Here is a 115,343-nt window from a genome sequence, read left to right on the forward strand (position 1 = left end):
GTCACGAAGCCGTACTACAGCGGGATCAACCCGTATGCGCTCGGCTTCTCGATGATGAGCGACATCCGGCGGATCTGCGAAGCGCCGACGGAAGAAGACTACAAGTGGTTTCCGGAGATCGCGGGCACCCCGTGGCTGCCGGCGATGCACTACGCGATGCGCAACTTCAAGGACGAGAGCTTCATCGCGCAGTACCTGTCGCCGAGCCTGATCCGCGACATGCGGCTGTTCTCGGTGCTCGACGACGACATGCGCGATTCGCTCGAGGTGTCGGCGATTCACGACGATTCGGGCTATCAGTACGTGCGGCAGGCGCTGTCGAGGCAGTACGACATCCATCACCGCGAGCCGAACATCCAGGTGTGGGCGGTGAACACGCGCGGCGACCGCAGCCTCACGCTGCGCCACTTCATGACCGACAACCGCCACCTGTCGAACGACAGCGACGAGGTGCTCAAGCACATGGCGCGGCTCTGGCAGTTCGACGTGTTCCTGGAAAGCGTCGACGAGGCCGGTACCGTGCGCAAGCGCTACGAGTGCCGCTACGTGCCGCCGGAGGTCCGGATCTGAACCTCGCCAGCGGAAAGTTTGCATCGGACGCCAGCCTTGCGGCTGGCGTTTTCATATGACGAACGCGTGGCAGGAGAAAAATTTTCTACATCCGGACGAACCCGGAGAGCCTGTTACTTTACATTTCGCTAAAATCCTGTAGCGCCGTGCGCCGGAACCGGTGCCACGTGCGATCGCACGCGGCGGCCCCCAGCCGTCTCGCCCAGCAAGCACTAAAAGGAACTGACCAATCCATGGACGTCCAGACCGACCAAGCTGCGCTGTCCGCGCATGACACCCGGCGGCGCGTGTTCGCCATCGTCGGCGCCTCGTCGGGCAACCTCGTCGAGTGGTTCGACTTCTACATCTACTCGTTCTGCGCGCTGTACTTCGCGCCTGCGTTCTTCCCGAGCGGCAACACGACGACGCAGCTGTTGAACACGGCCGGCGTGTTCGCGGCCGGCTTCCTGATGCGTCCGATCGGCGGCTGGCTGTTCGGCCGCATCGCCGACCGTCACGGCCGCCGCAACGCGATGATGATCTCGGTGCTGATGATGTGCGGCGGCTCGCTCGTGATCGCGGTGCTGCCGACCTATGCGCAGATCGGCGCGCTCGCGCCGGCGCTGCTGCTGGTCGCGCGGCTGTTCCAGGGGCTGTCGGTGGGTGGCGAATACGGCACGAGCGCGACCTACATGAGCGAGGTGGCGCTGAAGGGCCGCCGCGGCTTCTTCGCGTCGTTCCAGTACGTGACGCTGATCGGCGGCCAGCTGTGCGCGCTGCTCGTGCTCGTGATCCTGCAGCAGACGCTGTCGGCCGGCGAACTGAAAGCGTGGGGCTGGCGCATTCCGTTCGTGGTCGGCGCGGCGGCCGCGCTGATCTCGCTGTACCTGCGCAAGTCACTCGACGAGACGTCGACGACCGAATCGCGCGACAAGAAGAACGCCGGCACGATCCGCGGCGTCTGGCAGCACAAGGGCGCGTTCTTCACGGTGGTCGGCTTCACGGCCGGCGGCTCGCTGATCTTCTACACGTTCACGACGTACATGCAGAAGTACCTCGTGAACACGGCCGGCATGCATGCGAAGACGGCCAGCAACGTGATGACCGTCGCGCTGCTCGTCTACATGCTGATGCAGCCGGTGTTCGGTGCGCTGTCCGACAAGATCGGCCGCCGCACGTCGATGATCCTGTTCGGTACGTTCTCGGTGATCGGCACGGTGCCGCTGATGCATGCGTTGAAGGACGTGACGAGCCCGGTGACCGCGTTCGTGCTGATTACGATCGCGCTCGCGATCGTCAGCTTCTACACGTCGATCAGCGGGCTGATCAAGGCCGAGATGTTCCCGCCGGAAGTGCGCGCGATGGGTGTCGGCCTGTCGTACGCGGTCGCGAACGCGATCTTCGGCGGCTCGGCCGAGTACGTCGCGCTGTGGTTCAAGTCGATCGGCAGCGAGGAAACCTTCTACTGGTACGTGACCGTGCTGTGCGCGATCTCGCTGCTCGTGTCGTGGCTGATGCGCGACCCGAGCAAGGAAGGGTATCTGCGTCACGAGCCGTGACCGGCTGCGCATTGCGCGCATTGTGCATCATGACGAACGTCCCGCCAGCCGGCGGGACGTTTTTTTTGCGGCGTGCGATTACGCGGGCGGTGGCGGTTCGTGGGCGGGCGCCGGATCGGACGTGCCGGACTGGCTGCCTTGCTCGACCAGCCATTCGAACATCCGCTCGACGATCGGCGAGCGCGACGGGCCTTCCATGCGCGACAGCCACCATGTGGTGCCGGGCAGGCGCGGGTAATCGGCGAGCACGGTCAGGGTGCGCTGGTCGATGCCTGCCTGCGCGACGAGGCGCGGCAGGCAGGCGATGCCGCGGCCGCGCAGCACGGCGTCCAGCACGAGCCGCTGGTCGTCGTAGATCGCGTGCATCCGGAACGCCGACAGCCGTTCGCGAAACACCGTCGCCAGTCGCTCGTCGGTCAGGCTGGCTTCGAGACAGATGAGCCCCGCATGCCGCGGGTGCGCGTCGCGCGGCACGCGTTCGAGTTGCTCGGCCAGCGGCGTCGCGCACACCGTCACCCATTCGTCCCGCATGAACGGGATATCGAGCAGGCCGGGCTGCAGCATCGGCCGCGTGCCGATCGTCATGTCGACGTCGATTTCGTCGACGTAGCGCGCGGTTTCGTCGGTCGACAGCAGCGGGCACAGGTCGGGCAGGACCTGCTGCAACTGCTCGAGGCGCGGCTGCAGCCAGCCGTGCAGCAACGGCGCGGGACATACCAGCACGACGAGCCCCGGGTTCAGGTAGGTCGCGATGCGGTCGAGGCCGCCGCGCAACGTGTCCATCGCGCGCTGCACGCTGCGCTGCAGGACCTCGCCGGCGATGGTCAGTTCGACGCCACGACCGCGCCGGCGGAACAGCGGCTGCCCGAGCTGTGCTTCGAGCTGCTGGATCTGATGGCTGATCGCCGATTGCGACAGGTGCAGTTCGTCGGCCGCGCGCGAGAAATTACCCAGCCGGGCCGCGGCTTCGAAGCCGGTCAGCAGTTTAAGGGATGGAACGCGTTGCATCGAGATATGAGGTAAATTGATTGAATTCGCCAAGAAATATCAATATTCATCAAGTTTAACCTGACGCACAATCGGCCATCAATCACAACGGAGGCTGAACGATGGGTCGCTTTGATGCTCGCCAGCGCGGTTACCGGATGCCCGCGGAATGGGAATCCATGGATGCCACGTGGCTCGGATGGCCGGTTCTCCACGATCGCGAGGATCTGTGGGGGAACCATTACGCGCAGGTGTGCCGTGAATTCGCGCTGGTTGCGCGGACGATCGCCCGCTACCAGCGCTGCGTGGTGGCTGTTCATCACAGCCAGGCCGACGCCGCGCGCGAGCTTGTCGGTGCGAGCGTCGACTTGCTGCCGGTCGCGGCCGAGGACAACTGGCTGCGCGACTGCGGGCCGATCTTCCTGGTGAGCGAACAGCGCGGGCTGGGCGCAGCCGTGTTCCGCTTCAACTGCTGGGGCGAGAAGTACCAGCCGTACGACGGGTGCCAGCAGGCCGGGCAGGACATCGCCCGCGCGGCCGGCGCCGAGATCTTCAATTCGCACATGGTGCTGGAAGGCGGCTCGTTCTATGTCGACGGGCAGGGCACGCTGGTCACCACCGAGAGCTGCCTGCTGCATCCCAATCGGAATCCGCACCTGAGCCGCGCGGAGATCGAGGCGGAGCTGCGCCGCATGCTGGGCGTCGAGAAGATCATTTGGCTGCCGGGCAATCCCGATGAAGTGGAGACGAACGGGCACGTGGACGGCATCGCATCGTTCATCGCACCCGGCCGGATGCTGTGCCAGGCCGCGCTGCCGGAGCAGGGCGACTATTTTCGCGTGATGCAGGAAAACCGCCGCGCGCTGGCGCTCGCGACCGATGCGGCGGGACGCCGCTTCGAGCTGCTCGACTTGCCGTCGCCGATCGTCACGGAACGCTTCGGCTCCGAGCGCTATTGCGATTGCTATGCGAACTACATCCTGGTGAACGGCGCGGTGATCGTGTCCGCGTTCGGCGTCGAGCAGGATCGGGCCGCGCGCGAGGTATTCAGTCGCGCGTTTCCGGGGCGTAACGTGGAGATGCTGCCGATCCCGACGCTGTCGATCGGCGGCGGCAGCATCCACTGTTCGACGCAGCAGCAGCCGTCCGTCGCGAACTGAGCGACGTTTCGTCAGCGGTTTCCGGTCCTACCGAGGAGCAATCGCAATGCCGTCCAAACACATCACCGTCGCCGCCGTCCAGATGGCGTCGGGCAGCTGGAATCTCGAAGACAACATGGCCACCGCGGAGCGCCTGATCCGCGCGGCCTCCGCGCAGGGCGCGAATCTCGTGCTATGCCCCGAGCTGTTCGCGATGCCGTACTTCTGCCTCGACCAGAACGTGCGTCATCTCGAACTCGCGCAGCCGTTTGAAGGCAACGCGCAGATCGCCCGTTTCGCGGCGCTGGCCGGCGAGCTCGGCATCGTGCTGCCGATCGGCTTCTTCGAACGCGCGGGCAATGCCGCGTACAACTCGATCGCCGTGGCGGATGCGGACGGGCGTGTGCTCGGCGTCTACCGCAAGACGCATATCCCGGATGGGCCGGGCTATACGGAGAAGTTCTATTTCACGCCGGGCGACACCGGCTTCAAGGTGTGGGACACGCGCTTCGGCCGGATCGGCATCGGCATCTGCTGGGACCAGTGGTATCCGGAAACGGCGCGCAGCCTCGCGCTGATGGGCGCCGAGATCCTGTGCTTTCCGACCATCATCGGCTCGGAGCCGTTCAGCAGTGCGTTCGATTCGTCCGGCCACTGGCAGCGCACGATGCAGGGCCACGCGGCCGCCAACATGGTGCCGGTGGTGGCCGCGAACCGGATCGGCCGCGAAGTCGGCTTCGGCAACGGCAATCCGGAGCAGCGGGCGCTCACGGGCGTGTTCTACGGGTCGAGCTTCATCGCGGATCACACCGGCGAGAAGCGGGCCGAGGCGAACCGCACCGACGAAGCCGTGCTCGTGCATACGTTCGATCTCGACGCGATCCGCGCCGACCGGCAATCGTGGGGCTTTTTCCGCGATCGCCGCCCGGAGATGTATCGCACGTTGCTGACCAGCGACGGTGTGTCGTCGTGTTATCGATGAGGGCGGCGCGATGAAACGAAAAGGATGGTTGCGCTTCGCGGTGCCGGGCCTCGCGCTGTGCATGCTGGCCGGCGCGGCCCGCGCGGACGAAGAGAAGGTGCTGAACCTGTACAACTGGAGCAATTACTTCGCGCCGGATACGCTGGCCGGCTTCGAGAAGGAAACCGGCATCAAGGTGCGCTACGACGCGTACGACAGCGACGAGACGCTGCAGTCGAAGCTGTTGACCGGCAACAGCGGCTACGACCTCGTGTGGCCGACCAACGACTTCATGGCCAAGCAGATCCAGGCCGGCGTGTTTCGCACGCTCGACAAGAACCGGCTGCCGAACCTGAAGTATCTCGATCGGTCGCTGCTGAAACAGATGGCGCAATCCGATCCGGGCAACCAGTACGGGGTGCCGTACATGTGGGGCACGGTGGGCGTCGGCTACGACCGTGCCAAGGTGCGCGCGATCCTCGGCAAGGACATGCCGGCCGACAGCCTCGACCTGCTCTTCAAGCCTGAAATCGCGGCGCGCGTCGCCGCGAAGTGCGGGCTGGGGCTGCAGGATTCCGCGAGCACCGTGCTGCCGCTGGCGCTGCGCTATATCGGCCGCGATCCGATGCATCCGACCGCGCAGGACTATGCGGCCGCGCAGGCGATGCTGATGAAGATCCGGCCGTTCATCCGCGAGTTTGTCAACTCGTCCGATGCCAACGAGCTGATCGACGGCGAGCTGTGCGTGACGGTGGGCTTCTCCGGTGCGATCAACCTGGCCGCGCAGAAGGCGAAGGCGCGCGATCCGAAACGCGACGTCGTGTACGACATTCCGCGGATCGGCACCCTGATGTGGTTCGACGCGATGGTCATTCCGGCCTCAGCGAAACATCCGGACAACGCGCATGCGTTCATCAACTACATCCTGCGCCCGGACGTGATCGCGAAGATCTCGAATTCGACACGCTACGCGAATGCGAACCAGGGCGCGCTGAAGCTGATGGATCCGGCGCTGGTGCGCGATCCGGGCATCTATCCGGACGAAGCGACGCGGCGGACGCTGTTCACGCCGATCGCCGAATCGCCGGCCGCGATGCGTCTGGAGGGGCGGACCTGGCTCGGCTTCAAGACGGCGCGACCTTGACCGCGCGTCACGACGTCACTGAAACGATTGAAACAACCGAAGCAAACGAAGTAACCGGCACGAGAAAGAGGAATGCCATGACAACGAGACGTCAACTGTTGAAACGCGGCCTGTCCGTATCGGGGGCGGCGCTGGCCGCCGGCACGCTGGGCGGATTGCTCGGCCGTGCCGCGTACGCGCAGCAGGGCGCAACCTGGCACATGCCGGACGAAGGTGCGCCGCACACCGCGACCTGGATGGCGTTCGGTCCGAGCGAGGACATCTGGGGCGCGCGGCTGTTGCCCGTCGCGCGCGCGAACCTCGCCGCGATCGCGAAGGCGATCGCCGCGCACGAGCCGCTGAAGATGCTGGTGCGCGAGCAGGACTATGCGATCGCGTCGCGGCTGTGCGGTTCATCGGTCGAGCTCGTCCAGCACCCGGTTGACGATCTGTGGATGCGCGACACGGGGCCCGTGTTCGTGAAGAACGCGTCGGGCCAGCTCGGCGGCGTGAGCTTCAATTTCAACGGCTGGGGCAACAAGCAGGAGCACGACCAGGACGCGGAAGTCGCGCCGTTCGTGGCGGAGCGCGCCGGTGCGCGATTGGTCGACACGCGGCTGGTGCTCGAAGGCGGCGGCATCGAGGTGGACGGCGAAGGCACGGCGATCATCACGCGCAGCTGCGTGCTCAATCCGAACCGCAATCCGGGCGTCAGCCAGGCACAGTGCGAGGCGGAGCTGAGCCGGCTGCTCGGGCTGAAGAAGATCATCTGGCTGCCCGGCATCGCGGGCAAGGACATCACAGACGGGCATACCGATTTCTATGCACGCTTCACGAGCCCGGGCGTCGTGGTGGCAGGGCTCGATACCGATCCGTCGTCGTACGACCACGCGGTGACGCGGCAGCATCTGGAGATCCTGCGGAAATCCACGGATGCAAAGGGCCGCCCGCTGAAGGTCGTCGTGCTGCCGGGCCCGAAGACCGTCCGGCATCAATACGAAAACGCGGAATTCGCGGCCGGCTATATCAACTTCTACGTGTGCAATCGTGCGGTGATCGCGCCGGAGTTCGGCGACAGCCGCGCCGACCGCAATACGCGCGACACGCTCGTCGACCTGTTTCCGGGGCGCGAGGTCATCCAGCTGAACATCGACGGCATCGCCGCGGGCGGCGGCGGCATCCACTGCACCACGCAACAGCAGCCAGCCTGAGCGCGGCCGCGGGCCGGCATGCGTGACCGGCCCGCACGGCCGTAGCGGGCAGCGGTTCGTTCCGGACTACTGAGAACAATGCGGAATCCGTCTCGCGGGACGGAAGCCGGCGCGCACGCGTGCGCGCCGACCGCGCAACGGAGTTGAAACATGACGAAACGACGTAACCACGCGTGTGCAGGCAAGCGTACGCGGCACACGCCTGATACCGGCCGACGCGGCTTCATCCGATATTCCGCCGCCTTTCTCGGCATGCCGCTACTGGGGAGCCTGGCTGCATGCGGTGGCGGTGGCGACGGTGCATCCGGCGCGGCTTCCGCTCCGTCGAGCACGACACCGTCGACGCGGCGGGTCGCGTACCGGCTGCCGGCCGAAGATGGGCCGCACGCGTCGACCTGCATGGCCTTCGCGTCCGGCGCGGACGGCATCTGGGTGCCTGTCACGCCGCAAAGCACGGATGCCGGCATCGACCGCGTACGGGCCGACCTGATGGACGTCGCGAAGGCGATCGGTGCGACCGAACCGGTCGACATGCTGGTGCTGCCGGCGGATCTCGACGCGGCTCGCGCTCTGCTCGCGAGCGCGAGCGTGGCGAATCCCGACCTGCATGCGCGCTATTCGGCACGCGCCGCGGGTGCGGGCGGGATCACCCTCGTGCCGCTCGCCGATGGCTTCAACGATTTCTGGGTGCGCGACACGGGGTGCCTGTTCGTCAGGGATACGACGAACGACAACGCGCTGAATGCGATCGGCTTCAATTTCAACGGCTGGGGCAACGCGAATACCGACGGCGCCGGCATGAGTCCGGGCGCAACGGTTCCGCCCGAGGTCGCGGCCGCGAGCAACCGGTCGAAGGCAGGCAAGTTCTTCCAGCCGTTCGGGCACGACAGAGCGGTGGCGGGCTGGATGGCGCAGACGAAAGGGGCGAACCTGATCCGCAGCACGTTGACGCTTGAGGGTGGCGCGATCGAATTCGACGGCGACGCGACGGCGATCCTCACCGAGTCGTCCGTGCTGCACGTGAACCGGAATCCGCAACTGTTCGATATCCCGAACGGCGTGATCGCGAATGCGACGCTGCTGCCGACGGCGAAAGACACCGTGCTCGCCGAACTGCAGCGCACGCTCGGCGTGCGGAAGATCATCTGGCTGCCGGGCACCGCGACCTATCCGCGCGGCAGCGGCGCGGGCGGTGCCGGCGGCGCGGCGACACCGTCCGGCGAGACCGACATCACGAACGGCCACGTCGATTTCTATGCGCGCTTTCTCGCGCCGGGCGTGGTCGCGTGCTGTTACGACGCGTCGAATTCGACCGGCGAACGCGCATTGACGGACGCCAACCGGCAACGGCTCGCGGGCCAGACCGATGCGAACGGCCGGCCGCTGCAGATCGTCGAGCTGGTGCCGCCGGTCAATTTCGGCACGTCGGCCGGCACGAGCCTGAACGACCGGCAGATGACGAATTTCGCGGCCGGCTACATCAATTTCTACACCTGCAACGGTGCGATCGTCATGCCGAAGTTCAACGACGCGGCGGCTGATGCGGCTGCGGTCGCCGCGATCCGGCCATATGCGGGGAGCCGGGCGATCGTGCAGGTCGATATCCTCGGCATCGCGTCGGGCGGCGGCGGTATCCACTGCTCGACGCGGGAGGTGCCGGCGTGAGCGCATCCCGTCATATCGATATTGAAATCGATTCGTTGTCCGGGGCAGGCGATCCCCTTATTCTGAATCCGTAGTTCGTGTGACACCTCCTTGACTGGGATTCGCGCCCGCTGCTTGCAGCGGGCGTCTTTTTTTTGTGCGGCGTTTCACACTGGCCGTTTGGCGGACTGGGTGACACATGGCGGCACACCTATGATGGGTGATGCCTGTCCGCACGGCGATCCGGATCGGTCGGGCCGATGACGGTTCGACGACGCGTCGCGTCAAGGAGGAACACGATGAGCCCACCTGTGATCATGCATGGTTTCCAGGCTGGCGCCGTGCACCGGGCGAACGCGATCGGTGATCACCCTGGTCGACGCGGCGGCGTCGCTCGCCGGATGACGCAAGCGCAGGGCGCGCGCGTTGCCACGTTCCACGCTTGCGCGATAACGCGCGTCTCGTCACGAAGCGGCGGGCCGCCGTCGCTTCCGGACGGATACCGATTCCAGCCCGCCGGCGGCGCCGCATGAGCCGGATCGCGTGCGGTTTGCCTGCACACGCATTCAGCGAAATGCGGCGCTGCGATGAGAAATCGATCTCGAAAACCTGACCGGCATGTCGATTGGCGATTTTCGTTTGCCATCCGTGACCAGGGAAAGATGGCGCGCGGGAAATTTATTGGACTTGTCCTATATGTATTTTTTTGGATAGGAAATTTATCAATTTTTCATCTTGGATTTAGCTTTGTTTTAGTTTTTGAATTAAATATTTCAATTGTTCATAGTTTCGAATTTATTCGACGGGGAGTATTGAATCTCCGCCGTTGCGTGCATGGCGCACGCTGCTGTCAATGCCTGACCAGAAGGCCAATGCGCCCGTCGGGGTGATCGTCGTGCGCCAATATGGCGGATCGGTAAATGATCCTTATATTTCTTACTTGTACTATTTGAAGAAAATTTCCCTGTAAATAGAATGGCGAGGTCGTCATTTTCTTGAATGGAAATTTTAATGATTCGAGATGAGGCGATGCGATCTGCATTTCGGGAAAACGGGCGTTCCTGAAAATTCCCAAGCCGATCGGGCTGTTCCGAGAACAATCATCCATTTTGAAAGGAACTTCAAAGATGAAAATGAACTTGCTTCGCGGTTGCGTCGTGGCGGGCATGGCGAGCGTTGCACTGGTGCCGTCGCTGGCTCACGCATTCGACGGCGAGCTGGCCTTTTACGGCAACATCACCGACGTCACCTGCAACATCAACGGCCAGACGCCCGGCGATGGCAACCGGCTTGAAGTGAAGCTCGGCGACCGAGTCAGTCCGGGGGTGTTCACCACGGTCGGCACAACGTCGACCGCCGTTCCGTTCAATCTGCAGGTCGGTGGCAACCAGGGTTGCGCCAACGGCACGAAGGTCGTGATCGATTTCGATCCGGTCTCGACCAACATCAATCCGGCCACCGGCAACCTGAAGCTCGTCGGCACCAAGCCGGCCGATGGCGTCGAGATCCAGATCAACGATGCGGGCAACGGCAAGACCGGCAAGATCGTGCTCGGCAAGCCGCAGAACCTCACGGAGGCGCAGGTCGTGACCATCAAGGACAACGCCGCGACGCTGAGCTATACGGCGCAGTACGTGTCGACGGCCGCTACGGTTGGTACGGGGACGGGCAATTCGTTCATCCGCTACATGCTCGCTTACTACTGATCGGCACCTTTCCCCTTCCACGTCATGACCTTGTCAATTCGCATTCCTTATTTCCGAGTCGTGACCGGCGTCGTGGCGTGGGCCGCCTGCGCCACGCTGGCGCAGGCGGCGCTTCTGCTGGATGGTACCCGGGTGATTTTCCCCGAGCAGGCTCGCGACGTGACGGTCCGGATGGAAAATTCCGGCACAGAGCCGGTACTCGCACAGAGCTGGATCGACGACGGTCGCACCGAGGTGCCGCCCGAGCAGATGCGCACGCCGTTTGTCGTTGCACCGACATTGGTGCGCGTCGAGGCGGGGCGGAGCGCTGTGCTGCGCATCACGAACATGCAGGAGCCCATGCCCGTCGATCGTGAATCGGTGTTCTGGCTGAACGTGCTCGAGGTGCCAGCGGTGCAGCAAGACGCGGACAACCAGTTGCGCTTCGCTTTCCGAACACGCATCAAATTGTTCTATCGGCCCGCGGCGCTCGCGAACGACGCCGACACGGCGCAGGACAAACTGATCTGGAAAGTGTCTGCCGACGCGTCGCGCGCGGGCGGGCGACAGGTGTCGCTCGAGGTGTCCAATCCGACGCCGTACTACGTCTCGTTCGGGATGGTCGAGGGCGATGTCGGCGGCACCTTTGTCCCGGCCGGTGGCGGGATGGTCGCACCGTTCGGCACCCAGCGTTTCCCGTTGCCGGGCGGCGCCACGCAGTCGCATCGCCCGACGGCCGTGCGCTACATGGCCATCGACGACTACGGCGGGCGCAGCACGATAACAAAAAAACTGTCCGACTAAACAGTCGGCCAACGCAACGCTTTCAGAAGGCACGGCCCAGCATGCCGAGTCATCAATATAGATTCGGTATGCGAAATTAATGTATCCACATGCGCAGTTCAGCAGGTTTTCATTCTTCGTGCGCGTCGGAGAGGGAGCCGCGGCTTCCGCGGCGGCCTTGTCTCCTGGCAGTCGCTTCGGTATTCGCGTCGGTCGCGATGGTGTCTGGTACGGACGCCTTCGCAGATACGGCCACGCGGGACGATGCGCGCCACGCGCCCTCAGACGCCTTGCCCGCTGTGCCGGCGGCCGGCGCGACGCATTTCGACGATTCGATGCTGATGGTTGGCTCGGGTAGCGAGCCGATCGATACGGCGCCATTCGAACGTCCGAACGCCGTCGTGCCGGGGCTGCATCGTGCGGATCTGATCGTCAACGGGCAGTGGCGCGGCGCGGAGGACATCACGTTCCGTCGCGATGAACGCGGCGACGTGCTGCCTTGCTACGACCGGCGGCTGTTGCAGCGGGCTGGCGTCGACCTCGACCGCAGTGCGCGGGGCCAGGACGGCAGCCAGCCGCCGAATCCGATTCCCGACGGGCTGATCTGCGATGCTGCGCTGTCGCAGTACGTACCCGGCGCGGGACTGTCGTTCGATGCGGCCGAACAGAAACTGTATCTCACGGTGCCGCAGTTTTACATGCGGCTTGCCAGCCAGAGCACCTACGTCGATCCGGCGAACTGGACGAACGGCGTGCCGGCCGCATTGCTGAACTACAACGCCAGCGCATTCACGACACGCTCCGGCGGCTACGAATTCTCGCAGCTGTACACGGGCCTCTCGATGGCGGCGAGCGCCGGGCGCTTCCGGATCCGCCACAACGGCAACCTCACGTGGTCGCAGCGCGGCGGCACCCGTTATCAGCGTGGCTATGTCTACGCGCAAACCGATCTGACCGACTGGCACGCGCAGTTGCTGGCCGGCGAAAGTTCGACCAGCGGTGAATTGTTCGACGCAGTGTCGTTCCGCGGCGTGCAACTCGCCAGCGACGACCGGATGCTGCCCGACGAGCAGCGCTACTACGCGCCGGTCGTACGAGGCGTTGCGCAGACGAACGCCAAGGTATCGATCTACCAGCGCGGCTATCTCGTTCATGAGACGACCGTCGCGCCAGGGCCGTTCGCGATCGACAACCTGCAGGCGATGAGCTACGGCGGCGACCTGAACGTGACGGTGACCGAGGCCAACGGCGAAACGCGCAGCTTCGTGGTGCCGTTCGCGACGACCGCCCGACTGCTTCGCCCGGGCAGCACGCGGTTCAGCGCGATGGCGGGCCGGGCGATCGAGCTCGGTGGCGATATCGGCACGCAGTACGTCGGCCAGTTCACGGTGCAGCGTGGCGTCAGCAACGTGGTGACAGCCTATGGCGGCGCCGCGTTTGCGAACCGCTACCAGTCGATGCTGATGGGCGTCGCGCTCAATACCTCGATCGGCGGCTTCGGCACGGACATCACGATCGCGCGGACCCAGCCGCCAGGCCGCGAGCGCCTGACCGGGTCGAGTGTCCGCGTGTCGTACAGCCGGAACCTGCCGAACAGCGGCACGAACTTTTCGCTGCTCGCGTATCGCTACTCGACGAAGGGCTATCTCGGCCTGCGCGACGCGTTGCTGCTGAACGGCCGCAGCGACGAGCGCGCCGGCGTCGCGTCGTTTTCGCGGCTGCGCAATCGGGTCGATCTCAACGTGAGCCAGCAGGTCGGACGGTCGGGCAACGTTTATGCGAACGGATCGGCGCTCAGCTATTGGGGGGGAAGCGGGCAGTCGCTCAGCTTCACGCTCGGCTACAGCACGCAATGGCGCGACGCCACGTTGACCGCATCGGTGCAGCGCGTGCGCAACCTGTCCACGCGGGAATCGTTCGGCGGCGGAACGGGCAGCACGCTCGTCAGCGTGAACGTGTCGATTCCGCTCGGACGCAATTCGCGGCGTGCACCGATCTTCAGTACGCTCATGACGCACGACAGCAGCACCGGCACGAGCGCGACGGCCAGTTTGGCGGGCCGTTTCGGCGAGCTGGGCGACGGCTCGTATTCGGTGTCGTCGAGCTACGACGGCAACAACCGGGCGTCGTCGGGCAGTTTCGGCCTCGGCTATCAGTTGCCGGCCGCGTCGCTGTCGGCGAATCTCGGCCTCGGGCGCGACTACCAGCAGGCGTCGGCGAACGCGACGGGCGGACTGGTGCTGCACCCGGGAGGCCTGACGGCGGCGCCTATCCTGGGCGAGACGATCGGCGTCGTGCACGCGCCGGACGCGCGCGGCGCGCTGGTGGCGAATACGAGCGCACGCGTCGACCGGTTCGGGTATGCGATCGTGCCGAGCCTCATCCCGTATCAGCTCAACAAGGTCGATATCGATCCGAAGGACGTCCCCGAGGATGTCGAGGTCAAGACGGTGTCGCGCAGCGTCGCGCCGCGCTCGGGCTCGGTCGTCATGCTGTCGTACGACACGCTGAAGGCGCGCGCGCTGCTGATCGACGCGCAGACCGACGACGGGCGCCCGCTGCCGTTCGCGGCGCGCGCGCTCGACGCACGCACGGGCGCCATGCTGGGTGGCGTCGGGCAAGGTAGCCGCCTGCTGGTGCGCAGCCCCGACGACGACGGGCAGATCCGTGTCGAATGGGGCACGCGCGCGGATCAGCAGTGCGTGATCGACTACGCGGTGCCCGCGCAGGAGCGTACGACCCGAGGCTACGTGACGCTGACGCGCGTTTGCCGCGCGACGCCGACGATTGCACCCGTCGCTGTTCCGGCGAACGGCCAGCGCAAGGAGCGATAGGCCTGATGCACCGTCTCGATTTCCGTTCTGCTCTCGCGGCGTTCCGGCCGTCGCGCCGCGCGCGCGAAAGGGCCGGCCTTGCCCGCATCGCGCGTGTGGCGGCGGTGGCGTGCGCGGCGAGCATCGTCGCAGTCACCGGCCACGCGGCGCTGTCCGTGGTCGGCACCCGCTTCGTCTATCCCGGCGATGTGCGTTCGCTGACGATCCTCGCGCGCAATGGCGGCAACGCGCCGATCCTGGTTCAGTCGTGGCTCGACGAGGGCGACGCGAATGCCGATCCCGCCCGCTTGCGGGTGCCGTTCATCGTCTCGCCGCCGCTGGCGCGACTCGATCCGGCACGGCCGCAGGCGTTCCGCGTGCAGTTCGTCGGCGGCGACTTGCCGGCGGACCGGGAGTCCTGCTTCTGGATCAACCTGCTCGAAGTGCCGCCGGCCGTGCCGATGCACGGCAACGCGCTGCACATCGCCTATCGGCTGCGCATGAAGCTCCTGTATCGGCCGCCCGGCCTGGCCGGCGATCCGGAGCAGGCGCCGAACGCGCTGGCCTGGGCACGTACGGGCCAGCCGGCCGCGCCATCGATCGTCGCCACCAATCCCACGCCGTACTACGTGACGCTGACACGTGTGCTGCTGCACGGCGTGCCGGTCGCACTGGCCGGCGGGGCCGTGGATGTCGTGCCGTTCGGCCAGGCCCGCATCCCGGTCGGTGCGCCGGCTGCCGAACAGCCGGGCGAGATCGTGTTCGATGCGGTCGACGACAGCGGCGCATCGCAGGCCTATCGGGCACGGCTCGAACCGTAGCGGACCGGTGGCGCGTGGCGTCATGCGCCGGGCCGCCGCGTCCCCGCCCTTGCAGTACCCGTCCTGTCGGGGGCATCGACAGGGTTTCAACCACAACACGGAAAAACAAACATGAACAAGACATACGCTTTGGTATGGAACGTCAGGCAGGGCGTCTGGCAGGCGGTCGGCGAACGGGTACGCCGCCACGGCAAGTCCGCGACGCGCGCGCGCGTCGTCGCGGTGCTGGTGCTGCTCGCGGGCGGCACGGCGGTGACGTCCGCGTATGCGCTGCCGGTCGGCGAGAACATCGTGTCCGGGAAAGCCGACATTCTTCGCTACGGCAACGGGCAGCAGATGTCGATCAACCAGCACAGCGACAAGCTGGTGACGGACTGGCACTCGTTCGACATCGACAAAGGGCAGCGCGTCACGTTCAACCAGCCGGGCGCGACGTCGATCGCGCTGAACCGGGTGGTCGGCCAGGACGGCAGCGCAATCTACGGCAATCTCGATGCGAACGGCCGCGTGTTCCTCGTCAATCCGAACGGCATCCTGTTCGGCAAGGGCGCGCAGATCAACGTCGGCGGCCTGGTGGCGACGACGCTGGACATCAAGAACGACGACTTCGATGCCGACCGCTTCCGGTTCTCCGGCCAGTCTCCGAGCGAAGTACAGAACTACGGCAATCTCGTGGCGAGCGAAGGCGGCGCGATCGCGCTGCTCGGCGCGACCGTCGTCAACCGGGGGATCGTTCAGGCGCAGATGGGTACCGTCGCGCTGGCCGCGGGCAGCGACGCCACGCTGAACTTCGACGGCGGCAAGCTGCTCAGCGTGCAGATCGGCCAGGCGGCCGTCAACGCGCTGGTCAGCAACGAGCAGTTGCTGAAAGCCGATGGCGGGCAGGTGCTGATGAGCGCGAAGACCGCCGATACGCTGCTGCGCACGGTGGTCAACAACCAGGGCACGATCGAGGCGCGCACGCTGAAGAATACTGCGGGCCGAATCTCGCTGGACGGCTACGACGCCGGTAGCGTCAACGTCGCGGGCGTGCTGAACGCGAGCGCGACGACGCCGGGCAATGGCGGCACGGTCGACACCCGCGGCGCCGACGTGAAGGTGGCGCTCGGCGCAATGGTCGACACGCGCGCAACCAACGGCCGCAGCGGCACCTGGCGCATCGCATCGTCCGATGTGTCGGTCAAGGCGGGCGCGAACCAGCCGGGTACGATCGCGGCCGACACGCTGTCGCGCAATCTTGCGACCACCGACGTCGAACTGGTCGCCGAGCGCGGCCCGACGTCGGTCGACGGGCCGGTGACCTGGGCCAGCGGCAACCGGCTGACGCTCGTCAGCCGGCAAGGCGACGTATCGGTCAACGGTGCGTTGCGTGCGACCGGGGCGAATGCGCGCGTGGCCATCGACGCGAAAGGCAGCGTGCGGATCGCGGCGCCGATGGCGCTGACCGGCGCGAACGCGCTGCTGACGCTCGACTACGGCGTCGCGTATTCGCTCGCGGGCGCCGCAGCCGTGACCCTGTCGGGCGCCGGGGCCGGGTTCGAGTCGAACGGCTATCGCTATACCGTGATCCAGAACCTGCAGCAGTTGCAGGCCATCAACGCGAATCTGGACGGGCTGTACGTCCTCGGCAACAACATCGCCGGCTCCTATTACGGCACCGCGTTCAAGACCATCGGCTCGGGCGCATCGTTCGCCGGCGTGTTCGACGGCCTCGGCAACACGATCAGTAACCTCAACATCGCGAGCAGCGACCCGTATGCGGGGCTGTTCGGCCGCAATACGGGAACCCTCGCGAACCTCAACCTGAAGTCGTTGCGCGTCAGCGCGTCGTCCGGTGTCGGCCCGGTGGCCATCGGCGGGTTGGTGGGCGAAAACGCCGGCAAGATCGCGAACGTGACCGCGACGGGCATGCAGGTGAGTGCAGGCGCCAGCCGCAGCAATGCGCTGGGCGGCCTGGTGGGCATCAATCGCGGCGAGATTTCCCAGGCGTCGTATGCCGGATCGGTGGCGGGCAACGGGATGTCGTATGCGGTCGGCGGTCTGGTCGGCGAGAACAGCGTGGATCAGTCCAGCGGCATCGTGCTCGACAGCGAGTCCAACGCGACCGTATCGGGCGGTGCTTCGAATCTCGCGTCGATCGGCGGCCTCGTCGGCGTGAACCGGGGCGGCGACATTCTGCGGTCGACCAGTCGCGGCACCACATCGGGCGCCAGTATCGCCGGCGTGAACGTCGGCGGGCTCGTGGGCGCGAACCTGCTCGGCAAGATCGCCGACGGCGCGGCGTTGGGGCGCGTGACGGGCGGCTCGGGCGGCACGGTGGGCGGGCTCGTCGGCGTCAATACCGGCAAGATCGTCCGGTCGAGCGCGAGCGGTCTCGTCGACGGCCGATACGCGCAAGCGATCGGCGGCTTCGTCGGCCTGAACCAGGGCATCGTGGCCGACAGCAACGCACTGGGCGCCGTCACGAGCGCATCGACGGGGTCGACCGGCGGTTTCGTCGGCATCAACCTGGGCGCCGACGCGAGCATCGACATGGCGGAAGCGCATGGCACGGTCACCGGCGGCCAGGGCGCCAACGGCGGCTTCGTCGGCAGTCACCTCGGGGGCCGGATTGCCCACTCGGTCGCGCGCGGCAAGACGGTCGGCGGCAACTACAGCAAGACGGGCGGCTTTGTCGGCAGCAACGCGGCGGCACTGACCAATGTCGATGCGAGCGGCGACGTGTCCGGCGGGAGCTATGCGTCGGTGGGCGGCTTCGCGGGCGCCAACACGGCGTCCGGCACGATCGAGATCGCGTCGGCCACCGGCAACGTGGCGGGCGGCTCGTCGAGCACCGTGGGCGGGTTTGCCGGCGAGAACCTCGGCACGGTGCGCGATGCGTCGGCGTCGGGAGCGGTTCGCGCCGGCTATTACGCGACGCTCGGCGGCCTGATCGGCCTGAACGCGGGGTTCGTCGAGCGCTCGGCCGCAAGCGGGCGGATCAACGTGTCGTCGTACCAGACCTTCGGCGGCCTCGTCGGCGTCAACCGGGGCACTTTCCGCAACAGCGTCACGTCCGGCGAGGCGGCGCTGCAGAAAGTTGCCGGTCTTAATCTCGGCGTGATCGAGTAATGCGACAGGCGGCGGGCGCGCATGACGGGTGCCCGCCGCCGATGCAACGGGAGACAGCATGAAGACGATTCAATGGCGCAGGCCCGGGCGAGTCGGCCGGGCGTTGCGTCGCCTGGCGATGGCGGGATACATGATGCTTGCATTCGGGACGCACGTCATGGCGCAAGGCAGTACCGGCGCGACGGCGCTGGAGTGCAGTTTCAGCAATATCGACGCGTCGCCCTGGAGCATGGTGACGCCGTTGACGAGTACGACCGCGGTAAACGCGACTCTGTATCAACGCACCGTGTCGCTCTTCGTCTCGTTCACGTACGGCTCGGCTCCGACGGCGCACGAACTCGTGGGTGCGGCGCATTGGACGTCGGGCAGTCTCGTCGAGAACGGCGTCGCGCAAACGAATGTCAATGGTATCGGCTTCAAATGGGCCGGCGTGTCCGGCGATAGCGTCGAGCGGATGCTGCAGCAAAGCGTGCTGCCGATGGCGACCGCGAAGCACGCGCTCATTCGCTCGGGCGAAGGCGGCAGCGACTCGCGAGTGATGCGCTTTCGGCAGTTTCTGGTGCTCGACAAGCCGGTTTCGCAGTTGCCGCAGGGCAAGCTGGTCGTCAAAAACCTGCCGGGCAATCCGACCGTCGCGATTTATGCGATCGACTTGCCGAAAGGTGTCGCGTCGGAGGGCGGCTCCGTGACGGTGCCGGAGCAGACGACGCCTCCGAACCTGTGCAAGCAGGTGAAGGCGTTTGTCGGCGTCGGCAACGTCTGCATTGGCAGCGAGTGCGAGATTCACGTGCCGAACCGCTGCGAGGTCGGGTCGAAGATGATCGTGCCGGTGACCCTCGGCAATTTCGCGATCAACAATTTTCCGACGTTGCACGCGATGTCGAAGCCGGTCAGTTTCGATATCACGCTCAGCCAGTGTGCGGCCGCGGCGAAGCCGTCGATCAGTTTCCGCGACAAGGCCGTGCAGCCGAATCCGGACAAGACGCTGCTGCAGCTGAACGCACCGGCCGGCCAGCCGGTCGCGCACGGATTCAACATCGTGATGACGAACGAGATGACCGGCGAGCGGATTGCCTATGGCGAACCGGGCACGGGCACCGCCTATCCGATGCGGCGCACGGGCGACCTGGCGACGATCCCGCTGAGCGCGCGGTACATCCGCACCGGCACGGATGGCGAGCTGCGGCCCGGAAACGCGAACGGGGCGGCGGAATTCACGTTTACGTTTCCGTGATGACGCGCATCGCAATGGGCGCGCTTCATCACGAAACCCGCTGAGCAAAGCACCATTTGTTGGTTCGGATTCGCCGCACGCGCTGATACGTTAGCGGCTTCGCGACGACACACTCCGTCGCGATGTTCTTCGAACCGGGCCGCCGCGCGATCCGCGGCGGCCTTCATAACAAATCAGGTCGTGCTCATGAAAATCCACACGCTCGCTACGTGGCTCGTCGGGGCTGCACTCATTACCGCAGGCACTGTCGCGCATGCGGACCGTCTCGACGATATCAAGAAGACTGGCGTGCTGCGCGTCGCGACGTTCGACAGCAACCCGCCGTTCGGTTATGTCGACGGCAAAAGCAATCACATCGTCGGCCTCGACGTCGACTATGCGAAGGCACTCGCCGACAAGCTCGGCGTGAAGCTGCAACTCCAGCCGACCAACCCCGCGAACCGCATCCCGTTCCTGACGTCCGGCAAGGTCGATCTGGTGCTCGCGAACTTCACGATCACCGACGAGCGCGCGAAGCAGGTCGACTTCAGCATTCCGTATTTCTCGTCGGGCCAGCAGTTTCTCGCGAAGAAGGGCGTGCTGAAATCGGCCGACCAGCTGAACGCGCTGCGCGTCGGTGCCGACAAGGGCACGACCAACGAAATCACGCTGCGCGAGAAATTCCCGAAGGCGACGATCGTCGCGTATGACGACACGCCGTTCGCGTTCGCCGCGCTGCGCGCCGGCAACGTGCAGGCGATCACGCAGGACGGCCCGAAGCTGATCGGCCTGCTCGCGAACGTGCCCGACAAGCAGAATTACGAGATCCCGGCGTTCACGATCTCGAACGACTACATGGGCGTCGGCGTGCCGAAGGGCGAGACGCGCCTGCTCGGCTTCGTCAACGACACGCTGAAGGGGCTCGAGGCGAACGGCCGCGCCGTGCAGATCTACGACGCATGGTTCGGGCCGACGACGAAGACGCCGCTCACGCGCATCTTCCGGATCGGCGACAAGACCTGATCCGCCTCGCACGTGCGCCGCGTTCGGCCGGACCATCGGCCTCGCGGCGTTTTCCGCTTTCTTCCGATCGCGCGCTTCGCGCCCGCAACACAGCATGCTCGGGTTGGCTCCCAAATATCTGTCCTGGCTCTGGCAGGGCTTTCTGCTGACACTCGGCCTCGCGGCTGCGTCGGCCGTCGCCGCGACCGCCGGTGGGCTGCTGCTCGCGGTGATGCGGCATGCACGCGGCACGGTGCCGCGCGCGGTGGCGGCTGCGTACGTCGTCACGTTCCGCAACACGCCGCTGCTCGTGCAGTTGCTGTTCTGGTATTTCGGTGTCGCGTCGCTGCTGCCCGACACGTGGATCGCGTGGCTGAACGCGCGCCATGCGTTGAGCATCGGCCCGTTCACGCTCGCATGGCCGTCGTTCGAATTCGTCGCGGGCTGGGTCGGGTTGAGCGCGTACACGGCCGCGTTCGTCGCCGAGGAATGCGAAGCGGGCCTGCGCGGCGTGCGGCGCGCGCAGCACGATGCGGCGGCTGCGCTCGGCCTCACGCCGATGCAGTCGCTGCGCTACGTGGTGCTGCCGCAGGCCGTGCGCATCGCGTTGCCGCCGCTGTTCGGCCAATACATGAATCTCGTGAAGAACTCGTCGCTCGCGATGGCGATCGGCGTGGCCGAGCTGTCGTATGCATCGAGGCAGGTCGAGACCGAGACGTTCAAGACGTTCGCCGCATTCGGCGTCGCGACCGTGCTGTACGTCGCGGCGGTGGCCGCGATCGAAGCAGGCGCGTATGCGGCGACGCAATGGCGCGACCGGCTGGGAGCGGGGCGCTGACGATGGATTTTTCGCTACTGTTCGCCAATCTGCCGTACCTGCTCGTCGGCGCATTTCCGGAAGGGCCGCTCGGCGGGGCCGCGCTGTCGCTGCTGCTCGCGATCGCGTCGGCCGTCGCATCGGCCGTGCTCGGCATCGCGCTCGGCGTTGCGATGGCGCTCGCGCGCGGCCCGGCGCGCGTGCTGTTGCTCGCGTTCATCGGCTTTTTCCGCGCGATTCCGGTGCTGATGCTGATTTTCTGGACCTACTTCCTGATGCCGATGCTGCTGCACATGGACGTGCCGGGGCTTGCGACGGTCGTGTGTGCGCTCGCGCTGATCGGCGGTGCGTATCTCGCGCACGCGGTGCATGCGGGCATCGTCGCGGCGGGCGACGGGCAATGGCAGGCCGGGCTGTCGCTCGGGCTCACGCGCTGGCAGACGGTGCGCTACGTGCTGCTGCCGCAGGCGATCCGGATCATGACGCCGTCGTTCGTCAACCAGTGGGTCGCGCTTGTGAAGGACACGTCGCTTGCGTATATCGTCGGCGTGCCGGAGCTGTCGTTCGTCGCGACGCAGGTGAACAACCGGCTGATGGTGTATCCGGCGCCGATCTTCCTGTTCGTCGCGCTGATTTATCTGGTGCTGTGCACGTCGCTCGACGGCGTGGCACGCTGGCTGCTGTCGCGTCGCCCGCGCGCGGAACGCGCTGCGCAGGTGGCGGGCGAGTGCACGGAACCCGCACGATAAAGGCATGTTGCGGCTGTCTCGCGATGCCGGTGAGGATGTGTCGGTGAATCTGCGCAGCCGACAGCCCACCAGGCAGTACGGACAAGGACGGTAGAGGGCCGGCCGCGCGCGCCGCTGTTCATCGAGCGACGGCGGGCGGCAGGTGCATCACGACGCGGCGTAGTGCGTATTGAAGACCGCGCGCAGCGTCGAGGTGTCGATCGCGAAATCGCCCCACAGCGGCCCGTCGTTCTGCGCGAACGCGAACGGCGCCGTATTGATCGACGCGAGGCGGAGGCGCCATTGCGCCGCTTCCTGGCGGAAGGCGGTGAGCTGCATGTCGGACAGCGCCGTCTGCGCGCTCGCGAGCGTGACGAGCGGATCGACCGGATTGTTCGCGACGCGCACTTCGAAGTGCAGGTGCGGGCCTGTTGCGGCGCCGGTCATCCCGACCGAGCCGATGCGCTGGCCCTGCTTCACGGTCTCGCCTGTCTTGAGGCCGTGCGCGAACGCGGACAGGTGCGCGTAGTAGGTCGAATAACCATCGGCGTGATCGACGATCACGTAGTGGCCGTAGCCGCCCGGATCGGTACCGACGAACGACACGACGCCGTCGGCCGCGGCGTCGACGGGCGTGCCGGTCGGCGCGGCGAGATCGACGCCCGTGTGGAACGCCATCGCTTGCGACAGCGGATGGATGCGCTCGCCGAAGAACGAGCTGATGCGCGTCCACTTGACCGGCATCGTGAAGGCGGCGGCTTCGAGCGGCGAGCCGTCGAGCGCGTAGTACGCGCCGTGCTCGGCGCCCGGCGCGCGGAACCAGATCGCGCCGAAGGTGCGGCCGGCGACGCGCAGTTCGAGCGCGGTGAGGCGCGGCGTGCCGTCGTTCGACTCGAACGCGACGCGGTAATAGTCGCCGCGCTGCGCGCTCGCACGCATCGCGACCTTGCCGCTGACGAGATCGCCGAGCTGGATGCGCACCTCGGGCGGCACGTCGAGACGGTTCAGCGTATCGGACAGCGTGAGCTCGATGTCGCCCGCGCGCATGCCGTGCTGGTTTTCAGGGGCCGCGAACTGGAACAGGCTCGCATAGCCGAGCATGTCGTTGCGGTGTGCGCTGAGCGGTGCGAACAGGCCCGGCTGCTGGCTGCGATCGTGGCGTTCGCCGGCATCGTTGCGCTCGCCGATCGTGCGGGCGAGCTCGCTCGTCACGAAATGCTGCGCGGTGGGAAACGGCGTGTCGGACAGCACGCGCTGCGGCAGCGCGGCCGTGCCCGAGTCGACGGCGCCCGGCAATTGCGACACGGCCGGCAGTGCGGCGAGGCCGAGGGCGGCGAGGGCGCCGAGCACGGCGGCCGGCACGAGCGCGCGCGCAATGCGCTGCGCGCGGCCGGGCGCGAAAGCATCAGGGGTAGCGGCAGACTTGACCAAGGTGTCCACATCCAGGAAAGCGGTTCAAAGGGGTGTGGGCAGGGTCCACCGGCGGCACAGCCGTCGGGCAGCGACGGGGCGGGCGGCGGGCGTGCAACAAAACAGGCCCCGCCAGGGGCCTGTGTCGTTTCCGTTCGACCCAACGCGCGGGGCGGGCCCGCTTCGAACGGCGGCGTGCATACCGGGTCGTACCCGGTTATCACGAAGACGCTAAAGAAAGATGACAGCGTCAGTCTACCGATGTTCCGCGAAACGTTAAAAATTTTAAAGGGGGTCAGCTCATTCGTTTCGCAGTGCGGTAAATCGGGTTAAATCAGCATTTATTACGACAATTTCAATCAGTCCGGCAATTTGTGCGCGCGGCTGCGCAACGCGGCGGACGTGCGCACGGTGTCGAAGCCGGCGTCGAGCATGGCCTCGGCGTCGTTCCACAGGTTGCCGCGCAGCCGGTTGGTCCAGATCATCGACGCGAACACGCCTTCGAGCAGCGACACGAGATAGACGGCGGCCAGATGCACGTCGAGATCGGCGGCGATTTCGCCGGCCGCGATCGCGCGGCGCAGCAGTGCCTTCGTGATCCGCAGCATCTGCAATTCGAGCAGCATGCGGCGCCGCTGCAGCGCGCCGTTCTCTTCGCTCTGCTCGCACTTCGTATAGAGGATCACGAGCACGCGCTGCATCGGCCCCGGCTCGCCGCATTCCTGCAGATAGTGCGATGCGGCGTGCCGCAGCGTGGCGAGCGGGGGCAGCCCCTCGCCCGCGTCGAAGCCTTCCGACGTGCGCGCGAACGCGCGGTCGCACATCGCGAGACACACTTCCATCTTGTTGCGGTAGTGGCCGTAGACGGCGCCGCGCGACATCCCGGCGGCCTCGGCGAGATCGGCCATCGCGGTTTGCGCCACGCCTTTCTCGAGCAGCACGAGCTCGGCGGCGTCGAGGATCCGGTGCTTGATGGCGAGCGATTCTTCGCGGGTCTTGCGGGCCATGTCCTGAGATTCCTTACAGTTCGCTGTCGTTTTATTGAGACAGTGTGACGGTCAGATTGAAGGGGCGTGTATTTAATCAGTCGTGACTGATTATAATCGGCCACCCTGAGCTGCCGCATTTTATCGGCGGCGATCGATCCGAGGTCACACATGAATAACAATCGCTCCCTGTTGCGCCACCGGCTGGCGCCGTTCGCGCTGGCGGCCGTGCTGGCCCTGGCCGGATGTGGAAAGGGCGACAAGGACACCGCGCCGGAGACCGCGAAACAGGCCACGGTCGTGACGGTGCATCCGACGGCCGTGCCGATGACCGTCGAACTGCCGGGCCGGCTCGACGCATACCGGCAGGCGGAAGTGCGCGCGCGGGTCGCGGGCATCGTGACCGCCCGCACCTATGAGGAAGGCCAGGAAGTGAAGCAGGGCGCGGTGCTGTTCCGCATCGATCCCGCGCCGCTGAAGGCTGCGCGCGACGCCGCGCAGGGTGCGTTCGCGAAGGCGCAGGCCGCCGCGCTCGCGGCGAGCGACAAGCGCCGCCGTTACGACGATCTCGTGCGCGACCGCGCAGTGAGCGAGCGCGACCACACCGAGGCCGTTGCCGGCGACACGCAGGCGAAGGCCGACGTCGCGTCCGCGAAGGCGGAGCTCGCACGGGCACAGTTGCAGCTCGACTATGCGACCGTCACCGCGCCGATCGCGGGCCGCGCACGGCGCGCGCTCGTGACCGAAGGCGCGCTCGTCGGCCAGGACCAGGCGACGCCGCTCACGACCGTCGAGCAGCTCGATCCGATCTACGTGAACTTTTCGCAGCCGGCCGCCGACGTCGACGCGCTGCGCCGCGCGGTGAAGAGCGGGCGGGCAACGGGCATCGCGCAACACGACATCGCGGTGACGCTGCTGCGCGCCGACGGCACCGCGTATCCGCTGAAGGGCAAGCTGCTGTTCAGCGATCTCGCGGTCGATCCGACCACCGACACCGTCGCGATGCGCGCGCTGTTCCCGAATCCGGAGCGCGAGTTGCTGCCGGGCGCGTATGTGCGGATCGCGCTCGACACGGCCGTCGACCAGCGGGCGATCCTCGTGCCGCGCGATGCGCTGCTGCGCACGACCGACCGTACGTCGGTGCGGGTCGTCGGTACGAACGGCAAGGTCAAGGACGTCGAGGTCGTGGCCGACCAGATGACCGGCCATGACTGGCGCATCACGCGCGGCCTCGCGGGCGGCGAGCGCGTGATCGTCGACAACGCCGCGCAGTTCGCGCCCGATACGGCCGTCAAGCCCGTCGAGCAGGCGCCGCCGTCGCAGGCGGTGCCGGCAGCAGCCGCTTCGCAGGCGGCCGCCCGTCAAACCTGACTGGTTAACACCACACCACCATGGCACGTTTCTTCATCGATCGCCCCGTCTTCGCGTGGGTGATCGCAATCTTCATCATGCTGGGCGGCGCATTCGCGATTCGCGCGCTGCCCGTGGCGCAGTACCCGGACATCGCACCGCCCGTCGTCAGCATCTATGCGACGTACCCGGGCGCGTCCGCGCAGGTCGTCGAGGAATCGGTGACCGCGCTGATCGAGCGCGAAATGAACGGCGCGCCGGGGCTGATGTATACGTCGGCCACCAGCAGCGCCGGGATGGCGTCGCTGTACCTGACGTTCAAGCAGGGCGTGAATGCCGATCTCGCGGCCGTCGAAGTGCAGAACCGGCTGAAGACGGTCGAGGCGCGGCTGCCCGAACCGGTACGGCGTGACGGTATCCAGGTCGAGAAGGCCGCCGACAACATCCAGTTCGTGGTGTCGCTGACGTCCGACGACGGGCGGATGACCGGCGTGCAGCTCGGCGAATATGCGTCGGCGAACGTCGTGCAGGCACTGCGTCGCGTCGAGGGCGTCGGCAAGGTGCAGTTCTGGGGCGCCGAGTACGCGATGCGGATCTGGCCCGACCCGGTGAAGATGGCCGGGCACGGCCTCACCGCGTCCGATATCGCGTCGGCGGTGCGCGCACACAACGCGCGCGTGACGATCGGCGACATCGGCCGCACCGCAGTGCCGGCCAGCGCGCCGATCGCGGCGACCGTGTTCGCCGATGCACCGCTCAAGACGCCCGCCGACTTCGGCGCGATCGCGCTGCGCACGCAGGCCGACGGCTCCGCGCTGTACCTGCGCGACGTCGCACGCATCGAGTTCGGCGGCAACGACTACAACTACCCGTCGTACGTGAACGGCAAGGTCGCGACCGGGATGGGCATCAAGCTCGCGCCGGGCTCGAACGCGGTCTCCACCGAGAAGCGCGTGCGCGCGACGATGGACGAGCTGTCCGCGTATTTCCCGCCGGGCGTGAAATACCAGATCCCGTACGAGACGTCGTCGTTCGTGCGCGTGTCGATGAACAAGGTCGTCACGACGCTGATCGAGGCCGGCGTGCTCGTGTTCCTCGTGATGTTCCTGTTCATGCAGAACCTGCGGGCGACGCTGATCCCGACGCTCGTCGTGCCGGTCGCGCTCGCGGGCACGTTCGGCGTGATGTATGCGGCGGGCTTCTCGATCAACGTGCTGACGATGTTCGGGATGGTGCTCGCGATCGGCATCCTCGTCGACGACGCGATCGTCGTGGTCGAGAACGTCGAGCGGCTGATGGTCGAGGAGGGGCTCGGGCCCTACGATGCGACCGTCAAGGCGATGAAGCAGATCAGCGGCGCGATCATCGGGATCACCGTGGTGCTGACGTCGGTGTTCTTGCCGATGGCGTTCTTCGGTGGCGCGGTGGGCAACATCTACCGGCAGTTCGCGCTGTCGCTCGCGGTGTCGATCGGCTTCTCGGCCTTCCTCGCACTGTCGCTGACGCCCGCGCTGTGTGCGACGCTGCTCAAGCCGGTGTCCGGCGACCATCACGAGAAGCGCGGCTTCTTCGGCTGGTTCAACCGCTTCGTCGCAAACTCGACGCAGCGCTATGCGACGCGCGTCGGCACGATGCTGAAGAAGCCGGTGCGCTGGCTCGTCGTGTACGGCGCGCTGACCGGGGCCGCGGCGCTGATGCTCACGCAGCTGCCGACCGCGTTCCTGCCGGACGAGGACCAGGGCAACTTCATGGTGATGGTGATCCGCCCGCAAGGCACGCCGCTCGCGGAAACGATGCAGAGCGTGCGGGAAGTCGAGTCGACCATCCGCCGCGACGAGCCGGCCGCCTACACGTATGCGCTCGGCGGTTTCAACCTGTACGGAGAAGGGCCGAACGGCGGGATGATCTTCGTTACGCTGAAGAACTGGAAGGAGCGCAAGTCCGAAGACGCGCACGTGCAGGCGATCGTCGCGCGCATCAACGAGCGCTTCGCGGGCACGCCGAACACGACGGTGTTTGCGATGAACTCGCCGGCGCTGCCCGATCTCGGCTCGACGAGCGGCTTCGACTTCCGGCTGCAGAACCGCGGCGGGCTCGACTACGCGACGTTCAGCGCCGCGCGCGAGCAGCTGCTCGCGACGGGCCGCAAGGATCCGGCGTTGACCGACCTGATGTTCGCCGGCACGCAGGACGCGCCGCAGTTGAAGCTCGACATCGATCGCGCGAAGGCGTCCGCACTCGGCGTGTCGATGGACGAGATCAACACGACGCTCGCGGTGATGTTCGGCTCCGACTATATCGGCGACTTCATGCACGGCACGCAGGTGCGGCGCGTGATCGTGCAGGCCGACGGGCTGCACCGGCTCGATCCGGACGACGTGAAGAAGCTGCGCGTGCGCAACTCGCATGGCGAGATGGTGCCGCTCGCGGCGTTCACGACGCTGCACTGGACGCTCGGGCCGCCGCAGCTCACGCGCTACAACGGCTTTCCGTCGTTCACGATCAACGGCTCGGCCGCGGAAGGCCACAGCAGCGGCGAGGCGATGGCCGCGATCGAGCGGCTCGCCGGTAAGCTGCCGGCCGGCACCGGCTACTCGTGGTCGGGGCAATCGTTCGAAGAGCGGCTGTCGGGCGCGCAGGCGCCGATGCTGTTCGCGCTGTCGGTGCTCGTCGTGTTCCTCGCGCTCGCGGCGCTTTACGAGAGCTGGTCGATTCCGTTCGCGGTGATGCTGGTCGTGCCGCTCGGCGTGATCGGCGCGGTGCTCGGCGTCACGCTGCGGATGATGCCGAACGACATCTACTTCAAGGTGGGGCTGATCGCGACGATCGGGCTGTCCGCGAAGAACGCGATCCTGATCGTCGAAGTCGCGAAGGACCTGGTCGCGCAGCGCATGTCGCTCGTCGACGCGGCGCTCGAGGCCGCGCGCCTGCGGCTGCGGCCGATCGTGATGACGTCGCTCGCGTTCGGCGTCGGCGTGCTGCCGCTGGCGTTCGCGTCGGGCGCCGCGTCCGGCGCGCAGATGGCGATCGGCACCGGCGTGCTGGGCGGCGTGATCACGGCGACCGTGCTCGCGGTGTTCCTCGTCCCGCTGTTTTTCGTGATCGTCGGCCGCCTGTTCGACGTCGGCCCGCGCCGGCGCGGCGGGGCGCAGCCGGCGACGATGGAGGGTTCCCAATGATGTTTGCGCTCAATGCACGCGCCGCGCTGCGGGTTCAGGTAGCGCTGGCCGCCGCGCTCGCGCTGGCCGGCTGCACGCTCGCGCCGCGTTACGAGCGGCCGGCGGCGCCGGTGCCGGCTACCTATGCGCCGGTCGACGGCGGTGCCGCACCCGCGGCGGCCGCAACGTCGCCCGCCGACGCCGCGCTGCTCGACGACTGGCGCACGTACTTTACCGATGCCGCGCTGCAGGCATGGATCGATGCGGCGCTCGCGAACAACCGCGACCTGCGGGTCGCGGCCGGCCGGCTCGAGGAAGCGCGTGCGCTGTACGGCGTGCAGCGCGCGGACCTGATGCCGTCGGTCGATGCGAATCTGGGCTATGACCGTGCGCGTCAGTACGATCCGGTCGTGCGCGAAAGCGCGATCAGCGGGCTGTATCGCGCGGGCGTCGGCATCAGCGCGTACGAGCTCGACCTGTTCGGCCGCGTGCGCAGTCTGTCCGACGCGGCGCTCGCCGAGTATTTCGCGACGGCCAACGCACAGCGCACGGTGCGTATCGGCGTGATTGCCGATGTGGCGGGCGCGTACGTCTCGGAGCGCTCGCTGCACGAACAGCTCGCGTTGGCGCAGCGTACGCTGGATGCACGCGAACGCATGGCCGCGCTCACGCAGCGCCGCTATGCAGCCGGCACGAGCGACGCGATCGAGCTGCGCTCGGCCGAGATGCTGGTGGCCTCCGCGCGCGCGTCGCAGGCCGCACTGGAGCGCGAGCATGCGCAGTCCGTGCGGGCGCTGCAGTTGCTCGCGGGCGATTTCGCGCGCAACGCGCCCGGCGACACGACCGCGCTCGACACGCTGTCGATCGCGCCCGTGGCGCCCGGCGCGCCGAGTGCGCTCCTCGAGCGGCGGCCGGACATCCGGCAGGCGGAGGCACGGCTCAAGGCCGCCAACGCGCAGATCGGCGCCGCGCGTGCGGCGTTCTTCCCGCGCATCACGCTGACGACCGATTACGGCTCGGTCAGCGACGCATTCTCGAGCCTGTTTACCGGCGGCACGGGCGTGTGGACGTTCGCGCCGCGCATCACGCTGCCGATCTTCGCGGGCGGACGCAATCGCGCGAACCTCGACGTCGCGAACGCGCGCAAGCACATCGCGGTGGCCGAATACGAGAAGACGGTGCAGACCGCGTTCCGCGAAGTGGCCGACGCATTCGCCGCGCGCGACTGGATCGATCGCCAGCTCGTCGCGCAGCAGGACGTGTATGCGGCCGACGGCGCGCGGCTGAAGCTCGCGGAGCGCCGCTACGCGGGTGGTGTGGCGACGTATCTCGAACTGCTCGACGCGCAGCGCAGTACCTACGAGTCGGGGCAGGAGCTGATCCGGCTCAAGCAGCTCAGGCTCGCGAATGCGATCACGCTGTACCGCGCGCTCGGCGGCGGCTGGTCGCCGGTGTCGGCGGAGGCCGAGGCGTCCGCGTAATACCCGTCGCCTGACGCGGCAGCGCGTCAGGCGGCACAACGGCGGCGGTACGATGCGACGTGCCGCCGCCGTTTTCTTCAACCGATATCGCTGTTCTCGCGCTATCTTTCCCCACCGATATTCCCCTCCGACAGGCCGGGCAGGACGTTTTTCATCCTGCGGCAGCGCGCACATGCGCGTTCCGGAACGGCCTGCGTCCGGCGACCGTTCGTGTCGCAATCCCGCGCAAACGTGTGCGGTTCATTTTTCCTTTTCTCGCGCCTGCGATGCGACCCGGATGTCGGGTTCCGGCGGCCACGCAGGCACGCGCTTTCCGATCCGGAATTGACGCCCGGATTAATCCATGTATTGGAAATAATGAGGGCGGCAAAGTGTCGCAGTAAAACGTTTGTATTTATATCGCAATCGTTTGCGCGAAAAAATTGGCTTGATTAAATCGTCGGTTAATTTCCTGTTTGTTGAAAATGATTTGATATTGGCGTTGTCGTCTGACAACGATGGCGGAGCCGGACAATGTTTTGTCTTTTTCCGGGGGGATCTTGCGGGAGCCTTTGCCAGCAAGGAGGAGCGGGGTGGCGTCGGTTGTCGACCGGAAATATCTTTAATCTTCAATTGCTTCCGAAAAATAAAGAAGGACTGCGGATAAAAATAAACGGATTGAAAATTGACGGGAAAGAGTGTGAATTTAGAGGGGTGAATCGGACATTGTCAGAGGGATTTGACAATGATTTACAGAAAACTTTCATGTTTATCTCGATAATGCCGCCTCGTGACGGACGGGAGCCACCACACGCTGCCGTTTGTGTCCGCCACGTCATCTACTCCATTTGCACTCCTTACGGGTAACGTCATGAAAAAATCCCTCCTGACCGCTGTCGCACTCGCGGCCCTGTCGACCTCGGCTTTCGCAGCGGGCACCGGCACGATCAACTTCAAGGGCGAGATCGTCGCGGGCGCATGCGGCATCGATTCGGGTTCGGTCAACCAGACCGTGCAGCTCGGCAAGGTGCCGACCAACGCGTTCACGAAGGCTGGCGACAAGTCCCAGCCGGTTACGTTCCAGATCACGCTGACGGATTGCGACACCAGCGTGTCGAAGCAGGCGAAGTTCACGTTCACAGGCACGTCGAACGCAACGCAGCCGAAGCTGCTCGCAACGATCGGTTCCGCAACCAACGTCGGCATCCGTCTGCAGAGCGCGTCGGGTGAAGACCTCGACAACGGCGTCGAGCAAGCTGCGCCGACGCTGCTGTCGAAGGGCAACAACACCGTGACGTTCGGGGCGCGCTACGAAGCGACGGCTGCCGGCGTGACGCCGGGTACGGCCGACAGCGTCGCGAACTTCACGGTTCGCTACGAGTAAGCGCCTGTATCGGAGGAGGGGTGCGTGCATCCCTTCCTCCCTCTTCTTTCCTTCCTGTTTTCTTCTCCTCGGACTTCCGGTAGCGCCGCGTGCGAATCAGACATTCCTTCCTTTGCGTCTCCGTGCTGGTTGTCGGCAGCCAGAGCCATGCGACGGAATTCAATTCGTCGTTCCTCGACATCGGCGGAACGAGCAACGTCGACCTGTCGCAGTTCTCGCAGCCCGACTTCACGCTGCCGGGCGAGTACATGCTCGACGTGCAGGTCAACGACCTGTTCCTCGGGCTGCAGGCGATCGAGTTCGTGGCCGTCGACACGTCCGGTGCGGGCAAGCCATGCCTGCGTCCGGAACTCGTCGCGCGGTTCGGCCTGAAGCCGTCGCTTGCGAAGGACCTGCCGCGTTTCCAGGGCGGAAGCTGCGTCGACCTGACGGCGATCGAAGGGGCGACCGTGCGTTACCTGAAAAGCGACGGGCGGCTCAAGATCACGATTCCGCAGGCCGCGCTCGAGTTCACCGATTCGACCTACCTGCCGCCGGAGAACTGGTCCGAAGGGATTCCCGGCGCGATGCTCGACTATCGCGTGATCGCGAACACCAACCGCAGCTTCGGCGCGGCAGGCCGACAGACGAATTCGATCCAGGCCTACGGGACGATCGGCGCGAACTGGGACGCATGGCGCTTTCGTGGCGACTACCAGGCGCAGTCGAACGTCGGCAACACGGCGTACGCGGACCGAACGTTCCGCTTCAGCCGGCTTTACGCATTTCGCGCGCTGCCGTCGATCCAGTCGACCGCGACGTTCGGCGACGACTACCTGAGCTCCGACATTTTCGACACGTTCGCGCTGACGGGCGCGTCGATCCGCAGCGACGACCGCATGCTGCCGCCGTCGTTGCGCGGCTATGCGCCGCTGATCTCGGGCGTCGCGCGCACCAACGCGACCGTGACCGTGTCGCAGGCAGGCCGCGTGCTGTACGTGACGCGCGTGTCGCCGGGCGCCTTTGCGCTGCAGAACATCAACACGAGCGTGCAGGGCACGCTCGACGTCGCGGTCGAGGAAGAGGACGGCAGCGTGCAGCGCTTCCAGGTGACGACGGCCGCCGTGCCGTTCCTCGCGCGTACCGGGCAATTGCGCTACAAGATGGCGCTCGGCAAGCCGCGCCAGTTCGGCGGCGCCGGCATTACGCCATTCTTCGGTTTCGGCGAAGTGGCATACGGCCTGCCGCTGGACTTCACCGTGTACGGCGGTTTCATCGCCGCGTCGGGCTATACGTCGATCGCGCTGGGCCTCGGTCGCGATTTCGGATCGTTCGGCGCGCTGTCGGCCGACGTCACGCATGCGCGGGCGCGCCTGTGGTGGAACGGCGCGACACGCAACGGCAACTCGTACCGCGTCAACTATTCGAAGCACTTCGACACGCTCGATGCCGACGTGCGCTTCTTCGGCTACCGTTTTTCGGAGCGCGAGTACACGAACTTCGCGCAGTTCACGGGCGATCCGACTTCATACGGCCTTGCCAACAGCAAGCAGCGCTATTCGGCGTCGATGTCCAAGCGCTTCGGCGACACGTCGACCTATTTCTCGTACGACCAGACGACCTACTGGGCGCGCGCGTCCGAGCAACGCGTCGGCATCACGCTGACGCGCGCGTTCTCGATCGGCGCGCTGCGCAACGTAAGCGTGAACGTGTCGGCATTTCGCACGCAGAGCGCGGGCGCGAGCGGCAACCAGTTCTCCGTCACCGCGACGCTGCCGATCGGCGTCAAGCACACCGTCACGTCGAACGTGACGACGGGCAGCGGCAGTACGAGCGTGAACGCCGGCTACATCTACGACGATGCGGACGGCCGTACCTACCAGATCAACACGGGCGCGACCGACGGTCGTGCATCGGCGAACGCGAGCTTCCGGCAGCGCTCGTCGACGTACCAGCTCACCGCGCAGGCGTCGACGCTTGTCAATTCGTATGCGGCCGCGTCGCTCGAGGTCGACGGCTCGTTCGTCGCGACGCAGTACGGCATCTCCGCGCACGCGAACGGCAACGCGGGCGATACGCGCTTGCTGGTGTCCACCGACGGCGTGCCCGACGTACCGCTGTCCGGCTCGCTCACGCATACCGATTCGCGCGGCTATGGGGTGCTCGACGGCATCTCGCCGTACAACGTGTACGACGCGACCGTCAACGTCGAGAAGCTGCCGCTCGAAGTGCAGGTGACGAACCCGATCCAGCGCATGGTGCTGACCGACGGCGCGATCGGCTTCGTGAAGTTCACTGCCGCGCGCGGTAGCAACCTGTACCTGACGCTGACCGATGCGACCGGCAAGCCGTTGCCGTTCGGCGCGTCCGTGCAGGACGCGGTGAACGGCAAGGAACTCGGCATCGTCGGCGAGGGCGGTGCAGCGTTCCTGACCCAGGTTCAGCCGAAATCCACGCTCGCGGTGCGGGCGGGCGAACGCACGCTTTGCACGGTCGACGCACTGCCGAACCAGCTTCAACTCGAAGGCACGCCGATTCCGGTGACGTGCCAGACACCCGGCGAGTCGCATGCAGCGGCTGCGCGGGTCGAACGATGATTTCACGGATCCAGCGATGAACCATTCCCTCTCCCTTTCCTTTCCGCGGCGCGCATGGTGCGTGCTGGCCACCGCCGGCGCGCTGCTCGCGGGTGCCGCGCAGGCGGCGATCGTGCCGGACCGCACACGCGTGATCTTCAACGAAGGCGAACAGGCTGCGATCGTCACGATCACCAACAAGAGCACGACCTATCCGTATCTCGTGCAGTCTTGGCTCGAGGACGAGAAACACAACAAGATCACGTCGCCGCTGATGGTCGTGCCGCCGCTGCAGCGTGTCGAAGCGAACGAGCGCAACGTGCTGCGGATCGCGAAGCTGCCGGGTGCCGAGCTGCCGGCCGATCGCGAAACGGTGTTCTACCTGAACATTCGCGAAGTACCGCCGAAGAGCGATGTGCCGAACTCGCTGCAGATCGCGCTGCATACGCAGATGAAGCTGTTCTACCGGCCGAAGGCCGTGCAGCCGGTGCGCGACGAGGACTGGACGCTGCCGATGACGCTGCGGGTGGACGCGGCCGCGCACAAGCTGGTGTTCGACAACCCGACGCCCTATCACATCACGATCGTCGACGTGGCGTCGGGCGCACAGAAGACGCCCGTGCCGCTGGAGCCGGTGATGGTCAGCCCGATGAGCTCGGCCGACGTGCCGTTCAAGGCCGCGACGCCGTCGACGCTGTTCGTCACGCATGTGGACGACTACGGCGGCCAGGTGGCGGTGGAGTATGCGTGCGAGGCGGGTGCGTGCAAGAGCGTGAAGAAATGAGCTGGGGCACGCGAAGCGGGGTGACGACGCGGATGCCCAAGTGGCTCCGATGGTGTGTGCTCGCGCTGTTCGTCGCGCTTGCGCAGCCGGCGTGGGCGTTGAAATGTGTCGCGAACGGCAGCGGCATGTCGCTGACCGAATCGATCGGCAATGTCGCGTCGTATCCGACCGACGCGCCGGACGGCTACGTGATCTGGGTCTCGCCACCGCGCACGACGACCGGCTATTGCTACAAGGATATCCCCAGGCTGCAGAACTTTCCCGAGCCGGTTTACTTCTACGCGAATCCGGCGACGCAGAATCCGGCTGCATGGGGGCTCGAAGTCGGCATTCGCTACGGTGGCAAAGACCATTTCGGGCACGGCAGCCTGCTGGGTGATCGCATCGAAACGGGCAGCTCCGTGGGCGTGTGCTATTTGAGTGATTGGGAGGTCGGGCAAGGGCGGTGCCCCAAGGTGCCGATCAGCATCACGTATCAGATTGTCGTGCGCAAGCGCGGAACGTGGGTGACGCCGCCGTCGGACACCTACGCGGTGTTCCAGTTCGACGGCGAGCGCGGGCTGAACAGCAATGGAAGTTTCCGCTACTACCTGAGCGGGCTGCAAAAACTCAAGCCGACGCCATGCACCGTCGACGTGCTGGTGACGCCCGAGCCCGGTATCGTCAATTTCGGCCAGGTGCAGGCGTCCGGCAATGGCTTCCTGCCGGCCGTGCCGCGCAAGCGGTTTTCGCTGTCGCTGACGAAGAAATGCAGCATCCCGGTGCGCGTCGACGGTTACTTTGAAGCGACGAAGGGCGACGTGCAGAACGGCTTGCTGGTGCCTGAAAGCAAGAGCAACTTCGGCATTGGCCTGGAAGACAGCCAGGGCAAGGCGATCGAATTCAACAAGCAATTCACGCTCGCGCAGTTTGCGGCCAACGTCGCCAATCAGACCGTGTTGCTCGATGCGGTGCTCAAGTCGTTCGGACCACCGAAGATCGGGCCGTTCGACGCGTCGGCGACGATCCGGATTTTTCTGTATTGAGCGCTGTGCGGCGTGAGCGGCGTGCGTTGCATCGTGCGACGCAGGGTGTTGCCGCAGAGTCGGTAAAACGAAAAAAACGCCGGCTTGCCGGCGTTTTTCACATCTGCTGCGCGAGGCTCAGCGCACCCAGCGGCACATCTTGTGATGGTGATGGTCGAAGTGACACACCCGGTGCGGATGCGCCTCGGCGATGGCCGGCACGAGTACGGCAGCGGCGAGCGCCGCGACGGTCAGGGTTTTCAGTAGCGTCTTCATGTTGAGGTGCGGTCGTTGAATTGCAGGTCACGGGAGCGGCGGGGCCTTACCACTGCGGCCGCTGGTCGTCGCGATGGTCGTCCCGGCGATCGTCGCGGCGGTCGTCATGCCCGCCCGGATGCTGAGCCTCCCAGTCGCGGCGCTCCCAGTAGCGATTGCCGTCCCAGTAGCGATCGCCATGCCAGCCGATCGTGACTTCGGCCGGGGCAGGATAGGCGACGCAACCAGTGAGCATCACGCTCGACAGCGCGCCCACCATGACAGCGGATAACACGATGGATTTCATGTTGTTCTCCCTTGGAAACGGCAAGTCGATCGTACGAGCCCTCAAAATTTCACGTGGTAATAAGTTGCTACCGCGCATGACAGGCGCAGGCGTTTCGTCAGACTCGTGAAAGATCGTGTCGGCGCGACGCGAGCCATGCGCGCCGGACGGACGCGCGGGTGGCCGCGTGCCGCGACCGGCCGCACGCGTCCCGTCTGTTCATGCAACGATTCCGGCGATTATTCAGACAAATCCTGGTAGTCGAAAGGGTCATCCTGTAATCGGATTGAGAATGATTTGCGTTTACGTTAAATTGCGCTATCTCGGAATTTGACGGAGCAGATCGATGGCGATGGCGGAAGTGCTCGACCGACCGGCGGCGGCAGCGCCGAACCCGTTCCTCGGCCGTAATTCCGATCGGCCGCTGCGTGCGTGCCGTACCGCGGAGCCCCGTGCGCAGGGGGCATTGCTCGACGTGCTGATCTCGCATCGCACGATGCTCGTCAATGTCGCGCGCGGCTTCGTCGGCTGCGCGAGCCGCGCCGAGGATGTCGTACACGACGTGTTCGTGAAGCTCGTCGAATTCCCGAACCAGGACGCGGTGCGCCAGCCGGTCGCGTACGTGACGCGGATGGTGCGCAATGCGTCGATCGACGCGTGCCGCCGGCAAAGCCTCGAGAACGTCTATCACACGGAAGAGGACGACGGCTTCGACGTGCCGTCGCCCGAGCCGACGCCGGAAGCCGCGCTGCTGACGCGCGACACGCTGCGGCGCGTGTGGGCCGCCCTCGACGACCTGCCGGCGCGCAGCCGCGCGGCATTCGAGATGGTGCGGCTGCGCGAGGAGACGCTGCAGACCGCGGCGCGCGCGCTGAACGTGTCGCAGACGCTCGTGCATTTCATGGTGCGCGACGCGGAGCGCCACTGCGCGGAATGCCTCGACGCGTGCCATCGCGGCGTCGCGTGCCCGGTGTTCCTGGGCGGTCGCGCACGGCGCCGGTAAAAAACCGCGCCGGCCAATCGTCTATCAGACAGGAGCGGCCGACACCGCCGCTTCGCCACCTTCAACCGCCTCAGCGATTTCCGATCATGACGCAAGCCACGACGCCTTCCGCCGACACCGACGACCTCGTCTATACGGTCGTCATCAACGACGAAGAACAGTATTCGATCTGGCCGACGTTCCGGCCCGTGCCGGCCGGCTGGCGCGAGGTCGGCGTGAGCGGCCCGAAAGCCGACTGTCTCGCGCACATCGAGACAGTCTGGACCGACATGCGCCCCGCGAGCCTGCGCCGCGCGATGGACGGCGAGCGCGCATCGCGCGCGTCGTGACCCGCTGCGCCGTGATCCGGCGCGCCACCTGAAGAGGACGTTGCATGACCCTGCTTACGTTGCCGACGCTCGACGACCTGCGTATCGAGCCGGGGCTGCCCACCGTCGTGTCGCCGCGCGGCAGCGACGGGATGTCGATCGACGACGTCGCGCCGCTCGCGCGCAAGATCGCGGCCGACACGCTCGAACGGGCGGGCGGCGTGCTGTTCACGGGTTTTCACGTGCCGTCGATCGACGCGTTCCAGCAGTTCGCGGCGTCGTTCGGCGATCCGCTGATCGGCTATGAATACGCATCGACGCCGCGCAGCCAGGTGGAAGGCGCGGTCTACACGTCGACCGAATACCCGCCGCACCGCGCGATTCCGCTGCACAACGAGCAGTCGTACACGCGCGAATGGCCGCTGCGGATCTGGTTTCACTGCGCGCTCGCGGCGCCGCAGGGCGGGGCGACGCCGATCGCGGACAGCCGCGCCGTCTATCGCGCGCTCGATCCGGCGCTGATTGCGCGCTTCGAGCAGCGCGAGCTGCTGTACGTCCGCAATTTCGGGCAGGGGCTCGATCTGCCGTGGCAGCAGTCGTTCGGCACCGACGAGCCGGCCGAGGTCGAACGGATGTGCGCAGCGCGCGGCATCGAATGCGCGTGGCGCACCGACGACGACGGCGAACTGCTGCTGCGCACCCGCGAACGCTGCCAGGCCGTCGCGCGCCATCCGCGCACGGGCGACCGCGTGTGGTTCAACCAGGCGAACCTGTTTCACCTGTCGGCGCTCGACGACGACATGCAGGAAGCGCTCGTCGACGCGGTCGGGCTCGAGAACGTGCCGCGCAACGTGTATTACGGCGACGGCGAACCGCTCGAAGCGGACGCGCTCGCGGAGATCCGCGGTGTGCTCGACCAGCAGCGCATCGTGTTCCCGTGGCGCACGGGCGACGTGCTGATGCTCGACAACATGCTGACCGCGCATGCGCGCGACCCGTTCGAGGGGCCGCGCAAGGTCGTCGTCGCGATGGCGCAGAGTTACACGGTCCCGCGTGACCGAACGGAGGATTGATGACGCGTAGTACCGCCGCGCTTGCCGCGCGCGGGCTGTCGGTAGGGTATCGCGACCATGTCGTGATCGACGGGCTGGACCTGTCGATCGCGGCCGGCCGCGTAACCGCGCTGTGTGGACCGAACGGCTGCGGCAAGAGCACGCTGCTGCGCACGCTCGCGGGCCTGCAGCCCGCGCGTGCCGGCCATGTCGAAGTCAACGGCCAGCCGCTCGCGTCGTTTCGCCGTCGCGCGCTCGCGCGCGAGCTGACGATGCTCGCGCAGTTCAACCAGATTCCGTCGGGCCTCACGGTGCGCGAGCTCGTCGCGTACGGGCGCTATGCGTACGGCGGCTTCCTGCGTGGCCTGTCGCGGGCCGACCATGCGGCGATCGGCGAGGCACTCGAGACGAGCGGCCTCGCCGACGACGCGGGCCGCGACGTCGGCGCGCTGTCGGGCGGCGAGCGCCAGCGTGCGTGGATCGCGATGGCGCTCGCGCAGCAGGCGCCGATCGTGCTGCTCGACGAACCGACGACCTATCTCGACATCCATCACCAGCTCGACATCCTCGATGCGCTGCGTGCGCTGAACCGCGCACGCGGGCTGACGATCGTGTGGGTGCTGCACGACCTGAACCAGGCGGCCGCGTACAGCGACGAGATCGTGCTGATGCGCGCGGGCCGCCTCGTCGCGCAGGGCTCGCCCGATGCGATGCTCGAACCGGCGCGGCTGCGCGCGGCGTTCGGCGTCGAGATGCTGAAGCTCGCGCATCCGCAGACGGGCGCACCGATGTGCGTGCCGGCCTACGGGCCGTCGACCGACGGCGCGCCGCAGGCGGCCGGCGTCTTCGACCGGGATCTTGCCGTATGACGACGCTCGCGACGCGCAAGCGCCTCGCGGCGGCGGGGAAGGGCGCGGCAACGGGCCGGGCCGGTACGATCGCGATCGGCCTGGTCGCGCTGATCGCGGCACTCGCAGTGCTGCGTGTCGCCCCCGATCTGCGCGTGTGGTGGGACGCGGTGCCCGGCAGCGATGCCGCCGCGCTCGCGCACGTGTTCCTGTTCGACCTCAACCTGCCGCGGGTCGCGGCGGCGCTCGTCGCGGGCGGCTGCCTCGGCATCGCGGGTGCGCTGTTCCAGTCGCTCACGCGCAATCCGCTCGCGTCGCCCGACCTGCTCGGCGTGACGGGCGGCGCCCAGCTCGGCCTGCTCGCGGCGATGCTGGTGCCGTCGCTGGCGGGCGTCGCGTCGGTGCCGCTGCTGTTCGCGTGCGGGCTGGCCGCGGCCGCCTGCGCGATCGTCGCGGCCGGCGGCTGGCGTGCGACGCCGTTGCGCCTCGTGCTCGCCGGCAGCGTGTGCATGCTGCTGTTCGCCGCGCTGTCGACGCTCGTGCTCGCGTTCTTCGAGCAGAACATCGCGGGGGCCGCGCTGTGGGCCAACGGTAGCCTCTATCAGCCGGGCGCGACGGGCCTCGCGCTCGCCGCGCGCTGGCTCGTCGTGCCGCTCATCGCATTGCCGTTCGTGATCCGGCCGCTGAATCCGCTCACGCTCGGTGACGAGGCGGCGGCCGCGGCCGGCGTGCGCGTCGACGCGACGCGGTTCGCCGCGACGATCGTCGCGGTCGCGTTCACGAGCGTGGCCGTCAGTATCGCGGGCCCGCTGTCGTATGTCGGCCTCGTCGCGCCGAACCTGCTGCGCCAGGTGCGCGGCGCGCGCGCGGCTCGGCTCGGCGTGCTGGTGCCGCTGTCGGCGCTCGCGGGCGGGGCGCTCGTCCTCGTCACCGACAGCGCGGTGCTCGCGTCGGGTCTCGACGCCACGCTGTCGACCGGCGTCGCGATCGCGCTGGTCGGCACGCCGCTGATGCTGGCGATGATCCGGCGCGGTGCCGCGTGGTCGGGCGTGCTGCACGCGGATGCCGAACGCGCGGCGGGCGGCGGTTCGACTCGGCTCGTCGGCTGGCTCGAACGGTTCGGCTGGCCGCTGCGCACGGTCCTGTTCGTCGTGGCAGGCGTGCTGGTCGTGTTCGTCGGCGTGTCGGCCGGCTCCGAGTGGCTGTCGATCGCGCGCTGGTCGGCCGCGTTGTCCGGCCACGATGCGCTCGCGCGGATGCTGATCGACCTGCGCATGCCGCGCCTGTTGTGCGCGCTTCTTGCCGGCGCGCTGCTGGCGGTCAGCGGCGTCGCGATGCAGAGCGTCGTGCGTAATCCGCTCGCGGGCCCCGAAGTGCTCGGCGTCACGCAAGGCGCAGGGCTCGTCACGCTGTTTGCGCTGTCGACGTGGCCGCTGATGGGCCACGTGACGCTCGCGGCCGCCGCACTGATCGGCGGCGGGCTGTCGCTCGCGATCACGCTCGCGCTGAATCACCGGCATCGTTACGCGCCGCTCGCGGTGGCGCTGACGGGCATCGTGATCGGCGCGCTGTGGACCACGCTCGCGCAATGGCTGATCACGCAGGAAAGCGTGCAGCCCGCGCGCTTCGTCGTGTGGCTCGTCGGCGGTACCTATGGCCGGAGCTGGGGCGAGGTGTCGATGCTGCTGCCGTGGTGCGTGCTCGCGGTGCCCGTGTTCGCGTGGCTCGCGAAACCGCTCGACATGCTCGCGCTCGGCGACGACCAGGCGGCCGCGCTCGGCCTGCCGGTAGCCGCGCTGCGGCCGCTTGCGCTGACGATCGCGACGCTCGCCGCGTGTGCGGCCGTCGCGGCGGTCGGGCCGGTCGGCTTCATCGGGTTGATGGCGCCGCACGTCGCAACGATGCTCGGCGCGCGCCGGCACCGGACGCGGCTGTGGCTCGCGGCCGCGTGCGGCGCGCTGATCCTCGGGGTGGCGGATCTCGCGGCACGAACCGTCGTCGCGCCGCGCGAAGTGCCGGCCGGCGTGCTGACCGCGCTGATCGGCGCACCGTACCTGCTCGGGCTGCTGATCCTCGAGGGGCGCCGCGCCCGGCGCGCAGGGCGATGACGCCCGCGCTCGACGGCGCGCGCGCCACGCGCTTCTCGGCGTTCGCGCCCGAACCGTTCGCCGAACACCTCGACGTCGTCTGGCTCGGCATGCCCGACGACGCGCACGCGCCGGGCCGCCTCATCGTGCCGGTCAGCGCGTTGCCCGCGCACCGCGACATCGTGCTCGACGCGATGGTCCGCCATTACGGCGGCGATCCGGCGCAGCATGCGCGCGCGCTGATGTCGCAATGGAGCAAATACTATTTCGGCCGCGCGGCGCCGGCCGGCGTCGTCGCCGCGCTGACGCTCGGCCGGCCGCTCGACATGACGCCCGAGCGCACGTTCGTCGCGCTCGACGACGGGATGCCCGCGGCGCTGTACTTCACGCACGATGCCCTCGGCGAACCGTGCGACGACCCGGCGCCACGCTATGCGGGGCTCGTCGCGCATCTCGGCGCGGTGATCGACCTGCTCGCGGCGATGGGGCGCGTCACGCCGCGCGTGCTGTGGAGCAACGCGGGCAACCTGCTCGACTATCTGCTCGATACGTATCGTTCGCTGCCATGCGCCGTCGATCCCGTCCGCGATGCGGACTGGCTGTTCGGTTCGAGCTGCGTGCACGGCGAACCGAATCCGCTGCGCGTGCCCGTGCGCGATGCCGTGCCGCGCTCGGCGCTGCTGCCGACGCCATTTCGCGCGCGCCGCGTGTGCTGCCTGCGCTATGAAATTCCTGGAGAAACGCAACTGTGTGGAAGCTGCCCCCTGCTACTGACGATGGACGACACGGCGCTGGCCGAGCAGGACGCGATCCGGTGACGGATGCCGGCCGCCGGCACGCGCTCCGCGCACTCGCAGCGCTCGGCGCCGCGTGCTGCGGCGCGTTTTCCGCGTCGTCCGGCGCCGTTGCCGCGACCCTCGATGCCCATCGCGCGCAGGGCATGCGTGCGCCGGGCGCCGTGTCGCTGGCCGGCAATCCCGTCGTGTCGCAGGCGAGCGCGACGATGCCGGTGCGCCCGCAACGCGTGGTCGCGCTCGACTTCATGTTCGCGGAAAGCATGATCGCGCTCGACCTCGTGCCGGTCGGGATGGCCGATACGGCGTTTTATCCCGGTTGGCTCGGTTATCAAAGCGACCGGCTCGCGAACGTGACCGATATCGGTTCGCGCCAGGAGCCGGGGCTCGAAGCGATCGCGGCGGTCAAGCCCGACCTGATCATCGGCGTCGGCTTCCGGCATGCGCCGATTTTCGACGCGCTCGACCGGATCGCGCCGACTATCCTGTTCCAGTTCAGCCCGAACGTGTCGGACGGCGGTGTGCCGGTCACGCAGCTCGACTGGATGCGGCAGATCTTCCGGACGATCGGCGCGGTCACGGGGCGCGACGCGCGTGCGCAGGCGGTCGATGCGCAACTCGATGCGGGCATCGCGCGCAATGCGGCGCGGCTTGCGGCCGCCGGGCGCACGGGCGAGCGCATCGCGCTGCTGCAGGATCTGGGCTTGCCCGACCGCTACTGGGCCTATACGGGCAACAGTACGTCGGCGGGCCTCGCGCGGGTGCTCGGCCTCGATCCGTGGCCGAAGAAGCCGACGCGGGAAGGCACGCTGTACGTGACGTCGGCCGACCTGCTCAGGCAGCGCGACCTGGCCGTGCTGTTCGTGACCGCATCGGGAATGGAGGTGCCGTTGTCCGAGAAACTCGATTCGCCGGTGTGGCGCTTCGTGCCCGCGATGCGGGAACACCGGATCGCGCTCATCGAACGCAATATCTGGGGGTTCGGCGGGCCGATGTCGGCGCTGAAGCTGGCCGACGTGATGACCGAGACGATGCTGAAGCTGCCGGCCACGCGCTGAGTGCGCGGCGGTCGATCGGCGGATGATGCCGCCTGGATTTCCATGGGCAGGGCGTTTCGGTTGGCCTGACTGGCGGTGAACGGCGCGAGCCTTTACACGAACGCACCGCGTGCCTCCAATCTTTCTTCCTGAAACGAAAATCGCCGACGCACTGCCACTGCAGCGCGTCGGCGATTTTTTTATCGACTGACGTGTTACGCGCTCAGCGCATCGACGCCATCCTGTGCGCGTGACCGCGCCGGCGTCGTGTCGCTGACGATGCGCCCGTTGTCGAGCTTCAGCAAGCGGTCGGCAAGATCGAAGTAGCGATCGTCGTGCGTGATCACGATCACGGCCTTGCCGCGCGCGCGCAGCTCGGGCAGCAATTGCTCGTAGAACACGGCCTTGAACGACGGATCCTGATCGGCCGCCCATTCGTCGAACAGGTAGAACGGCCGGTCTTCCAGGTACGCGACGACGAGCGCGAGCCGCTTGCGCTGCCCGGTCGACAGCGCGCGGGTCGAGAACGCGCCGTCGACCACCTTCACCTTGTGATCGAGCGCGAGCTTCGCGACGAGCGCGTTTGCGCGCGCGTCGGCCTGCGCGCGGGACGGATCGTCGGGATCGACGATGCCGAGCAGCGCATCGAACAGGTGGAAATCGTTGAACACCGCGCTGAAGCGCTGCCGGTACGCGGCGCGCTCGCGCCAGCCGATCGTGCGGCCGTCGACCTCGATCGTGCCTTCCTCGGGCTCGTAGAGCCCCGTCAGCACCTTCGCGAGCGTCGTCTTGCCGCTGCCGTTGCCGCCAACGATGAACACCAGCTCGCCCGGCTGGATCGTCAGGTCGATCGGCCCGATGCTGAACATCCGTTCGTCGCGTTCGTGGAAGTACGCATGCGTGACACCGCGCAGCGTGACGGCGCCGGCCGGCGGCACGTCGGGTGCGTCGGACGCGGGCGGCACCGTGCGCAGCGCGCCGAATTCGGCCATCACGCCTTCGATCCGCGTGAGCGACACGCGTGCCGCGTTGACGGTCGGCAGGTTGTTCAGCAGCCCGTCGAGCGGCACGAGCATGAACAGGAACACCACGACGTAGCCGGCGGCCGCGGCCGGATCGGCATGCACGCCGAGTTGCGGCCAGAACGACGCGACGCCGAGGAACGCATAGAACAGGAAGATGATCCAGCCGACGCCGACCGCGTACGCGCTGAACGCGCGGCGGCGGTGGTCGCGTACTTCGCCGATCGCGGCGCCGAGCTGACCGTCGACGAACTGGCGGGCGCGTTCATCGTGCAGCTTCAGCTCCTTCGCGCCGGAAAACAGCGAGCCGAGATAGCCGAACAGCCGGTCCTGCGCCTGACCGGCCGCTTCGAGCGATGCGATCGCGCGGCGGTCGCCGGTGTGATAGCCGAGCGAGCCGGCGACGATCGCGGCCAGCGCCAGCAGGCACACCGGCCACGACAGCCACGCGAGATAGCCGAGGCAGCCGAACACGATCGAGCCGTGCATGACCAGGTTCGGCAGCGCGAAGAACAGCATCGACACGTTGGTCGCGTCGTCGGTCAGCACCGACTGCACGGGCGCCGCGCCGATCCGCTCGATGTCGCGCAGCTCGGCCGCGCCGACGCGCCGCGCGAGATGCACGCGCAGCCGCGCCATCGTGTCCTGTGACAGGCGCGCGAACAGCGTGCCCGACACGATCCGCGTGACGAGCGCGATTACCGCGCACAGCGCGAAGCGCCACGCGAGCGACGCGTCGGCGGCGCCCGGCTGCGAGAGCGCGCGGTTCAGCGTCGCGACGAGCAGCACGCTCGCGACGCCGTTCAGCACGCACGCGGTGAGCGCCAGCACGAGCGACGCGCGGCTTTCGCGCAGCAGCGCAAGGATCAGGCGCGCCGCGGGGCGGCCGGGGGAAGCGTCGAGGGACGGCGGGGAAGAAGGCTCGTGGGCGGCTGTCATCGGCAACGTCGGTAAAGGGAAGGCAGGCGAAAACGCGAAAGCGGCGGGCGAGGCGGGGCCCCGTTCCGGCTTTCCTCCCTGATAGACGAACGGGCCGCGCAAATATTTAGCGGCGTGTTCAAAAAAAGCGTTTGCACGCGCTTTGCGTACAAAACGGTAAAAAATCGGCCGCGCCGTTCGTCACATCAGTGAAGCCGCCCCAAGCGGCCCCGAGACTTGGCCGAAGCGGCCGGACCGAAGGATTTCACGCACATGACGAGTTTCCCGACTGCGCTGCATCACCGAATCCGCGAACTGGCGCGCATCGCGCCCGACGCACCCGCGATCGCGATCCCTTTCCAGAATGATTTGCGCCTGTCGCGCGGTGCGCTCGATGCGCGGGCGTCGCGGCTGGCCCGGCAGCTGCGCGCGGCCGGCGTCGGCGCGGAAGTGCGGGTGGGCGTGTGCGTCGAGCGTTCGGGCGAGCTGTTCGTCGCGCTGCTGGCCGTGCTGAAGGCGGGCGGTGTGTTCGTGCCGCTCGATCCGCGTCATCCGGCTGCGCGCCTCGACTGGATCGTCCAGGATGCGCAGTTGCGGCACGGGATCGTCGACGCGGCTGGCCGTGCGGCGCTCGGCCAGCCGTTCGAACATGCGTTTGACGCGGCAGTCGAAGCGTCGGACGGGCACGCGATCGCCGTCGATGACGAAGCAGTGTCCGTCCACCCGCGTTCGGCCGCGTACATGATCTATACGTCGGGTTCGACCGGCACGCCGAAGGCGGTCGTCGTCGAACACGGGCCGCTGGCCGCGCACTGCGACGCGCTCGCGGCCGCGCTGCCGATCGAGGCCGGCGACCGCCTGCTGCATTTCGCGTCGGTCAATTTCGATGCCGCTCATGAATGCTGGCTCGCGCCGCTCGCGACCGGTGCGAGCATCGTCGTGGCGCCGCCGCAGCCGTTCGCGCCGGATGCCGCGCATGCGCTGATGGTGAGTGAATCGGTCAACGTGGCCGCGTTCCCGCCTGCATACCTGCGCGAATTCGCGGCAGTGGCCGCGCGCGATGGCGTGCCGCCGGCGTTGCGCGTGCTCGCATTCGGTGGCGAAGCGTTGCCGCAGCAGGCGTTCGAATTCGTGCGCAGCACGTTCCCGTCGGCACGCCTGATCAACGGCTACGGGCCGACCGAGGCCGTGATCTCGCCGATGCTGTGGCCGGTCGAGCCGGGCGAGACGCCCGCGCTGGCCGCCGACGATGCGTATGCGTCGTTGCCGATCGGCCGCGTGATCGGCCCGCGCGTCGCGCGCGTCGACGGGGGTGAAGCCGATGGCGTGGGCGAACTGCTGCTGGGCGGCGTCTGCGTCGCGCGCGGCTATCACGGCCGTCCGGCGCTGACGGCCGAACGTTTCATTCCCGATGCCGATGGCGAACCCGGTGCGCGCGTGTACCGCACGGGCGACCTCGCACGGCTGCGCGACGACGGCGCATTCGACTATCTCGGCCGCCTCGACGACCAGGTCCAGGTGCGCGGCGTGCGCGTCGAGCCCGCTGAAATCGCCGCATGCCTGCGTTCGCATCCGGCCGTGGCCGACGCGGCCGTGGTCGCCGAAACCGGCAACGGGCCGACGCGGCTGATCGCGTGCGTCGCACTGCGCGCGGCAGCCGACGATGCGGCGCTGAAAGCACACGTGGCCGCGCAACTGCCGGCCGCATGGCAGCCGCACCGGTTCGTGCGGTGCGATGCGCTGCCGTATACTCTGAACGGCAAGATCGACCGGGCCGCGCTGCGCGAGAAGATTGCCGCCGCGCGCGACACCGCGCAAGGCAGCGGCGACGCACCGCGCACGCCGACCGAATGGCAACTCGCCGGCCTCTGGCAGACGCTGCTCGGCCTCGACGTCACGCCGTCGCGCGATGACCGTTTCTTCGCGCTGGGCGCCGATTCGCTCGCCGCGATGCAGTTGCAGGCGGCGATCCGTGCCGCATCGCGCGTGAACCTGCGGCTCGATACGCTGTTTGCCGATCCGGCGCTCTTCGAACTGGCCGAAGCGGTCGATCGTTCGGAGCGCGAAACTGGCGAGCCGCTGGCCGCTATTCCCGCTCGCCGTTTGCCGGCAGAAGCGGCCGTATCGGTCGCACCGTACGTCGACCGTGCCGCCTCGCTCGCGCAACAACGTTTCTGGGTGCTCGCGCAAACGCGTGACGCGAGTGCCGCATATCACATCGCCGCGCACTGGACGATCGACGGCGCGCTCGACCGCGACGCGCTGCAGCGCGCGCTCGATCATGTGATCGGACGCCACGAAGCGTGGCGCACGACGCTCGTCGACAACGACGACGGCATCGTGATGCAGCGGATTCATGCGCACCTGCCGGTGTCGATCGCCGACATCGACCTGCGCGACCAGCCGCCCGCCGCACGTGACGCGCAAGCCGCGCGTCTCGCCGAGCGCGATGCGGCCGAACCGTTCGACCTCGCGCGCGGCCCGCTGCTGCGCGCGACGCTAGTCGCACTCGCCAACGACCGTCACCGCCTGCTGCTGACCGCGCATCACGCGATTACCGACGGCTGGAGCTCGCGCTGTGCGTTCGACGAATTGTCGGCTGCCTATCGCGCATATGCCGAAGGCCGCGAACCGTCGTTGCCCGATCTGCCGATCCAGTACGCCGACTATGCGGACTGGCAACGGGACATGCTGGCCGGCGGAGAGGGCGAGCGTCAGCTCGACTACTGGCGCGGCGCATTGCGCGACGTGCCGGGCCCGCTCGCGCTGCCGGTCGATCGTCAGCCGGGGGCGGTACGCACGCTGCAGGGCGCACGCGTGTCGGTGCGGCTGCCCGACGCGGTCGCGGCCGACGTGCGGCAACTTGCGCGCGACGCACAGGCAACCACCTTCACGGTGCTGCTGGCTGCGCTCGACGCGTGGCTGTCGCGCCTGACCGGCACGACGGATATCGTCGTTGCCGTGCCGGTCGCACATCGTCAGCGCCCCGAAACCCGTGCGCTGCTCGGGCTGTTCCTGAATACCGTCGCGCTGCGCGTGCGCGTGGCGCCGACGCTGCCGTTCCGTGCGCTCGTCGATGCGGCGCGCACGGCGGCGCTCGACGCGGTCGCGCACCAGGACGTGCCGTTCGAGCGCGTCGTCGATGCGGTGAAGCCGCCGGTCAAGCGCGGCGACGAATGGCTCCGCGTGAAATTCGCGCAGCAGTTCGACGCGCGGCACGACAGCGTGCTGCCGGGTGCGACGGCCGTTGCAACGCCGGGCCCCGATCTCGCCGCGCGCTTCGAATTCGCAGTGGATTTCACCGACGATGCGAACGGCATCGCGCTGGTCGCGGCCTATGCGACCGATTGCATCGATGCGGACACCGCGCGCGCATGGCTCGACAGCTATGCGGCGCTCGTCGGTGCGGCCGCGCGCGACCCGCACCAAACGACGGCTGTACTGCCGTGCGACGCGTCGGCCGCTTCGCGCCAGCCGCGTGACGGCCGCGCGCTGCGCGTCGAACATGCGGACATCGTCGCCGCGTTCGCGCGACAGGCGGCCGCGTATCCGCATCGCGTCGCGCTCGCCGATGCGTCGGCATCGCTGACGTTCGCCGAACTCGACGACGCATCGAATCGCATCGCACGCGCGTTGACCGAGCGCGGCGTGGCTGCCGAAGCGGCCGTCATCGTCTGCATCGAACGCTCGGCACGCTTCGTCGTCGGCCTGCTCGGTGCGCTGAAGGCCGGTGCGCTCGCCGTATTGCTTGACCCGGCACAGCCGGCCGCGCGACTCGCCGCGGCAGCCGCCGACTGCGGCGCGCGCTGGGCGCTCGTCGCGGAGTCGGCCGCCTGGCCGGCCGGCATCGATGCACAACCGCTCGACGTCGACGCGCTCGCGCAGGACGCGACGCTTGCGCACGCAGCCGGCGTGCGCATCGCACCGCATCCGGAACAGGGCACGTACCTGATCTATACGTCGGGCTCGACCGGCACGCCGAAGGGCGTCGTCGTGTCACACGGCGCGCTGGCCGACTACGTGCAGGGGATGCTCGACGAACTCGCGTTCGCACCGGACGCGTCGTTCGCGATGGTATCGACCGTCGCGGCCGATCTCGGCCACACGACGTTGTTCGGCGCGCTGTGCGCGGGTCGCACGCTGCACCTGTTGCCGGCCGCGTGCGCGTTCGATCCGGACCTGTTCGCCGAGGAAATGCGTCGTCGCGAGGTCGGCGTGCTGAAGATCGTGCCGAGCCACCTGCAGGCGCTGCTCGATGCCCGTGTACCGGCCGACGTGCTGCCGCGCCACGCGCTCGTGACGGGCGGCGAAACGCTCACGTGGGCGCTCGTCGCCCGCCTGGCCGCGCTTGCGCCCGCCTGCCGCGTGATCAACCACTACGGGCCGACCGAAGCGACGGTCGGCGCGATCGCGTGCGACACGGCGTCGATTGCCGCCGATGCGCGCGATCCCGCGAGCAGCGTGCCGCTCGGTCTGCCGCTGCCGAATGCGCGTGCGCTGGTGCTCGATGCGTTCGGCGCGTGCGTGCCGGCTGGCGCGACGGGCGAGTTGTATCTGGGTGGGCCGGGCGTCGCGCGCGGCTACCTCGGTCGCCCGGCGCAGACCGCCGAGCGCTTCGTACCCGATCCGTTCGCGCCCGGCGCGCGGCTGTATCGTACGGGTGACCGCGTACGGTTGCGCGCGGATGGCCGTCTTGCGTTCCTCGGCCGTATCGACGACCAGGTGAAGATTCGCGGCTACCGCGTCGAACCGGGCGAGGTGAGTGCGGCCGTGCGTGCGGCCGGCCCGGTTGCGCAGGCCGAAACGCTCGCGATCGAACACGACGGCCGGCTGCGGCTCGCGACGTTCGTCGTGATGCGCGATGGCGCGAACTTCGACGAGGCCGCCATGCGCGCAGCGCTTGCCGCGAAGCTGCCCGACTACATGGTGCCCGCGCAGTTCGTTGCGCTCGCGCGCCTGCCGGTGACCGCGAACGGCAAGATCGATCGCGCCGCGTTGCGTGAACAGGCGGCCGCGCCGGTCGCGAGCGCGGCCGGCAATGCGCCGCAGGGCCCGGTCGAAACGGTACTCGCGGAAGTCTGGCAAGCCGTGCTGAAGGCGCCGCAAGTCGGCCGCGACGACAACTTCTTCGAACTCGGCGGCGATTCGATCCTCGTGCTGCAGGTGATCGCCCGTGCGCGCAAGCGCGGCGTGCGCTTCACGCCGAAGCAACTGTTTGATGGCCCGACGGTGGCCGAACTCGCGCGCATCGCGAAGACGGAAGACGTGGCTGCCGCACAGCCTGCGGTCGCGGCCGTTGCCAGCGCGCCCGTGGCGGCGCAGGTCCTGACACCCGCGCAGCAGCGCTTCTTCGCGCTCGATATCCCGCATCCAGGCCACTGGAACCAGTCGGTCGCGTTCGACGTGCGTGGCCCGTTCGACGCCGATGCATTCGCGCGCGCCTTCGAATCATTGCTGACCCATCACGACGCTTTCCGCCAGCGCTTTGCGCGCGGCGCGGACGGCACGTGGCACGCCAGCGATGCCGCGAAGCCGTACGACGCACTGCCGTTCGTCGAAGTCTCTGCCCGCGACGAAACCGACGCGCTCGCGCGCTTCGACGCGTTGCAGCGCCGTCTCGACCTCGGCCGCGGGCCGCTTGCCTGCGCATGCGCGGCACGCCTGCCGGACGGATCGACGCAGCTCTATCTCGCGATTCACCATGCGATCGTCGACGGCGTGTCGTGGCGCATCCTGCTCGACGACCTGGACACCGCGTACCGCGCGGCATGCGAGCGCGCGCCGATCCGGCTGTCGCAGCCGGGCCTGCGTGCGGATGCATGGGCGTCGCGACTCGCGCGTGCGGCAACGGAACCGGCATCGCCGTTTGCGGGCGAAGCCGCGTACTGGGCCGGCATGGCGCTGGGCAACGACGTCGTGCCCGATCATCCCGACGCAACGGCGACGAACGCCGATGCCGCCGTCGTCGTGCAGACGATCGACGCGGCACTGACCCGCGCGGCGCTGACCGATGCGCATGCCGCCTATCGCACGCAGACGATCGAACTGCTGGGCGCGGCGCTCGCGCTGGCACTGGCCGGCGTGAGCGGTGCCGCATCGTGCCGGGTCGAGCTGGAAGGGCATGGCCGCGAGGCGCTGTTTGACGATGCCGATGCCAGCCGCACGATCGGCTGGCTGACAAGCCATTACCCGGTGACGCTGCCGGTCGCGGCCACCGCGCGCGACGCGCTCTGCGCGGTCAAGGACACGCTGCGCGCGGTGCCGCACAAGGGGCTCGGCTTCGGCGTGCTCGCACACTACGGCGATGCGGCGACGCGCGCGGCGCTGGCCGCCGTGCCGCGCCCGCGCGTCACGTTCAACTATCTCGGCCAGTTCGACGCGCCGCGCGATGCGACGCTCGTGCCGCGCTTCGGCGGCACCGGCGTCGAACGCGATCCGTTGGGACCGCTCGGCAATACGCTCGCGATCCACGCCTACCTCGACACGGATCGCGACGGCGCACGCACGCTGAAAGTGCATTGGGTCTACGGCGCACCGCAATTCGCGCGCGCGACGATCGACGCATTCGCCGAACGCTTCGCGGCGGCGCTGCGCGAACTCGTCGACGCGTGTGCATCGCGCGTGGCGCATCGCGGCGGTGGCGCGACGCCGGGCGATTTCCCGCTCGCGCAGGCCGCCGGTCTCACGCAGGCCGCGATCGAACGCGCGCCGCTCGACTGGCGCACGATCGACGACGTGTATCCGCTGTCGCCGATGCAGCAGGGCATCCTGTTCCACGCGCTGTTCGCGCCCGGTCACGCGAGCTACGTGAACCAGCTCGTCGCGACCGCGACCGCGCTCGATGCCGATCGTCTCGCGGCCGCATTCGAAGCGTCGATCGCGCGCAACGACATCCTGCGCACGAGCGTGATGCCGGACGAAGCCGCGCCGCTGCAGTGCGTGCATCGCCATGCGCCAATGCCGGTCGAACAGCTCGACTGGCGCACGCGCGGCGACACGCTCGACGCCGATTTCGACGCGTGGCTTGCGGCCGACCGCGCACGCGGTTTCGACTGGCGCGAACCGCCGCTGATGCGGCTCACGCTGATCCGCGTGACCGACGACGCATGGCGTGTCGTATGGACGCGCCACCACGTGCTGCTCGACGGCTGGAGCACCGCGCGCCTGCTCGCGGACGTGCTGCGCGACTATCGCGACCCGGATGCCGTGTCGCCGTTCGCGAGCCGCCCGGCACTGCGCTATCGCGACTTCATCGCATGGCTCGGCACGCGCGACCGCGAAGCCGACGAACGCTTCTGGACGACACGCCTTGCACGGCTCGACGCACCGACGCTGATCGCGGAACGCACGGCTGACCGGGCGGATGCCGAGATGGTCACGTGGCGCGCGACGCTCGACGCCGACGCGATGACGCGTGTCGCGCAGACCGCGCGGGCACTGAAGCTGACCGTCAACACGCTGGTGCAGGGCGCCTGGGCACTCGCGCTGCAGCGGATGACGCACCAGCCGGCCGTCGCGTTCGGCGCGACCGTCGCGGGACGTCCCGACGCGCTGGCGGACGTCGACTCGGTGCTCGGTCTTTTCATCAACACGCTGCCGGTGATCACCGCACCGGCGCCGCAGCAGCGTGCGGCCGACTGGCTGCAAACGCTGCAACGCGACAACGCGGCCGCTGCCGAGCACGCGCACACGCCGCTTGCCGACATCCAGCGCTGGGCGCGCGGGGCGGGTGGTGCGTTGTTCGACACGCTGGTCGTGTTCGAGAACTATCCGGTCGACGACACGGCGGGCGACGCGGATCCGCGCGCGCTCGCGTTGAGCGGCGTGCGCAGCATCGAAGCGACCGACTTCGCGCTGACGCTCGTGATCGAGAGCGGCGCCGAGTTGACGATCGACTACGGCTACGACACCGCGCGCGTCGACGCGCGGCAGGTAGAAACCTGGCACCGTGCATTCGCGTGTGCGCTCGATGCGCTGGCCCGCACGCCGGACGCGCTGCTCGGCGCGCTGTCGATCGCAGATGACGCAACCCGCGATGCACTGGCGCTGGCGCAAGACACCGCGCGCGAGTGGCCGGCATCGCAACAGCAGCCGCTGCATCTTCAATTCGCCGATGCGGCGCGGGCGACGCCCGACGCGATCGCGCTCGAATACGCGGACATTCACGGCGGCTTGCATCGCGCAACCTATCGCGAACTCGACGTCAGCACGTCGCGGATCGCGGCCGCGCTACGCCGGCGCGGCGTGCAGCCCGACACGCCGGTCGCGCTGTGTGTCGAGCGTTCGTTCGACATGGTGATGGCGCTGGTCGGCGTCCTGAAGGCAGGCGCGGCCTACCTGCCGGTCGATCCCGACTATCCGGCCGAGCGCATCGCCTACCTGCTGCGCGACGCGCGGCCGGCCGTCGCGATTACTCAGGCGCATCTGCGTGAACCAGTCGAAGCTGCGCTCGGCGACGGTGCAACGACGCAGTTGCTGACGGTCGCGGATCTGCTCGCCGACGAAAGCGAAAGCGACGCTGCCAGCGCGCCTGCCACGATCGACGATGCCCAACTCGCGTACCTGATCTACACGTCCGGCTCGACCGGCAAGCCGAAAGGTGCCGGCAACACGCACGGCGCGCTCGCGAACCGGATCGCGTGGATGCAGCACGCCTACCGGCTGACACGCGACGACGTCGTGCTGCACAAGACGCCGTTCGGTTTCGACGTCTCCGTGTGGGAATTCGTGTGGCCGCTGGCGATCGGCGCGAAGCTCGCGATCGCCGCGCCAGGCGACCATCGCGATCCGGCGCGTCTGGCTGCGGCGATCCATGCGCACGGCGTAACGGTGCTGCACTTCGTGCCGTCGATGCTCGCCGCGTTCGCCGCGTATCTCGACGACTTTTCAGCCGCCACGCAGTGCGACAGCGTGCGCCTGATCGTCGCGAGCGGCGAGGCGCTCGCGCCCGAGCTCGTCGCGAAAATGGCGCGGCTGCTGCCGAACGCGACGCTCGTGAACCTGTACGGGCCGACCGAGGCCGCGATCGACGTGTCGCACTGGACCTGCTGCCCCGACGACGCAAATGCGGTCGCGGTGCCGATCGGCCATCCGATCGCGAACCTGCAACTGCACGTGCTCGATGCCGCATGGCAGCCGGTGCCGGCCGGTGCGACCGGCGAACTGTATCTCGCCGGCGCGGGCCTCGCGCGCGGCTATCTCGGCCGTCCGGCGCTGACCGCCGAGCGCTTCGTACCCGATCCGTTCGTGCCGGGCGCGCGCATGTACCGCACCGGCGACCTCGCGCGCCGGCGCGTGGACGGTGCGCTCGACTACCTCGGCCGCGTCGACACGCAGGTCAAGCTGCGCGGCCAACGGATCGAACCGGGCGAGATCGAGGCGCTGCTGCGTGCGGCGCCCGGCGTGAACGATGCAGTCGTGATCGTGCGCGACGAGCAACTGATCGGCTATGTCGCATGCGGCGACGCGGGCCCGCTCGACCGGGCAGCGCTGCTCGACGCGCTGCGCGCGCAATTGCCGGCCTACATGGTGCCGTCGCAACTGATCGAACTCGATGCATTGCCCGTCACGCCGAATGGCAAGTGCGACCGCCATGCGTTGCCCGCACCGGTACGCGAAACGGCAGCCGAAGTCGAACTCGCGACCGACACTGAACGCGCGCTCGCCGAGATCTGGCAACGCGTGCTGCACGTGGACGCGATCGGCCGCGACGGCGACTTCTTCCTGCTCGGCGGCCATTCGCTGCTCGCGACGCAAGCCCATGCGCAGGCAAACCTGCACTGGGGGCTCGCGTTGCCGCTGCGCACGCTGTTCGACACGCGCACGCTGGCGCGCTGCGCGGAGGCGATCGACGCGGCCTGCGCGGTGCGCGGCGCGACCGATGCGGCGAGCGCGATCGACGCGCTGCTCGGCGAACTGGAAACCCAATAAGGACGACGGATGACGAAGGTTCAACCCGACTGGCTCGCGCTCGCGACGCGTTTCGCGCAACTGCCCGACGCGCAGCGCGCGGTCTTCATCGACAAGCTCGGTGCGGCCGGTATCGATTTTCGCGTGCTGCCGATCCCGCCCCGCACGCCGCGCAGCGACCGGGTGCCGGCGTCGTTCGCACAGACGCGGCTGTGGCTGCATGCGCGGCTGATCGATGCGCCCGACGCGTATCACATCACCGAGCGCCTGGCGCTGACGGGCCCGCTCGACGCGCATGCGCTGCGCCTTGCGTGCGATGCGCTGATCGCACGCCACGAAGCGCTGCGCACGACCTTCGACGAAGCGCAGGACGGCGTCGCGCAAACGATCCACGCGCCGTTGCGCTGCCCGTGGCGCGAAACCGGTCTCGAAGCGCTGCCGGACGCGCAGCGCACGGCCCGCGCGGAAGCCGTCGCGACGGCCGATGAAGCCGAGCCGTTCGATCTCGGCGCGGCGCCGCTCGTTCGCGCGCATCTGGTGCGCTTCGACGCGACCCATCACTGGCTCGCGCTGACCGTGCATCACATCGTGTCGGACGGCTGGTCGTCGGGCGTGATGCTCGAGGAACTCGCGGCGTTCTATCGCGCGTATGCGTCGGACCGGCCGGTGCCGCTCGCGCCGCTGCCGATCCAGTACGCCGACTACGCGCTGTGGCAGCGCCGCTGGCTCGACGCCGGCGAACGCGACCGCCAGCTCGCTTTCTGGCGCGAACGGCTCGATCCTCAACGTGGCGTGCTGACGCTGCCGGGCGCGACCGCACGGCCGGCGCGCCGCAGTGCGCGCGGCGCACGCCATGTGTTTTCGCTGAACGCGCGCATCGGTGCGCAACTGCGCGCATTCGCGGCCGCATCGGGCGCCACGCCGTTCGCGGTGTTGCTCGCCGCACTCGATGCGCTGCTGGCGCGCGCAACCGGCGACGCGCGGATCTGCGTCGGCGTGCCGGCCGCGAACCGCGAACGCGCAGAAGTCGCAGGCCTGATCGGTTTCTTCGTCAACACGCTGGCGATCGATGTCGACGTGCCCGCGCATGGTGATTTCTCGTCGCTGGTCGCCCGCACGCAGCGTGCGCTCGTCGACGCGCAGATGCATCAGGACGTGCCGTTCGAGCAGGTGGCCGACGCGCTCGGTGTGCCGCGCAGCGCGAGCCACCATCCGCTGTTCCAGGTGATGGCCGCGTACGGCGAGCGCCGCGCGCTGCCGGCGCTCGGCACGGCATCGGCCGCGTTGCTGCCGTCGGGCACGCCGTCCGCGAAATTCGACCTGACGCTTTCTGTCGAAGCGACGCCTGAAGGCACGTTCGACGCCGCATTCATCTACGCGCTCGACCTGTTCGATGCGGACGCGATCGCCCGGCTGGCCGCGCGTTTCGTTACGCTGCTGGCCGATGTGCTTGCGCGCCCCGACATGCCGGTCGGCGATCTCGACTGGCTGCCCGCCGACGAGCGCGAGCAACTCTTCGCCTGGAACGCACCGGCGGGCGCGACCGACGCCGAACCGTTCGTGCCCGTGCATGCCCGCATCGCCGCGCATGCGCAAGCACGACCCGACGCACGCGGCGTGGCCGATATCGATCGTGCGCTGACGCGCGGTGAAGTCGACGCGCGCGCCGCGCGCCTGGCACGTCACCTGGTGGCGGCCGGCGTCCGCCCGGAAATGCGCGTCGGCGTGGCGCTGCAGCGCTCGGTCGACCTGCTCGTCGCGCTGATCGCGGTGCTGAAGTCGGGCGCCGCGTTCGTGCCGCTCGATCCGGCGCATCCGCGCGAACGGCTCGCGCAGATCGTCGGCGACGCAACCATCGCGCACGTGCTGACCGACGGCGCGAGCGCCGCATCGCTGCCGGAGCTGCCGGATCTGCGCGTGTGGCGCGCCGATGAGGTCGATGCACTCGACGCAGCCGCGCACGTCGTGCTGCCGGACGCGCTGCCGGGCCATGCGGCCTATGCGATCTACACGTCGGGTTCGACCGGCAAGCCGAAGGGCGTGATCGTCGACCATGCGTCGTTCGCGCTGCATTGCGCGGCGATCGCCGAACGCTACGGCGCGGGCGAGCAGGACGTGTTTCTGCTGTTCCAGTCGGTCAACTTCGACGGCGCGCACGAAGGCTGGTTTTCGCAATATATGTCGGGTGCCGCCGTGTCGGTGACGGCCGACGTGCTGTGGCCGCCCGCGCAGACCTGCGCGATGATGGTCCGCGACGGCGTGACGATGACCTATGTGCCGCCCGGCTGCGCCGCACAGCTCGCGGAATGGGCGCTCGCGCATGGTGCGCCGCCGACGCTGCGTTCGCTGACGGTAGGCGGCGAGGCGACGTCGCGCGAGGCGTTCGCGATGCTGCGCCGCGCGCTGCCGAACGTGCGCGTGGTCAACGGCTACGGCCCGACCGAGACGGTCATCACGCCGACGCTGTGGATGTTCCGGCCCGGCGACGAACTCGCGAAGCTCGGCGACGCCGCGTACCTGCCGATCGGTACACTGGTCGGCGCACGCACCGCGCATGTGCTCGACGAGCGGCTGCATCCGCTGCCGGTGGGCGTGATCGGCGAACTGTACCTGGGCGGCGAGGGGATCGGCGTCGCGCGCGGCTATCTCGACCGCCCGGCGCTGACGGCCGAGCGCTTCGTGCCCGATCCGTACGGCGCGCCGGGCGCGCGGCTGTACCGCACGGGCGACCTCGTACGGCGTCGCGCGGATGGCGTGTTCGACTTCATCGGCCGCGTCGATCATCAGGTGAAGCTGCGCGGGCTGCGCATCGAACTCGGCGAGATCGAGGCGCAGCTTGCCGCGCACGACGCGGTGCGCGAAGCGTGCGCGGTCGTGCACGGGCAGGGCGCACTCGCGCAGCTCGTCGCGTATGTCGAACTGACCGCCGACGCACGGGCGGCCGCACAGCCGGTCGAAGCCGCGACGCTAGACGCGCACCTGCGCCGCAAGCTGCCCGACTACATGGTGCCGGCGCAGCTGATCGTGCTCGACGCGCTGCCGCGCAACGCGAACAGCAAGGTCGACCGCGCCCGGCTGCCGGCGCCGGTGCGTATCGAGCGTGCGTACGAAGCGCCGCACGACGGCGACGAAGCCGCGCTCGCGGCGATCTGGTGCGACGTGCTGAATCTCGAGCGCGTGGGCCGTGGCGATCACTTCTTCGATCTCGGCGGCCATTCGCTCGCCGCCGTGCGCGTCGCGACGCGCGTGGCCGAGCGGCTCGGCCGCGACGTGCCGGTGCGCGCGCTGTTCGAGGCGCCGGTGCTCGCGCAGTACGCGTTGCAGGTGGCCGATGCGCCGCGCGCCGCGCATGCCGGTGCTGCGGCGCCGGGTGTCGCGGTAGCCAAACCGGACGCACACGGCGTGTGGCCGCTGTCGCCGGCGCAGCTCGGCCTGTGGTTCCTGTGGCGTGCGCAGCCGGACAGCGCCGCATACAACATTCCGGTCGCGCTGCGTGTGCGCGGCCCGCTCGACGTCGATGCGCTGCGTGCCGCCTTCTCGGATGTCGCGGCCGTGCATCCCGCGCTGCGCGCGCGGCTCGTTGCGCGTGACGGCGCGCTGCCGGGCCAGCGGATCGACGCAGACGTAACTGTCGAACTGCCGGTGATCGACCTGTCGGCGCAAACCGATGTGCTGGCTCGCGCCGCGGCGTTGACCGACGAGGATGCACTCACGCCGTTCGACCTCGCAGCCGATGCGCCGCTGTGGCGCGCGCGGGTACTGCGGCTCGGTGCAGACGATCACGTGTTGTCGGTGACGATTCATCACATCGTGTCGGATGGCGAATCGATCGAGCTGTGGCTCGATGCGGTTCGTGCGCGCTATGTCGCCCGCGTAAAGGTCGCCGCCGTGCCAGCCGAAGCGGTCGTCCAACTGGCCGTCCAACCGGCCGTACCACTCGTGCTGCCCGCGCCGTGCCATCCGGCCCGCGTCGCCTACTGGCGCGATGCGCTCGCCGATCTGCCGGCGCGCGTGCTGCCGCAGCGCGCGGACGCGCCGGCCGTGCCGCAATGGCGCGCGGCACGCATCGCGTTCGATTTCGACGGCCCACTGATCCGCGCGGCGCGCGACACGGCGTCGGCCGCGCACGCGACGCTGCCGATGCTGCTGCACGCGGCGCTCAACGCCGCACTGTTCCGCGCGACGGGGGCGGCCGACCAGCCGGTCGGCGTGCTCGCGTCGACGCGCGAGCTGACGGGCGACGCGGCTCGTGATGCGCTCGGCCTCTTCATCAATTCGGTCGTCGTGCGCACGCGGATCGACCCGGCCGCGCGCCGGGCGGACCTGCTCGCCCAAGTGCGCGACACGGCGCTCGCGGCCTACGCGCACGCCGACGTGCCGTTCGCGGACGTCGTCGCGGCGCTGCGCGCGCCACGTGCCGCGCAGGCCAATCCGCTGTTCCAGGTGATGTTCAACTACCTGCGCCCGGCCGGTGCCGCGACACGCGACTGGGCCGGCCTGTCGCTGGCCGGATTCGACGACGTGCGCCATCGCGTCGTGTTCACGCTGGAGCTGGACGTCGTCGAGCATCCGGACGGCCGCGTGAGCGCCGCGTTCTCGTATGCGGACGAACTGCTCGAGCGCGGCTTCGTCGATGCGCTCGTCGATCTCTATCACGACGAAGTCGCGCGCTTCGCCGGCGCGTCGGAAGCGGCGCTCGGCGTGCCCGACGAGCGTGCCGTTGCACAAGCGCCGCGTCGCGCACCGGCGCAAGGCGGTTCATGCGCGGCAACGCCGTCACGTACGCCGCATGCGGCTGCCGTGCTCGCGGCGCTGTGGTCGGACACGTTCGCGACGGCCGCGCCCGAACCTGGCGCCGACCTGTTCGAAGCCGGCGCGAGCTCGTTCGACGTCGTGCGTTTCGTCGATGCGGCCAGCCGCGTCGGTCACGCGCTGACGGTTGCCGACGTATTCGCGTCGCCGACGCTCGCGGCGCTCGGCGCGCGACTCGATGCGCTCACGGAAACGGGACAGGAGGCACGCCATGCTGGCTGAAGTACGTCCGGACGGATTCACGATGCTCGATACCTACCGCCTCGCGTTCGCGGACGGTCTGTTCGCCGTGCGCGACGGTGCGGAGATCCGCGTCGCGCAGGGCGACGGCATCGGCGCGCAGTTGCTGCGCGCCCAACTTGGCGACGACGGCGCGCTGCGCCTCGTCGCGTACAACCATCGCGCGGCGCCGGCCGACCAGCGGCGCGCGCTGCTGGCCGCGCTGGCGGCGGCGTTTTCGGACAGCGCGCGCCACGCGGCGATCCGGCTCGACCCGGCCGCATGGCCGGCGGTCGCGCTCGATGCGCTGCGCGCGAGCGGCGTGCTCGCCGACGGCGGACGCTGCATGCGCGAGGGCTGGGCGCAGCAGGCCGATCTGTGGCTCGTCGGCCCGCATCTGCCCTGCGCGACGTTGCCGATGCTCACCGACGGCCGCCGCCATCCGCGCCGGCCGCCCGCGCCGCGCGGCGAGGTCTACGCGCGCGACCTGCCGGCGCTCGGCGTGCGCTTCATGCTGCGCGGCTGGCAGCCCGCCGAGGATACCGGGCGACTCGCGCGCTGGTTCGGCGAACCGCGCGTGCGCGACGGCTGGCCGGGCGCGCAACCCATGCAACCCGCGCCATCCGGCACGGACGGCGCGCAAGGCACCGCGCCCGGCACCGATCCGCACGTGATTCCGCTCGTCGGCTGCTTCGACGGCGAACCGTTCGCGTTTTTCGAAGCGTACTGGCTGAAGGAAGACGCGCTCGCGCCGCACGTCGCGGCGCGCGACTACGACCGCGGCCTGCGGATGCTGGTCGGCGAATCGCGCTGGCGCGGCCCGCATTGCGTGGCCGGCTGGCTGCCGTCCGTCGTCCATTACCTGTTTCTCGACGACCCGCGTACCGAAGCGGTCGGCTGTGCCGTTCCGGCCGGCCACGCGCGGGTTGCCGACCATCTCGCGCGGCATGGCTTCGCGCGGCAGCGCCGTCTCGCGCTGGCCGACGCGCAGCCGCTGTGGATGCGCGCGCTGCGCGAGACGTTCTTCTCCGGCCGTCACGTCTGACGCGCCGGATTCACCGACAAGGGAGCTGAGACATGCAGAGAGAAACCGTATTCGACCTGATCGGCGTCGGCTTCGGGCCGTCGAATCTGGCGCTGGCCGTGCGCCTCGCGGAGCGCAGCGGCGCGCGGACGTTTGCCCATTGCTTCGTCGAGCGCCAGCCTGAATTCGGCTGGCATCGCGGGATGCTGCTCGACGACTGCCGGATGCAGATCTCGTTTCTGAAGGATCTCGTCACGATGCGCGATCCGAAAAGCCCCTACACGTTCATCAACTACCTGTTCGAACGCGGCCGGCTGAACGAATTCGTCAACCTGAAGAACTTCTATCCGACCCGCGTCGAGTTCCACGACTACCTGAGCTGGGTGGCCGAGGCGTTCGACGATCGCGTCCATTACAGCGAGACCGTCCTCGCGATCGAGCCCGTGCGCGGCGATGGCGCGAAGATCGATGCGCTGCGGGTGCTGTCGCGCGACGCCGCGGGCCACGAGCGCCAGCGCGTCACGCGCGCGCTGTCGGTCGGCGTCGGCGGCACGCCGGCGATTCCGGACGCGTTCGCCGCGCTCGGCCGCGACCGCGTGATCCACTCGTCGTCGTACCTGACCGACATCGACCGGCTCGTCGCATCGCCGGACGGCGAGCGCCGCCGCGTCGCGGTGATCGGCGCGGGGCAGAGCGCGGCCGAGGTGTTCATCGATCTCGCACGCCGCTTCCCGCATGTCGACGCGAGCCTCGTGATGCGCGCAGGCGCACTGAAGCCCGCGGACGACAGCCCGTTCGTCAACGAGATCTTCAGCCCCGAGTTCACCGATGTCGTCTATGCGCAGCCGCACGACGCGCGCCGCGCGCTGCTCGAGCGCTATCGAGACACGAACTACGCGGTGGTCGACCGCCCGCTGATCGAACAGATCTACGAAATGCTGTACCTGCAGCGCATCGACGGGACGCCGCGTCATGCGCTGCTCGCGAACAGCGCGATCGAAGCCGCGGTGCGCGGCGCCGACGGCCGCATCGAACTGACGCTGCGCGACCGGATGAGCGGCGCGACGCGCGTCGAGCGCTTCGACGCGCTCGTGCTGGCAACCGGCTACCGCCGCGACACGCATTCCGCGCTGCTCGAAGGGCTCGCGCCGCACCTGGGCGATGCGCTGGTGCGCGGCGACGTCGCGCGCGACTACCTGCTCGCGACACCCGAGCACTTCGCGCCGCGCATCTACCTGCAAGGCTGCTGCGAAGACAGCCACGGCCTGTCCGACACGCTGCTGTCGGTACTGGCGCGCCGCGCGGACGAAATCTGCGCATCGCTCGAACACGGAACCGCACCCGCCCATGAAGAAGGCGCGGCCCGGGCACCGCATGAAAAACGACAGGACAACGGGGTGAGCGCAAGCCGGATGGCTTTCGCTCTTTGACAAAGGCGCGGTCGGAGACCGCATGAAAAAACTGGAGCAGAGAAAGATGGAGTGGGCAACAGGCACGCGTTTGCGTGCGATCGCAGCCGCGGCGAGCGTGGCGTTCGGGGCGGCGGCAGGGCACGCGCATGCCCAGACGGCGCCGGCCGTGAACGCGGGCGCCGCGGCGTCGGCCAGCAGTGCGCAGAACGGTGGGTCGGCCAGTGCGGCGGCCGGCACGCTGCCGACGATCAACGTCAACGCGGCCTCGGCAGGGGACGGCACGGTCGGGCTCGTCGCGAAGCGCAGCCGGACCGGCACCAAGACCGATACGCCGATCAACGAGATTCCGCAGACGATCAACATCGTCACCGCGCAGCAGATCGAGATGACGGGCGCGACCGACGTGAACGCGGCGCTGCGCTACGTGCCGGGTTTCTCGTCGTACGGCTCGGACAACCGTTCGGACTGGTACGCGGCGCTGCGCGGCTTCACGCCGACCGCGTATGTGAACGGGCTGCAGGTGCCGAACACGCTGAACCTGGCGAGCTGGCGCGTCGATCCGTACATGATCGACAGCATCAGCGTGCTGCGCGGGCCGACCTCGGTACTGTACGGCGCGGGCGATCCCGGCGCGATCATCGACGTGCAGACCAAGCTCGCCGACGGCGAGCGCGTGCGCGAGGCCGGTGTGCAGATCGGCAACTATGCGCGCAAGCAGTTCATGATCGACGTCGGCGACAAGCTCGACCCGGACGGCAAGTACGCGTACCGGTTCGTCGGCGTCGCGCGCGACGGCAACGCGGTGACCGGCCCGAACAACGACCAGCGCATTGCGCTCGCGCCGTCGTTCCGCTGGCGCCCGAACGCGGATACGTCGCTGACGGTTTCCGCGACCTACCTGCAGGACTGGGGCGACATCTCGTCGAACTTCCTGCCCGCGCAGGGCACGGTGCTGCCGAACCCGAACGGGCAGATCAATAAGGATATCTACGAAGGCGACGGGAACTTCAACTACTACCGCAAGAAGCAGTGGTCGCTCGGCTATCAGTTCGAGCACAATCTGAACTCGATGTGGACGCTGCGCCAGAACGTGCGCTGGATGCACCTGTCGCTCGACAACGCGTCGGTGTTCGGGAACGGCTTCGTCGACGGCAGCACGACCGACGTGTCGCGCTGGGCCGGCCTGTTCCAGATGAACTACAGCCGTTTCGACATCGACAACAACGCGCAGGCGCGCTTCGGCACCGGCCCGCTCGAGCACACGCTGCTGCTCGGTTTCCAGTACAACCGGCAGACGGCGACCGACAGCGAATGGCTGGCCGCGGCGCCGCCGCTGAACCTGTACAACCCGGTCTACCTGCCGGTCACGATGGGCGCGTTCGCGGATCCCGACGCGACGTCCCGTACCAACACGTACACGACGATGAACACGTTCGGCCTGTACGCGCAGGACCAGATCAAGTGGAACCGCTGGACGCTGACGCTGGGCGGCCGCGAGGACTGGGTCAACATGCGGATGGACGACCGCGCCAGCGGCACGCAGTCGAAGGCCGACGTCACGGCGTTCACCGGCCGCGTGGGTCTGACGTATCAGGGCGATTACGGGCTGTCGCCGTACATCAGCTACGCGACGTCGTTCAATCCGTTGATCGGCGTGAGCATGCTCGGCGGCGGGCTGTCGCAGCCGACGCGCGGCAAGCAGATCGAGGCCGGCCTGCGCTGGCAGCCGCCCGGCAAGAACCTGATGCTGAACGCGGCGATCTACCAGATCAACCAGACCAACGTGCTCACGCCGGCGCCGACCGATATCACGAAGTCGGTGCAGACCGGCGAAGTGCGTTCGCGCGGGATCGAGCTGAGCGCGACCGGCAAGGTCACGCGCAACCTGTCGGTGATCGCGTCGTACGTGTATCAGGACGTGAAGAACGTGAAGGCCAACGACGTGTCGCTGAACAACTGGCCGGTCGATGTGCCGCGCCCGCGCCAGATCGCGTCGCTGTGGACCGACTGGACGTGGCACACGGGGCCGCTCGAGGGCTTCGGCCTCGGCGGCGGCATTCGCTACCAGAGCGCATCGGCCGGTGCGGCCGACAACTCGCTGACGGTATCGAGCGTCACGCTGTTCGACGCGGGCCTGCACTACGACACGCGTAACTGGCGCTTCGCCGTGAACGGGACGAACCTCTTCAACCGCCATTACATCAGCGGTTGCCAGTCGACGAACGTCTGCATTTTCGGTACCGACCGCACGGTGATCGCGACCGCGAAATACAACTGGTGACGATGCGCGCCGCGGCCCGCCGGCCGGCCTTCATGGCTGGCGCGGGCCGGCCGCGGCGCCTTCGTCCGCTTTTCCACGACGCATCCATGCCGAAGAAAAATCTCGTCTACATCCAGTCGCTGCGCAACGGCGCGGCCGATCGTGCCGGGCAGCCGGTCGCCTATCAGGGCGGCACGCGCTACATGAAGGCGCCGCTCGAATTTCTCGTCGAACGCCTGAACGACTCGCCGCTCGGCGAGCGCTACACGCTGAAAGGCGTGATCGTCGACGACGACGACGGGTCGCCGGCCGACCGCGCGAAAGTCGCCGACTACGGCTTCGCCCGCACGCCGGGCCGCCCGTGGATCCTGCCGGAAGGGTTGGCGGTGCAGGGCCGGCCGGTCGACGAACTGTTCTGCTCGATTCCGTCGACGTACCGGCGGCTGCCGCGCGACGCGCGCGAGCGCGCCGCGGCCAAGCAGGCGTTCGAGCGCCGCTTGCTCGAACGCCTGCTCGAACTCGAAGCCGACGTCGTCGTGCTCGACGGGCTGCTCGTGATCCTCGACGAACTCGTGCGGCCCGGCGCGCGCTTTCACCGGCGCATCGCCAACATTCATCCGGGCATCACCGCCGACGGTTCGCCGTACCAGCGGCGCGGCGCGTGGGCGACGCTCGACGCGCTGCACGGCGCGCGCGGCGAACGGGTCGACTGGGCGAGCGGCGCGACGTCGACCGTCGAACCCGTGATGATGACGGGCGCGTCGTTCCACTACGTCGACAACGGCATCGATTCCGGTGAGGTGATCTGCGACGTGCTCGACACGTCGATCGCGCCGGACGACACGATTCTCGAACTGCGCTGGAACAACTTCCAGCGCAGCCTGTTTCCGGCGCTCGAGCGGGGGCTGCACGTCCTCGCCGACCGCCACGACGCGGGAGCACTGTGATGGAAGACACGCTGACGAAACCGGCCGGCACGGCTGACGCCGTCGAAGGGGACGTGGCCGCCGCGCTCGACGGCGCCGCACACGGGCCGGCGAGGGCAGTCGCCGAGCACACGCTCGACGCGTGGCGGCCTGACGATGCGCCGGACGGATTGCTCGCGGCGTTCGTCGCGCTGTTCAACACCGACACGCGCTACGACGCGGCGACGCTCACGGTGCCGCTCGGCGGCGCCGATGCGGCGGCCGTTGCGTCGTACGTCGCGCGCGCGGTGCGCGAGGGCGTGATCGACGGCGCGCAGGTTGCCGGCGACACGCTGCGGCTCACCGTGTCGCGCGCGACGTTCTGGCAGAACCCGCGGCCGTGGCTGAAGGCGCCTGCGTCGGGCGGGATGCCGCTGCGTTACACGATCACGAACGGCCACCGGCACCCGGTGCGGCCGCCGTCGCCGGCCGGCGAGATCTATGCGCGCGACATGCCGCAGGTCGGGATGACGTTCAGCCTGCGCACCGTCGACATCGACGAACATGCGCAATTGTTCAGCGACTGGATGAACCTCGATCGCGTCGCGCATTTCTGGGACCAGCGCGGCACGCGCGACGAGCACGCGGCGTATCTCGCGGAGCGGCTCGCCGATCCGCACATGCACCCGATGATCGGCTATTTCGACGACACGCCGTTCGGCTATTTCGAGTTCTACTGGGCGAAGGAGGACCGTCTCGCGCCGTTCTACGAGGCGCACGACTACGACCGCGGGCTGCACCTGCTGATCGGCGACTCGCGCTTCCAGAGTGCCGGCAAGCTGCATGCGTGGTGGAGCGGGGTGCTGCACTACATGTTCGTCGACGAACCGCGCACGCAGCGGCTCGTCGGCGAGCCGCGCGTCGATCACGTGCGGCACATCGCGTACATGCACCGGCTCGGGTTCTACACGCTGAAGGAATTCGATTTCCCGCACAAGCGCGCAGCGCTCACCGTGATCGAGCGCGATACATTCTTCGACACTTTCCGGTTGCCCTGACGGCGCGGGTGCGCGGTGCGGCGCGACGTTGCGCGCGGCGCCGTGGCCCGCCGGCATCGGCCGTTCGGGATATGGACCGCGCGGCCCGCGACATGGCAAATACATCCGCGACAGCATGGGGCGCGACATCCGGTTTGTGCGCCCTCAAATTGACATATGCCGGCATATGCCTACAGTGGGCGCATCGTACTCCCATGGAGTGGCTCATGCGCACCGTTTCCATTTTCAAGAACGCCCGTAACCAGGCGATCCGCATCCCGAAGGACATAGAGTTCGAGGGGGTGACGGAACTCGAGATCCGTCGCGAGGGCGACACACTGTTGCTACGGCCGGTGCGGCCCACGTGGCTCTCGTTCGCGAGCGAACCGCTGGCCGACGCCGACTTCCTCGCCGAACGTCCGGCCGTCATCGAGTCCGGCCGCTTCGACCTGTCCGGTGGTGGCGCCGCGCCGACGGAGTCCGGCCAGTGATCACGCTCTACATGCTCGATACGAACCTCTGCTCGTTCATCATGCGCGAGCGGCCTCCCGTGGTGCTGTCGCGGCTGCAATCGTGCGTCAATGCGCAACACCGGATCGTCGTCTCGGCGATTACGTACGCCGAAATGCGGTTCGGCGCGGTTGGCAGGAAGGCGTCACCGAAGCATGCGGAACTCGTGACGGCCTTTGTTTCGCGGCTGGATGGCGTGCTGTCGTGGGATACCGCGGCCGTCGATGCAACGGCCGCGATTCGTGCCGACCTTGCCGCGCGTGGCACGCCGATCGCCGCGAACGACGCGTCGATCGCCGGGCATGCGATCGCGGCCGGTGCGGTGCTCGTCACGCACAACAGCCGCGAGTTCGCCCGTGTTGTCGGGTTGGCGCTCGAAGACTGGGCGGCCTGAGCGCAGCTTCGTATCCGTACGCGCACGCTGCTGTTCCGCAGCGACGTGTCACGTGCGTGGCGCGGGTTGATCGACGAGAAAGGCGGTGCGGAACGCATCGAGATACCGGTCGACGTCGTCGCTGAATTCACCGGGCAACAGTGCGAACGCGCGTGCCAGCAGATCCTGGCCGAGCGCGGCATAGGTCGCTGCGTCCGACAACAGCGCGCGGATCGCGTCGCGCGTTGGCGGCGAAGCAATTTGCTGCGCCTCGCGCGCGAGCAGCGCGGCCGCGGCGAGCCCCGGCTGGAACGCATGGGTCTCGAGCAGGTCCGGCGCATCATCCCAGATACGTTCGCGATTGCCGGCGTCGTGGAAATTCCGCAGCAGGAACAGCAGGTCGTACGCGTCGCTGTTCTGGCGCGCACGCCGATCCTTCCACGCGAGCAGCTTCAGCAGCGTCAGCGCCGGCAGGCTGGCCACCGGCACCACGGTATGCGCGTCGATCGACACCGGCTGTGCGGTGTCCACCGCTTCCTGGAACCCGAGTACGTTCAGCACGAATTCCCCGCCGGGCGGCCACGCAATCTCGCCCGGCGGCGTTTCGAGCGGCCCGAACGGCACGAGGTCCAGCTCCGTGCGAAAACCGTGCGCGCCGCTGTCGAACAGCAGTTTCTGCTGCTGTTTCGATGCGCGCGCGAATTGCCCGGTGGCGACGAGTGCGTCGACGAGTTGCGCGTGAAATGGCCAGCTCACCGCGCACACGGCAACGTCGACGTCGCGCGTTGCACGCACCGGCCGGATGCCGTGCACGTGCCACATCAGGATGTCGCGCGCGGTAGCGCCGGCCACCACGAACGCCGCATCGAGGCGTGCGCAGGCCGAGCTGACGGCCTGCAGCAGCGCGACCGCCGCAGGCTCCAGCGGCCGGCGTGCGTCGACTTCAAGCGGGCGGGTGGGCGAGATATCGGTCATGGATGCGATCCGCGATGGCGAGATTGCGGCTGTCGCCGGACGAGACGAGATCCGCGTAGATCAACAGCGGCGGCACGACCGGTCCTTCCTGTTCGCGCCAGTCGAGCGCGGCAGACGGCGGCCAGAACGCTTCGACGAGTTCGACCTCGCCGCGCTCGTCCGGACGCAGGCGGCCCTGGAGCAGCAGCCGGGTCGACGCGGTGCCGTGCGTATAGACGGTGATCGTGGCCGGCTTCAGGTCGTGCGTCAGCAGGTCGGCCGCCGGCTCGCCGCCGAGCCGTGCATCGAATGCCGCGAAATCGAAGCCGCACCACCAGTCGGGCGCGAGGCTGGCAAACCGGCGGCTCGGCAGCTTCGCGCGCAAGCGGCTCGGGTACAGCGCGACCCATTCCTGCACGAAGCGTGGCCAGTCGGGAAGCAGGCGCTCGCCGTTGCGGCGCTGCCCGACGAGGCCGCGCGCGATCAGATCGTCCATCGCCAGATTGACCGTGCCGAGCGCGACATCCGACGCGGCCGCGATCGCCCGATACGGTTGCGCGACGAGGCCGGGCTGCGTCGCGAGCGCGAACATCACGGCCAGCCCCTTCGGCGTCGTCGCGCGCGACGACTGCCGGCGCGGTGCCCGTGCGGGCTTCGGCCGGCCCGCGATCATCACGGTCGCCTCCGGCTGAATCAGGCATGCGTTGCCGGCGGTATCGAGAAACGGGATGCCCTGGTCGGTCAGGCCGGCGGCCAGTTCGGCCGACAGATGCGGCGCGACCAGCATCAGCGGGCGCTCGCCGGGCACTGCGTTGCCGCCGCCGCGGCGCAGTGCCGCGAGCGTGCCCGCCAGCGATTCGACGTGCAGGCGCACCGCGACCGGCATCTCGAATACCTGCCCCGCAACGTCGAAGCGGATCATGGCGTCGGCGTGCGCCTTGTAGGCGGCCGGCACGCGCACGGGCCGCGCGCGAAAGCGCCGGGTCGCGCGTTCGAACGCGGCGCAGGCTTCGTCGAGCACGTGCTGTTCCGGCAGGGAGAGGGAAGGGTTCGCGGGCATCGAAGGGAATCGCATGTTCACTTTTCTGTCAGCGTACACAAAAAATGTACGACCGTCAAAAAGTGAACAATAATTCACAAGCCTTTGATGTGTATGGGCTATTTCAGGATACCGGACGATAGTCATCGGGCGCTCATGCGCAGGGAATGGGTGGGTGGCGCACAGTTTCGGGCGCTCGGATCCCGTGCGGTAGTCGTCCGGATGGCCGGGCTTGCGCTCGTCGTGCATCGCATTCCCCCATGGCAACCATCGGTTGCTACCACGACGACTCTCGGTCTTCCGGGTTGCCATCTAACTGACTATCCTTGCCTGCATATTCCCCACAGGACAGGAGACGACACCGTGACGCACAGCGTGATTCCCGCAGGCCTTGCCGATGAAATGATCGAGATCCGGCACCGCATCCATGCCCACCCCGAGCTCGGCTTCGAGGAATTCGCGACGAGCGACCTCGTCGCGGCGCAACTGCAGTCGTGGGGCTACACGGTGCATCGCGGGCTCGGCGGTACGGGCGTCGTCGGGCAGTTGAAGGTCGGCAGCGGCACGCAGCGCCTCGGCCTGCGCGCCGACATGGACGCGCTGCCGATCCACGAGTCGACGGGCCTGCCGTACGAGAGCAAGATCGCCGGCAAGATGCACGCGTGCGGCCACGACGGCCATACGGCGATGCTGCTCGCGGCCGCGAAGCATCTCGCGCGCGAGCGCTGCTTCTCGGGCACGCTGAACCTGATTTTCCAGCCGGCGGAGGAAGGGCTCGGCGGCGCGAAGAAGATGCTCGACGAAGGGCTGTTCGAGCAGTTCCCGTGCGACGCGATCTTCGCGATGCACAACATGCCCGGCTTCCCGACGGGCAAGTTCGGTTTCCTGCCGGGGCCGTTCATGGCGTCGTCGGATACGGTGATCGTCGACGTGCAGGGCCGTGGCGGCCACGGCGCGGTGCCGCACAAGGCCGTCGACTCGGTGGTCGTCTGCGCGCAGATCGTCATTGCGCTGCAGACGATCGTGTCGCGCAACGTGTCGCCGCTCGACATGGCGATCGTCACGGTCGGCGCGATCCACGCGGGCGAGGCGCCGAACGTGATTCCCGATCGCGCGCAGATGCGCCTGTCGGTGCGCGCGCTGAAGCCGGAAGTGCGCGACCTGCTCGAGACGCGCATCAAGGAAGTCGTGCACGCGCAGGCGGCCGTGTTCGGCGCGACCGCGACGATCGACTACCAGCGCCGCTACCCGGTGCTCGTCAACGATGCGGAAATGACCGCGTTCGCGCGCAACGTTGCCCGCGAGTGGGTGGGCGACGCGAACCTGATCGACGGGATGGTGCCGCTCACCGGCAGCGAGGATTTTGCGTTCCTGCTCGAGAAGCGGCCGGGCTGCTACCTGATCATCGGCAACGGCGACGGGGAGGGCGGCTGCATGGTGCACAACCCCGGCTACGACTTCAACGATGCGGCGTTGCCCACCGGCGCGTCGTACTGGGTGAAGCTCGCGGAGACGTTCCTGGTGTGACCGGGGAAACGACACATACGGCGCGAGGCTGGACATCGGCAAGGTCGCCGCAGCGGCTGAGCGCCTGGAGTACCAAACTTTGGTATATGATGGCCGCATTGAAAAGGAGGTGACTCATGTCGCGAAACACATCCGTTTCCCTGGGCGACCACTTTGCCGAATTCGTCGACGCTCAAGTTCAGTCGGGACGATACGGTTCCGCGAGCGACGTCGTCCGAGCCGGTTTGCGGCTTCTCGAGTCACACGAAACGCAGGTGCGTGCGTTGCAGGAAGCGCTGAAGGCCGGTGAGGCATCGGGAGCGCCCAAGCCATTCGACAGCGAAGCCTTCCTGGCCCGCATGCGGGCGACGCATGGCGGTTAAAGGCAGGCAGCTTCAGCTTGCACCGCTGGCTGAACTCGATCTCGAAGAAATTTGGCGCTATACCGCCGTGCATTGGTCGCACAAGCAAGCTGACCTTTACCACCGCGATCTGATCGGAACAATGGAAGCACTGGCGCGCGGTGAGAAGGCCGGTCGGACTTGCATGGTTCGCGATGGATATTTCCGGTACGCAGTGGGCTCCCACGTCGTGTTCTATCGCGAAACGGAATACACGATCGATGTGATTCGGGTCCTGCACCAACGAATGGACATCGAACAACATCTGTAGTCGCACAAAGCGGGCACGTGATCATTGTGATGGGGCGAGCAATCCCTGTATGTCTTGTGCGATCCCGATCCGGGCACCGCATCGGTCAGCCTAGAACGCTTCCTTCCCCGCTGAACAACGCCACGACCGCATCCGGATTCGACGGCCAGTACATGTGCATGTAGGTCGCGACGATCGCGTCGTGGCAATAGACGGCTTCGCCGCTGCCAGATGCGCCATCGGGACGCGCAGCGCTCGCGACCGGTTCGAGCGGCGTCGCGAGCCGCGAATAATGGAACGTATGGCCGCGCATCATCCCGCTGCTCGTTTCGAGCTGCTGCATCCCGAGCGCCACGAACCGGCGCTGCATCGTCGCATGGCCTGGCAGCACGCCCAGCATCGGCGTCGTCACGCCGTCCACATCGGTCAGCGATTCGCACAGATACACCATCCCCCCGCATTCCGCGACGATCGGCCGGCCGGCCGCCGCGTGCGCGCGAATCGACCGCGCGGTCGCGGAATTGGCCGCGAGCGTCGTCGCATGCAACTCCGGATAACCGCCCGGCAGGAACAGCGCGTCACAATCGCCCGGCACGGATTCGTCGGCGAGTGGCGAGAAAAACCGCAACTGCGCCCCGAGCCCCTCAAGCAGCGCAAGATTCGCCGGATAGATGAACGAAAAAGCCACATCGCGCGCCACCGCGATCCGCTTGCCGGCGAGTCCACGCGGCAGCGGCGCCGTGGCATCCGGTTCCGCGAACGCAACAGCCGGCGGCAACTCGGCAAGCGCCGTTTGCGCAAGCGCATCGGCCGCGCGATCGAGCCGCGCATCGAGATCGTCGATGTCGTTCGGCTGGTGCAGGCCGAGATGCCGCTCCGGCAGCGCAATGCCCGTATCGGCCGGCATGTGCCCGAGCCAGCGCAGGTCGTCGGGCAGCGCCTGTTGCAGCAGTTCCGCGTGCCGGGCCGAGCCGACGCGATTCGCCAGCACGCCATGAAACGGCAGCTCCGGCCGGAACCGCGCGAGCCCGAACGCGATCGCCGCGAACGTCTGCGCCATCGATTTCGCGGAAATCACCGCGACGACCGGCACGCCGAACGCGGCCGCGAGGTCGGCGCTGCTCGGCGTACCGTCGAACAGCCCCATCACGCCCTCGATCAGGATCAGGTCGGCCTCGCGCGCGGCGTCGGCCAGCAGCGCGCGGCAGCCGGCCTCGCCGACCATCCCGAGGTCGAGCGCATGCACGGGCGCGCCGCTCGCACGTTCGAGCAGCATCGGATCGAGAAAGTCGGGCCCGGTCTTGAACACGCGCACGCGCCGGCCGAGCCGGCGGTGCAGCCGCGCGAGACCGGCCGTCACCGACGTCTTGCCCTGACCCGACGCGGGCGCGCTGACGATCAGCGCGGGGCAGGCCGGCACGCTCAGAACTCCACGCCGCGCTGCGCCTTCACGCCTTGTTCCTTGTACGGATGCTTGACGAGCCGCATCTCGGTGACGAGGTCGGCCGCGTCGATCAGCGCGTCGGGCGCGTGTCGCCCGGTCACGACGACGTGTACCGAATCAGGGCGCGCGGCCAGCGTCGCGAGCACTTCGTCGAGCGGCAGGTATTCGTACTTCAGCACCGTGTTCAGTTCGTCGAGGATCACCATCCGGTAGTCGCCGCTCTCGATCATCCGGCGCGCCTCGTCCCAGCCCTTGCGCGCGGTCGCGATATCGGCGTCGCGGTTCTGCGTGTTCCACGTATAGCCGTCGCCCATCGTCACGAAATCGCATTCGGCCACCGCGCCGAGGAAGTCGCGCTCGGACGTGTGCAGCGCGCCCTTGATGAACTGCACGACGCCGAGCCGCATGCCGTGGCCGAGCACGCGCACGGCCATGCCGAACGCGGCCGTGCTCTTGCCCTTGCCATTGCCGGTATTGACGATCAGCAGGCCCTTTTCGTTGACGGCGGCGGCCTGCTTCTTCTCATGGCCGGCACGGCGGCGTTCGGTCATCCGTTGATGGGATTCGGCGTCGGTTTTCATCGGATTGGTCCTGTCGAAAGAAAGCGAAACAAAGGGTTCAGAGCGGGCCGGCGAGCGCGACCGTCACGCCGTCCCGGATCGATTTGGGGCCCAGCAGCCGGCCGTGCGGCGCCGCGAGCTGCGCGCACGGTTCGGCCACGCCCGCGACGCCGAAGCGGGCGAGCGCGGCATCCGACGGGCCGCTTGCGGCCAGCTCCGGACGGCGCGCGAGTCGTGCCGCGTCGAACGCGACGAGCGGCCAGCCGCGGCGCGCACACAGCGTGCGCAGCGCGCGGGCACGCGCCTTGTCGGCGAGCGTCGCAACGAGCGCCGGTTCGGCGCCCGGGTACAGGGTCAGCGCCGCGCGGATCGCGGCATCGAGTTGCGCGGCCGTCACGCCCGCGCGGAAACCGACGCCGAGCGCGACGCGCATCATGCGCCGCTGCCGAGCGCGGCACGTACCGCGGGATCGTCGGCGAACGCCGCGACGCGGCCGATCACGACGATGGCCGGCGAGCCGATGCCAGTCGCGCCGATGCGTTCGACGAGCGTGTCGAGCGTCGCGAGCACGTGCCGCTGTTCGGGGCGCGTCGCGTTCTCGATCGCCGCGCACGGCGTATCGCCGGGCAGGCCGCCTTCACGCAGCGCGGCTGCAATCGTGTCGAGGCGGCGAATGCCCATGTAGATGACGATCGTCATGCGCGTGGCCGCGAGCGCGCGCCAGTCGGGTTCGCCGGCGCCCGCGCCGTGGCCCGTGACGAAAATCACGCCCTGCGCGTCGCCGCGTTGCGTGACCGGGATGCCGATTGCGGCCGGTGCGGCGATGCCCGCGGTGACGCCGTTCACGACCTCGACCGGGAATCCCGCCGCGCCGAGTGCGGCCAGTTCCTCGCCGCCGCGGCCGAACACGAACGGATCGCCGCCCTTGAGCCGCGCGACGCTGCGGCCCGCGCGCAGATGCGCGAGCATCGCGGCGACGATCGTCTCCTGCGGCGTCGATGCATGACCGCCGCGCTTGCCGACGTGCTCGATCTGCGCATCGGCACGCGCATGGCGCAACACGTCGGGATTCACGAGATCGTCGACGAGCAGCACGTCCGCCGCGCCGATCGCACGGACGGCCTTGAGCGTCAGCAGGTCGGCGTCGCCTGGGCCGGCGCCGATGAGCCAGGCGCGGCTCATCGAGCGCGGCACGGTGCGCACCGTGTCGAAACAGTGGAACAGGGCAGGCGGGCGGCACGGCGGCGGCCAGCAGACAGGAAACGCATGACGGATCGAACGAAGCCCGCGCGGACGCGGGCGGAATGCGCACCCCATCCGTCCCCCGCGGATCGGGCGTTCGGCGAGCCTCGGGCTCGCCCCTTGCGTCGGCCGGTATCCGGGCTGGCCGCTTGCCAGGCCGCAGCCTTCCCGCCCGGCTGAAGGGCAGTGGCATCGTGGGCGGCCTGGGCGCGTGCGCGGGGAAGCGCAGCGCGCGGGCGGCGTACCGTTGCGGGGACAGCACAGGCCGGGCGGTGGTCCGCCTCCTGTTTCCCGTTTAACTGCAGGCGCGCAATGCGCATGCGAGCACCGAACGCGGCGCATACGATAGCACAGCGATCCACCCGCGCGAACCGCTGCGCACGGCGTTCGGCCACGTGCGCCGGCCATCCGGAACCGGGCCCGGTGGCCCGCTCCGCCTTGACGCTCCCCGCACCGCCGCCTACACTCGCACGCGTTTTGGTGCTCGCGCGCGCCGCTCCGGCGCGCGCAGTTAAACGGGAAACAGGGAGCCTGCCTGCGCCGCAGTCGAGCCAACCTGTGCTGCCCCCGCAACGGTAAGCGAACGCGTCGCGCGAGAAGCGCCACGCAACGCCGCTTCGCCGCATGCCGCGCGCATGCGGACGACCGCCACTGGATGCCGCGTGCATCCGGGAAGGCGAAGCGGCGTGTTCGTCAGCCCGGATACCGGCCTAAACGTTGGGGTTCAGCGCCGCGGGGAGGCGGCGCATCGTCCACGGCCGCAGCAGGCCCGACACCCGCGTGTTGCCCGCTTTCTCCGCCGATCCGCCTGCGCGCCAACCCGCGCCGGCCGGCGTGGCGAACGGCAGGCGGCGTGCACCGGGCCGGCGGCAGCCGTGTTGGCATTCACGATGTCGACCGTTCGCAAGGAAGCACCATGTCCGCTTCGTCGTTCCGCCCGTCCCGCGACTGTCCGTCCGGATCGCGCGGCGGCATGCCCGCGATCCGCCAGATGAACTGCCACGCCGCCATCGACGCGACGATCCCGGGCTGATTCCATTTTCGACACAGGACCTACCATGACCATGCGCAAGCTTCCCGTCACGATCGTCACGGGCTTTCTCGGCAGCGGCAAGACGACGCTGATGCGCCACATCCTGCAGCACGCCGAAGGCCGCCGCATCGCGGTGATCGTCAACGAATTCGGCGAGCTCGGCATCGACGGCGAAATCCTCAAGGGCTGCGGCATCGGCTGCGAGGATGCGGAAGGCGCGCAGGGCGAAGCATCGGGCCAGCTCTACGAACTCGCGAACGGCTGCCTGTGCTGCACCGTGCAGGAAGAGTTCTATCCGGTGATGGAAGCGCTCGTCGAGCGGCGCGCGGACATCGACCACGTGCTGATCGAAACCTCGGGCCTCGCACTGCCGAAGCCGCTCGTGCAGGCGTTCAACTGGCCGACGATCCGCAACAGCTTCACGGTCGACGCGGTCGTGACCGTGGTCGACGGGCCGGCCGCCGCGAGTGGCCAGTTCGCGGAAAACCCGCAGGCCGTCGACGCGCAGCGCCGCGCCGATCCGAACCTCGATCATGAATCGCCGCTGCACGAGCTGTTCGCCGATCAGCTGTCGTCCGCCGATCTCGTGATCGTGAACAAGGCCGATCTCGTCGGCGACGCAGCGTTCGCGCAGATCGAAACCGCGATTCGCGACGAAATCCCGCCGCAGGTGAAGATCGTGCGCGCGACGCGCGGCGAGCTCGATCTCGCGATGCTGCTCGGTCTCGAATCGGCATCGGAAGAAACGATCCACCTGCGTCACGACCATCACGGCTCGGCCGACGACGGCGATCACGATCACCATCACGACGATTTCGACTCGGTCGTCGTGTCGGGCGACGCCGGCACGCGCGAAGCGACGATCGCCGCGCTGCAGCGTGTCGTCGAAGCGCACACGATCTATCGCGCGAAAGGCTTCGCCGCGCTGCCCGGCGCGCCGATGCGCCTCGTGATCCAGGGCGTCGGCCGCCGCTTCGACAGCTATTTCGATCGTCGCTGGCAGGACGGAGAAACGCGCGCGAGCCGCTTCGTGCTGATCGGCGAGGATCTCGACGCGGCCGCGCTGCAACGCGCGTTCGACGCCGCGTGCGCGGCCGAGCCGCAACAGGCGTAACCCACGATGCATTTGCTGCGCACCACGCCGGGCGGCTTTGTCGACGACACGCAGGGCGTCGTCCGGATCGACCAGCAGCCGGCCGACATCGTGATCCTGAGCTCGGCCGATACGACGCTGTCGCTGCTGGCTAGCGTCGTGCCGCACCTGCCGGCCGGCTTCCCGAGCGTCAGGCTCGCGAACGTCACGTTCCTGCGGCAGCCGGCGTCGGTCGATTTCTACGTCGACGACGTGCTGCAGCATGCGAAGTCGGTCGTGATCGATCATCTCGGCGGCGAGGCGTATTGGCCGTACGGAATCGAGCAGGCCGTGTCGCTCGCGTCGAAGCGCAAGCAGCAGCTCGCGATGTTCTCGGGCGACCTGCAGGAAGACCCGAACCTCGTCGCGAAGAGCACGGTCGCGCCCGACCTGTGCCGGCTGTGGTGGCGCTACCTGCGTGAAGGTGGCGTGCACAACGCCGAGGCGCTGCTGCGCAGCATTGCATTCCATACGCTCGGGTTCGGCGACGAACCCGAACTGCCGCGCCCGCTGCCGGCCGCCGCGCTGTATCACCCGGCGCGCGACCGCGCGAGCGTCGACGACTGGCGGCCGCGCTGGACGCCCGGCGCGCCCGTCGTCGCGATCCTGTTCTATCGCGCGCACTGGCAGGCCGCGAACACGGCCGTGTTCGACGCGCTGGCCGATGCGCTCATCGAGGAAGGGCTGAATCCGCTGCCGATCGCGGTCACGTCGCTGAAGGACGCGGTGAGCCGCGAAGTCATCACGCAGCTCTGCGACACGCACGACGTCGCGCTCGTGCTGAACACGACCGCGTTCGCAGCTGGCGCGATCGACAGCCCCGAGCACGACGTGCTCGCCGGCGACGCGCCGGTGTTGCAGGTGATCCTGTCCGGCGGCAATCGTGACGCGTGGGTGGCCGACAACCAGGGGCTGCATGCGCGCGATATCGCGATGCACATCGCGCTGCCCGAGGTCGACGGGCGCATCGTCACGCGCGCGGTGAGCTTCAAGGGGCTCGCGTACCGTTGCCCGCATACCGAGGTCGACGTCGTGCGCTACCAGCCGGACGCCGAGCGGATCGCGTTCGTCGCGGCGCTCGCGCGCGGCTGGTGCCGGCTGCGCACGCTCGACAACGCCGACAAGCGCGTTGCGCTGATTCTCGCGAACTATCCGCAAAGCGAAGGGCGGATCGGCAACGGCGTCGGGCTCGACACGCCGGCGTCCGCGCTGCGCGTGCTCGCGGCGCTGCGCGACGCGGGCTACGCGGTGGCCGACCTGCCGCCCGACGGTGACGCGCTGATCGCGCGCCTCACCGAAGGCGTGACCAACGACGCGGCCGTGCATGCGTTGCGCCCCGCATTCCAGAGCTTCCCGCTGGCCGACTACGTCGCGCGTTTCGCGCGGCTGCCGGCGGCCGTGCGCGACGCGCTGAACGCGCGCTGGGGCCCGCCCGAAGCCGATCCGACGCTGCGGCAAGGGCGCTTCACGATCGCCGGCTGGCGCGCGGGCAACGTGTTCGTCGGCATCCAGCCGTCGCGCTCGCGCGGCGAGAACGACTACGCGAGCTACCACGACGCGGATCTCGTGCCGCCGCACGCGTATCTCGCGTTCTATTTCTGGCTGCGCGATGCGTATCGCATCGACGCGGTGATCCACCTCGGCAAGCACGGCAACCTCGAATGGCTGCCGGGCAAGAGCGTCGCGCTGTCCGACGCGTGCTGGCCCGACCTGACGCTCGGGCCGCTGCCGCACCTGTATCCGTTCATCGTCAACGATCCGGGCGAGGGCAGCCAGGCGAAGCGTCGCGCGCAGGCGGTGATCATCGATCACCTGATGCCGCCGCTCACGCGCGCGGAAAACTACGGCCCGCTGCAGGATCTCGAGCGGCAGGTCGACGAATACTACGAAGCGCTGATGGTCGACGGGCGGCGCGCGAAGCTGCTGCGCAAGACGATCCTCGCGACGATCGCCGAACACCGGCTGCACGACGAACTGAGCGTGTCGCCGCCGCGCGATACGGGCGACGAGGATGCGCTGCTCACGCGCGTCGACGCGTGGCTGTGCGAACTGAAGGAAGCGCAGATTCGCGACGGGCTGCACGTGTTCGGCGTATCGCCGGCCGAGCGCCAGCGGCGCGACACGCTGCTCGCGCTCGCGCGCTTTCCGGTCGGCGACGGCAAGGGCACACGCGCAGGACTGATCGGCGCGCTCGCGCGCGATCTCGCACTCGGCGACGACTTCGATCCGCTCGCGGCCGACTGGGCCGCGCCGTGGGTCGGGCCGCGCCCGGCGATCCTGCAGGCGCTCGACGCATCGCCGTGGCGCCATGCGGGCGATACGCGCGAACGGCTCGAACGGCTTGCGCAGCAGTGGCTGGACGGGCTGTGCGCAGCCGACGGCGGGAACGCAGGTACCGATGCGACGCCTCCCGGCGACTGGCCGCACACGCTCGCCGTGATCGAGCGCGTCCGTGCGACGCTGCTGCCCGCGCTCGACGCGTGCGGCGGCGAGGAAATGCGTCAGCTGCTGCGCGGGCTCGACGGCCGCTTCGTGCCGCCGGGGCCGAGCGGCTCGCCGTCGCGAGGCCGGCCCGACGTGCTGCCGACCGGCCGCAATTTCTACTCGGTCGACACGCGCGCGGTACCGACGCAGGCGGCGTGGTCGCTCGGCCTGAAATCCGCACAGCAACTGATCGAACGCCATCTGCAGGATCATGGCGACTATCCGCGCGCGATCGGTCTGTCGGTCTGGGGCACGGCGACGATGCGCACGGGCGGCGACGACATCGCGCAGGCGTTCGCGCTGCTCGGCGTGCGGCCGAAATGGGCGCATGGCAGCCACCGCGTGACCGACTTCGAGATCCTGCCGATCGAGATCTTCGACCGGCCGCGCATCGACGTGACGCTGCGCGTGTCGGGCTTCTTCCGCGACGCGTTCCCGAACCTGATGCACCTGTTCGACGCGGCCGTGCAGGCGGTGGCCGCACTCGACGAGCCCGAGGAACTGAACCCGATCCGCGCGCGCATCGAGCGCGAACGCGCGAAGTGGGTCGCGCAGGGCGTGGCACCGGACGAAGCACGGCGCCGCGCCGGCTGGCGTGTGTTCGGCGCACGGCCGGGCAGCTACGGCGCGGGCCTGCAGGACCTGATCGACCAGCGCCGCTGGCAGACCGACGCGGATCTCGCCGATGCCTACCGCCAGTGGGGCGGCCATGCGTATGCGCAGAACAGCGCGGGCGACGCGGCGGCCGACGTGTTCGGCGAGCGGCTCGCGACGATCGACGTCGTCGTGCAGAACCAGGACAGCCGCGAGCACGACATCCTCGATTCGAACGACTACTACCAGTTCCAGGGTGGGATGACCGCAGCCGTGCGGCATCTGTCCGGTCAGCAGCCGAGCATCTACCACGGCGACCACGCGAATCCGGTCGCGCCGAAGATGCGCACGCTGCGCGAGGAAATTGCGCGCGTGATCCGCTCGCGCGTCGTCAACCCGAAATGGCTCGACGGCGTGAAACGGCACGGCTACAAGGGCGCGGCCGAGCTGGCGGCGACCGTCGACTACCTGTACGGCTATGACGCGACCGCGCGCGTGCTGTCGGATCACCAATACGCGCTCGTCGCCGACGCGTACCTGTTCGACGAGGCCACCCGCGCGTTCCTCGAACGGCACAATCCGAAAGCGCTGCACGGCATCTGCGAACGCTTCGTCGAGGCGATGCAGCGCGGCCTGTGGCAACAGCCGGGCGACTATCGCGAACGGATCGAAGCGGTCTGGCTCGCGAGCGAACAACTCCAGGAAGGGGGACGGCGATGACCGATCCGACGCTGCACCGCGCCCGCGCGGTCTTTCCGTTTGCGGCGCTCGTCGCGCAGGACGCATTGCAGCAGGCGCTGCTGCTCGCCGCGATCGACCCGTCGCTTGGCGGCGTGCTCGTCAGCGGGCCGCGCGGCACCGCGAAATCGACCGCGGCGCGCGGCCTCGCGGAGCTGTTACCCGAAGGGCAGTTCGTCACGCTGCCGCTGTCGGCGAGCGACGAGCAGGTGACGGGTACGCTCGATCTTGCGCATGCCCTCGCTGAAAACGGCGTGCGCTTCCGGCCGGGCCTGCTCGCGAGGGCGCATCTCGGCGTGCTGTATGTCGACGAAGTGAACCTGCTCGCCGACGGCCTCGTCGATACGCTGCTCGATGTCGCCGCGAGCGGCGTGAACATCGTCGAACGCGATGGCGTGTCCCACGCGCACGACGCGCGCTTCGTGCTGATCGGGACGATGAATCCGGAGGAGGGCGAGCTGCGTCCGCAGCTGCTCGACCGCTTCGGGTTGATGGTCGAACTGGAGAATTGCTTCGACGCCGCACAGCGCGAGCGGATCGTGAAGGCGCGACTCGCGTTCGATCTCGATCCGGACGCGTTCCGCGCAGACCATGCATCCGCACAGCGCGAACTCGGCGACCGGATTCACGCGGCGCGTGCACGGCTGGCGGCGCTCGATTTCGACGATGCCGTCCATGCGCGCGTCAGCGCGTTGTGTATCGACGCGGCCGTCGACGGGCTGCGTGCCGATCTCGTGATGCTGCGCGCGGCGCGCGCGCTCGCCGCACTGGAGCAGGCCGATGCGGTGACGGTGTCGCATGTGGACCGTGTGGCCGACGCGGTGCTGCGGCACCGGCGTCATGCGGGCACACCGCCATCGTCCCGAGCGCCGCAGAAAAACGACGAGCGCGACGGTCACACGCCGCCCGATGCGCGCGAGCGCCCCGACGATCCATCGGGCGCTGCGCAGAACGATGCCGCGGCAGCGCAGGGCGACTGGGGCTACCTGCCGCCCGAACCGGCCGGGCTGCGCGACGTGAAAGGCGTGGTGCCGCTGCCGCTAAAAAAACGCTGAGCCATCGAGCCGGCGCCGCTGCGAACACCGTTCGCGGTCCTCGATGGCAATCAGGCGCAGCCGCGCGCGTGCCGGGCACGGCACGTGCCGGCACCACCGTGGCGTGGCCGGCAACGCTTGCCGCGAAACGCGGCGGCCCGCTGCATCGCGGCCATCTGCGCTTCCGGAAACGGGCCGGCACGCCGGACGCGCTGCATTGCTTCGTGCTCGACTGTTCCGCGTCGATGTTGTCGCACGAGCGGCTCGCATTGGCGAAGGGGCTGATCGTCGCGTATTTCGACCAGGCCGCGCGCGACCGTGTCGAAACCGCGCTGATCTGTTTCGGCGGCAATGGCGCCGCGCGCCGCTTCGGCCCGGCCGTGCCGCGCTGGTGGAATGCGCGCTGGCTCGAACCCGTCGAAGGTGGCGGCGGCACGCCGCTCGCAGACGGCATCGCGGCCGCCGCGCAATTGCTCGCGCGCGCGGCGCGGCGCGAGCCCGGCAAGCAGCGCTGGCTGTGGGTGCTGTCCGACGGACGCACGCGCGAGATACCCGCGAAACCCGCGGCGGCCGATCACGTCGTGTTCGTCGACTTCGACGACGCGGCGGTACGGATCGGGCAGGGGGCGCGGCTGGCGGCGGCCTGGGGCGCGCAGTGGGTGACGGCCGACGCGCTGTACACGGGCCGCGCCGGCTGATGGGCGGCCAGCGGTGCGTTATGATCGCCGCTTCTGCTGCTCTCTGGAAACACCCGCCATGCAAGTACTGGTCGATGCCGACGCGTGTCCGGCCGTCATCAAGGACATGCTGTTTCGCGCCGCGCGTCGTGCCGAAATCTGCGTGACGCTGGTCGCGAACCAGTTTCTGCGCACGCCGCCGTCGCCGTTCATCAAGGCGGTGCAGGTGCCGGCCGGCTTCGACGTGGCCGATGCGCGCATCGTCGAGCTGGTGGAAGCGGGGGATCTCGTGATCACCGCCGACATCCCGCTGGCCGCCGCCGTGCTCGACAAGGGCGCGCATGCGCTCGACCCGCGCGGCAACTGGTTCAGCCGCGAGAACATCGAGGAACGCCTGTCGACGCGCGCGATGATGGATCAGTTGCGCAGCGCGGGCATCGACACGGGCGGGCCGGCGCCGTTCAGCGCACGCGACGGCAAGGCGTTCGCCTCGCAGCTCGACCGGTTCCTCGCGCGACACGGCAAGCCCTGAGGGTGCGTTGCGGCAGCCGCGTGCGGCGATCATCCTGCGTGGATGCGTGGACGAACACCTGCACGCACCATGCGCCACGTCACCGGATCCGCATTTAATCGCGCTCATCGCCCAGACCGGGATGCAGGTTCGCGCCGACACTGCTATCGTGGCGCAAACCACAACACAGGAGCGCACGCGTGTCACCGACTCAACTTCTCGTTCCGACCTTCACCCAGATGCTGCGCGCGCAGACCGCGTGGCTCGACAAGGCCGTCGCACACTGGCAGGCCGCGGGCGACGCGCCCGACGCGGCGATGTCGCTGAAGCTGGCGCCCGACATGTATCCGCTTGCCGCACAGGTGCGCTTCTCGTGCTTCCAGGCGATGGAACCCGTCCACCGGCTGCGCGGCGAACCGTTGCCGGCTGCGCTGCTGGCCTTGCGCGAAGCGGGATGGAATGCCGATGCGCAGCCCGGCTCGCTGGCCGACGCGCAGGCGATCCTCGCCGGCACGCTCGCCTTTCTCGACGAACTCGCGCCGGATGCGCTCGATGGCGGTGCCGCGCTGCCGATCGCGCTCGAAATGCCGAACGGGATCGCGTTCGACATGACGGGCGAACAGTACGCGCGCGACTGGGCGCTGCCGCAGTTCTACTTCCACGCGATCGCCGCGTACGCGATCCTGCGCCACCACGGCGTCGAACTCGGCAAGGCCGACTACGTGCCGCACATGCTCGCGTACGTCCGGCCGGGCACGATTCCGCAGGGGTGAGCCCGCAGGCGCCGGGCACCGTCGAGACGACATGACGCGGGCACTCTTCATCTGCAGCCGCAACCGGCTGCGCAGCCCGACGGCCGAAGCGGTATTCGCCGCGTGGCCGGGTGTCGACACCGACTCGGCGGGCCTCGCGCTCGATGCGGACACGCGCGTGTCCGCCGAGCAGCTCGACTGGGCCGACGTCGTGTTCGTGATGGAGCGGGCGCACAAGGCGAGGCTGGCGGCGCAATTCGGCGCGCAGCTACGGCACAAGAAGATCGTGTGCCTCGACATTCCCGACCGTTACGCGTACATGCAGCCCGAACTCGTCACGTTGCTCGAGCGCAAGGTCGGCCCGTTCCTGCGCGGGTGAGCGGCGCAGGCGAGGTGGACGTCAGCGCAGCCGGCCGTTCGCGATCGCCGAAAAACAGTCGAGACGCAGCAACTCGATGATCTTGCGCGTCGGCACGCTTGCACGCAGCGTGTCGAGGCGGTCGACGGTGAACCACTTGCAGCGGGCGATCTCGTTGCTCGCACGCGGCGTCAGGTGCGCCGGCACGTCGGCCACGAACACGTGATGGAGCTTCGTCAGCCCGCCGAACTGCACCGCGTAATCGAGCGCGAGCCCCTCCAGCCGCGTTTCCTCGGCGAGCTCCCGCAGTGCAGCATCGAGCGGCGTCTCGCCACGCCGGATCGTGCCGCCCGGCAGCGACCAGCGCGACGCGGTGCGGGCGACCAGCAGCACGCTGCTGCGCTGACGGCACACGATCGTGGCGCGTTCCTTGATGACGGCGAGTGTGTCCGGCCCGGTACTCATGTTCGGCAAAACGGGTGCTGAATCGTGGAGAAAATGCGCGTCGGCGGCGTGTCATTCGGCAGCGGGCCGCGACGGCGTACAGGCAGCCGCAACGATGCTACCGGCGGTTCGTGACAGTTCCGTGCACGGCGCTGCGGGACCGCTGACGCATCACGAGTGCGTATAGATCCCGTTGCGCGTCGGCTTCACGTGGCTCGGATGGCGGCGCTTGTGAACGGCACGCCGATGGTGGGGCGGCGGCGTGACGTGCCGGCGCGCGGGCGCGGGCCGTGCGGTCGGCGCTGCGCCCGGCATCCCGGTCTGTCCTTCGCCGAAATGGAACGTCTGGGTTTGCGCATGTCCAACGCCCAGCGTCGACGCCAGCATGAGGGCCGCCAGCAGCATCCGTTTCATGAATAATCCGTCCTATTTTTTTGAGATGAAGAATGCCCGCCAGCTTAGCGAAAGGCGGGGCGCTACCGCAACCGGCCCGTGTTCGGGGTCGCCCCCACTTGCGCGCGGCGGCGTCATCCGCACGGACTCAGGGTGCCGCCGGGGTTGACAACATAATTCTCGGGTGTGAATATAAATTCACACACAAGAATTATTCGCCGAATCCGGAAGGTCACGCCGCAGGCGTTGGGCCGCCAGAGCCGGCAGTCCGATCAACCGGAACCAGGAGCGGGACGCATGGCGGAACACGAGCAGCAGGGCGCGCTGGCGGGATTGCGCATCATCGATCTGTCGCGGGTGCTGGGCGGCCCGTATGCGACGCAGATCCTGGCCGACCACGGCGCGGAGGTGATCAAGGTCGAACCGCCGTCCGGCGACGAAACGCGCACGTGGGGTCCGCCGTTCGACGGCGATACCGCGTCGTACTTCCTCGGCGTGAACCGCAACAAGCTCGGCATTGCGCTCGACCTGACGCAGGCCGCCGACCGCGAGCGGCTGCTCGGCCTGCTCGAACATGCGGACGCCATCGTCGAGAACTTCAAGATCGGCACGATGGAGCGCTGGGGGCTCGGCTTCGACGCGCTGCACGCGCGCTTTCCGCGCCTCGTCCATTGCCGCGTGTCGGGCTTCGGCGCAGACGGCCCGCTCGGCGGGCTGCCCGGCTACGACGCGGCCGTGCAGGCGCTCGCGGGGCTGATGAGCGTCAATGGCGAAGCCGGCGGCGCGCCGCTGCGGGTCGGCGTGCCGATCGTCGATCTCGTCACCGGGCTGAATGCGGCGCTCGGCGTGCTGATGGCGCTGCGCGAGCGCGACGCGAGCGGCCGCGGCCAGTTCGTCGAATCGACGCTGTTCGACTGCGCGCTGTCGATCCTGCATCCGCATACGCCGAACTTCTTCCATTCGGGGAATGCCCCCGTGCGCACCGGCAATGCGCATCCGAACATCACGCCGTACGACAGCTTTCCGACGGCGAGCGTCGACATCTTTCTGGCGGTGGGCAACAACGGGCAGTTCGCGGGGCTGTGCGACGTGCTCGGCACGCGCGACTGGCTCGACGATCCGCGCTTCGCGGACAACCGCGCGCGCAGCGCGAATCGCGCCGCGCTACGCACGTTGCTCGAAACGGCGCTGGCCGGACACGACGGCGCGGCACTTGCCGAGCAGCTGATGCGCCGCGGTGTGCCGTGCGCGCCGGTGCTCGGGCTCGATGCGGCGCTCGACCATCCGCATGTCGCGCATCGGCAGATGAAGGTCGAGCTGGGCCGGCATCGCGGCATCGCGTCGCCGATCAAGGGGATCTACGCCGGAACCCCAGAAAATTCCGTCGTTCCACATTGTGAACATTAATCGGCTTATTCCAGCCGAAGAATGTTGGAGCGACGTCCGGTGAGTGACATGACGGTCTCGGTCACACGGACCATCAGGACCGTTACGCGGGGCCCAGTTCGATTACATTGTGGGACAGGTCGAGACAATCTTCGCAGTCCCGGCAAACCCAGTGCAGCATCGGCCCGACCGGATCTGGATGGTCGCTGAACGTTGTCAGCGCCGCGTCGTACTGAGCATCGGACGTGCTCGAGCGCAGTATCCGCTCGAGATTAGACTCGATGCTGTCCAGGCTGCATTCACCGATGCCGGACTTGAACACCGTCACACCGCCTGACGGGTTGACCGCGAAGAAGAAAAACGCCTTCGTGTCGACCATGTGCGACAGGATTGTCCTGGCGATGAAGTTGCTCGGATTGATCAGCGCATTGAAGATGCGGTAGCCGTAAAACTCTAAGCCGAAGTGTACGACCTCGAAGTCGTCGGTGCCGCGTATCGAGTGGCCAAAGTTGAAACCGCTGCGTGTTACGTCGTTCGGAATGTCATCCACCGGCCGCAGTGCCAGGCAAGCATAGTGCGTCTGGCCCTCGGCCACGAGTCCCATCGCAAAGCAGGGCGCGCGCTCGGCCAGCAAGGCCTCGACAAAATTCCGGTTCATGCGGAGCGTTGGCAGCATCGGGCATCCTTCATCGTGAATCAAATCAACATTTGCCGACCTGGCTGTGCGGTGCGTCGACGTCGAACATCAAAGGCTATACATCGTCGAGCTCGAACAGCGCGCGATCGGCGGGCCGCGACAGATAATCGTCCATCATCGCGCGGAAATCGGCTTCATCCCACTCGCCGCGATCGACACGCCGCAGCAACGCCTCGCCGGCCAGCATGATCTTTCGCTCGCGATCCGCGCGCGTTTGCTTGACCTGCTGGCGCTGCGCCTTAGCTGCCGCTTTGCGGGCTGTTTTCAGCTCCTGCAGCTTTTCGTCTGTCGCATCGAGACGACGTTTCAGCATGTTCATTCTGGCGTCCTGTTCGAAGAAGCGGTTTGCGCGGGAAACCGGCGCGCCGGCGTGCGCCGGTTCGTTACATTCGCGCCGTACTGTCGCGCCCAGGTGCGTACCGAGGGAGCGATATCGACTAACGTCGGCGGCATGTTCGGCAACACATCCATCGTCCAGCCACCCAGCCGCTTTGGCGCAATATACGCCGGTCGCCAGCTGCCGTCGGCCAGGATATCGATCACGAACAGCGACGTGCCGACGCTCAGTCGCCAGGTGTTGACCACGGCTGGGGGTAAAGGATTACCTGGTTGTGGCATCGTATTCCACCGTAACAGGAATAAGGGATTCCAAGCCAGAACCGCCGAAAATTCGATCACTCCAATTCGAGCCCTGCAATGAGCGCGTCCAGGTCGATTTTGTTGTCGCTTTGAAAAGTGTAGTGCCCGTTCAAAAGGATATGCCGCCAGGCTGCCGGTGATATCTGCGTAAGCCGCGCCAGCGCCTTGGCGTTGCCACTGGCCTCCCATTTCGTCAGTAGATGCGACAGAATCGCCGAGTTGTAAAAAATGATGACGTTGGCGATCAGCCGGGCGCACTGGTTGCTGATCTCGATTTCGATGTCGGTGCGGCCGGTCAATTCCTTCTTGCCGCCGACCTGGGCGATGGTCGAACGAAGCTGATGGTAAGACTCGAGGCGGTTTTGGGAGCGATGCACGTTTCGCTCGAGCTGCGGGTCGCGCAGGTAACGCAACGTGTAGATGGTACGAATGAGCTTATCGAACTCAAAAATCGCGCGACGTGTCGGGTTTTCCTGCGAGTACGTACATAGTTTGCGGATCAGCGAGCCCTGCGTGATCTCTTTGAGGCCCAGCGTGGCGACGATCTGATCGATATTTGTCTTCTCACTGGTGATGAGCTGCCGATCGATTTGTCCGATCGGCTGAATCAGGCATTTCTCGTACAGCGCCGGGTCGTCGATACAATACAATTCCTGCAACTGGTCATCGAGGTTTGTGAAGCGAGGCTCGAAGCGCAACCCGAACCAATACAGGATAGCGAAGTTGGCTTTGTTGATGCTGTGCATGTCGCCGGTGATCGCAGTCGGCACTATATCCGACGTGTTGCGATACCAGATGTCGAACACGTGATGCGCCTCGTACTCGTGCGCGCCGATTAGGTAGCCGTTCAACGGGACATGATTGCACAGCAGCGTGTAGGCGACGACGCCTTTGCCTCGTCCGAAGTATTTGCGCGAGTAACGCGCCTTCACGGTCGGTCGCTCGACGCCGAATTTCTGCCCATCGACGGCGCTGTACAGCGCATCGAGATCGAACGAGTAGTACGGGAAGATCGGCAGCGCGGCGATGGCGTTGCTGATGCAGTCGTTGGCCGCATGCAGCGTCGCCTGACGCAGATACTGCTGGTAGGTGCTATCCAGAACGTGGTACGGAATGTCGCTGGTGCGCGCCATGACATGGTTGCCATGGTTCATTGCCTGAGCGATGATAACCGCCATCAGGCTATCGGCGTCCGCTACCTTCTTCGCGTAGCGCGGCTGCAATGGCGTCAGCGCCGACAGGAACTGGCACTGGCCGTTGACGAAGCGGAACACGTCGGCAACATCGCAGAATGGCAGTTGCTCGTAGAATGCCTGCTCACGCACCTTCTGGTTCTCGGTTTTCGGTTTGCGCCAAATCAGCTTCTGCGTATCCTTGTCGTATTCCAGGTGCGTAAGCTTGCCCTGTTTCAGCTCTCGGTTGAAGGCCAGCCATTGTGCATGCAACTCGGCCGCTAACGCATCGAGTTGGGCATCGATTGGCTGCTGCAGGAACGGGATCTCCATCTGCGCCAGCGCGTCGGCCTTCTCGTTCATCGAAACAAGCTCGTCGGAGAAGTGACGATGTTGCAGACTGTCGTCGAGATAGATCTCTCCCGACTGGAAGCGCTTCCGGATCTGGCGGTACAACCAGAATTCGTAGCGATCGGCGTGCAAACCGGTCGGCTGACCATCAGCGCCGAAGATCAGCAGGTACGGTCGCAGGCGCTTCGGCAGCGTGGCCGCGGGACATTCGGCGAGCGGTCGTTGTGACAGGCGCTGCTGTTTGGCGAAGGCCCCCTTGACCCAAGCCAGCGCCGCGAGCCACGGGTTGTCTGGGGAGGTGCCGACGAAGTCGAGCTCGACGTACAAGGGGCGCAGGTGACGGCGAATACGTTTGGCTAGGCCGTCCACCGCCAACCAGTGTAGTGCCAGTTGACTCAGCGGCTTGACCGTCATGCGTTGCGCCGTGTTTTGTAGCACATCTTTGGCCATGATTTTATAGGCGCGCTGACGCACCTCGCCGAACGGCGTCGGATCGGCTACGCTGTCGTCCACATAGAGCGACAACAGGCGGCCGATCTGCGGCGTTTCCCGATGGCGTTTTACTTGCTCGGCGATGAGTGACTGTTTCGCGCCCGCGCTGCTTTCTTCCTCGAGCTGCTTCATGTGGAAGGCCATCGCATCGACCAGGTTGTCGGTGAGCTGTCGGAAGCGCACCCAGGCGTAACACAGCAGGTAGAGCTGCGCCTGATCCGCCTTCAGGTTGCGCAGGTCGTGGACGGTATAGAAGTTCGCCAGGCTTGCGTAGTACAGCACGTTCTGCTGCGAGATATCCAGCCGGGGCAGCAGCGTCCTGGCGATTTCGTGCAACGGCTGCAGCGTGCCGCGCTTTTCGCGTTCGCGGACCATCTGACGCCAGCCGAAATTCTTGGCATCCTGTTTCAGCGCCGCCAGTTTCGACAGAGTATCATCGCGCACCAGAAGTTGGTCTAGCGCGGTTTGGGTCAATTCGTCCAATACGCCGGTGAGCAGGTCGCCCAGCCGCCGACGTTCGACGGACAGGGCTTCGCTGACTAGCTCTTGCAAGGTCGTGTAGCCGGGCCGGATCATCTTGTGCTCATTGAGCCACACGATGAGCTCGGCGGCGACGAATCCCGGTGTCACGTCGCGACGTACGATCTGCGCGGCCTGCTGCATGAGTTGCGGCAGGAAGGCGGCCACCCACGGTCGATAGCCGTACAGTTCAGCGATCTGTTCGCGCTGGGCGTAGTACTCGTGCCGGGTGATCGGCTTGCGTTCGAACGGCTCGCCGTGGAAATAGCGGCTCAACACGAAATCGTAATCGTCCTCAACCTCGTCCCAATCGAAGCGGAAGAAGGCGTGCTTGGACTTGAAGTAGCCAATCTGCAAGATGCAATAGACCTGCGCGGGTATGGAGGGCCGGCTACTGGCGAGCGCCAGTTCGGATTCGGTCAATGCCAGGTATTCCAGCCGCTGCGCATCGTCGAAATCAGGCAGGCCATACAGGGCTTCCTGTTCGGCGTCGGAAAAGACGCTGAGCAGCTTATTCTTGTTGATCATCGACCATCCTCTCCACGCAACGTCAGATCCTTCAATTTTGTGATATCACGACATGGGGTACGACAGAAATATTGAACTCCCGCATTCTACAGAGATAAGCTTTATTATCTCTGTGGCATTGTTTCCATATTAAACTCGATGACATGAAAACGCGCCCCACGAGCCCGTCCGCCGCCGACATCCCGACCGACTTTCCTGATGCTGATGCACTGGCAGCGCTGCGTGCCTGGTACGAGGGCGCATCCTCGCGTGAGGCGGCACACCGGTACATGCAAGATCGGCTCAGCCACAGCCAGTCAGCCCGCGGCGTCATCGGCCAGATCCGCCGGCAACTGGCACTTTATGCCCGTAACCGACAGCGGGCAGATCTGGCCACGCTGTTCGAATGCCCGGCCCAAAAGCGTATGCATCATGCGCGCGCCACCACGCAGGCTGTCGAGCTACTGCGCATCATGCCTGCGCCAGCTCCGCAGATCGGCGACGACATTGCGCACTGGCTGCCGAATCGCGCTGCCCGCACCCTGCACGCGGCCGGCATCCGGACCCTGGCCGATCTCACGGTACGGATTCCGCGTCGCCGGCAGTGGTGGACCGTCATTCCGGGTCTCGGGCCGGCCAGTGCAAGAAGGATCGAGGCCTTCTTTGCCGCGTACCCGGCGCTCACGGAGCGGGCCCGCGCACTGATCATCGCGGATCGGCAGTCAGTCGTGACGCCTTGGGAGCAACTACGGCTACCGCACGAGATCGACGGATCCGCCGGCGCCTTCCGCGCACCGGTGTCGGCCTGCATCCTCGGCGTCGACAACGATTACGACGCTATCCAGGCATGGCTCGCGTTGCACGAATCCCCGGCCACGCAGCGGGCCTACCGCAAGGAAGCCGAACGGCTGATTCTCTGGGGCATCGTTGCTCGCGGCAAGGCGCTGTCTTCGCTGACCACCCGGGATGCCACCGACTACAGGGCGTTTCTGCGCAGACCTACACCGCGAGAACGCTGGGTCGGGCCACCGCGGCCGCGCACATCAACGGACTGGCGCCCGTTTGTCGACAACCTCTCGGCCCGTTCGATTGCGCATGCGCTTGCCGTGCTCAGCGCCATGTTCCGCTGGCTGGTCGAGCAGCGCTACGTCGTGGCCAACCCATTCTCCGGCATCAAGGTACGCGGCAGCAAGCGCGCCATGGCTCTTGAAACCTCGCACGCTTTCACCGAAGGAGAATGGATGCTGACGCGCACCATCGCCAACGGGCTCGAGTGGTCGTACGGCTGGCAGGCGCCCGCTGCGCAACGGTTGCGGTTCATGCTGGATTTCGGCTACGCAACGGGACTGCGGATCAGCGAACTGGCTGACGCCACACTGCGCAGCATCGAAGTCGACGCAGCCGGTGATCACTGGCTGCACGTGGTCGGCAAGGGCGGCAAGCCAGCCCGCGTTACCCTGACACCCCTAGCGCGCACAGCGCTGGACCGATATCTGCAGGAGCGGGGGCTTCCTGTCAGCCGTGCTCACTGGAATCCGACCACGTCCCTGATTGGCAGCCTTGACGACGCCGATGCCGGCATCAAGCCCTTGCGGCTGTGGGAAGTCATGCGCCGGTTTTTTCGGCTCGTCGCGCAGATTATCAAGAACGACCATCCGGTGCTGGCTGAAAAGCTGCATCGGGCCTCTCCGCACTGGATGCGGCACACCCATGCGACCCACGCGATCGCCAGAGGGGTTGAGCTGAGCGCCGTACGAGATAACCTGCGTCACGCGTCGATTTCGACCACGTCGATTTACTTGCATACCGACGATGTAAAGCGGGCACGGCAGTTCGGGCAGGCATTTACCGACTGAGTTACTCGCTCGGCACGTCAGGCAACAAACCGATTGACGTTCACAATGTGGAATGACGGAATTTTCTGGGGTTCCGGCGTAGAACCCCGATCTGGATTTGATCGGTTACTACGTCTTCTCGACGACGACGAAAATACCCGGGCGCCATGCAGGCACCCGCATGTTCGCGCCGCGTTTCGGCATTGCCGAAGAGTCGGCGACCGGAACGGCAGCCGGGCCGCTGGCGTGCCTGCTCTACGAGCGGATGGGGGCAGGCGACACGGAAATCATCATTGAACAAGGGCACTTGATGCCGCAACCATCGCCGAGCGTCATCAAAGTCATGCTCGATGTCGAAGGCGGCAGGATCTCGCGATTGATGGCCGGAGGCACCGGGGTGGTCACGCGGTCGATCACTGTCGAGATCTGAGGTTGCTTCGAACGTCCGCTTCCCGAATGTCCGAATGGCTTCAGTAGGGCGGTTAATCACGTGGCCGATTGCGTCGGCTACATCGACCGCCTTTTGATATCGAAGCTCATCCGGATAGCATCCCTTGCGGGCTAACTCGCCATGAATTCACCTCCCGAGCTTTTTGATGACGTTCCGTTCTCGGGCCGCAGAATCTCGGGCAGAGGAATTCAATCAGGCATCCTCACATCCCGAGTGCCTCGGTGACTTTCCTGCCGAATCCCGCATACCGGTTCACCGGCTCGTTCGCGAAGACGAAACGGATATAGGCGCCTCCGTGTTGCCGACCCCAGCCCGTCATCGCCGTCGCGCATACGTCCAGTTCGAGCAGCCGCTCCGACATCTGTTCACCCGTGAGACCGAAATCCGACACGCGCAGCAGCATCGACCAGCCGCCCGCAGGCATGCCGAACGGCAGGCCATGAAGCTCGGCGGCAATCGCGTCGCGTCGACGCTGCAGTTCCGCGACGTAATCGGGCAGGTCGATCGTCGAGCGCTCGAGCGCGAGGGCGGCGGCCTCCTGCGCGATGCCGACCGGCACGACCACGTTCGCGAGCGACACCGCAACCAGATCGGGGATGAGCGCATCCGGCGCCACGATCCAGCCCACCCGCCAGCCGATCATCCGCAACTCCTTCGACGCCGACCCCACCGTGATCGTGCGCTCGGCCATGCCGGGCAGCCGAGCCGGATGAACGACCTTGCGCCCGTCGAACAACAACCGCTCCATCGCGCTGTCGACGATCAGCAACAGATCGTGCTGCACGCACAGACCGGCGACGAAGACCCAGTCCTCCTCGTCAAGCACCGCGCCGGAAGGCATCGACGGGGACATCAGCAGCATGGCGCGCGTTTTCGGGCCACACGCGGCGGACATCGCCGCGCGACCGAGTTTCCATTCCGCGCCCGGGTGAAAGCTGAACGGGATCTGCACGGGTGAGCCGCCGGCCAGCCGCACGCGGTTGAGCAGTCCCGCATAGGTCGGGTCGGTCAGAATGACCTCGTCGCCGACTTCCAGCACCGCCAGCAGGACGTTCAGGATGCCGGACAGGCCACCCGCCGACACGATGACGTTGTCGGCCCGGTAGTTCACCCCCGTCTGCACGGTGACGTGCGCTGCAACGCTGGCGCGCAGCCGGTCCTGGCCGACGAATGGCAGATACGAATTCGCGGCATCCTCGCTCGCCGCCGCGCGCGTTCGCGCGAGCGCATCGGCGTGCGGCGGGATATCCGTATCGAGATTCTCCAGCCGGAGCACGTCGCGGCCAGAGTGGTCCGCGATAGATCCCATGCGGTCGACGCCGATACCGGCGATCTCCTGCAGTCGGGCGGGGCGGCGGTGGCGCATGTCTGTCTCCCGATCTGTTACTATAGATAATAGATAATCTATTCTGATGGTGGTTGAGATGAATGGCGATGTCAAGGACGATCGCTCGGTTGCGGCGCATATCGCGCAGTCGATTGCCACCCGGATCGTTTCGGGTGAACTTGCGCCGGACGAGCGGCTCAAGCAGGACGAGTGGGCCGACGCGTTCAGTACGAGCCATGTGCCGGTCCGCGAAGCGTTTCGCCGGCTCGAGGCACAAGGGCTGGTCATCGCGGAGCCTCGGCGTGGGGTGCGCGTGGCGCCGCTCGATGTGGAGGCGGTCATTGAGGTCTCCCGCATGCGGGCTGCGCTCGAACCGCTCGCGCTCCGGTACGCGATTCCCCGCTACACCGAAGATGACCTGGCACGCGCTGCGTCCTTTCTGGAGGGCGACGCACCATCGGGAGACATCGCCACGCTCGAACGCATCAATCGAGGCTTTCATCAGGCGATCACCACGCCGTGCGGCATGCCGCGGGTCGTCTCCGTGATCGCGGATCTGCATCAGGCCAGCGCGCGCCATCTGTTTGCCGCGTGGAAATGGCTCGACTGGCGTGCGCGCTCCGACAACGAGCATGTCGAGATATTCGATGCGGCACGCGCTGGCCGGGTCGACGAAGCCTGCGAGCGCCTGGCTACACACATCACCGACGCCGGTCAGGCACTGACTGACGCGCTACGACAAAAAGCGATCCCGGTGGAGCCGGATGCCTGATACTTGGCCAGTTGCACAACGACGGAGATGCACATGGTGTTCTTTGCCTGCTCCAGGATCGGCGTCAACGCATTCGAAAGTCTATGGCGCGACAACAAGGCTCATCGCCTGTGGGTGGATGCTGGCGTACTGACTGAAGAAGAGATGGCTGCGCTTCGCTCTGCGGGAATGCTCGTCACGAACTTCACGGGCCATGCTCGCGCAGGAGACGTCCAGGCAATGGTGCAAGCAGTTGCCGTCATTCAAGAGCATCATCCTGCAGAGCCGATCTGGATCGAGGCTGTGTGACACGCGAAGTCTTTCTCGCACGAGACGTTCGCTGAACGTTGTCACTCAGCCGCGGTCGGTTGCCGCCGCCTCGGGCCGGCGGCAGTCGGAGACCATGCACGGTTGGTCGTGACCTTTTGACCGTCGTCGCCGGCCCGTTTCTTTCACTCTCTTTACATGGCGCCAAGTTGCGTCAGCGATGACCTCCGGGCCGGACAACACGCGTGTTCCCCGGGCTTGGCGCCGTACACGCTATCCCCCCGTAAAGCCCGCGCGCTCGCGCAGTAAATTTTCACACTCGACACAATATTCGCGCGGCTGAAACGTCTTCAGGCACATGGACCGCCACTCACTTCACGCACGATGACCGACCCAGACCGCGACATCACCGCGATCGTGATGCGTGAACGAACGAGGCTCGTGAGCTTTATCCGGCGTCGGATACGCGACCCGGACGATGCCGAGGACGTTCTGCAGGATGTGTTTCACGAGTTCGTTCAGGCTTACCGGCTTCCCGCGCCAATCGAACAGGCGAGCGCGTGGCTTTTCCGTGCCGCGCGCAACCGTATCGTCGACCGCTTTCGCAAGAAGAAGGAGCAGCCGCTGGCGGATCTGTTCGACGCCGAGGATGACGCGAACGACGAGTATCGCCTGGACCTCGCGCTACCCGCGCACGATGCCGGCCCCGAGGCGCTCTACGCGCGCACGCTCTTGCTCAAGGCCCTGCAGGATGCGCTCGACGAGTTGCCGGCGAATCAGCGCGAGGTATTCATCGCGCACGAACTGGAGGGCCGCTCCTTCAAGGAGATGGCCGCGCAAAGCGGTGTCGCGCTCAATACGCTGCTCGCTCGCAAACGCTATGCGGTCTTGCATCTGCGTGCCCGGCTGCAACCTGTTTATGACGAACTGGACAATACCTAGAGGAGTCGACAGATGAATTTTCGAATCAGATGTGCCGGCAAGGCGCTGCTCGCGGTGATCGCCATCGCGGTGCTCGGATGGGTCGTCATGATGTTGTGGAACTGGGTGATGCCGGCGCTATTCATCGGCGCCCGCACGATCGACTTCGCCCATGCGCTGGGCCTGCTCGTGTTGAGCCGCATCCTGTTCGGCGGATTCCGCGGACACCGCGGCTGGCGCGGTCGGCGCCACTGGCGCAAGTGGGAATCCATGACGCCCGAAGAGCGCGAGCATTTCCGGACCGCGTGGCGATCCGGCAGCAACCGGCCCGACGGGGAGTGAACGTGCGCGAAAAATCAGCGGGCGACTGCAAACAGAAACCGGGCGTGATCGTGCCGGTCGTCGATCTGAAACGTTGCGAAGGCAAAGGGGATTGCGTCGCGGTTTGCCCGGAGAACGTGTTCGAGATCCGGCGCATCGACCCGGCCGATTACGTCGGCCTCGATCTGATGCATCGCCTGAAGCAGCGCGTGCATGGAATGAAAGTCGCCTACACGCCGAACGCGCATGCGTGCCGGTCATGCGGACTGTGCGTGACGGCGTGCCCCGAACACGCGATCACGCTCGCCCGAACGGCATAGCAACGTCCGTGTATCGCCGCTATCGAGCGACGGCGCAGCAACCCTGACGGGGCAGGCGGTTGCTGGATACAGCGTCGAAGTGATCAATTTCGCCAAGGAACGCACATGGCTTCACCCACCACCGTTCTTCTGCGACGGCTCCACGAAGAGAGCCGGACCGAAATCATCGCCCGCGCCCGCGCACAGTTCCAGGGGTCGAACGCGGATTTTCTGTCGTTAGCCGAAGACTACGAAGCGATCGCACCGCGTCTGAGGGGGCGGTTTCTCGAAACGTTCGGGCTGTCCAGCGACGACTTCGCGTCTGCGGAAGGCAGTCCGCTGTCGTTGGCCGTGTCGCCGGAAACGGGCGGATTTCTACGCAACCTGGTGCTCTCGCAACGACCGGCGAGAATCCTCGAACTCGGCAGTTCATGCGGCGTGTCCACGCTGTATTTCGCCGAGGCGCTGCGCACGTTGGGTAGCGGCGTGGTCGTCGCGACCGAACGCGATGCGCTCAAGTGCACGCGTTTGCGCGATCACGTCGGAACGGCGGGCCTGGACGCCTATGTCGATGTGCGAGAGGGCGATGTCGTCGAGATCGTCGCCGAGCTGGACGGTACGTTCGACATGGTATTCATCGACGTATGGGCCGACGTCTATCTGAAGGTGTTCAAGGAGATCGAGCGCCTGCTACGCCCGGGATCGATCGTACTGGCCGACAACATGTACACGGCCGAGGACGCGGTTCGACCGTACAAGCACTATCTGGACGACGATCCGCGGTTCTCGACCACGACGCTGGATTTTGAATCGGGGATCGAATTTACGGTCGTCGTTTCTCAAGCGGGAATGTCGTCGTAGCGTCCTTGTCGCGACGCACCAGACATGATGCGGGGAGCGCGTTCCCGCCCCCCGCATCGAAACACGCTCACACCGGATTGATCTCGTCCTGGCTGCGCCGCGTCGTCAGCGGCCCGAGCACGCGCAGCGTGACGGCGACGATACCGAGCGCAATCGAAATCACGCCGAACATCGCACCCGCGCCATAACTGCCGAGCACCGGCAGCAACACGAACGGCAACGCACCGCTGACGATCCGCGACAGCGCATAGGTACTGCCGATCGCCGTCGAGCGCACGCGCGCCGGGAAAATCTCCGCCTGGTACACGTGATACGCGTTGCTGAACACGTTCGACGCGCAGGTCGTCAGGAACCCGAAGCCGACGATCAGCATCGTATGGCCCGAGTATGCGAAGCACAGCCCGAACACGGCGATCGACAGGATCGACACGATCACGAGCGTGCGGCGTTCGATCCAGTTGAGCAGCGGAATCGACAGCAGCGAGCCGATCGGATAGCCGATGAACGACAGCGCAATGAACAGCGTACTGTCCGTCACATCGAAACCGCGGCTCTTCACGACCGTACCGGCCAGCGTACCGAAGCCGTAATAACCAAAGCCCTGGAACAGGTGAAAGATCGCGAGCATCAGGTAGCGCGCACCATACGGCTCGCGACGCAGCAGCGCGATACGCTCGCCGAGCCCGAGCGGCCGTTGCGGCTCGACCGGTTCCGCGAACTGCTCGGGCACGCGCACGCCGGTGCCTTCCGCAAAGCGCCGCAATGCCGCGTGCGCCTCCGCGGTGCGCCCTTGCGCGAGCAGCCAGCGCGGGCTCTCCGGCAACCGGTGCTGGACGAGCAGCACATACACCGCGCCGAGGCTGCCGATCGCGAGGATGATGCGCCAGCCGGCCACGCCCCCCACATGCAGCGGGTTCAGCCACAGCGCGAGGAAGCCGACGAGCGGCACCGCGACATAGGAAGTCGTATAGGCCCACGCAGCGAGCCGCCCGCGCTTTTCTTTCGGCAGGATTTCGGACAGGAAGCTGTCGGCGACCGGGTAGATCGCACCGACGCCGATGCCCGTCAGGAACCGGCACGCGACGAGCATGTCGGCATTCACCGAAAACGCGCCGACCAGCGAGAACGCGCTGTACCACGTGAGCGTCAGCAGGAACGCCTTGCGCCGGCCGATGCGGTCGGCGAGGCTGCCGAGGCACATCGCGCCGACGAACATGCCGATGAATGCCGATGCCAGCAACAGCTTGAAATCGGTGCTCTGCCGGCTCAGCCCGTATTCGTTCTGCAACGCGGAACCGATCGTGCTGACGAGGAAGATCTCGTACATGTCGAAGAACAACCCGATGCCGATCACCCAGACGACGAACCGGTGCAATGCGCCAACCGGCAGGTCGTCCATGAAAGCGCCGAGCGTGACACGGCGGGCGGGGCGGGCCGACGCATCGGCGTCGACGCCGGCGGCAGCGGCCGGCGGTCGTGCGGACGCGGGTTCGCCCGCGTTGCCGCCGAGATCGAGGGAATGGCTGTTCATCGTGTCTCCTGATTATCGATACGCCGTGGCGCGTGGCCCGGCCGTTCGCGACCGGCGCACTGCACCCGGCCGCACGACGTGGCGGCAGGCACCGCAAGGCCCGTGAAAGGGCCGGATAGGCGGGCTGTACCGATCGTCCGGCACATGGTGGGCAAATCCGCGACACGTGATAATTGCGGATGTTTCAAGCGTCCTTTCCTGTGCAGAAAGGGTGCGGAACACGCGGCGGCCGGCATGGCCGCGGCAGGCCCGTGCAGCCTGCGTGGCGCGCGTTGACGCCCCGGATCCGGTTGCGCTTGCACGCCACCGGCAGGCCGGGAAAACCATGAACGCCGTTGTGTGACCGCCGGCGCAACAGCCGCCGGCGGCCAGGATCGCGTGCTCAGTCAGCCGGCACGAACGCCGCCCCGTAAAACACGCGCACGGGGTTGCCGCGCTCCAGCGCGAAGTGCTGCATGCGCCGCTGTTGGCGTGCATCGGACGCGTGACGGTCGGCTTCCTGCTGCAGCCGCACCTGCAGCAACTGCAGCGCCAGCCGCTTGTTCGCGTGCTGGCTGCGCTCGCTTTCCACCCGCACCGACAGGCCGGTCGCGACATGGGTCGCCCGAATCGCGGAGCTCGTCTTGTTCACGTGCTGGCCGCCCGGCCCGCGTGCGCGCATCGCTTCGAACCGCACATCGCCATCCGGCAGCGGCTGTGAGTCGGCACAGCGCGTGACGCCGATGAACCAGTTCTTGCGTGGATGGCGCAACCGGTACGGGCTCGCGCAAATCCATTGCAGCGTGCCCGTCCAGCGGTCGGCAAGCGCGTGCGCGCCAGCGCCGTCGAGATCGAGCAGCGCCGAGCGCAGCGTGCCGGGCCGTTCGCCCGGCTGCGCATCGAGCACCGTGACGACGACGCGCTGCGCGTCCGCTTCCGCCTGCAGGCGCCGCAATGCATGGGCCGCGGCCAGCTGGCACTCGAGCGGGCCGTGCGCCGAAGAAATCTGCATCAGCATCGGTCAGCCTCCGCGGACGTCTTGTAGGTCAGCACCGGCGCGAGCCGCGCGAGCTTGCGCAGCAGGCCGGCCGCCTCGAGCGCGTCGACGACGCTGTCGATCGGCTTGTAGGCCTGCGGCGCTTCCTCGTACAGCAGTTCGCGGTCTTCGCAGATCACGTGGCTGCCGAGCGGCGTGCGCGTGAGCTGCGACGGCGTGAAGCGCCGTTCGAGGCGCTCCTTGCAATCGCCACGTGCCCACTTGCGGCCCGCACCGTGCGCCAGCGACGCAAGGCTGGCCGCATCGTCCGGCCGTACCGGGGCGACGAGGTAGCTGTAGTCACCGCGCGACCCGGGAATGACGACCGGCCCCGCATCGGCCGGCGTCGCACCTTTGCGATGCAGCCAGCCCGGCTCGCCGTCGACGCTCGCGCGGCTCACCAGGTTGTGGTTCACGTCGAGCACGCATTGGCCGTCGGTACGCCAGCGCGCCAGCATGCGCCGCGCGATCAGGTCGCGATTCGCGACCGCATAGCGCAACGCCGCATCGTGACGCGCGAGGTACGCGGTGCAGGCGGCATCGGTGTCGTCGAGGCCGTTGTAGCCGTGCTCGCGCATGTGCTGCTCGAGGATCGACTGGCCGAAGCCGCGCGACCCGCTGTGCACGAGCAGCAGCAGACGGTCGCGGTCGAGACCGAGCGCCTGGACGGCATCCGCGTCGTACACCGCGTCGATCCGCTGCGCCTCCGCGAAATGATTGCCGCTACCGATCGTACCGAGCGACGCCGCGAACGCGTGATCCGCGAAGCCGGCGGCCGCAATGCACGGCTGCCAGCTGGCATCGGGCGTGGCATCGATCGAGCCGAGCCGGCTCGCGAGCTTCGACGCGCTGACGCGCCGCGCGTCGAGCGCGGTTTGCCACAGCGCCATCCCGCAGCCGATATCGCCGCCGATCAGCGCCGGATACAGCCGGCCCGTCGAGAAGAACGCAGCGCCGACCGGGTAGCCGCGTCCAGGATGAAGATCGGGCATGCCGGCGACGCGCCGCATGCCGGGGAGGGTGGCAGCGTGTTCGAGCTGCCGGATCGCCTCACCTTCGATCCAGGTGGTGGCACAAGCGCACAGCGTGATGTGCTTGGCCAGGTATTGCATGGAATTGCCCATGGAGGTTTCCGTTCGATGAAAAGGAAGAACGGCGGGCCATGGCGCAGGCAGCGCACAGATGCGCTGCCCGACATCGGAAGTCGGGAAGAGGGCGGCACGACCGGATCGGAACGACCCGGCTCATCGCCGTGATGGCGATGCGCGGTGCTGCTTGGCGTGAACGATGAAACGAACGGACGCGAAAAACCCGAACTACGACCCGCGACGGGAGGAGTGTTGGCGTGACGTCATGATTTTTTCTCCTTGCGAGTGAGGGGTTGATCGGAATGGCGGCGACTCTAGCATGCTCGCGACGGTCGCAGCAAGCGGGCAGCGCAGCGCTGTCCATCGAATCGTCGTTCGATGTTGCGAAAATCATACACATAGGAATCCGTATCATTCCCTCGTCGATGTCGCGCACGACGCGCCGCAGCAGGCATGCGACGTACGCAGACAGCCACCACGGATGTGCCCAACCACGCTTGACAGCACAAAAGCCGTTTCGTAGCATCCGCCTGCTTCATCCCTGAACCCTCATCGAATCGGTGATCCAAGTGCCCGCAAACATTCGTCCCTTCGCCTGATACGCCGACGACTGCCGTCCCGGCCGCGTGTCGTCCTGCCCGTTTCCGCCTGCCTCGCAGCGCCGGAACGTCGATCGCAGGAACGCGCCCGGACCAGCACTGACACCGCAACGCACACCCCATCGTTCGTTCACGTCGTCGGCTTTTTCCCCTGTTTCCGGAGAAAGACCATGACGCTGGATTTTCGCGCCTACGCGCAATCGCTCGACCTCGCCCGCTACCCGCGCACGCCGCATCTCGAAGGCTCGCGCCTGCAGGACGGCGACGAAGGTCACGACCACGTTCCCTATCGCACCCTCGCGGGCGCCCATCTCGTCGTCGAGGAAAAGCTCGATGGCGCAAACACGGGCATCAGCTTCAGCCCGGCGGGCGAACTGCTGCTGCAGTCGCGCGGCCACTATCTGGCCGGCGGCGGCCGCGAGCGGCAATTCGGGTTCGTGAAGACCTGGGCGGCCGCCCATGTCGGCTGGCTGCTCGATCGCCTCGGCGATCGCTACGTGATGTACGGCGAGACGATGAGCAAGAAGCACGCGGTGTTCTACGACGCGCTGCCGCATCACTTCTTCGAATTCGACGTGTTCGACCGCACGACGGGCCGCTTCCTGTCGACGCCCGCGCGTCGCGCGCTGCTCGCCGACGGGCCCGTGCTGTCGGTGCCCGTGCTGTACGAAGGCATCGCACCGGCGCGGCTCGCGGACCTGAAGGCATTGCTCGGCCCGTCGCTCGCGAAGACGCCGGACTGGCGTCGCGCGTTCGAGGACATGGTGCGGCGGCAGGGGCTCGACCTCGCGCGGGCATGGCAGCAGTGCGACAAGTCGGAGCGCTCCGAAGGGCTCTACGTGAAGGTCGAGACGGACGACACGACGACCGCGCGCCTGAAGTGGGTGCGCCACGATTTCGTGCAGGCCATTCTCGAATCGGCGCGCCATCACTCGGAGCAGCCGTTCATCCCGAACCTGCTCGCGCCGGAGGTCGACCTGTATGCGTCGCGCCCGACGGTCACGTGGACATCGATCCCCGCTGCGCAGCCGAACCAACGAATGCGGAACGGCCGAGCGCCGTTTCGAGAGGAGTCTTGATCATGAAGTACGAACAACTGCAGGCGCTCGTGCCTGCGCCCGGCCGGCAGCCGGACTATCGCGCGTGCCTCGCGGCGTTTCCCGCGCTCGAACACGCGAAGACGACCCCGCAGGAGCCTGCGCACCACGGCGAAGGCGACGTGTGGACGCATACGATGATGGTGATCGATGCGCTGCTCGCGCTGCCCGAGTACCAGGCCGCGTCGCGCGCAGATCAGGAGATCGTGTTCCTCGCCGCGCTGCTGCACGACATCGCCAAGTACAGCACGACGGTCGTCGATCCCGATACCGGGGCGATCGGCCATCCCGGCCACTCGCGCAAGGGCGCAATCGATGCACGGATCGCGCTGTGGGATGCCGGCATGCCGTTCGCGGTGCGCGAGGCGATCTGCCGGATGATCGCCGTGCATCAGGTGCCGTTCTTCGCGATGAGCGGATCGCGCCGTGGCACGCCCGAGTTCATCGCGCGCGAGCTGTCGTGGCAGGTCAGCCTGCCGCTGCTGTGCCTGCTCGCCGAAGCCGACATTCGCGGGCGCATCTGCGACGACACGCAGCGCGTGCTCGACAACATCGAACTGTTGCGCGAGCAGGCGCTGGAAGAGGGCTGTTACGGCCAGCCACGCGCGTTCGCCGATGCGCACACGGCGCTCAGCTATTTTCGCGGCGCGGACGTGCATCCCGACTATCCGCTGTACCGCACGCCGGGCTCGCGGGTCGTCGTGATGTCGGGCCTGCCCGCGTCGGGCAAGAACACGTGGGTTGCGCGGCATCATCCGGATCTGCCGGTCGTGTCGTTCGACGATGCACGCGATGCATTGGGGCTGCGCCACGGCCAGAACGAGGGCGCGGTCGCGCACCATGCGGTCGACGCCGCGAAGGCGTTGTTGCGCGAACAGCAACCCTTCGTGTGGAACGCGACGAACCTGTCGCCGCTGATGCGCAAGAAGACGCTCGACCTGCTGTTTGCGTACGGCGCCGACGTGACGCTCGTCTACCTCGAACAGCCGCGCGCGGCACTGCTGCGTCGCAACGCGCGGCGCGACACGTCACTGACGAATCGCGCGCTCGAGGCGATGCTGCTGCGCTGGGATCTGCCGCTACCCACCGAAGCGCACGCGGTGCGCTACGAAGTCTGATGCGACACCGTCACCACACGAGCCGGTACGCCGCACGTCATCGCGGCGTACCGGCTCATTTCATTTCAGCGCCGGATTCTGCTGCGTCGCGCAGGCGCGCAGCGCGGTGACGAGATCGGCCTTGCCCAGCTTCTCGAACAGGTCGGCCATCTCCATCTGCGCGACCGGATCGCCTTCACGGGCCGCGCGCCAGCGCAGCGACGCGATCATCCCGCTCATGCCGTCGCCGGGCGTTTCGCCGTCGTAGCCCGACATCGCCTGCAAGACATCCGCGAGCTTGTTGTAGCCGGCCGGCACGTGATGAACGAGCAACCACGCAATCGCAGGCTGCGCACCTTCCCAATCCTCGTCGTCGAGCGAACTGCTCGCCAGGCGCGCGGCCGCGCGCCACGAACCGAGCGACGCCGCCTTCGCATACGCGATGTCGGCTTCGCGGCCGCGTGGCGACGGCGCCGCGTCGAACGCGGCCTGGGCTTCGGCCGACGGCGGCGGCAACGCTAGCTTCGTGCAGCGGAACGCGCCCGCATCGGGCGCGTTGCCGGGCAGGTCGGCCCAGCGCACCTGATCCTTCAGCGCGCGATCGAGCGTGGGCCGCACGTCGCTTTCCTTCATCGACGCGAACACCCAGTCGGTCCGGACATGGCGCGCGGCGTCCCAGTCGCCTTCGGCGCACGCGTGCTGCGCGAAGGCCAGGCAGGTGGCCACGCAGCCGATCCGGAACAGCTTTCGGGCAGGGGATGTCATCCTGGACTCCGGTCTCAACTTGCCATGATGATGAAGGTGGTGAGCGCGATCGGGAACAGGGCGAGGCCGAGCAGGCCCAGCGCGCCATCGGCCGCCATCGCGATCGGCGACAACGCCAGCTTGGCGCCGTGGCCGACGGCCGTCAGCTTGTCCGTCACCGTGACATGGTAAGGACGATTAAACGCCTGCGGAACCGACGAAGGCGTGACATCGTTCGGCAGATAGCGCTTGCCGCTGATCGTGCCTTCCGACGTCAGGTAGCCATGGTCCTTCTTGAAACCGTCCGCGAGCGCACGCTCGCGGACGTCGGAGCCGGTCGGCGCATCCGGGTAGTCCAGCCTCATCGTGTAGCGACCGGTGATCGCGTCGCCGTGCGTCTCGAAATCGTTGAACGCCGTGTGGATCTTGGGACGATAGGGCGCGGTGAGCACCGTCGCGAGGCCCGGCGGCATCTCGAAGATGTAGTGATACTTCTGGCCGAGCACGACGAGTTGCTTGCCGTCCGCGGTAATCAGGAAGGTCGACAAGGTTTCGTCGTATTCCGAATCCTTCATCCACGCTTTCGTGGCGGGACCGAAATCGGCGCAGCCGGCGAGTATGCCGGACGCTGCCACGGCGGGCAGCGCGAGAAATGTTCTTCTTTTCATGAGTGCTGTTTTGGATGTTGTTCGTTATTCAGCGGAACCGCTTGAATGTCGGACGCAGCGTTCGAGGAACGCGGCATCCTGACGGCCGGTCATGCGGTTACTTCGCCTGCGCATTGTAGGGCCAAAACCGCAAGTGCAGTATCCCCCGGGCCAAGCACCGCGCCGGCGTGCGGTAGACTGCTCGCTCGCTTGCCTGCCGCCCCTCACACGACCGTTCGCACCCAGCCCGCCCAGACCATGGATCGAATCGATGCGATGAAGGTGTTCGTCGCCACGCTGGACGAGGGCAGCCTCGCGGGCGCAGGCCGGAAGCTCGGCCGGTCGCCGGCGGCGGTCAGCCGCGCGATTGCGTTCCTTGAAGAACATACGGGCACCGCGCTGCTGTACCGCACGACCCGGACGATCCGGCTGAGCGAGGCCGGCGAACGCTATGCGGCCGCGTGCCGCCGCATCCTGTCCGATCTCGAGGAAGCCGACATGCTGGTCGCCGACGAACGCTCGGCGCCGCGCGGCCTGTTGACGGTCACTGCGCCCGTCGCCGCGGGCGAAGACGTGCTGCGTGCGCTGCTCGACGAATTCATCGAACGCCATCCGGCCGTGTCGATCCGCCTGCAGTTGCTCGACCGCCCCGTCAGCCTGATCGACGAAGGGATGGACGTCGCGCTGCGAATCGCGCACCTGACCGATTCGACGCTGGTCGCGATTCCGGTCGGCGCGGTGCGGCGGGTCGTCGTGGCTTCGCCCGATTACCTGGCGCAGCATCCGGCGATCGAGACGCCGGCCGATCTCGCGCAGCACCGGATCATCTCGATGACGCATTTCGGCCTCGATTCGTGGAGCTTTCCGCCGTCCACGCCGTCGGCGCTGCCGCAGGTCGTCCCGTTCACGCCACGCTTCATCATCAACACGATCCGCGGCGCGGTTGCGTCGGCCGTCGCCGGGCACGGCGTCACGCGGCTCTTCTCGTATCACGTCGCCGAACCGGTACGGGACGGCACGCTGCGGATCGTGCTGCGCGACAGCGAACACGCGCCGTTGCCGATCCATCTCGTCACGCCTTACGGACGCCTTTCGGTACCGAAGGTGCGTGCCTTCGTCGATTTCGCGGCGCCGCGCCTGCGCGAGCACTTCGCGCGGCTGGCGGCCATTACCGACGGCGATTGAACCGGAGCGCGGAAGAATGGCTTTCGCATGACGGGGATTCTCCCGGGATTCGACTCAATCTAGACTTCCTTCAACCGATGGACGCGCATGGCGTCCGTTCAGCGAATGGAGGTCAACATGCATCAAGCGCTTCCCGACCCGCGTCGTGCCCGTGCGGCCGGACTGACGCACCGCGTGGTGTCCGCTCTCGGCATTGCCCGGTTCGCATGCGTGCCGTTGCCGGCGAGCTTCGCCGCGCACGGCTTTCCCGCACCGATGACCGCGACGGCGAGGCTGCAATGAGCACGATCTCGCACGCGCCCGCCGCGGCCCGGGCCGAACGGCCCGCCGCCAGCTATGCCGATCGCAACGCGCGCTACTGGCGGCGCAATCTCGCCGTCTGCGTGTTCGGCTCGTTCACGACGCTCGTCAGCCTGAGCATGCTGCTGCCGTTCCTGCCGCTGTACGTGCGGCAACTCGGCGTCGATGCGCAGTCGGCCGTGATCCAGTGGTCGGGCATCGCGTTCGGCGCGACGTTTCTCGGCACGGCCGTCACCGCGCCGCTGTGGGGCCGCCTCGCGGATCGCTTCGGCCGCAAGCCGATGCTCGTGCGCGCGGCGATCGGCATGGCGATCGTGATGTCGCTGATCGGCGTCGCGCACAACGTGGTCGAACTCGTCGCGCTGCGGCTGCTCGCGGGGCTCGTCGGCGGCTACGCGTCGGCGTCGACCGTGATGGTCGGCACCCAGGCGCCGCGCGAGCGCGCCGGCTGGGCGCTCGGCATCCTGTCGACCGGGGCGCTTGCGGGCAACCTGGTCGGGCCGCTCGTCGGCGGGCTGCTGCCGGGCTGGCTCGGCATTCGCGGCACGTTCTTCGCCGGTGGCGCGATGATCGCCGTCGCCGCGCTGCTGACGATCTTCGTCGTGAAGGAAGACTTCCACGCGGGCACCGATGCCCGAACACGCACCACGAGCGCCGCGGCCGGCACACCGCACCGCACGAATCGCGCGGCGGTCGCCGCGCTGCTGGTGACGGCGATGATGGTGCTGCTCGCGAACATGTCGATCGAGCCGATCATCACCGTCTATATCGGCGGCCTCGGGGTCGGTGGCAATCACCTCGCGCGCATCGCCGGCGTCGTGATGGCGTGTTCGGCGCTCGGCAGCATGCTGACCGCCGCACGGCTCGGCGCGCTGGCCGACCGGATCGGCAGCTGGAACGTGATCATCGGCTGTTTGCTGCTGACCGCGCTCGCGATGGTGCCGCAGGCGTTCGTCACGCACTGGTGGCAGCTTGGCGCGCTGCGCGTGCTGATGGGCATGACGCTCGCGGGCTTGCTGCCGTCGATCGGCAAGCTCGTGCGGCAATCGGTCGACGAGCGTGCGACCGGGCAGATGCTCGGCTACCTGCAGTCCGCGCAGTTCAGCGGGCAGGTGATCGGCCCGGTGATCGGCGGGCAGATCGGCGTCGCGCTGGGGCTGCATTCGGTGTTCTTCGTCACGGGCGCGCTGCTGGCAGTTTGCGCGGGGCTCGCGCATTGGGCACGCGGCCGATAGCGGCTGGCCGGCGGATCGCAGGCTGGCGTAGGATGGGCGCAGTTGCGGGGGGCGCGCGCCGGGAAGCGGCGACTACGTACGCGTTCACCGCGCATCGCGGACGCCGCAGTCGCAGACACTGCATCGCACGGCGGCACATCGTTTTCGACATCGCTTTCACGTGACCGGTTGCGCACCCAGCACGACGAACGCGCACCGATCCGAACCCGACTCACGCGTTTCGGCCCGCATCCGGCCGAAGCATTTCGATGACGGATCTTGCAGGAGGCAAGCAACATGAATCAATCGACCGACAACCGGACACTGTTGCGCGCGCTTGGCATGCGCGCACCGATCGTCCAGGCGCCGATGGCCGGCGTCAGCACGCCGGCGCTGGCGGCCGCCGTGTCGAATGCGGGCGGGCTCGGCTCGCTCGGCGTGGGTGCGACGAACGCCGACGGCGCCCGCAAGATGATCCGCGACACGCGCGCGCTCACCGACCGGCCGTTCAACATCAACGTGTTCTGCCACCAGCCGGCGCACGCCGACGCGGCCGTCGAACGCGCGTGGCTCGCGTGGCTCGAGCCGGCGTTCCGCGAGTACGGCGCGACGCCGCCCGCATCGTTGTCGGAGATCTATACGAGTTTCGTCGTGGACGAAGCGATGCAGGCGATGCTCGTCGAAGAGAAGCCGGCCGTCGTCAGCTTCCATTTCGGCCTGCCGTCCGCGGACGTGATCGCCGCGCTCAAGCGCGCGGGCATCACGCTGTTCGCGGCCGCGACGAATCTCGACGAGGCGCAACAGATCGCCGCCGCCGGCATCGACGCGATCGTCGCGCAGGGGATCGAAGCGGGCGGACACCGCGGCGTGTTCGATTCGACCGCGCACGACGATCGGCTCGGCACGTTCGCGCTCACGCGCCTGATCGTGCGCGAATGCGCGCTGCCGGTGATCGCCGCCGGCGGCATCATGGACGGCGAGGGCATCGCCGCCGCGCTCGCGCTCGGCGCACAGGCCGCCCAGCTCGGCACCGCGTTCGTCGCGTGCCCGGAGACGTCGATCGACGACGGTTATCGCCGCGCGCTGCTCGGCGACGCGGCGCGCCGCACAACGTTCACGGCCGCGATCTCGGGCCGGATCGCGCGCGGCATCGCCAACCGGCTGACCGCGCTCGGCGACGATGCGCACGCGCCGGCCACGCCCGCGTATCCGATCGCGTACGACGCCGGCAAGGCGCTGCATGCGGCCGCGAAGGCGAAGGGTGAATTCGGCTACGGCGCGCAATGGGCCGGGCAGGCGGCGCCGCTCGTGCGGTCGCTGCCGGCGGCCGAGCTGTTCGCCGCGCTCGAACGCGAAACGCGGGCGGCGATCGAGCGGATGCAGCACGTGCTGGATTGATCGCGCGATCCGCAGGCAACGGGCCGCAGCCACATGCCGGCGATCGGGGAACGCACCCCGATCGCCGTCGATTTGCAATGTTCTGTATCTGCACGAACCGTGGATACATCGCGATACAACGCACGTTCGGGCGTCCGCTATAAAGCAGGCATGACCTCTTCGGGAGTGCATCATGTCTGCAACCTGGTTCAAAGGATCCTGCCATTGCGGGGCCGTCAAATTCGAAGTCCGAACCGCCGTTACGTCGGCAGCGCGCTGCAACTGCAGCCTGTGCCGCCGGCGCGGCGCGTTGATGAGCCCGATGTTCGCCGCCAGCGAACTGAAGATCGTCGAAGGCGAGGGCGCGCTGACGTGCTACCGCTTCAACACGCGCACGGCCCGTCACTATTTCTGCAGCCATTGCGGCGTCTACCCGTTCCATCAGACGCGCAGGGATCCCGCCTGCTGGCGCGTCAATCTCGGCTGTCTCGACGGCATCGACCCGTATGCGCTCGACGCGACGGTCGCCGACGGTGCGAGCCTCTCGGTTGTGGAGGACGCATGAAACGCTGGCTGATGATCCTGCTGTTCGCAGCAGGCGGGCTCGCGACCGAAATCGCGCATCCGGTGCAATGCACGCTGCTGTCTGTTAACCGCACACAGACCGGCAAGCGCCGCAGGGCGGACTGACGGCGCGCCGGCAGCGTCACGCCGCTCCGCCGGTTCATCGAGGCCGATTATCATGCTTCCGATAAGATCGCACGCGATATATAATGCGTCCATCTGCAACCGTTCGCGTCGCTGGAGGACGTTCATGAAACCGACCGAAGCCCCATCCGCCGCCGCGCCGAAGCTGTCCGAGTTCCTGTGCTTTGCGATCTACTCGGCGAACCTCGCGTTCGGCAAGGCCTACAAACCGATCCTCGAAGAGCTCGGCCTCACGTATACGCAATACATCGCGATCATTGCACTGTGGGAGCAGGACAACCAGACGGTCGGCCAGCTCGGCGAGAAGCTGTTCCTCGAATCCAATACGCTGACGCCGATCCTGAAGAAGCTCGAGGCAATGGGCTACCTGGAGCGGCACCGCGATCCGTCGGACGAACGTCAGGTGCTCGTCAGCCTGACGAAGAGCGGCCGCCGCTTGCGCGAGAAGGGGCTCGACATGAATCTGGTCGAAGCCACCGGGTTGAAGCCGGACGAATTCGCGAAGATGCAGAAGGCGATCGTCACGCTGCGCGGCAACCTGATCCAGTCAACCGAAGAATAAACGCCCGGACAAGCGGCGGCCGGCACGTGTATCGTGCCGGCCGCGTCGTCATGCGTGCGCATCGCCCAGCACCAGCAGGTGCATCTCGCGGCGGATGGCGAAACCAAGGGCGAGATAGCGTTCGATCGCGACCTGGTTCGACGTGAGGACGTGCAGGAAAGGCGTATCCGCGCGCGCATCGATCTCCGCAATCAACGCCCGCATCAGACGCGCCGCGAGCCCTTGCCGCCGGAACGCGGCATCCACGCACACGGCGCTGATCTCGGTATACCCGTCGATCTGCATCCGCTCGCCGGCCATCGCGGCCAGCCGGCCTTCGCTGCGGATGCCGATGTAGTGGCCGAGCTCGAACGTGCGCGGGCCGAACGGGCCGGGCTGCGCGGCCGTGGTCAGCGCGAGCATGTCCGGCACGTCGGCTTCGGCGAGCGTGACATGTCCGGATTCGGGCGCCGGGTCGAGCGCCCCTTGCCAGACCATCTGCAGCAGGTTCGCGCGCCGGATCGCCGACCATCCCGCCGGCAGCTCGACCTCGTCCGGCGTGACCAGCGCCGCCGGCCCGTGTGCGGCAATCAGGGCGCGCAACGCGTCGAACGAGGCCGCGCTCGGGTCCTCGATCGCCGCAAACGGCGCGATGGCCGCCGGAAACCGCCATGCCCGGTCGTTGCCGAGCGCCAAGCGGCGCTGTCGGCCCGTCAGCGCATTCCACACCACGTGGTCGAGCGGGTGCGCACGGCCTGTCGCGTTTCCGGTCGTTGCATCGGACATCGGCTGCTCCTCGATTGAAGGTGTCGGTGGCACAGCATAGACCGTGATCGGCCGGGCAGGGCGCGGCGTAACGATATCGATCGCGTCGCCGGCACGGCACGCCGCACTAGCGCTGCCACCGTTCCGGATCCACCCAGATCGGGAACGACAGGATCACCGCCAGCCCGTTCCCGCCGATACCGGCCGTCACCTCGACCGACCCGCCGTGCGACTCGGCGATGCGCGCGACGAGCGACAGGCCGATGCCGCTGCCCGGCTGCACCGTACCCGGTACGCGGTAAAAGCGTTCGAAGATCCGCGTGCGCTCGCCGACCGGCACGCCGGGCCCGTCGTCCGCGATACGCAGCTTGACCCGCGCGCCATCCGCATCGGCAGGGATGGCGCACGTGATCTCGACCCGCCCGCCGTCACGGCCGTAACGCAGCGCGTTGTCGAGCAGGTTGCGCACCGCGATCGCGATCTCGTCCAGATCGCCCCAGACGCGCACCGGGTCGACCGCGGTCCGCACCGTCTGTCCGCGCGCATGCGCGGCCGCGTCGAAGTCGCTCGCGATCAGCGCAACGAGCCGCGACAGTTCCACCGGCCCATGCTGTTCGGCGCGCGAACCGGCATCCAGCCGCGCCAGTTCGAGCAATTGCCCGGATAGCCGCGCGCTGCGCTCGACGCCTGTTGCCAGCCGACGCAGTGCTTCGTTCTTGTCCGCCAGACTGTTCGCCTGCAACGCCACTTCGGCCTGGGCCGACAAGGCCGCGAGCGGCGTGCGCAACTCGTGCGCCGCATCGCCGATGAAACGGCGCTCGGTGTCGACGGCCTGACTCAGCCGCGCGAGCAGGCGATTGAACGACTCGACCAGCGGCCGCAGTTCGCGCGGCAGCGTCACCAGCGGCAACGGCGAGAAATCGAACGCGGCCTTCCGCTGGATCGCCTGCTGGACCTCGCGCACCGGCCCGAACGACCAGCGGATCACCCACCAGATCACGACGCCCAGCATCCCGAGCATCACCGCCGTATTGAACAGGCCGAGTTGCAGCGCGTTGTTCGCCTTCTCCTGCCAGGTCGTGGCCGGGCCGCCCGTCTGAACGTGAATCCGGCCCGCCGGATCCGACAGCGAGTAGACCCGCCAGGTCTCGTCGTGCGCGGCGCCACGCCCGGTGCTCACCCCGTATCCGTCCCGCAGGTCGGCCTTGAGTGCCGGCCCCGGCGCATCTGCGCTGTGCATCACGTTGCGGCCGTCGACCCAGACCTGGAACGCGACGTCGTATTTGCCATACGCGGTGTTCGGTACGACCGCCTGGGCGTTCGCCGCGGGCAGGCGATCGATCGCATCCGGCAACGACAGGAGCAATAGTTGCGCTGCGCTCTCGAGCATGCTGTCGCGCCAGCCGCGCTGCTCACGCCACAGGCCGATGCCGAGAAACGCCCCCCAGCTCGCCCAGAACACGACGACCGCCGCCATCACGGTCGCGAGCAGGCGCACGCGTAGCGACTTCATGCGGGGCTCTCCCCGACGCGATAGCCGAAGCCGTGCACCGTCACGATCAGTTCGTCGCCGAGCTTGCGCCGAAGTTGATGGATGTACACCGCGATCGTGTTGCTTTCGATCTCGCTGTCGTTGCCGTACACGCGCTCTTCGAGCTGCGCTCGCGTGACGACGCGGCCTTGCCGCTCCATCAGCGCGAGCAGCGTGCGGTATTCGTGAATGCTGAGCGCAACGGGTTCGCCGGCCCGCGTGACTGCCTTGCGCGCCGGATCGACGTGCACGTCGCGGTAGATCAGACGCTCCGACACGCGGCCCTGGCTGCGTCGCGTCAGCGCGCGCAGCCGCGCATAGAGCTCGTCGAGCTGGAACGGCTTCACGAGATAGTCGTCGGCACCGGCGTCGAGGCCGCGGATCCGGTCGCTCAACTGATCGCGCGCGGTCACGATCAATACCGGCGTCGGGTCGTAGTTCGCGCGCATCGCGCCGAGCAGCGCGAATCCGGACGCGCCCGGCAGCTGCAGGTCGAGCAGCACCGCGTCGTAGTCGTGGCCGACGAGCGCGAGCCGCGCGGCCGGCACGTCGGCCGACCAGTCCGCGCGCCAGCCGTTCTGCCGAAGGCCCGCGCAAACGGCGTCGGCCAGCATGACATCGTCTTCCACCAGCAGGATATGCATCGGTTTCGCTCCTCGAATGTCGAGGTCGCCAGCCTGACCGACCGCGATTAAAAACTTCTTAAAGCCTGGGGGCCACGATGCGTGCCATTCGCCGCATTGCCGGTGCAATGCATCTGGCGTTTTTTCGAGAGGCTCGCGATGACCGTGTCACGTCCTTCAATTTCGTTGCTGCAACGCAATGCGGCCCGAAGCACCCGCTTCGCACCGCCCCGGTGCGGGCCATTCTGGCATGGAAGGTCGCGCACGTCGTGCGCGTTGCGCGCCCGCCGCGCGGGAGCCGCGCGATGAACCAGCTCGCCACGCTCGTCCCGTTCGGCCTCGCACTCAGCCTGGCCAGCGCCAACGGCATCGCCTGCCTCGTCGGCCTGTCGCTGATCGAACGGCTGATCCCCGTGCTGCCGTCCCACGTGCTCCTGACGATGATCGGCGTCGCCAGCGCGCAAGGCGCATGGACCCTGCCGGAAGCGATCGTCGTCACGGCGCTCGGCAGCTTCGCGGGCTGCCTGTTGCATTACGCGCTCGGCAACCTGTGGCCGGAAGACAGCGTGCTGACGCTGCTGCGCCGCGTCGCGCCGCTGGGCAGGCTGCAGCCCGCAAGAATGGACGCGCT

General features: G+C 67.6%; 95 protein-coding genes and 2 riboswitches (2 of these 97 cut by a window edge). Of the genes, 68 read left to right on the top strand and 27 right to left on the bottom strand.

Annotated elements, in window-relative coordinates:
• A protein-coding gene (locus ACN8ZM_RS08505; protein ID WP_175030159.1) for a SpoVR family protein crosses the window boundary here: on the top strand, positions 1 to 570 show its end. The gene continues 1,110 nt to the left of window position 1, outside the view; only the last 570 of its 1,680 coding nucleotides appear in the window; its start codon lies off the left edge, out of view; the stop codon is at positions 568 to 570.
• 233 nt (positions 571 to 803) lie between these two features.
• Positions 804 to 2,108 carry an MFS family transporter gene (locus tag ACN8ZM_RS08510; protein ID WP_043182752.1) on the top strand — a complete coding sequence of 435 codons (1,305 nt, stop codon included), beginning with the start codon at positions 804 to 806 and terminating at the stop codon, positions 2,106 to 2,108.
• Between the two features lie 78 nt (positions 2,109 to 2,186).
• Here ACN8ZM_RS08510 and ACN8ZM_RS08515 read toward each other — a convergent pair whose 3' ends face one another.
• Positions 2,187 to 3,116 carry a LysR family transcriptional regulator gene (locus ACN8ZM_RS08515; RefSeq protein ID WP_420210952.1) on the bottom strand — a complete coding sequence of 310 codons (930 nt, stop codon included), beginning with the start codon at positions 3,114 to 3,116 and terminating at the stop codon, positions 2,187 to 2,189.
• 158 nt (positions 3,117 to 3,274) lie between these two features.
• Between ACN8ZM_RS08515 and ACN8ZM_RS08520 the strand changes: the two genes are divergently transcribed.
• The 14 genes from ACN8ZM_RS08520 to ACN8ZM_RS08585 all read left to right on the top strand — a co-directional run bounded on the left by ACN8ZM_RS08520 (position 3,275) and on the right by ACN8ZM_RS08585 (position 22,167).
• Positions 3,275 to 4,255: an agmatine deiminase family protein gene (locus tag ACN8ZM_RS08520; RefSeq protein WP_230624276.1), complete on the top strand. Its 981-nt coding sequence runs from the start codon at positions 3,275 to 3,277 to the stop codon at positions 4,253 to 4,255.
• 46 nt (positions 4,256 to 4,301) lie between these two features.
• Positions 4,302 to 5,216, top strand: coding sequence for an N-carbamoylputrescine amidase (gene aguB / locus ACN8ZM_RS08525; RefSeq protein ID WP_043182757.1), 915 nt, complete (start codon positions 4,302 to 4,304; stop codon positions 5,214 to 5,216).
• A 10-nt stretch (positions 5,217 to 5,226) separates the two neighbouring features.
• Entirely contained in the window at positions 5,227 to 6,339 is a 1,113-nt protein-coding gene (locus tag ACN8ZM_RS08530) for a polyamine ABC transporter substrate-binding protein (RefSeq protein ID WP_420210953.1), read from the top strand.
• Between the two features lie 77 nt (positions 6,340 to 6,416).
• On the top strand, positions 6,417 to 7,529 hold the full coding sequence (locus ACN8ZM_RS08535) for an agmatine deiminase family protein (protein ID WP_420210954.1): 1,113 nt from the start codon (positions 6,417 to 6,419) through the stop codon (positions 7,527 to 7,529).
• 150 nt (positions 7,530 to 7,679) lie between these two features.
• Positions 7,680 to 9,194: an agmatine deiminase family protein gene (locus ACN8ZM_RS08540; protein WP_420210955.1), complete on the top strand. Its 1,515-nt coding sequence runs from the start codon at positions 7,680 to 7,682 to the stop codon at positions 9,192 to 9,194.
• A gap of 1,106 nt (positions 9,195 to 10,300) precedes the next feature.
• Complete coding sequence (locus ACN8ZM_RS08545) at positions 10,301 to 10,879, top strand: fimbrial protein (RefSeq protein ID WP_420210956.1); 579 nt, start codon at positions 10,301 to 10,303, stop codon at positions 10,877 to 10,879.
• Positions 10,880 to 10,903: 24 nt separating this feature from the next.
• A complete protein-coding gene (locus ACN8ZM_RS08550; RefSeq protein WP_420210957.1) occupies positions 10,904 to 11,662 on the top strand; it encodes a molecular chaperone in 759 nt (252 codons plus the stop codon).
• 278 nt (positions 11,663 to 11,940) lie between these two features.
• On the top strand, positions 11,941 to 14,475 hold the full coding sequence (locus ACN8ZM_RS08555) for a fimbria/pilus outer membrane usher protein (RefSeq protein WP_420210990.1): 2,535 nt from the start codon (positions 11,941 to 11,943) through the stop codon (positions 14,473 to 14,475).
• A 5-nt stretch (positions 14,476 to 14,480) separates the two neighbouring features.
• Complete coding sequence (locus tag ACN8ZM_RS08560; protein ID WP_420210958.1) at positions 14,481 to 15,275, top strand: molecular chaperone; 795 nt, start codon at positions 14,481 to 14,483, stop codon at positions 15,273 to 15,275.
• Positions 15,276 to 15,386: 111 nt separating this feature from the next.
• Positions 15,387 to 18,386 carry a GLUG motif-containing protein gene (locus tag ACN8ZM_RS08565; RefSeq protein ID WP_420210959.1) on the top strand — a complete coding sequence of 1,000 codons (3,000 nt, stop codon included), beginning with the start codon at positions 15,387 to 15,389 and terminating at the stop codon, positions 18,384 to 18,386.
• Positions 18,387 to 18,444: 58 nt separating this feature from the next.
• Positions 18,445 to 19,620: a fimbrial protein gene (locus ACN8ZM_RS08570; RefSeq protein ID WP_420210960.1), complete on the top strand. Its 1,176-nt coding sequence runs from the start codon at positions 18,445 to 18,447 to the stop codon at positions 19,618 to 19,620.
• Between the two features lie 186 nt (positions 19,621 to 19,806).
• Positions 19,807 to 20,622 carry an ABC transporter substrate-binding protein gene (locus tag ACN8ZM_RS08575; RefSeq protein WP_420209777.1) on the top strand — a complete coding sequence of 272 codons (816 nt, stop codon included), beginning with the start codon at positions 19,807 to 19,809 and terminating at the stop codon, positions 20,620 to 20,622.
• Positions 20,623 to 20,716: 94 nt separating this feature from the next.
• A complete protein-coding gene (locus ACN8ZM_RS08580) occupies positions 20,717 to 21,439 on the top strand; it encodes an amino acid ABC transporter permease (protein ID WP_420209778.1) in 723 nt (240 codons plus the stop codon).
• Between the two features lie 2 nt (positions 21,440 to 21,441).
• Entirely contained in the window at positions 21,442 to 22,167 is a 726-nt protein-coding gene (locus ACN8ZM_RS08585; protein WP_420209779.1) for an amino acid ABC transporter permease, read from the top strand.
• A gap of 147 nt (positions 22,168 to 22,314) precedes the next feature.
• Here the strand turns inward: ACN8ZM_RS08585 and ACN8ZM_RS08590 are convergent, their stop codons facing one another.
• Entirely contained in the window at positions 22,315 to 23,577 is a 1,263-nt protein-coding gene (locus ACN8ZM_RS08590; RefSeq protein ID WP_420209780.1) for a M23 family metallopeptidase, read from the bottom strand.
• A 338-nt stretch (positions 23,578 to 23,915) separates the two neighbouring features.
• On the bottom strand, positions 23,916 to 24,563 hold the full coding sequence (locus ACN8ZM_RS08595) for a TetR family transcriptional regulator (protein ID WP_420209781.1): 648 nt from the start codon (positions 24,561 to 24,563) through the stop codon (positions 23,916 to 23,918).
• 150 nt (positions 24,564 to 24,713) lie between these two features.
• Between ACN8ZM_RS08595 and ACN8ZM_RS08600 the strand changes: the two genes are divergently transcribed.
• From ACN8ZM_RS08600 to ACN8ZM_RS08630, 7 genes are all read left to right on the top strand, one after another.
• Positions 24,714 to 25,913 carry a MexX/AxyX family multidrug efflux RND transporter periplasmic adaptor subunit gene (locus ACN8ZM_RS08600; protein ID WP_420209782.1) on the top strand — a complete coding sequence of 400 codons (1,200 nt, stop codon included), beginning with the start codon at positions 24,714 to 24,716 and terminating at the stop codon, positions 25,911 to 25,913.
• 20 nt (positions 25,914 to 25,933) lie between these two features.
• Positions 25,934 to 29,071, top strand: a complete 3,138-nt coding sequence (locus ACN8ZM_RS08605; protein ID WP_089450436.1) for a multidrug efflux RND transporter permease subunit — start codon at positions 25,934 to 25,936, stop codon at positions 29,069 to 29,071.
• On the top strand, positions 29,071 to 30,531 hold the full coding sequence (locus tag ACN8ZM_RS08610) for an efflux transporter outer membrane subunit (RefSeq protein ID WP_043183163.1): 1,461 nt from the start codon (positions 29,071 to 29,073) through the stop codon (positions 30,529 to 30,531). Before ACN8ZM_RS08605 ends, ACN8ZM_RS08610 begins: the two co-directional genes overlap by 1 nt.
• Before the next feature lie 850 nt (positions 30,532 to 31,381).
• A complete protein-coding gene (locus tag ACN8ZM_RS08615) occupies positions 31,382 to 31,894 on the top strand; it encodes a fimbrial protein (RefSeq protein ID WP_175022542.1) in 513 nt (170 codons plus the stop codon).
• A gap of 122 nt (positions 31,895 to 32,016) precedes the next feature.
• Positions 32,017 to 34,470, top strand: coding sequence for a fimbria/pilus outer membrane usher protein (locus ACN8ZM_RS08620; protein ID WP_420209783.1), 2,454 nt, complete (start codon positions 32,017 to 32,019; stop codon positions 34,468 to 34,470).
• Between the two features lie 16 nt (positions 34,471 to 34,486).
• Positions 34,487 to 35,233: a molecular chaperone gene (locus tag ACN8ZM_RS08625; protein WP_420209784.1), complete on the top strand. Its 747-nt coding sequence runs from the start codon at positions 34,487 to 34,489 to the stop codon at positions 35,231 to 35,233.
• On the top strand, positions 35,230 to 36,258 hold the full coding sequence (locus ACN8ZM_RS08630; protein ID WP_043182783.1) for a fimbrial protein: 1,029 nt from the start codon (positions 35,230 to 35,232) through the stop codon (positions 36,256 to 36,258). Before ACN8ZM_RS08625 ends, ACN8ZM_RS08630 begins: the two co-directional genes overlap by 4 nt.
• A 117-nt stretch (positions 36,259 to 36,375) precedes the next feature.
• Here ACN8ZM_RS08630 and ACN8ZM_RS08635 read toward each other — a convergent pair whose 3' ends face one another.
• Together ACN8ZM_RS08635 and ACN8ZM_RS08640 are read right to left on the bottom strand one after the other, a co-directional pair.
• The gene (locus ACN8ZM_RS08635) at positions 36,376 to 36,513 is read right to left on the bottom strand and encodes an HHHH-motif protein (RefSeq protein ID WP_011351930.1); all 138 of its coding nucleotides are present in this window, start codon (positions 36,511 to 36,513) and stop codon (positions 36,376 to 36,378) included.
• A 46-nt stretch (positions 36,514 to 36,559) separates the two neighbouring features.
• Positions 36,560 to 36,799, bottom strand: a complete 240-nt coding sequence (locus ACN8ZM_RS08640; protein ID WP_043182784.1) for a hypothetical protein — start codon at positions 36,797 to 36,799, stop codon at positions 36,560 to 36,562.
• Between the two features lie 325 nt (positions 36,800 to 37,124).
• Here ACN8ZM_RS08640 and ACN8ZM_RS08645 point away from each other — a divergent pair, with 325 nt between their 5' ends.
• The 7 genes from ACN8ZM_RS08645 (at position 37,125) to ACN8ZM_RS08675 (ending at position 43,928) form a co-directional block, all read left to right on the top strand.
• A complete protein-coding gene (locus ACN8ZM_RS08645) occupies positions 37,125 to 37,781 on the top strand; it encodes an RNA polymerase factor sigma-70 (RefSeq protein ID WP_420209785.1) in 657 nt (218 codons plus the stop codon).
• A gap of 86 nt (positions 37,782 to 37,867) precedes the next feature.
• Positions 37,868 to 38,110: an MbtH family protein gene (locus ACN8ZM_RS08650; RefSeq protein WP_021163602.1), complete on the top strand. Its 243-nt coding sequence runs from the start codon at positions 37,868 to 37,870 to the stop codon at positions 38,108 to 38,110.
• A 44-nt stretch (positions 38,111 to 38,154) separates the two neighbouring features.
• Positions 38,155 to 39,162: a TauD/TfdA family dioxygenase gene (locus tag ACN8ZM_RS08655; protein ID WP_301769027.1), complete on the top strand. Its 1,008-nt coding sequence runs from the start codon at positions 38,155 to 38,157 to the stop codon at positions 39,160 to 39,162.
• Complete coding sequence (locus tag ACN8ZM_RS08660; protein WP_420209786.1) at positions 39,162 to 40,010, top strand: ABC transporter ATP-binding protein; 849 nt, start codon at positions 39,162 to 39,164, stop codon at positions 40,008 to 40,010. The genes ACN8ZM_RS08655 and ACN8ZM_RS08660 overlap by 1 nt, the downstream gene beginning before the upstream one ends.
• Positions 40,007 to 42,097 carry a Fe(3+)-hydroxamate ABC transporter permease FhuB gene (gene fhuB / locus ACN8ZM_RS08665; RefSeq protein ID WP_420209787.1) on the top strand — a complete coding sequence of 697 codons (2,091 nt, stop codon included), beginning with the start codon at positions 40,007 to 40,009 and terminating at the stop codon, positions 42,095 to 42,097. The genes ACN8ZM_RS08660 and fhuB overlap by 4 nt, the downstream gene beginning before the upstream one ends.
• Entirely contained in the window at positions 42,094 to 42,894 is an 801-nt protein-coding gene (gene fhuF / locus ACN8ZM_RS08670; RefSeq protein WP_420209788.1) for a siderophore-iron reductase FhuF, read from the top strand. The genes fhuB and fhuF overlap by 4 nt, the downstream gene beginning before the upstream one ends.
• Positions 42,891 to 43,928, top strand: coding sequence for an ABC transporter substrate-binding protein (locus ACN8ZM_RS08675; RefSeq protein WP_420209789.1), 1,038 nt, complete (start codon positions 42,891 to 42,893; stop codon positions 43,926 to 43,928). The genes fhuF and ACN8ZM_RS08675 overlap by 4 nt, the downstream gene beginning before the upstream one ends.
• Positions 43,929 to 44,122: 194 nt before the next feature.
• On the opposite strand, the gene ACN8ZM_RS08680 is transcribed toward ACN8ZM_RS08675, so the two are convergent.
• On the bottom strand, positions 44,123 to 45,868 hold the full coding sequence (locus ACN8ZM_RS08680; RefSeq protein ID WP_043182792.1) for a cyclic peptide export ABC transporter: 1,746 nt from the start codon (positions 45,866 to 45,868) through the stop codon (positions 44,123 to 44,125).
• 252 nt (positions 45,869 to 46,120) lie between these two features.
• Here ACN8ZM_RS08680 and ACN8ZM_RS08685 point away from each other — a divergent pair, with 252 nt between their 5' ends.
• The 9 genes from ACN8ZM_RS08685 (at position 46,121) to ACN8ZM_RS08725 (ending at position 68,329) form a co-directional block, all read left to right on the top strand.
• Positions 46,121 to 55,777, top strand: a complete 9,657-nt coding sequence (locus ACN8ZM_RS08685; RefSeq protein ID WP_420209790.1) for an amino acid adenylation domain-containing protein — start codon at positions 46,121 to 46,123, stop codon at positions 55,775 to 55,777.
• 9 nt (positions 55,778 to 55,786) lie between these two features.
• Positions 55,787 to 60,790, top strand: coding sequence for an amino acid adenylation domain-containing protein (locus tag ACN8ZM_RS08690; protein WP_420209791.1), 5,004 nt, complete (start codon positions 55,787 to 55,789; stop codon positions 60,788 to 60,790).
• Positions 60,780 to 61,832, top strand: coding sequence for a GNAT family N-acetyltransferase (locus tag ACN8ZM_RS08695; RefSeq protein ID WP_420209792.1), 1,053 nt, complete (start codon positions 60,780 to 60,782; stop codon positions 61,830 to 61,832). The genes ACN8ZM_RS08690 and ACN8ZM_RS08695 overlap by 11 nt, the downstream gene beginning before the upstream one ends.
• Before the next feature lie 32 nt (positions 61,833 to 61,864).
• Entirely contained in the window at positions 61,865 to 63,241 is a 1,377-nt protein-coding gene (locus ACN8ZM_RS08700) for a lysine N(6)-hydroxylase/L-ornithine N(5)-oxygenase family protein (RefSeq protein WP_420209793.1), read from the top strand.
• A 22-nt stretch (positions 63,242 to 63,263) separates the two neighbouring features.
• Positions 63,264 to 65,504: a TonB-dependent siderophore receptor gene (locus ACN8ZM_RS08705; RefSeq protein WP_420209794.1), complete on the top strand. Its 2,241-nt coding sequence runs from the start codon at positions 63,264 to 63,266 to the stop codon at positions 65,502 to 65,504.
• A gap of 86 nt (positions 65,505 to 65,590) precedes the next feature.
• The gene (locus tag ACN8ZM_RS08710; RefSeq protein WP_175022526.1) at positions 65,591 to 66,430 is read left to right on the top strand and encodes a formyltransferase family protein; all 840 of its coding nucleotides are present in this window, start codon (positions 65,591 to 65,593) and stop codon (positions 66,428 to 66,430) included.
• On the top strand, positions 66,430 to 67,446 hold the full coding sequence (locus ACN8ZM_RS08715; protein WP_420209795.1) for a GNAT family N-acetyltransferase: 1,017 nt from the start codon (positions 66,430 to 66,432) through the stop codon (positions 67,444 to 67,446). The genes ACN8ZM_RS08710 and ACN8ZM_RS08715 overlap by 1 nt, the downstream gene beginning before the upstream one ends.
• Before the next feature lie 206 nt (positions 67,447 to 67,652).
• Positions 67,653 to 67,916 carry a type II toxin-antitoxin system VapB family antitoxin gene (vapB, locus tag ACN8ZM_RS08720; RefSeq protein ID WP_420209796.1) on the top strand — a complete coding sequence of 88 codons (264 nt, stop codon included), beginning with the start codon at positions 67,653 to 67,655 and terminating at the stop codon, positions 67,914 to 67,916.
• Positions 67,913 to 68,329 carry a PIN domain-containing protein gene (locus ACN8ZM_RS08725; protein WP_420209797.1) on the top strand — a complete coding sequence of 139 codons (417 nt, stop codon included), beginning with the start codon at positions 67,913 to 67,915 and terminating at the stop codon, positions 68,327 to 68,329. The genes vapB and ACN8ZM_RS08725 overlap by 4 nt, the downstream gene beginning before the upstream one ends.
• Positions 68,330 to 68,377: 48 nt before the next feature.
• Here the strand turns inward: ACN8ZM_RS08725 and ACN8ZM_RS08730 are convergent, their stop codons facing one another.
• Together ACN8ZM_RS08730 and ACN8ZM_RS08735 are read right to left on the bottom strand one after the other, a co-directional pair.
• Positions 68,378 to 69,283: a nucleotidyl transferase AbiEii/AbiGii toxin family protein gene (locus tag ACN8ZM_RS08730; RefSeq protein ID WP_420209798.1), complete on the bottom strand. Its 906-nt coding sequence runs from the start codon at positions 69,281 to 69,283 to the stop codon at positions 68,378 to 68,380.
• Positions 69,252 to 70,322, bottom strand: coding sequence for a type IV toxin-antitoxin system AbiEi family antitoxin (locus ACN8ZM_RS08735; protein WP_420210991.1), 1,071 nt, complete (start codon positions 70,320 to 70,322; stop codon positions 69,252 to 69,254). Before ACN8ZM_RS08735 ends, ACN8ZM_RS08730 begins: the two co-directional genes overlap by 32 nt.
• Positions 70,323 to 70,664: 342 nt before the next feature.
• Between ACN8ZM_RS08735 and ACN8ZM_RS08740 the strand changes: the two genes are divergently transcribed.
• From ACN8ZM_RS08740 to ACN8ZM_RS08750, 3 genes are all read left to right on the top strand, one after another.
• Positions 70,665 to 71,828: a M20 aminoacylase family protein gene (locus ACN8ZM_RS08740; protein WP_420209799.1), complete on the top strand. Its 1,164-nt coding sequence runs from the start codon at positions 70,665 to 70,667 to the stop codon at positions 71,826 to 71,828.
• A gap of 116 nt (positions 71,829 to 71,944) precedes the next feature.
• A complete protein-coding gene (locus tag ACN8ZM_RS08745; protein ID WP_069247936.1) occupies positions 71,945 to 72,190 on the top strand; it encodes a type II toxin-antitoxin system ParD family antitoxin in 246 nt (81 codons plus the stop codon).
• Positions 72,180 to 72,479, top strand: a complete 300-nt coding sequence (locus ACN8ZM_RS08750; protein WP_420209800.1) for a type II toxin-antitoxin system RelE/ParE family toxin — start codon at positions 72,180 to 72,182, stop codon at positions 72,477 to 72,479. The genes ACN8ZM_RS08745 and ACN8ZM_RS08750 overlap by 11 nt, the downstream gene beginning before the upstream one ends.
• Positions 72,480 to 72,564: 85 nt before the next feature.
• Here ACN8ZM_RS08750 and ACN8ZM_RS08755 read toward each other — a convergent pair whose 3' ends face one another.
• The 4 genes from ACN8ZM_RS08755 to cobA are packed head-to-tail and all read right to left on the bottom strand — an operon-like array spanning position 72,565 to position 75,644.
• A complete protein-coding gene (locus ACN8ZM_RS08755) occupies positions 72,565 to 73,878 on the bottom strand; it encodes a cobyrinate a,c-diamide synthase (RefSeq protein ID WP_420209801.1) in 1,314 nt (437 codons plus the stop codon).
• A gap of 2 nt (positions 73,879 to 73,880) precedes the next feature.
• Positions 73,881 to 74,483 (bottom strand): cob(I)yrinic acid a,c-diamide adenosyltransferase, encoded by a 603-nt coding sequence (gene cobO, locus ACN8ZM_RS08760; RefSeq protein WP_021160089.1) that lies wholly within the window; start codon positions 74,481 to 74,483, stop codon positions 73,881 to 73,883.
• A 37-nt stretch (positions 74,484 to 74,520) separates the two neighbouring features.
• On the bottom strand, positions 74,521 to 74,898 hold the full coding sequence (locus ACN8ZM_RS08765) for a cobalamin biosynthesis protein (protein ID WP_420209802.1): 378 nt from the start codon (positions 74,896 to 74,898) through the stop codon (positions 74,521 to 74,523).
• Positions 74,895 to 75,644 (bottom strand): uroporphyrinogen-III C-methyltransferase, encoded by a 750-nt coding sequence (gene cobA, locus ACN8ZM_RS08770; protein ID WP_043183168.1) that lies wholly within the window; start codon positions 75,642 to 75,644, stop codon positions 74,895 to 74,897. Before cobA ends, ACN8ZM_RS08765 begins: the two co-directional genes overlap by 4 nt.
• 169 nt (positions 75,645 to 75,813) lie before the next feature.
• Positions 75,814 to 76,051: riboswitch (cobalamin riboswitch) on the bottom strand.
• Between the two features lie 114 nt (positions 76,052 to 76,165).
• Positions 76,166 to 76,433, top strand: a riboswitch (cobalamin riboswitch).
• A gap of 329 nt (positions 76,434 to 76,762) precedes the next feature.
• Between cobA and cobW the strand changes: the two genes are divergently transcribed.
• From cobW to ACN8ZM_RS08805, 7 genes are all read left to right on the top strand, one after another.
• Positions 76,763 to 77,851 carry a cobalamin biosynthesis protein CobW gene (gene cobW, locus ACN8ZM_RS08775; RefSeq protein ID WP_089450457.1) on the top strand — a complete coding sequence of 363 codons (1,089 nt, stop codon included), beginning with the start codon at positions 76,763 to 76,765 and terminating at the stop codon, positions 77,849 to 77,851.
• A gap of 6 nt (positions 77,852 to 77,857) precedes the next feature.
• Entirely contained in the window at positions 77,858 to 81,667 is a 3,810-nt protein-coding gene (gene cobN, locus ACN8ZM_RS08780; RefSeq protein WP_420209803.1) for a cobaltochelatase subunit CobN, read from the top strand.
• Positions 81,664 to 82,740, top strand: a complete 1,077-nt coding sequence (locus tag ACN8ZM_RS08785) for an ATP-binding protein (protein WP_420209804.1) — start codon at positions 81,664 to 81,666, stop codon at positions 82,738 to 82,740. Before cobN ends, ACN8ZM_RS08785 begins: the two co-directional genes overlap by 4 nt.
• A 68-nt stretch (positions 82,741 to 82,808) precedes the next feature.
• A complete protein-coding gene (locus ACN8ZM_RS08790; protein WP_420209805.1) occupies positions 82,809 to 83,417 on the top strand; it encodes a vWA domain-containing protein in 609 nt (202 codons plus the stop codon).
• 58 nt (positions 83,418 to 83,475) lie between these two features.
• The gene (locus ACN8ZM_RS08795; RefSeq protein ID WP_011351963.1) at positions 83,476 to 83,928 is read left to right on the top strand and encodes a YaiI/YqxD family protein; all 453 of its coding nucleotides are present in this window, start codon (positions 83,476 to 83,478) and stop codon (positions 83,926 to 83,928) included.
• Between the two features lie 179 nt (positions 83,929 to 84,107).
• The gene (locus tag ACN8ZM_RS08800; RefSeq protein WP_089450461.1) at positions 84,108 to 84,680 is read left to right on the top strand and encodes a DUF1993 domain-containing protein; all 573 of its coding nucleotides are present in this window, start codon (positions 84,108 to 84,110) and stop codon (positions 84,678 to 84,680) included.
• A gap of 31 nt (positions 84,681 to 84,711) precedes the next feature.
• Entirely contained in the window at positions 84,712 to 85,038 is a 327-nt protein-coding gene (locus ACN8ZM_RS08805) for a low molecular weight protein tyrosine phosphatase family protein (RefSeq protein WP_420209806.1), read from the top strand.
• Positions 85,039 to 85,059: 21 nt separating this feature from the next.
• On the opposite strand, the gene ACN8ZM_RS08810 is transcribed toward ACN8ZM_RS08805, so the two are convergent.
• Both ACN8ZM_RS08810 and ACN8ZM_RS08815 read right to left on the bottom strand, forming a co-directional pair.
• Positions 85,060 to 85,482: an NUDIX hydrolase gene (locus tag ACN8ZM_RS08810; protein ID WP_043182812.1), complete on the bottom strand. Its 423-nt coding sequence runs from the start codon at positions 85,480 to 85,482 to the stop codon at positions 85,060 to 85,062.
• Between the two features lie 150 nt (positions 85,483 to 85,632).
• Entirely contained in the window at positions 85,633 to 85,875 is a 243-nt protein-coding gene (locus ACN8ZM_RS08815) for a hypothetical protein (RefSeq protein ID WP_420209807.1), read from the bottom strand.
• A 276-nt stretch (positions 85,876 to 86,151) separates the two neighbouring features.
• Between ACN8ZM_RS08815 and ACN8ZM_RS08820 the strand changes: the two genes are divergently transcribed.
• Complete coding sequence (locus tag ACN8ZM_RS08820; RefSeq protein ID WP_420209808.1) at positions 86,152 to 87,261, top strand: CaiB/BaiF CoA transferase family protein; 1,110 nt, start codon at positions 86,152 to 86,154, stop codon at positions 87,259 to 87,261.
• A gap of 82 nt (positions 87,262 to 87,343) precedes the next feature.
• On the opposite strand, the gene ACN8ZM_RS08825 is transcribed toward ACN8ZM_RS08820, so the two are convergent.
• The 4 genes from ACN8ZM_RS08825 to ACN8ZM_RS08840 form a co-directional block, all read right to left on the bottom strand.
• On the bottom strand, positions 87,344 to 87,916 hold the full coding sequence (locus tag ACN8ZM_RS08825) for a hypothetical protein (RefSeq protein ID WP_007180433.1): 573 nt from the start codon (positions 87,914 to 87,916) through the stop codon (positions 87,344 to 87,346).
• A 76-nt stretch (positions 87,917 to 87,992) separates the two neighbouring features.
• Positions 87,993 to 88,256, bottom strand: coding sequence for a hypothetical protein (locus tag ACN8ZM_RS08830; protein WP_007180432.1), 264 nt, complete (start codon positions 88,254 to 88,256; stop codon positions 87,993 to 87,995).
• Positions 88,253 to 88,615 (bottom strand): hypothetical protein, encoded by a 363-nt coding sequence (locus tag ACN8ZM_RS08835; protein ID WP_156903410.1) that lies wholly within the window; start codon positions 88,613 to 88,615, stop codon positions 88,253 to 88,255. Before ACN8ZM_RS08835 ends, ACN8ZM_RS08830 begins: the two co-directional genes overlap by 4 nt.
• Positions 88,612 to 91,638, bottom strand: coding sequence for a Tn3 family transposase (locus tag ACN8ZM_RS08840; protein ID WP_007181927.1), 3,027 nt, complete (start codon positions 91,636 to 91,638; stop codon positions 88,612 to 88,614). The genes ACN8ZM_RS08835 and ACN8ZM_RS08840 overlap by 4 nt, the downstream gene beginning before the upstream one ends.
• Positions 91,639 to 91,781: 143 nt before the next feature.
• Between ACN8ZM_RS08840 and ACN8ZM_RS08845 the strand changes: the two genes are divergently transcribed.
• Together ACN8ZM_RS08845 and ACN8ZM_RS08850 are read left to right on the top strand one after the other, a co-directional pair.
• Positions 91,782 to 93,473, top strand: a complete 1,692-nt coding sequence (locus ACN8ZM_RS08845; protein ID WP_007180429.1) for a site-specific integrase — start codon at positions 91,782 to 91,784, stop codon at positions 93,471 to 93,473.
• Positions 93,474 to 93,570: 97 nt separating this feature from the next.
• Entirely contained in the window at positions 93,571 to 93,882 is a 312-nt protein-coding gene (locus ACN8ZM_RS08850) for a PhzF family phenazine biosynthesis protein (RefSeq protein WP_420209809.1), read from the top strand.
• A 223-nt stretch (positions 93,883 to 94,105) separates the two neighbouring features.
• Here the strand turns inward: ACN8ZM_RS08850 and ACN8ZM_RS08855 are convergent, their stop codons facing one another.
• Complete coding sequence (locus ACN8ZM_RS08855) at positions 94,106 to 95,269, bottom strand: pyridoxal phosphate-dependent aminotransferase (RefSeq protein ID WP_420209810.1); 1,164 nt, start codon at positions 95,267 to 95,269, stop codon at positions 94,106 to 94,108.
• Between the two features lie 58 nt (positions 95,270 to 95,327).
• Between ACN8ZM_RS08855 and ACN8ZM_RS08860 the strand changes: the two genes are divergently transcribed.
• The 6 genes from ACN8ZM_RS08860 to ACN8ZM_RS08885 all read left to right on the top strand — a co-directional run bounded on the left by ACN8ZM_RS08860 (position 95,328) and on the right by ACN8ZM_RS08885 (position 98,650).
• On the top strand, positions 95,328 to 96,002 hold the full coding sequence (locus ACN8ZM_RS08860) for a GntR family transcriptional regulator (RefSeq protein WP_420209811.1): 675 nt from the start codon (positions 95,328 to 95,330) through the stop codon (positions 96,000 to 96,002).
• Positions 96,003 to 96,035: 33 nt separating this feature from the next.
• On the top strand, positions 96,036 to 96,290 hold the full coding sequence (locus tag ACN8ZM_RS08865) for a hypothetical protein (RefSeq protein WP_420209812.1): 255 nt from the start codon (positions 96,036 to 96,038) through the stop codon (positions 96,288 to 96,290).
• Between the two features lie 342 nt (positions 96,291 to 96,632).
• Positions 96,633 to 97,190 (top strand): RNA polymerase sigma factor, encoded by a 558-nt coding sequence (locus tag ACN8ZM_RS08870; protein WP_089450503.1) that lies wholly within the window; start codon positions 96,633 to 96,635, stop codon positions 97,188 to 97,190.
• A 12-nt stretch (positions 97,191 to 97,202) separates the two neighbouring features.
• Positions 97,203 to 97,511 carry a hypothetical protein gene (locus tag ACN8ZM_RS08875; protein ID WP_420209813.1) on the top strand — a complete coding sequence of 103 codons (309 nt, stop codon included), beginning with the start codon at positions 97,203 to 97,205 and terminating at the stop codon, positions 97,509 to 97,511.
• Between the two features lie 2 nt (positions 97,512 to 97,513).
• A complete protein-coding gene (locus tag ACN8ZM_RS08880; RefSeq protein WP_420209814.1) occupies positions 97,514 to 97,810 on the top strand; it encodes a 4Fe-4S dicluster domain-containing protein in 297 nt (98 codons plus the stop codon).
• Between the two features lie 105 nt (positions 97,811 to 97,915).
• On the top strand, positions 97,916 to 98,650 hold the full coding sequence (locus ACN8ZM_RS08885) for an O-methyltransferase (RefSeq protein WP_420209815.1): 735 nt from the start codon (positions 97,916 to 97,918) through the stop codon (positions 98,648 to 98,650).
• Between the two features lie 67 nt (positions 98,651 to 98,717).
• On the opposite strand, the gene ACN8ZM_RS08890 is transcribed toward ACN8ZM_RS08885, so the two are convergent.
• The 3 genes from ACN8ZM_RS08890 to ACN8ZM_RS08900 all read right to left on the bottom strand — a co-directional run bounded on the left by ACN8ZM_RS08890 (position 98,718) and on the right by ACN8ZM_RS08900 (position 102,320).
• Complete coding sequence (locus ACN8ZM_RS08890) at positions 98,718 to 100,181, bottom strand: MFS transporter (protein WP_205822994.1); 1,464 nt, start codon at positions 100,179 to 100,181, stop codon at positions 98,718 to 98,720.
• A 382-nt stretch (positions 100,182 to 100,563) separates the two neighbouring features.
• Complete coding sequence (prfH, locus tag ACN8ZM_RS08895; RefSeq protein ID WP_420209816.1) at positions 100,564 to 101,178, bottom strand: peptide chain release factor H; 615 nt, start codon at positions 101,176 to 101,178, stop codon at positions 100,564 to 100,566.
• Entirely contained in the window at positions 101,172 to 102,320 is a 1,149-nt protein-coding gene (locus ACN8ZM_RS08900; RefSeq protein ID WP_175020991.1) for an RNA ligase RtcB family protein, read from the bottom strand. Before ACN8ZM_RS08900 ends, prfH begins: the two co-directional genes overlap by 7 nt.
• Positions 102,321 to 103,053: 733 nt before the next feature.
• On the opposite strand from ACN8ZM_RS08900, the gene ACN8ZM_RS08905 reads away from it, so the two are divergent.
• Together ACN8ZM_RS08905 and ACN8ZM_RS08910 are read left to right on the top strand one after the other, a co-directional pair.
• The gene (locus ACN8ZM_RS08905; protein WP_420209817.1) at positions 103,054 to 103,962 is read left to right on the top strand and encodes an RNA ligase family protein; all 909 of its coding nucleotides are present in this window, start codon (positions 103,054 to 103,056) and stop codon (positions 103,960 to 103,962) included.
• 2 nt (positions 103,963 to 103,964) lie between these two features.
• The gene (locus tag ACN8ZM_RS08910) at positions 103,965 to 105,098 is read left to right on the top strand and encodes an AAA family ATPase (RefSeq protein WP_420209818.1); all 1,134 of its coding nucleotides are present in this window, start codon (positions 103,965 to 103,967) and stop codon (positions 105,096 to 105,098) included.
• A 60-nt stretch (positions 105,099 to 105,158) separates the two neighbouring features.
• On the opposite strand, the gene ACN8ZM_RS08915 is transcribed toward ACN8ZM_RS08910, so the two are convergent.
• Positions 105,159 to 105,842: a hypothetical protein gene (locus ACN8ZM_RS08915; protein ID WP_420209819.1), complete on the bottom strand. Its 684-nt coding sequence runs from the start codon at positions 105,840 to 105,842 to the stop codon at positions 105,159 to 105,161.
• 14 nt (positions 105,843 to 105,856) lie between these two features.
• The gene (locus ACN8ZM_RS08920) at positions 105,857 to 106,396 is read right to left on the bottom strand and encodes a 5-formyltetrahydrofolate cyclo-ligase (RefSeq protein WP_420209820.1); all 540 of its coding nucleotides are present in this window, start codon (positions 106,394 to 106,396) and stop codon (positions 105,857 to 105,859) included.
• 330 nt (positions 106,397 to 106,726) lie between these two features.
• Here ACN8ZM_RS08920 and ACN8ZM_RS08925 point away from each other — a divergent pair, with 330 nt between their 5' ends.
• The 7 genes from ACN8ZM_RS08925 (at position 106,727) to ACN8ZM_RS08955 (ending at position 111,814) form a co-directional block, all read left to right on the top strand.
• Entirely contained in the window at positions 106,727 to 107,653 is a 927-nt protein-coding gene (locus tag ACN8ZM_RS08925) for a LysR family transcriptional regulator (protein WP_043182911.1), read from the top strand.
• Positions 107,654 to 107,770: 117 nt separating this feature from the next.
• Positions 107,771 to 107,935, top strand: coding sequence for a hypothetical protein (locus ACN8ZM_RS08930; protein WP_420209821.1), 165 nt, complete (start codon positions 107,771 to 107,773; stop codon positions 107,933 to 107,935).
• Positions 107,932 to 109,188: an MFS transporter gene (locus ACN8ZM_RS08935; RefSeq protein ID WP_420209822.1), complete on the top strand. Its 1,257-nt coding sequence runs from the start codon at positions 107,932 to 107,934 to the stop codon at positions 109,186 to 109,188. Before ACN8ZM_RS08930 ends, ACN8ZM_RS08935 begins: the two co-directional genes overlap by 4 nt.
• Positions 109,189 to 109,464: 276 nt before the next feature.
• Positions 109,465 to 110,565 (top strand): NAD(P)H-dependent flavin oxidoreductase, encoded by a 1,101-nt coding sequence (locus tag ACN8ZM_RS08940; protein WP_420209823.1) that lies wholly within the window; start codon positions 109,465 to 109,467, stop codon positions 110,563 to 110,565.
• A gap of 172 nt (positions 110,566 to 110,737) precedes the next feature.
• The gene (locus tag ACN8ZM_RS08945) at positions 110,738 to 111,109 is read left to right on the top strand and encodes a GFA family protein (protein WP_420209824.1); all 372 of its coding nucleotides are present in this window, start codon (positions 110,738 to 110,740) and stop codon (positions 111,107 to 111,109) included.
• Complete coding sequence (locus tag ACN8ZM_RS08950; RefSeq protein WP_260865350.1) at positions 111,106 to 111,234, top strand: hypothetical protein; 129 nt, start codon at positions 111,106 to 111,108, stop codon at positions 111,232 to 111,234. Before ACN8ZM_RS08945 ends, ACN8ZM_RS08950 begins: the two co-directional genes overlap by 4 nt.
• A gap of 124 nt (positions 111,235 to 111,358) precedes the next feature.
• A complete protein-coding gene (locus tag ACN8ZM_RS08955) occupies positions 111,359 to 111,814 on the top strand; it encodes a MarR family winged helix-turn-helix transcriptional regulator (protein ID WP_043182920.1) in 456 nt (151 codons plus the stop codon).
• 48 nt (positions 111,815 to 111,862) lie between these two features.
• Here ACN8ZM_RS08955 and ACN8ZM_RS08960 read toward each other — a convergent pair whose 3' ends face one another.
• The 3 genes from ACN8ZM_RS08960 to ACN8ZM_RS08970 form a co-directional block, all read right to left on the bottom strand.
• On the bottom strand, positions 111,863 to 112,579 hold the full coding sequence (locus tag ACN8ZM_RS08960; protein WP_420209825.1) for a GNAT family N-acetyltransferase: 717 nt from the start codon (positions 112,577 to 112,579) through the stop codon (positions 111,863 to 111,865).
• A 106-nt stretch (positions 112,580 to 112,685) separates the two neighbouring features.
• Positions 112,686 to 114,071 (bottom strand): ATP-binding protein, encoded by a 1,386-nt coding sequence (locus tag ACN8ZM_RS08965; RefSeq protein ID WP_420209826.1) that lies wholly within the window; start codon positions 114,069 to 114,071, stop codon positions 112,686 to 112,688.
• Entirely contained in the window at positions 114,068 to 114,733 is a 666-nt protein-coding gene (locus tag ACN8ZM_RS08970) for a response regulator transcription factor (protein WP_420209827.1), read from the bottom strand. Before ACN8ZM_RS08970 ends, ACN8ZM_RS08965 begins: the two co-directional genes overlap by 4 nt.
• 284 nt (positions 114,734 to 115,017) lie before the next feature.
• On the opposite strand from ACN8ZM_RS08970, the gene ACN8ZM_RS08975 reads away from it, so the two are divergent.
• Positions 115,018 to 115,343: the 5' portion of a DedA family protein gene (locus ACN8ZM_RS08975; protein ID WP_205822987.1), read on the top strand. 202 nt of this gene lie beyond the right edge of the window; only the first 326 of its 528 coding nucleotides appear in the window; its start codon is at positions 115,018 to 115,020; its stop codon lies off the right edge, out of view.

Origin of the sequence: Burkholderia aenigmatica, from assembly GCF_048627025.1 — a bacterium.
In the GTDB taxonomy this organism is placed as follows: Bacteria; Pseudomonadota; Gammaproteobacteria; order Burkholderiales; family Burkholderiaceae; genus Burkholderia; species Burkholderia aenigmatica.

Coding starts and splice junctions, on each gene's coding strand:
- cobO (WP_021160089.1), bottom strand. CDS start 74,483: ATGAAAACCGACGCCGAATCCCATCAACGGATGACCGAACGCCGCCGT.
- ACN8ZM_RS08595 (WP_420209781.1), bottom strand. CDS start 24,563: ATGGCCCGCAAGACCCGCGAAGAATCGCTCGCCATCAAGCACCGGATC.
- ACN8ZM_RS08955 (WP_043182920.1), top strand. CDS start 111,359: ATGAAACCGACCGAAGCCCCATCCGCCGCCGCGCCGAAGCTGTCCGAG.
- ACN8ZM_RS08815 (WP_420209807.1), bottom strand. CDS start 85,875: ATGAAACGGATGCTGCTGGCGGCCCTCATGCTGGCGTCGACGCTGGGC.
- ACN8ZM_RS08680 (WP_043182792.1), bottom strand. CDS start 45,868: ATGACAGCCGCCCACGAGCCTTCTTCCCCGCCGTCCCTCGACGCTTCC.
- ACN8ZM_RS08915 (WP_420209819.1), bottom strand. CDS start 105,842: ATGACATCCCCTGCCCGAAAGCTGTTCCGGATCGGCTGCGTGGCCACC.
- ACN8ZM_RS08570 (WP_420210960.1), top strand. CDS start 18,445: ATGAAGACGATTCAATGGCGCAGGCCCGGGCGAGTCGGCCGGGCGTTG.
- ACN8ZM_RS08845 (WP_007180429.1), top strand. CDS start 91,782: ATGAAAACGCGCCCCACGAGCCCGTCCGCCGCCGACATCCCGACCGAC.
- ACN8ZM_RS08930 (WP_420209821.1), top strand. CDS start 107,771: ATGCATCAAGCGCTTCCCGACCCGCGTCGTGCCCGTGCGGCCGGACTG.
- cobN (WP_420209803.1), top strand. CDS start 77,858: ATGCATTTGCTGCGCACCACGCCGGGCGGCTTTGTCGACGACACGCAG.
- ACN8ZM_RS08805 (WP_420209806.1), top strand. CDS start 84,712: ATGACGCGGGCACTCTTCATCTGCAGCCGCAACCGGCTGCGCAGCCCG.
- ACN8ZM_RS08745 (WP_069247936.1), top strand. CDS start 71,945: ATGTCGCGAAACACATCCGTTTCCCTGGGCGACCACTTTGCCGAATTC.
- ACN8ZM_RS08700 (WP_420209793.1), top strand. CDS start 61,865: ATGCAGAGAGAAACCGTATTCGACCTGATCGGCGTCGGCTTCGGGCCG.
- ACN8ZM_RS08515 (WP_420210952.1), bottom strand. CDS start 3,116: ATGCAACGCGTTCCATCCCTTAAACTGCTGACCGGCTTCGAAGCCGCG.
- ACN8ZM_RS08900 (WP_175020991.1), bottom strand. CDS start 102,320: ATGGGCAATTCCATGCAATACCTGGCCAAGCACATCACGCTGTGCGCT.
- ACN8ZM_RS08625 (WP_420209784.1), top strand. CDS start 34,487: ATGAACCATTCCCTCTCCCTTTCCTTTCCGCGGCGCGCATGGTGCGTG.
- ACN8ZM_RS08710 (WP_175022526.1), top strand. CDS start 65,591: ATGCCGAAGAAAAATCTCGTCTACATCCAGTCGCTGCGCAACGGCGCG.
- ACN8ZM_RS08510 (WP_043182752.1), top strand. CDS start 804: ATGGACGTCCAGACCGACCAAGCTGCGCTGTCCGCGCATGACACCCGG.
- fhuB (WP_420209787.1), top strand. CDS start 40,007: ATGACGACGCTCGCGACGCGCAAGCGCCTCGCGGCGGCGGGGAAGGGC.
- ACN8ZM_RS08655 (WP_301769027.1), top strand. CDS start 38,155: ATGACCCTGCTTACGTTGCCGACGCTCGACGACCTGCGTATCGAGCCG.
- ACN8ZM_RS08960 (WP_420209825.1), bottom strand. CDS start 112,579: ATGTCCGATGCAACGACCGGAAACGCGACAGGCCGTGCGCACCCGCTC.
- ACN8ZM_RS08785 (WP_420209804.1), top strand. CDS start 81,664: ATGACCGATCCGACGCTGCACCGCGCCCGCGCGGTCTTTCCGTTTGCG.
- ACN8ZM_RS08630 (WP_043182783.1), top strand. CDS start 35,230: ATGAGCTGGGGCACGCGAAGCGGGGTGACGACGCGGATGCCCAAGTGG.
- ACN8ZM_RS08855 (WP_420209810.1), bottom strand. CDS start 95,269: ATGCGCCACCGCCGCCCCGCCCGACTGCAGGAGATCGCCGGTATCGGC.
- ACN8ZM_RS08820 (WP_420209808.1), top strand. CDS start 86,152: ATGGCGGAACACGAGCAGCAGGGCGCGCTGGCGGGATTGCGCATCATC.
- ACN8ZM_RS08925 (WP_043182911.1), top strand. CDS start 106,727: ATGGATCGAATCGATGCGATGAAGGTGTTCGTCGCCACGCTGGACGAG.
- ACN8ZM_RS08635 (WP_011351930.1), bottom strand. CDS start 36,513: ATGAAGACGCTACTGAAAACCCTGACCGTCGCGGCGCTCGCCGCTGCC.
- ACN8ZM_RS08825 (WP_007180433.1), bottom strand. CDS start 87,916: ATGCTGCCAACGCTCCGCATGAACCGGAATTTTGTCGAGGCCTTGCTG.
- aguB (WP_043182757.1), top strand. CDS start 4,302: ATGCCGTCCAAACACATCACCGTCGCCGCCGTCCAGATGGCGTCGGGC.
- ACN8ZM_RS08685 (WP_420209790.1), top strand. CDS start 46,121: ATGACGAGTTTCCCGACTGCGCTGCATCACCGAATCCGCGAACTGGCG.
- ACN8ZM_RS08610 (WP_043183163.1), top strand. CDS start 29,071: ATGTTTGCGCTCAATGCACGCGCCGCGCTGCGGGTTCAGGTAGCGCTG.
- ACN8ZM_RS08860 (WP_420209811.1), top strand. CDS start 95,328: ATGAATGGCGATGTCAAGGACGATCGCTCGGTTGCGGCGCATATCGCG.
- ACN8ZM_RS08615 (WP_175022542.1), top strand. CDS start 31,382: ATGAAAAAATCCCTCCTGACCGCTGTCGCACTCGCGGCCCTGTCGACC.
- ACN8ZM_RS08840 (WP_007181927.1), bottom strand. CDS start 91,638: ATGATCAACAAGAATAAGCTGCTCAGCGTCTTTTCCGACGCCGAACAG.
- ACN8ZM_RS08950 (WP_260865350.1), top strand. CDS start 111,106: ATGAAACGCTGGCTGATGATCCTGCTGTTCGCAGCAGGCGGGCTCGCG.
- ACN8ZM_RS08605 (WP_089450436.1), top strand. CDS start 25,934: ATGGCACGTTTCTTCATCGATCGCCCCGTCTTCGCGTGGGTGATCGCA.
- ACN8ZM_RS08690 (WP_420209791.1), top strand. CDS start 55,787: ATGACGAAGGTTCAACCCGACTGGCTCGCGCTCGCGACGCGTTTCGCG.
- ACN8ZM_RS08885 (WP_420209815.1), top strand. CDS start 97,916: ATGGCTTCACCCACCACCGTTCTTCTGCGACGGCTCCACGAAGAGAGC.
- ACN8ZM_RS08705 (WP_420209794.1), top strand. CDS start 63,264: ATGAAAAAACTGGAGCAGAGAAAGATGGAGTGGGCAACAGGCACGCGT.
- ACN8ZM_RS08940 (WP_420209823.1), top strand. CDS start 109,465: ATGAATCAATCGACCGACAACCGGACACTGTTGCGCGCGCTTGGCATG.
- fhuF (WP_420209788.1), top strand. CDS start 42,094: ATGACGCCCGCGCTCGACGGCGCGCGCGCCACGCGCTTCTCGGCGTTC.
- ACN8ZM_RS08530 (WP_420210953.1), top strand. CDS start 5,227: ATGAAACGAAAAGGATGGTTGCGCTTCGCGGTGCCGGGCCTCGCGCTG.
- ACN8ZM_RS08550 (WP_420210957.1), top strand. CDS start 10,904: ATGACCTTGTCAATTCGCATTCCTTATTTCCGAGTCGTGACCGGCGTC.
- ACN8ZM_RS08870 (WP_089450503.1), top strand. CDS start 96,633: ATGACCGACCCAGACCGCGACATCACCGCGATCGTGATGCGTGAACGA.
- ACN8ZM_RS08560 (WP_420210958.1), top strand. CDS start 14,481: ATGCACCGTCTCGATTTCCGTTCTGCTCTCGCGGCGTTCCGGCCGTCG.
- ACN8ZM_RS08750 (WP_420209800.1), top strand. CDS start 72,180: ATGGCGGTTAAAGGCAGGCAGCTTCAGCTTGCACCGCTGGCTGAACTC.
- ACN8ZM_RS08580 (WP_420209778.1), top strand. CDS start 20,717: ATGCTCGGGTTGGCTCCCAAATATCTGTCCTGGCTCTGGCAGGGCTTT.
- cobW (WP_089450457.1), top strand. CDS start 76,763: ATGACCATGCGCAAGCTTCCCGTCACGATCGTCACGGGCTTTCTCGGC.
- ACN8ZM_RS08715 (WP_420209795.1), top strand. CDS start 66,430: ATGGAAGACACGCTGACGAAACCGGCCGGCACGGCTGACGCCGTCGAA.
- ACN8ZM_RS08735 (WP_420210991.1), bottom strand. CDS start 70,322: ATGCCCGCGAACCCTTCCCTCTCCCTGCCGGAACAGCACGTGCTCGAC.
- ACN8ZM_RS08540 (WP_420210955.1), top strand. CDS start 7,680: ATGACGAAACGACGTAACCACGCGTGTGCAGGCAAGCGTACGCGGCAC.
- ACN8ZM_RS08935 (WP_420209822.1), top strand. CDS start 107,932: ATGAGCACGATCTCGCACGCGCCCGCCGCGGCCCGGGCCGAACGGCCC.
- ACN8ZM_RS08910 (WP_420209818.1), top strand. CDS start 103,965: ATGAAGTACGAACAACTGCAGGCGCTCGTGCCTGCGCCCGGCCGGCAG.
- ACN8ZM_RS08890 (WP_205822994.1), bottom strand. CDS start 100,181: ATGAACAGCCATTCCCTCGATCTCGGCGGCAACGCGGGCGAACCCGCG.
- ACN8ZM_RS08810 (WP_043182812.1), bottom strand. CDS start 85,482: ATGAGTACCGGGCCGGACACACTCGCCGTCATCAAGGAACGCGCCACG.
- ACN8ZM_RS08535 (WP_420210954.1), top strand. CDS start 6,417: ATGACAACGAGACGTCAACTGTTGAAACGCGGCCTGTCCGTATCGGGG.
- ACN8ZM_RS08920 (WP_420209820.1), bottom strand. CDS start 106,396: ATGAAGGATTCGGAATACGACGAAACCTTGTCGACCTTCCTGATTACC.
- ACN8ZM_RS08945 (WP_420209824.1), top strand. CDS start 110,738: ATGTCTGCAACCTGGTTCAAAGGATCCTGCCATTGCGGGGCCGTCAAA.
- ACN8ZM_RS08875 (WP_420209813.1), top strand. CDS start 97,203: ATGAATTTTCGAATCAGATGTGCCGGCAAGGCGCTGCTCGCGGTGATC.
- ACN8ZM_RS08650 (WP_021163602.1), top strand. CDS start 37,868: ATGACGCAAGCCACGACGCCTTCCGCCGACACCGACGACCTCGTCTAT.
- ACN8ZM_RS08600 (WP_420209782.1), top strand. CDS start 24,714: ATGAATAACAATCGCTCCCTGTTGCGCCACCGGCTGGCGCCGTTCGCG.
- ACN8ZM_RS08765 (WP_420209802.1), bottom strand. CDS start 74,898: ATGATGCGCGTCGCGCTCGGCGTCGGTTTCCGCGCGGGCGTGACGGCC.
- ACN8ZM_RS08565 (WP_420210959.1), top strand. CDS start 15,387: ATGAACAAGACATACGCTTTGGTATGGAACGTCAGGCAGGGCGTCTGG.
- ACN8ZM_RS08970 (WP_420209827.1), bottom strand. CDS start 114,733: ATGCATATCCTGCTGGTGGAAGACGATGTCATGCTGGCCGACGCCGTT.
- ACN8ZM_RS08575 (WP_420209777.1), top strand. CDS start 19,807: ATGAAAATCCACACGCTCGCTACGTGGCTCGTCGGGGCTGCACTCATT.
- ACN8ZM_RS08865 (WP_420209812.1), top strand. CDS start 96,036: ATGGTGTTCTTTGCCTGCTCCAGGATCGGCGTCAACGCATTCGAAAGT.
- vapB (WP_420209796.1), top strand. CDS start 67,653: ATGCGCACCGTTTCCATTTTCAAGAACGCCCGTAACCAGGCGATCCGC.
- ACN8ZM_RS08520 (WP_230624276.1), top strand. CDS start 3,275: ATGGATGCCACGTGGCTCGGATGGCCGGTTCTCCACGATCGCGAGGAT.
- prfH (WP_420209816.1), bottom strand. CDS start 101,178: ATGCTGATGCAGATTTCTTCGGCGCACGGCCCGCTCGAGTGCCAGCTG.
- ACN8ZM_RS08730 (WP_420209798.1), bottom strand. CDS start 69,283: ATGACCGATATCTCGCCCACCCGCCCGCTTGAAGTCGACGCACGCCGG.
- ACN8ZM_RS08695 (WP_420209792.1), top strand. CDS start 60,780: ATGCTGGCTGAAGTACGTCCGGACGGATTCACGATGCTCGATACCTAC.
- ACN8ZM_RS08645 (WP_420209785.1), top strand. CDS start 37,125: ATGGCGATGGCGGAAGTGCTCGACCGACCGGCGGCGGCAGCGCCGAAC.
- ACN8ZM_RS08585 (WP_420209779.1), top strand. CDS start 21,442: ATGGATTTTTCGCTACTGTTCGCCAATCTGCCGTACCTGCTCGTCGGC.
- ACN8ZM_RS08545 (WP_420210956.1), top strand. CDS start 10,301: ATGAAAATGAACTTGCTTCGCGGTTGCGTCGTGGCGGGCATGGCGAGC.
- ACN8ZM_RS08905 (WP_420209817.1), top strand. CDS start 103,054: ATGACGCTGGATTTTCGCGCCTACGCGCAATCGCTCGACCTCGCCCGC.
- ACN8ZM_RS08640 (WP_043182784.1), bottom strand. CDS start 36,799: ATGAAATCCATCGTGTTATCCGCTGTCATGGTGGGCGCGCTGTCGAGC.
- ACN8ZM_RS08795 (WP_011351963.1), top strand. CDS start 83,476: ATGCAAGTACTGGTCGATGCCGACGCGTGTCCGGCCGTCATCAAGGAC.
- ACN8ZM_RS08660 (WP_420209786.1), top strand. CDS start 39,162: ATGACGCGTAGTACCGCCGCGCTTGCCGCGCGCGGGCTGTCGGTAGGG.
- ACN8ZM_RS08965 (WP_420209826.1), bottom strand. CDS start 114,071: ATGAAGTCGCTACGCGTGCGCCTGCTCGCGACCGTGATGGCGGCGGTC.
- ACN8ZM_RS08830 (WP_007180432.1), bottom strand. CDS start 88,256: ATGAACATGCTGAAACGTCGTCTCGATGCGACAGACGAAAAGCTGCAG.
- cobA (WP_043183168.1), bottom strand. CDS start 75,644: ATGAGCCGCGCCTGGCTCATCGGCGCCGGCCCAGGCGACGCCGACCTG.